The 112,408-nt window shown below is 59.6% G+C and carries 113 protein-coding genes (1 of these 113 cut by a window edge); 64 read left to right on the forward strand and 49 right to left on the reverse strand.

The features are described from left to right. Positions 1–229: 229 nt before the first annotated feature. Together ACM6JQ_RS18455 and ACM6JQ_RS18460 are read right to left on the reverse strand one after the other, a co-directional pair. Positions 230–1,450, reverse strand: a complete 1,221-nt coding sequence (locus ACM6JQ_RS18455) for a CaiB/BaiF CoA transferase family protein (protein WP_007911642.1) — start codon at positions 1,448–1,450, stop codon at positions 230–232. A gap of 13 nt (positions 1,451–1,463) precedes the next feature. Further along, complete coding sequence (locus tag ACM6JQ_RS18460; protein WP_414894465.1) at positions 1,464–2,645, reverse strand: acyl-CoA dehydrogenase; 1,182 nt, start codon at positions 2,643–2,645, stop codon at positions 1,464–1,466. Between the two features lie 158 nt (positions 2,646–2,803). Here ACM6JQ_RS18460 and ACM6JQ_RS18465 point away from each other — a divergent pair, with 158 nt between their 5' ends. The 11 genes from ACM6JQ_RS18465 to ACM6JQ_RS18515 all read left to right on the forward strand — a co-directional run bounded on the left by ACM6JQ_RS18465 (position 2,804) and on the right by ACM6JQ_RS18515 (position 12,940). Beyond that, a complete protein-coding gene (locus tag ACM6JQ_RS18465) occupies positions 2,804–3,703 on the forward strand; it encodes a LysR family transcriptional regulator (RefSeq protein ID WP_007949773.1) in 900 nt (299 codons plus the stop codon). Positions 3,704–4,137: 434 nt separating this feature from the next. Next, positions 4,138–5,259 (forward strand): Re/Si-specific NAD(P)(+) transhydrogenase subunit alpha, encoded by a 1,122-nt coding sequence (locus ACM6JQ_RS18470; RefSeq protein WP_007911649.1) that lies wholly within the window; start codon positions 4,138–4,140, stop codon positions 5,257–5,259. A gap of 15 nt (positions 5,260–5,274) precedes the next feature. Then, the gene (locus ACM6JQ_RS18475; protein WP_003187417.1) at positions 5,275–5,595 is read left to right on the forward strand and encodes an NAD(P) transhydrogenase subunit alpha; all 321 of its coding nucleotides are present in this window, start codon (positions 5,275–5,277) and stop codon (positions 5,593–5,595) included. Then, the gene (locus tag ACM6JQ_RS18480) at positions 5,595–7,028 is read left to right on the forward strand and encodes an NAD(P)(+) transhydrogenase (Re/Si-specific) subunit beta (protein WP_007911651.1); all 1,434 of its coding nucleotides are present in this window, start codon (positions 5,595–5,597) and stop codon (positions 7,026–7,028) included. Before ACM6JQ_RS18475 ends, ACM6JQ_RS18480 begins: the two co-directional genes overlap by 1 nt. A 213-nt stretch (positions 7,029–7,241) precedes the next feature. Beyond that, entirely contained in the window at positions 7,242–8,735 is a 1,494-nt protein-coding gene (locus ACM6JQ_RS18485; protein WP_414894467.1) for an acetyl-CoA hydrolase/transferase family protein, read from the forward strand. 322 nt (positions 8,736–9,057) lie between these two features. Continuing rightward, positions 9,058–9,273: a DUF1127 domain-containing protein gene (locus ACM6JQ_RS18490; RefSeq protein ID WP_007911656.1), complete on the forward strand. Its 216-nt coding sequence runs from the start codon at positions 9,058–9,060 to the stop codon at positions 9,271–9,273. A 257-nt stretch (positions 9,274–9,530) separates the two neighbouring features. Next, positions 9,531–9,740: a DUF1127 domain-containing protein gene (locus ACM6JQ_RS18495; RefSeq protein WP_123375991.1), complete on the forward strand. Its 210-nt coding sequence runs from the start codon at positions 9,531–9,533 to the stop codon at positions 9,738–9,740. A gap of 135 nt (positions 9,741–9,875) precedes the next feature. After that, positions 9,876–10,193 (forward strand): DUF2388 domain-containing protein, encoded by a 318-nt coding sequence (locus ACM6JQ_RS18500; RefSeq protein ID WP_007911658.1) that lies wholly within the window; start codon positions 9,876–9,878, stop codon positions 10,191–10,193. A 107-nt stretch (positions 10,194–10,300) separates the two neighbouring features. Continuing rightward, complete coding sequence (locus ACM6JQ_RS18505; protein ID WP_414894469.1) at positions 10,301–10,618, forward strand: DUF2388 domain-containing protein; 318 nt, start codon at positions 10,301–10,303, stop codon at positions 10,616–10,618. A 43-nt stretch (positions 10,619–10,661) separates the two neighbouring features. Next, on the forward strand, positions 10,662–10,982 hold the full coding sequence (locus ACM6JQ_RS18510) for a DUF2388 domain-containing protein (RefSeq protein WP_007911662.1): 321 nt from the start codon (positions 10,662–10,664) through the stop codon (positions 10,980–10,982). Continuing rightward, the gene (locus tag ACM6JQ_RS18515) at positions 10,979–12,940 is read left to right on the forward strand and encodes a DUF4105 domain-containing protein (RefSeq protein WP_095113088.1); all 1,962 of its coding nucleotides are present in this window, start codon (positions 10,979–10,981) and stop codon (positions 12,938–12,940) included. Before ACM6JQ_RS18510 ends, ACM6JQ_RS18515 begins: the two co-directional genes overlap by 4 nt. A 45-nt stretch (positions 12,941–12,985) precedes the next feature. Here the strand turns inward: ACM6JQ_RS18515 and ACM6JQ_RS18520 are convergent, their stop codons facing one another. From ACM6JQ_RS18520 to trpB, 3 genes are all read right to left on the reverse strand, one after another. Next, the gene (locus ACM6JQ_RS18520) at positions 12,986–13,441 is read right to left on the reverse strand and encodes an anti-virulence regulator CigR family protein (RefSeq protein ID WP_007911666.1); all 456 of its coding nucleotides are present in this window, start codon (positions 13,439–13,441) and stop codon (positions 12,986–12,988) included. 122 nt (positions 13,442–13,563) lie between these two features. Next, positions 13,564–14,376 (reverse strand): tryptophan synthase subunit alpha, encoded by an 813-nt coding sequence (gene trpA, locus ACM6JQ_RS18525; protein ID WP_007911667.1) that lies wholly within the window; start codon positions 14,374–14,376, stop codon positions 13,564–13,566. After that, the gene (gene trpB / locus ACM6JQ_RS18530; RefSeq protein WP_034152277.1) at positions 14,376–15,608 is read right to left on the reverse strand and encodes a tryptophan synthase subunit beta; all 1,233 of its coding nucleotides are present in this window, start codon (positions 15,606–15,608) and stop codon (positions 14,376–14,378) included. The genes trpA and trpB overlap by 1 nt, the downstream gene beginning before the upstream one ends. A 114-nt stretch (positions 15,609–15,722) precedes the next feature. Here trpB and ACM6JQ_RS18535 point away from each other — a divergent pair, with 114 nt between their 5' ends. Continuing rightward, positions 15,723–16,640 carry a LysR family transcriptional regulator gene (locus tag ACM6JQ_RS18535; protein ID WP_414894470.1) on the forward strand — a complete coding sequence of 306 codons (918 nt, stop codon included), beginning with the start codon at positions 15,723–15,725 and terminating at the stop codon, positions 16,638–16,640. Here ACM6JQ_RS18535 and ACM6JQ_RS18540 read toward each other — a convergent pair. Next, the gene (locus tag ACM6JQ_RS18540) at positions 16,613–16,939 is read right to left on the reverse strand and encodes a DUF883 family protein (RefSeq protein WP_007911686.1); all 327 of its coding nucleotides are present in this window, start codon (positions 16,937–16,939) and stop codon (positions 16,613–16,615) included. The two genes, ACM6JQ_RS18535 and ACM6JQ_RS18540, sit on opposite strands and share 28 nt — an antisense overlap. A 157-nt stretch (positions 16,940–17,096) precedes the next feature. Between ACM6JQ_RS18540 and ACM6JQ_RS18545 the strand changes: the two genes are divergently transcribed. Both ACM6JQ_RS18545 and ACM6JQ_RS18550 read left to right on the forward strand, forming a co-directional pair. Beyond that, complete coding sequence (locus ACM6JQ_RS18545; RefSeq protein WP_007911688.1) at positions 17,097–17,312, forward strand: dodecin; 216 nt, start codon at positions 17,097–17,099, stop codon at positions 17,310–17,312. Between the two features lie 127 nt (positions 17,313–17,439). Then, positions 17,440–17,664, forward strand: a complete 225-nt coding sequence (locus ACM6JQ_RS18550) for a DUF1161 domain-containing protein (protein WP_007911690.1) — start codon at positions 17,440–17,442, stop codon at positions 17,662–17,664. A 255-nt stretch (positions 17,665–17,919) separates the two neighbouring features. Here ACM6JQ_RS18550 and ACM6JQ_RS18555 read toward each other — a convergent pair whose 3' ends face one another. Further along, on the reverse strand, positions 17,920–18,921 hold the full coding sequence (locus ACM6JQ_RS18555; RefSeq protein ID WP_414894471.1) for an LLM class flavin-dependent oxidoreductase: 1,002 nt from the start codon (positions 18,919–18,921) through the stop codon (positions 17,920–17,922). Between the two features lie 241 nt (positions 18,922–19,162). On the opposite strand from ACM6JQ_RS18555, the gene ACM6JQ_RS18560 reads away from it, so the two are divergent. Together ACM6JQ_RS18560 and ACM6JQ_RS18565 are read left to right on the forward strand one after the other, a co-directional pair. Further along, positions 19,163–19,594, forward strand: coding sequence for an OsmC family protein (locus ACM6JQ_RS18560; protein ID WP_127925340.1), 432 nt, complete (start codon positions 19,163–19,165; stop codon positions 19,592–19,594). A gap of 259 nt (positions 19,595–19,853) precedes the next feature. Next, entirely contained in the window at positions 19,854–20,093 is a 240-nt protein-coding gene (locus ACM6JQ_RS18565; RefSeq protein WP_007911697.1) for a DUF1161 domain-containing protein, read from the forward strand. A gap of 6 nt (positions 20,094–20,099) precedes the next feature. On the opposite strand, the gene ACM6JQ_RS18570 is transcribed toward ACM6JQ_RS18565, so the two are convergent. Then, a complete protein-coding gene (locus ACM6JQ_RS18570; protein WP_007911699.1) occupies positions 20,100–20,519 on the reverse strand; it encodes a hypothetical protein in 420 nt (139 codons plus the stop codon). A gap of 40 nt (positions 20,520–20,559) precedes the next feature. Next, on the reverse strand, positions 20,560–20,982 hold the full coding sequence (locus tag ACM6JQ_RS18575) for a hypothetical protein (RefSeq protein WP_414894473.1): 423 nt from the start codon (positions 20,980–20,982) through the stop codon (positions 20,560–20,562). 59 nt (positions 20,983–21,041) lie between these two features. On the opposite strand from ACM6JQ_RS18575, the gene ACM6JQ_RS18580 reads away from it, so the two are divergent. Then, positions 21,042–22,133 carry an aminopeptidase gene (locus tag ACM6JQ_RS18580; protein ID WP_414894474.1) on the forward strand — a complete coding sequence of 364 codons (1,092 nt, stop codon included), beginning with the start codon at positions 21,042–21,044 and terminating at the stop codon, positions 22,131–22,133. A gap of 100 nt (positions 22,134–22,233) precedes the next feature. Here ACM6JQ_RS18580 and ACM6JQ_RS18585 read toward each other — a convergent pair whose 3' ends face one another. Further along, the gene (locus ACM6JQ_RS18585; RefSeq protein WP_414894475.1) at positions 22,234–22,884 is read right to left on the reverse strand and encodes an HAD family hydrolase; all 651 of its coding nucleotides are present in this window, start codon (positions 22,882–22,884) and stop codon (positions 22,234–22,236) included. A gap of 28 nt (positions 22,885–22,912) precedes the next feature. Continuing rightward, positions 22,913–23,458 carry a gamma carbonic anhydrase family protein gene (locus tag ACM6JQ_RS18590; RefSeq protein WP_414894476.1) on the reverse strand — a complete coding sequence of 182 codons (546 nt, stop codon included), beginning with the start codon at positions 23,456–23,458 and terminating at the stop codon, positions 22,913–22,915. 88 nt (positions 23,459–23,546) lie between these two features. On the opposite strand from ACM6JQ_RS18590, the gene prlC reads away from it, so the two are divergent. Together prlC and ACM6JQ_RS18600 are read left to right on the forward strand one after the other, a co-directional pair. Next, on the forward strand, positions 23,547–25,598 hold the full coding sequence (gene prlC / locus ACM6JQ_RS18595) for an oligopeptidase A (RefSeq protein ID WP_095113094.1): 2,052 nt from the start codon (positions 23,547–23,549) through the stop codon (positions 25,596–25,598). Continuing rightward, a complete protein-coding gene (locus ACM6JQ_RS18600) occupies positions 25,595–25,882 on the forward strand; it encodes a YheV family putative zinc ribbon protein (protein ID WP_095113095.1) in 288 nt (95 codons plus the stop codon). The genes prlC and ACM6JQ_RS18600 overlap by 4 nt, the downstream gene beginning before the upstream one ends. Positions 25,883–25,931: 49 nt before the next feature. Here the strand turns inward: ACM6JQ_RS18600 and ACM6JQ_RS18605 are convergent, their stop codons facing one another. Beyond that, on the reverse strand, positions 25,932–26,600 hold the full coding sequence (locus ACM6JQ_RS18605; RefSeq protein WP_095113096.1) for a dual specificity protein phosphatase family protein: 669 nt from the start codon (positions 26,598–26,600) through the stop codon (positions 25,932–25,934). Between the two features lie 304 nt (positions 26,601–26,904). Between ACM6JQ_RS18605 and ACM6JQ_RS18610 the strand changes: the two genes are divergently transcribed. From ACM6JQ_RS18610 to ACM6JQ_RS18620, 3 genes are read left to right on the forward strand one after another with little or no spacing between them, the layout of a single operon-like run. Continuing rightward, complete coding sequence (locus ACM6JQ_RS18610) at positions 26,905–27,651, forward strand: gluconate 2-dehydrogenase subunit 3 family protein (RefSeq protein ID WP_007911712.1); 747 nt, start codon at positions 26,905–26,907, stop codon at positions 27,649–27,651. Between the two features lie 2 nt (positions 27,652–27,653). After that, entirely contained in the window at positions 27,654–29,438 is a 1,785-nt protein-coding gene (locus ACM6JQ_RS18615; RefSeq protein ID WP_007911713.1) for a GMC family oxidoreductase, read from the forward strand. Between the two features lie 12 nt (positions 29,439–29,450). Further along, on the forward strand, positions 29,451–30,752 hold the full coding sequence (locus ACM6JQ_RS18620) for a c-type cytochrome (protein ID WP_414894477.1): 1,302 nt from the start codon (positions 29,451–29,453) through the stop codon (positions 30,750–30,752). Positions 30,753–30,811: 59 nt separating this feature from the next. Here ACM6JQ_RS18620 and ACM6JQ_RS18625 read toward each other — a convergent pair whose 3' ends face one another. Continuing rightward, positions 30,812–31,087, reverse strand: coding sequence for a hypothetical protein (locus ACM6JQ_RS18625; RefSeq protein ID WP_007911717.1), 276 nt, complete (start codon positions 31,085–31,087; stop codon positions 30,812–30,814). A 206-nt stretch (positions 31,088–31,293) separates the two neighbouring features. Then, positions 31,294–31,596: a hypothetical protein gene (locus ACM6JQ_RS18630; RefSeq protein ID WP_414894478.1), complete on the reverse strand. Its 303-nt coding sequence runs from the start codon at positions 31,594–31,596 to the stop codon at positions 31,294–31,296. Between the two features lie 223 nt (positions 31,597–31,819). Between ACM6JQ_RS18630 and ACM6JQ_RS18635 the strand changes: the two genes are divergently transcribed. The 3 genes from ACM6JQ_RS18635 to ACM6JQ_RS18645 all read left to right on the forward strand — a co-directional run bounded on the left by ACM6JQ_RS18635 (position 31,820) and on the right by ACM6JQ_RS18645 (position 35,462). Further along, positions 31,820–32,878: a PA0069 family radical SAM protein gene (locus tag ACM6JQ_RS18635; RefSeq protein WP_414894479.1), complete on the forward strand. Its 1,059-nt coding sequence runs from the start codon at positions 31,820–31,822 to the stop codon at positions 32,876–32,878. Positions 32,879–33,116: 238 nt separating this feature from the next. Continuing rightward, positions 33,117–33,845 (forward strand): carbonic anhydrase, encoded by a 729-nt coding sequence (locus ACM6JQ_RS18640; protein ID WP_007911720.1) that lies wholly within the window; start codon positions 33,117–33,119, stop codon positions 33,843–33,845. 90 nt (positions 33,846–33,935) lie between these two features. Continuing rightward, entirely contained in the window at positions 33,936–35,462 is a 1,527-nt protein-coding gene (locus ACM6JQ_RS18645) for a SulP family inorganic anion transporter (RefSeq protein WP_007911721.1), read from the forward strand. Positions 35,463–35,598: 136 nt separating this feature from the next. On the opposite strand, the gene ACM6JQ_RS18650 is transcribed toward ACM6JQ_RS18645, so the two are convergent. After that, positions 35,599–36,249, reverse strand: a complete 651-nt coding sequence (locus ACM6JQ_RS18650) for a hypothetical protein (protein WP_042609002.1) — start codon at positions 36,247–36,249, stop codon at positions 35,599–35,601. A gap of 369 nt (positions 36,250–36,618) precedes the next feature. Here ACM6JQ_RS18650 and coxB point away from each other — a divergent pair, with 369 nt between their 5' ends. From coxB to ACM6JQ_RS18670, 4 genes are all read left to right on the forward strand, one after another. Beyond that, positions 36,619–37,746 (forward strand): cytochrome c oxidase subunit II, encoded by a 1,128-nt coding sequence (gene coxB / locus ACM6JQ_RS18655; RefSeq protein WP_414894480.1) that lies wholly within the window; start codon positions 36,619–36,621, stop codon positions 37,744–37,746. 82 nt (positions 37,747–37,828) lie between these two features. Beyond that, a complete protein-coding gene (gene ctaD, locus ACM6JQ_RS18660) occupies positions 37,829–39,415 on the forward strand; it encodes a cytochrome c oxidase subunit I (protein WP_007911725.1) in 1,587 nt (528 codons plus the stop codon). Between the two features lie 116 nt (positions 39,416–39,531). Continuing rightward, a complete protein-coding gene (locus tag ACM6JQ_RS18665) occupies positions 39,532–40,083 on the forward strand; it encodes a cytochrome c oxidase assembly protein (protein WP_414894481.1) in 552 nt (183 codons plus the stop codon). Between the two features lie 25 nt (positions 40,084–40,108). Beyond that, positions 40,109–40,996: a cytochrome c oxidase subunit 3 gene (locus ACM6JQ_RS18670; protein WP_007911729.1), complete on the forward strand. Its 888-nt coding sequence runs from the start codon at positions 40,109–40,111 to the stop codon at positions 40,994–40,996. A gap of 9 nt (positions 40,997–41,005) precedes the next feature. Here the strand turns inward: ACM6JQ_RS18670 and ACM6JQ_RS18675 are convergent, their stop codons facing one another. Then, entirely contained in the window at positions 41,006–41,209 is a 204-nt protein-coding gene (locus ACM6JQ_RS18675; RefSeq protein WP_007911731.1) for a twin transmembrane helix small protein, read from the reverse strand. A 71-nt stretch (positions 41,210–41,280) separates the two neighbouring features. Here ACM6JQ_RS18675 and ACM6JQ_RS18680 point away from each other — a divergent pair, with 71 nt between their 5' ends. Genes ACM6JQ_RS18680 through ACM6JQ_RS18700 form a run of 5 tightly spaced genes read left to right on the forward strand, consistent with a single transcriptional unit; the run spans position 41,281 to position 45,189 of the window. Further along, a complete protein-coding gene (locus ACM6JQ_RS18680) occupies positions 41,281–42,021 on the forward strand; it encodes an SURF1 family protein (protein WP_007911733.1) in 741 nt (246 codons plus the stop codon). Then, positions 41,987–42,580 (forward strand): hypothetical protein, encoded by a 594-nt coding sequence (locus tag ACM6JQ_RS18685; protein ID WP_414894482.1) that lies wholly within the window; start codon positions 41,987–41,989, stop codon positions 42,578–42,580. The genes ACM6JQ_RS18680 and ACM6JQ_RS18685 overlap by 35 nt, the downstream gene beginning before the upstream one ends. Before the next feature lie 10 nt (positions 42,581–42,590). Beyond that, the gene (locus ACM6JQ_RS18690) at positions 42,591–43,670 is read left to right on the forward strand and encodes a COX15/CtaA family protein (RefSeq protein ID WP_007911737.1); all 1,080 of its coding nucleotides are present in this window, start codon (positions 42,591–42,593) and stop codon (positions 43,668–43,670) included. Beyond that, complete coding sequence (gene cyoE / locus ACM6JQ_RS18695) at positions 43,658–44,557, forward strand: heme o synthase (RefSeq protein WP_038365028.1); 900 nt, start codon at positions 43,658–43,660, stop codon at positions 44,555–44,557. The genes ACM6JQ_RS18690 and cyoE overlap by 13 nt, the downstream gene beginning before the upstream one ends. Further along, positions 44,554–45,189, forward strand: a complete 636-nt coding sequence (locus ACM6JQ_RS18700) for an SCO family protein (RefSeq protein ID WP_007911741.1) — start codon at positions 44,554–44,556, stop codon at positions 45,187–45,189. The genes cyoE and ACM6JQ_RS18700 overlap by 4 nt, the downstream gene beginning before the upstream one ends. 332 nt (positions 45,190–45,521) lie before the next feature. Here ACM6JQ_RS18700 and ACM6JQ_RS18705 read toward each other — a convergent pair whose 3' ends face one another. The 3 genes from ACM6JQ_RS18705 to ACM6JQ_RS18715 form a co-directional block, all read right to left on the reverse strand. After that, entirely contained in the window at positions 45,522–46,292 is a 771-nt protein-coding gene (locus tag ACM6JQ_RS18705; protein ID WP_007911743.1) for a MetQ/NlpA family ABC transporter substrate-binding protein, read from the reverse strand. 77 nt (positions 46,293–46,369) lie between these two features. After that, complete coding sequence (locus ACM6JQ_RS18710; RefSeq protein WP_172680176.1) at positions 46,370–47,080, reverse strand: methionine ABC transporter permease; 711 nt, start codon at positions 47,078–47,080, stop codon at positions 46,370–46,372. Positions 47,081–47,085: 5 nt separating this feature from the next. Further along, positions 47,086–48,093 carry a methionine ABC transporter ATP-binding protein gene (locus ACM6JQ_RS18715; protein WP_007911748.1) on the reverse strand — a complete coding sequence of 336 codons (1,008 nt, stop codon included), beginning with the start codon at positions 48,091–48,093 and terminating at the stop codon, positions 47,086–47,088. A 260-nt stretch (positions 48,094–48,353) separates the two neighbouring features. Between ACM6JQ_RS18715 and katE the strand changes: the two genes are divergently transcribed. Then, the gene (katE, locus tag ACM6JQ_RS18720; RefSeq protein WP_414894603.1) at positions 48,354–50,495 is read left to right on the forward strand and encodes a catalase HPII; all 2,142 of its coding nucleotides are present in this window, start codon (positions 48,354–48,356) and stop codon (positions 50,493–50,495) included. Positions 50,496–50,577: 82 nt separating this feature from the next. Here the strand turns inward: katE and ACM6JQ_RS18725 are convergent, their stop codons facing one another. From ACM6JQ_RS18725 to ACM6JQ_RS18740, 4 genes are read right to left on the reverse strand one after another with little or no spacing between them, the layout of a single operon-like run. Further along, positions 50,578–51,291 (reverse strand): PA5502 family lipoprotein, encoded by a 714-nt coding sequence (locus tag ACM6JQ_RS18725; RefSeq protein WP_095113105.1) that lies wholly within the window; start codon positions 51,289–51,291, stop codon positions 50,578–50,580. A 37-nt stretch (positions 51,292–51,328) separates the two neighbouring features. After that, entirely contained in the window at positions 51,329–52,117 is a 789-nt protein-coding gene (gene znuB, locus ACM6JQ_RS18730; protein WP_007911758.1) for a zinc ABC transporter permease subunit ZnuB, read from the reverse strand. Beyond that, positions 52,110–52,895 carry a zinc ABC transporter ATP-binding protein ZnuC gene (gene znuC, locus ACM6JQ_RS18735; protein ID WP_007911759.1) on the reverse strand — a complete coding sequence of 262 codons (786 nt, stop codon included), beginning with the start codon at positions 52,893–52,895 and terminating at the stop codon, positions 52,110–52,112. Before znuC ends, znuB begins: the two co-directional genes overlap by 8 nt. Beyond that, positions 52,895–53,377: a Fur family transcriptional regulator gene (locus tag ACM6JQ_RS18740; protein WP_007911760.1), complete on the reverse strand. Its 483-nt coding sequence runs from the start codon at positions 53,375–53,377 to the stop codon at positions 52,895–52,897. The genes znuC and ACM6JQ_RS18740 overlap by 1 nt, the downstream gene beginning before the upstream one ends. A 66-nt stretch (positions 53,378–53,443) precedes the next feature. On the opposite strand from ACM6JQ_RS18740, the gene ACM6JQ_RS18745 reads away from it, so the two are divergent. Beyond that, on the forward strand, positions 53,444–54,364 hold the full coding sequence (locus ACM6JQ_RS18745; RefSeq protein WP_095113240.1) for a zinc ABC transporter substrate-binding protein ZnuA: 921 nt from the start codon (positions 53,444–53,446) through the stop codon (positions 54,362–54,364). 105 nt (positions 54,365–54,469) lie between these two features. On the opposite strand, the gene ACM6JQ_RS18750 is transcribed toward ACM6JQ_RS18745, so the two are convergent. Next, entirely contained in the window at positions 54,470–55,423 is a 954-nt protein-coding gene (locus tag ACM6JQ_RS18750) for a homoserine kinase (protein ID WP_123376014.1), read from the reverse strand. 61 nt (positions 55,424–55,484) lie between these two features. Further along, positions 55,485–55,781 carry a DUF2782 domain-containing protein gene (locus ACM6JQ_RS18755; RefSeq protein ID WP_008081231.1) on the reverse strand — a complete coding sequence of 99 codons (297 nt, stop codon included), beginning with the start codon at positions 55,779–55,781 and terminating at the stop codon, positions 55,485–55,487. A 74-nt stretch (positions 55,782–55,855) separates the two neighbouring features. On the opposite strand from ACM6JQ_RS18755, the gene polA reads away from it, so the two are divergent. Further along, positions 55,856–58,660, forward strand: coding sequence for a DNA polymerase I (gene polA / locus ACM6JQ_RS18760; protein WP_414894483.1), 2,805 nt, complete (start codon positions 55,856–55,858; stop codon positions 58,658–58,660). 411 nt (positions 58,661–59,071) lie between these two features. Here polA and yihA read toward each other — a convergent pair whose 3' ends face one another. Next, entirely contained in the window at positions 59,072–59,713 is a 642-nt protein-coding gene (gene yihA / locus ACM6JQ_RS18765; RefSeq protein ID WP_007911767.1) for a ribosome biogenesis GTP-binding protein YihA/YsxC, read from the reverse strand. A 191-nt stretch (positions 59,714–59,904) separates the two neighbouring features. Between yihA and ACM6JQ_RS18770 the strand changes: the two genes are divergently transcribed. The 7 genes from ACM6JQ_RS18770 to ACM6JQ_RS18800 all read left to right on the forward strand — a co-directional run bounded on the left by ACM6JQ_RS18770 (position 59,905) and on the right by ACM6JQ_RS18800 (position 67,207). Then, on the forward strand, positions 59,905–60,195 hold the full coding sequence (locus ACM6JQ_RS18770) for a c-type cytochrome (RefSeq protein ID WP_038365005.1): 291 nt from the start codon (positions 59,905–59,907) through the stop codon (positions 60,193–60,195). Between the two features lie 43 nt (positions 60,196–60,238). Further along, positions 60,239–60,850 (forward strand): c-type cytochrome, encoded by a 612-nt coding sequence (locus ACM6JQ_RS18775; protein ID WP_007911773.1) that lies wholly within the window; start codon positions 60,239–60,241, stop codon positions 60,848–60,850. Between the two features lie 200 nt (positions 60,851–61,050). Further along, a complete protein-coding gene (locus ACM6JQ_RS18780; RefSeq protein ID WP_007911777.1) occupies positions 61,051–61,692 on the forward strand; it encodes a thiol:disulfide interchange protein DsbA/DsbL in 642 nt (213 codons plus the stop codon). A gap of 14 nt (positions 61,693–61,706) precedes the next feature. Further along, on the forward strand, positions 61,707–62,585 hold the full coding sequence (locus ACM6JQ_RS18785; protein WP_414894484.1) for an endonuclease/exonuclease/phosphatase family protein: 879 nt from the start codon (positions 61,707–61,709) through the stop codon (positions 62,583–62,585). Further along, positions 62,582–64,633 carry a diguanylate cyclase gene (locus ACM6JQ_RS18790; RefSeq protein ID WP_414894485.1) on the forward strand — a complete coding sequence of 684 codons (2,052 nt, stop codon included), beginning with the start codon at positions 62,582–62,584 and terminating at the stop codon, positions 64,631–64,633. The genes ACM6JQ_RS18785 and ACM6JQ_RS18790 overlap by 4 nt, the downstream gene beginning before the upstream one ends. Positions 64,634–64,734: 101 nt before the next feature. Next, positions 64,735–65,517, forward strand: a complete 783-nt coding sequence (locus tag ACM6JQ_RS18795; protein ID WP_007911785.1) for an N-acetylmuramoyl-L-alanine amidase — start codon at positions 64,735–64,737, stop codon at positions 65,515–65,517. Between the two features lie 76 nt (positions 65,518–65,593). After that, positions 65,594–67,207 carry an EAL domain-containing protein gene (locus ACM6JQ_RS18800; protein ID WP_414894486.1) on the forward strand — a complete coding sequence of 538 codons (1,614 nt, stop codon included), beginning with the start codon at positions 65,594–65,596 and terminating at the stop codon, positions 67,205–67,207. Here ACM6JQ_RS18800 and ACM6JQ_RS18805 read toward each other — a convergent pair. Beyond that, positions 67,204–68,994, reverse strand: a complete 1,791-nt coding sequence (locus tag ACM6JQ_RS18805) for an ATP-binding protein (RefSeq protein WP_123376018.1) — start codon at positions 68,992–68,994, stop codon at positions 67,204–67,206. The two genes, ACM6JQ_RS18800 and ACM6JQ_RS18805, sit on opposite strands and share 4 nt — an antisense overlap. 10 nt (positions 68,995–69,004) lie before the next feature. Then, positions 69,005–70,351: a sigma-54-dependent response regulator transcription factor AlgB gene (algB, locus tag ACM6JQ_RS18810; RefSeq protein ID WP_007911789.1), complete on the reverse strand. Its 1,347-nt coding sequence runs from the start codon at positions 70,349–70,351 to the stop codon at positions 69,005–69,007. 428 nt (positions 70,352–70,779) lie between these two features. On the opposite strand from algB, the gene ACM6JQ_RS18815 reads away from it, so the two are divergent. From ACM6JQ_RS18815 to ACM6JQ_RS18835, 5 genes are all read left to right on the forward strand, one after another. Then, positions 70,780–71,064: a hypothetical protein gene (locus tag ACM6JQ_RS18815; RefSeq protein WP_007911790.1), complete on the forward strand. Its 285-nt coding sequence runs from the start codon at positions 70,780–70,782 to the stop codon at positions 71,062–71,064. A gap of 72 nt (positions 71,065–71,136) precedes the next feature. Beyond that, positions 71,137–71,301 carry a DUF1328 domain-containing protein gene (locus ACM6JQ_RS18820; RefSeq protein ID WP_003177151.1) on the forward strand — a complete coding sequence of 55 codons (165 nt, stop codon included), beginning with the start codon at positions 71,137–71,139 and terminating at the stop codon, positions 71,299–71,301. A 2-nt stretch (positions 71,302–71,303) separates the two neighbouring features. After that, complete coding sequence (locus ACM6JQ_RS18825; protein WP_007911791.1) at positions 71,304–71,768, forward strand: inhibitor of vertebrate lysozyme family protein; 465 nt, start codon at positions 71,304–71,306, stop codon at positions 71,766–71,768. Positions 71,769–72,470: 702 nt separating this feature from the next. After that, a complete protein-coding gene (gltP, locus tag ACM6JQ_RS18830; protein ID WP_007911792.1) occupies positions 72,471–73,802 on the forward strand; it encodes a glutamate/aspartate:proton symporter GltP in 1,332 nt (443 codons plus the stop codon). Positions 73,803–73,937: 135 nt separating this feature from the next. Continuing rightward, positions 73,938–75,167 carry a nucleoside recognition domain-containing protein gene (locus ACM6JQ_RS18835; protein WP_414894487.1) on the forward strand — a complete coding sequence of 410 codons (1,230 nt, stop codon included), beginning with the start codon at positions 73,938–73,940 and terminating at the stop codon, positions 75,165–75,167. A gap of 118 nt (positions 75,168–75,285) precedes the next feature. Here the strand turns inward: ACM6JQ_RS18835 and ACM6JQ_RS18840 are convergent, their stop codons facing one another. The 9 genes from ACM6JQ_RS18840 to ACM6JQ_RS18880 form a co-directional block, all read right to left on the reverse strand. Continuing rightward, positions 75,286–75,912, reverse strand: coding sequence for an ABC-type transport auxiliary lipoprotein family protein (locus tag ACM6JQ_RS18840; protein ID WP_414894488.1), 627 nt, complete (start codon positions 75,910–75,912; stop codon positions 75,286–75,288). After that, positions 75,909–76,847 carry an MlaD family protein gene (locus ACM6JQ_RS18845; protein WP_016986431.1) on the reverse strand — a complete coding sequence of 313 codons (939 nt, stop codon included), beginning with the start codon at positions 76,845–76,847 and terminating at the stop codon, positions 75,909–75,911. The genes ACM6JQ_RS18840 and ACM6JQ_RS18845 overlap by 4 nt, the downstream gene beginning before the upstream one ends. A gap of 1 nt (position 76,848) precedes the next feature. Beyond that, positions 76,849–77,652, reverse strand: coding sequence for an ABC transporter ATP-binding protein (locus ACM6JQ_RS18850; protein WP_007911797.1), 804 nt, complete (start codon positions 77,650–77,652; stop codon positions 76,849–76,851). Further along, a complete protein-coding gene (locus ACM6JQ_RS18855) occupies positions 77,649–78,797 on the reverse strand; it encodes an ABC transporter permease (protein WP_007911798.1) in 1,149 nt (382 codons plus the stop codon). The genes ACM6JQ_RS18850 and ACM6JQ_RS18855 overlap by 4 nt, the downstream gene beginning before the upstream one ends. A gap of 54 nt (positions 78,798–78,851) precedes the next feature. After that, on the reverse strand, positions 78,852–79,880 hold the full coding sequence (locus ACM6JQ_RS18860) for a DUF5924 family protein (protein ID WP_007911799.1): 1,029 nt from the start codon (positions 79,878–79,880) through the stop codon (positions 78,852–78,854). Positions 79,881–80,065: 185 nt separating this feature from the next. After that, positions 80,066–81,445, reverse strand: a complete 1,380-nt coding sequence (locus tag ACM6JQ_RS18865) for a M16 family metallopeptidase (protein ID WP_123376021.1) — start codon at positions 81,443–81,445, stop codon at positions 80,066–80,068. A 169-nt stretch (positions 81,446–81,614) separates the two neighbouring features. Further along, positions 81,615–83,273 (reverse strand): Na/Pi cotransporter family protein, encoded by a 1,659-nt coding sequence (locus ACM6JQ_RS18870; RefSeq protein WP_007911815.1) that lies wholly within the window; start codon positions 83,271–83,273, stop codon positions 81,615–81,617. 305 nt (positions 83,274–83,578) lie between these two features. Further along, positions 83,579–84,346, reverse strand: a complete 768-nt coding sequence (locus tag ACM6JQ_RS18875; RefSeq protein ID WP_414894489.1) for a TerC family protein — start codon at positions 84,344–84,346, stop codon at positions 83,579–83,581. An 85-nt stretch (positions 84,347–84,431) separates the two neighbouring features. Continuing rightward, positions 84,432–85,739, reverse strand: a complete 1,308-nt coding sequence (locus ACM6JQ_RS18880) for a CitMHS family transporter (protein ID WP_007911819.1) — start codon at positions 85,737–85,739, stop codon at positions 84,432–84,434. A gap of 323 nt (positions 85,740–86,062) precedes the next feature. Between ACM6JQ_RS18880 and ACM6JQ_RS18885 the strand changes: the two genes are divergently transcribed. Then, positions 86,063–86,464 (forward strand): GFA family protein, encoded by a 402-nt coding sequence (locus ACM6JQ_RS18885; protein ID WP_007911834.1) that lies wholly within the window; start codon positions 86,063–86,065, stop codon positions 86,462–86,464. Here ACM6JQ_RS18885 and ACM6JQ_RS18890 read toward each other — a convergent pair whose 3' ends face one another. After that, entirely contained in the window at positions 86,465–86,791 is a 327-nt protein-coding gene (locus ACM6JQ_RS18890) for a DOPA 4,5-dioxygenase family protein (protein WP_007911836.1), read from the reverse strand. A gap of 83 nt (positions 86,792–86,874) precedes the next feature. Here ACM6JQ_RS18890 and ACM6JQ_RS18895 point away from each other — a divergent pair, with 83 nt between their 5' ends. Beyond that, positions 86,875–87,540: an NAD(P)-dependent oxidoreductase gene (locus tag ACM6JQ_RS18895; protein WP_095113116.1), complete on the forward strand. Its 666-nt coding sequence runs from the start codon at positions 86,875–86,877 to the stop codon at positions 87,538–87,540. 80 nt (positions 87,541–87,620) lie between these two features. On the opposite strand, the gene ACM6JQ_RS18900 is transcribed toward ACM6JQ_RS18895, so the two are convergent. Further along, positions 87,621–88,571, reverse strand: a complete 951-nt coding sequence (locus tag ACM6JQ_RS18900) for a choline sulfate utilization transcriptional regulator (RefSeq protein ID WP_007911840.1) — start codon at positions 88,569–88,571, stop codon at positions 87,621–87,623. Between the two features lie 114 nt (positions 88,572–88,685). Between ACM6JQ_RS18900 and betC the strand changes: the two genes are divergently transcribed. The 3 genes from betC (at position 88,686) to ACM6JQ_RS18915 (ending at position 92,963) form a co-directional block, all read left to right on the forward strand. Beyond that, entirely contained in the window at positions 88,686–90,200 is a 1,515-nt protein-coding gene (gene betC, locus ACM6JQ_RS18905) for a choline-sulfatase (RefSeq protein ID WP_414894490.1), read from the forward strand. A 16-nt stretch (positions 90,201–90,216) separates the two neighbouring features. After that, positions 90,217–91,137 (forward strand): choline ABC transporter substrate-binding protein, encoded by a 921-nt coding sequence (gene choX, locus ACM6JQ_RS18910; RefSeq protein WP_414894491.1) that lies wholly within the window; start codon positions 90,217–90,219, stop codon positions 91,135–91,137. A 257-nt stretch (positions 91,138–91,394) separates the two neighbouring features. Next, positions 91,395–92,963: a SulP family inorganic anion transporter gene (locus ACM6JQ_RS18915; RefSeq protein WP_414894492.1), complete on the forward strand. Its 1,569-nt coding sequence runs from the start codon at positions 91,395–91,397 to the stop codon at positions 92,961–92,963. A 130-nt stretch (positions 92,964–93,093) separates the two neighbouring features. Here the strand turns inward: ACM6JQ_RS18915 and aroE are convergent, their stop codons facing one another. Beyond that, positions 93,094–93,915, reverse strand: a complete 822-nt coding sequence (gene aroE / locus ACM6JQ_RS18920; protein WP_007911848.1) for a shikimate dehydrogenase — start codon at positions 93,913–93,915, stop codon at positions 93,094–93,096. A gap of 9 nt (positions 93,916–93,924) precedes the next feature. Further along, entirely contained in the window at positions 93,925–94,839 is a 915-nt protein-coding gene (hemF, locus tag ACM6JQ_RS18925; RefSeq protein ID WP_414894493.1) for an oxygen-dependent coproporphyrinogen oxidase, read from the reverse strand. 149 nt (positions 94,840–94,988) lie between these two features. Here hemF and ACM6JQ_RS18930 point away from each other — a divergent pair, with 149 nt between their 5' ends. Next, the gene (locus ACM6JQ_RS18930; RefSeq protein WP_007911852.1) at positions 94,989–95,966 is read left to right on the forward strand and encodes a quinone oxidoreductase family protein; all 978 of its coding nucleotides are present in this window, start codon (positions 94,989–94,991) and stop codon (positions 95,964–95,966) included. Positions 95,967–96,030: 64 nt separating this feature from the next. On the opposite strand, the gene ACM6JQ_RS18935 is transcribed toward ACM6JQ_RS18930, so the two are convergent. From ACM6JQ_RS18935 to ACM6JQ_RS18950, 4 genes are all read right to left on the reverse strand, one after another. Further along, positions 96,031–96,705, reverse strand: a complete 675-nt coding sequence (locus ACM6JQ_RS18935; RefSeq protein ID WP_414894494.1) for a hypothetical protein — start codon at positions 96,703–96,705, stop codon at positions 96,031–96,033. Positions 96,706–96,945: 240 nt separating this feature from the next. Further along, positions 96,946–97,503 (reverse strand): L-threonylcarbamoyladenylate synthase, encoded by a 558-nt coding sequence (locus ACM6JQ_RS18940; RefSeq protein ID WP_007911854.1) that lies wholly within the window; start codon positions 97,501–97,503, stop codon positions 96,946–96,948. A 55-nt stretch (positions 97,504–97,558) separates the two neighbouring features. Further along, on the reverse strand, positions 97,559–98,659 hold the full coding sequence (gene dprA, locus ACM6JQ_RS18945) for a DNA-processing protein DprA (RefSeq protein WP_007911856.1): 1,101 nt from the start codon (positions 98,657–98,659) through the stop codon (positions 97,559–97,561). 80 nt (positions 98,660–98,739) lie between these two features. Then, a complete protein-coding gene (locus tag ACM6JQ_RS18950) occupies positions 98,740–99,765 on the reverse strand; it encodes a LysM peptidoglycan-binding domain-containing protein (RefSeq protein WP_007911857.1) in 1,026 nt (341 codons plus the stop codon). Between the two features lie 160 nt (positions 99,766–99,925). Here ACM6JQ_RS18950 and def point away from each other — a divergent pair, with 160 nt between their 5' ends. The 5 genes from def (at position 99,926) to ACM6JQ_RS18975 (ending at position 104,639) form a co-directional block, all read left to right on the forward strand. Beyond that, on the forward strand, positions 99,926–100,432 hold the full coding sequence (def, locus tag ACM6JQ_RS18955) for a peptide deformylase (RefSeq protein WP_007911858.1): 507 nt from the start codon (positions 99,926–99,928) through the stop codon (positions 100,430–100,432). Positions 100,433–100,490: 58 nt separating this feature from the next. Next, positions 100,491–101,450: a methionyl-tRNA formyltransferase gene (gene fmt, locus ACM6JQ_RS18960; RefSeq protein WP_414894495.1), complete on the forward strand. Its 960-nt coding sequence runs from the start codon at positions 100,491–100,493 to the stop codon at positions 101,448–101,450. After that, a complete protein-coding gene (gene rsmB / locus ACM6JQ_RS18965) occupies positions 101,447–102,757 on the forward strand; it encodes a 16S rRNA (cytosine(967)-C(5))-methyltransferase RsmB (protein ID WP_007911860.1) in 1,311 nt (436 codons plus the stop codon). Before fmt ends, rsmB begins: the two co-directional genes overlap by 4 nt. 22 nt (positions 102,758–102,779) lie before the next feature. Continuing rightward, positions 102,780–104,156: a Trk system potassium transporter TrkA gene (gene trkA, locus ACM6JQ_RS18970; RefSeq protein WP_007911861.1), complete on the forward strand. Its 1,377-nt coding sequence runs from the start codon at positions 102,780–102,782 to the stop codon at positions 104,154–104,156. A gap of 168 nt (positions 104,157–104,324) precedes the next feature. After that, complete coding sequence (locus ACM6JQ_RS18975) at positions 104,325–104,639, forward strand: tetratricopeptide repeat protein (protein ID WP_414894496.1); 315 nt, start codon at positions 104,325–104,327, stop codon at positions 104,637–104,639. Between the two features lies 1 nt (position 104,640). Here the strand turns inward: ACM6JQ_RS18975 and ACM6JQ_RS18980 are convergent, their stop codons facing one another. The 3 genes from ACM6JQ_RS18980 to ACM6JQ_RS18990 all read right to left on the reverse strand — a co-directional run bounded on the left by ACM6JQ_RS18980 (position 104,641) and on the right by ACM6JQ_RS18990 (position 106,439). Then, positions 104,641–104,880 (reverse strand): PilZ domain-containing protein, encoded by a 240-nt coding sequence (locus tag ACM6JQ_RS18980; protein WP_105704752.1) that lies wholly within the window; start codon positions 104,878–104,880, stop codon positions 104,641–104,643. 73 nt (positions 104,881–104,953) lie between these two features. Then, a complete protein-coding gene (locus tag ACM6JQ_RS18985) occupies positions 104,954–105,841 on the reverse strand; it encodes a lysophospholipid acyltransferase (RefSeq protein ID WP_414894497.1) in 888 nt (295 codons plus the stop codon). 40 nt (positions 105,842–105,881) lie between these two features. Then, the gene (locus tag ACM6JQ_RS18990) at positions 105,882–106,439 is read right to left on the reverse strand and encodes a DNA-3-methyladenine glycosylase I (RefSeq protein ID WP_095113126.1); all 558 of its coding nucleotides are present in this window, start codon (positions 106,437–106,439) and stop codon (positions 105,882–105,884) included. 81 nt (positions 106,440–106,520) lie between these two features. On the opposite strand from ACM6JQ_RS18990, the gene glyQ reads away from it, so the two are divergent. From glyQ to ACM6JQ_RS19010, 4 genes are all read left to right on the forward strand, one after another. Beyond that, entirely contained in the window at positions 106,521–107,474 is a 954-nt protein-coding gene (glyQ, locus tag ACM6JQ_RS18995) for a glycine--tRNA ligase subunit alpha (protein WP_025112261.1), read from the forward strand. Then, a complete protein-coding gene (gene glyS / locus ACM6JQ_RS19000; protein ID WP_007911868.1) occupies positions 107,471–109,525 on the forward strand; it encodes a glycine--tRNA ligase subunit beta in 2,055 nt (684 codons plus the stop codon). The genes glyQ and glyS overlap by 4 nt, the downstream gene beginning before the upstream one ends. Positions 109,526–109,529: 4 nt before the next feature. Further along, positions 109,530–110,069 carry a D-glycero-beta-D-manno-heptose 1,7-bisphosphate 7-phosphatase gene (gene gmhB / locus ACM6JQ_RS19005; RefSeq protein ID WP_176472334.1) on the forward strand — a complete coding sequence of 180 codons (540 nt, stop codon included), beginning with the start codon at positions 109,530–109,532 and terminating at the stop codon, positions 110,067–110,069. An 83-nt stretch (positions 110,070–110,152) separates the two neighbouring features. Next, complete coding sequence (locus ACM6JQ_RS19010; protein WP_007911870.1) at positions 110,153–110,932, forward strand: lysophospholipid acyltransferase family protein; 780 nt, start codon at positions 110,153–110,155, stop codon at positions 110,930–110,932. 168 nt (positions 110,933–111,100) lie between these two features. On the opposite strand, the gene ACM6JQ_RS19015 is transcribed toward ACM6JQ_RS19010, so the two are convergent. Continuing rightward, positions 111,101–112,408 carry the 3' portion of an ATP-binding protein gene (locus ACM6JQ_RS19015; protein WP_414894498.1) on the reverse strand. The gene runs 225 nt beyond the window's last position, so the window shows 1,308 of its 1,533 coding nt (coding positions 226–1,533); its start codon lies off the right edge, out of view — the gene reads right to left on this strand; the stop codon is at positions 111,101–111,103.

Consider the following 112,408-nt stretch of genomic DNA (forward strand, 5'->3'; position numbering starts at 1 on the left):
AGCTTCGATGAACTGAAGCAACTCACTGCCGAAACCTGCATAACTCATTGAATCTCAAGGAGTTTTCCGTTTCGACTGCGCCGGAAGTGGGGCGAATTATAGACATCTGAAATCTGCCGTCAACCGTTAATTTCGCTTTTCTTTCAAACACTTGCAGATTGGTTAAAAAGCGACCAAAGACAGCCATATATAGGTAGAAAACACGATCCCTTCTATATAGAAGGGATCGTCAGAGCACCCCAGCCGACTTCAACTCCGCCACCGCACCTGCGCCCAAACCCAACACACCCTGCAAAACCTCCAGCGTATGCTCGCCTAACAAAGGAGGCGCACGGCGATACTCCACCGGCGTCTGCGACATGCGGATAGGGCTAGCCACCTGCGGCACCATTCCAGCCAACGCGTGCGGCAGCTCTATCGCCAGGCCACGCGCCTTAACCTGTGGATCTTCAAACACCTGCGACAGATCATTGATCGGCCCACACGGCACGCCCGCCTGCTCCAGTTGAGCCACCCATTCGGCGGTAGTCTTGAATACCGTCGCCTGGCGAATCAGCGGAATCAACACCGCCCGATTAGCCACACGCAGCTTATTAGTAGCAAAACGCGGATCGTCAGCCCACTGCGGTTGCCCTGCCACCTCAGCAAACTTGCGGAACTGCCCGTCATTGCCCACGGTAAGAATGAAATCACCGTCGGCCGTAGGAAAGTCCTGATAAGGCACAATGTTCGGATGCGCATTGCCCAGACGCTTGGGCGCATTACCCGTGGTCAAATAATTCATCGCCTGGTTGGCCAGACAAGCCACCTGAACATCCAGCAACGCCATATCAATGTGCTGACCACCACCGTCGTGATCGCGATGAGCCAACGCCGCCAGAATCGCGACCGTCGAATAAAGCCCCGTCAGGATATCCGTCAGCGCCACACCGACCTTCACCGGCCCGGCACCTTCATCACCCTCGGGACGACCGGTCAGGCTCATCAGCCCGCCCAACCCCTGAATCATGAAGTCATAGCCGGCACGCTTGGCATACGGCCCGGTTTGGCCGAATCCGGTAATCGAGCAATAGATCAGATTCGGATTGATCGCCTTCAACGATTCATAGTCGAGCCCATAAGCCGCTAGCCCACCGACCTTGAAGTTCTCGATAAGGATGTCCGACTTGGCCGCCAGATCGCGCACCAGCTTCTGCCCCTCGGGACGCGTGAAGTCGATGGTCACCGATTGCTTGTTGCGGTTGGCTGACAGGTAATAAGCCGCCTCTGACGTGTTCTCGCCATAAGCGTCCTTAAGGAAGGGCGGTCCCCAGGCGCGAGTGTCGTCACCATTACCAGGGCGCTCGACCTTGATCACCTCGGCGCCAAGGTCGGCGAGTATCTGCCCGGCCCACGGCCCGGCCAACACGCGCGATAAATCCAGTACCCGCAGATGCGACAGCGCGCCCATGGTCGCTCTCCTATTAATAGAACGCCTGCAAGCCGGTTTGTGCACGCCCCAGGATCAGAGCGTGAACGTCGTGAGTGCCTTCATAGGTATTCACCACTTCCAGGTTGACCAGATGACGGGCCACGCCGAACTCGTCGGAGATGCCATTACCACCGAGCATGTCACGAGCCATGCGGGCGATGTCCAGCGACTTGCCGCAGGAGTTGCGCTTCATGATCGAAGTGATCTCGACCGCAGCGGTTCCTTCGTCCTTCATGCGCCCCAGACGCAGGCAGCCTTGCAGGGCCAGAGTGATCTCGGTCTGCATGTCAGCCAGCTTCTTCTGGATCAGCTGAGTAGCGGCCAATGGGCGACCGAACTGCTGACGATCCAGAGTGTACTGGCGAGCGGTGTGCCAGCAGAACTCGGCAGCGCCCAGCGCACCCCAGGAGATACCATAACGCGCAGAATTGAGACAGGTGAACGGGCCTTTCAGGCCGCGCACGTCGGGGAAAATGTTTTCTTCCGGCACGAACACGTTGTCCATGACGATCTCACCGGTGATTGACGCACGCAGACCGACCTTGCCGTGAATCGCCGGAGTGCTCAGACCTTTCCAGCCCTTCTCCAGTACGAAACCACGGATGTCGCCAGCATCGTCTTTAGCCCAGACCACAAACACATCAGCGATCGGGCTGTTGGTGATCCACATCTTCGCGCCGGTCAGGCTGTAGCCGCCTTCGACTTTGCGGGCACGGGTGATCATCGCGCCCGGGTCGGAACCATGGTTTGGCTCGGTCAGGCCGAAGCAGCCGATCCATTCACCGGAAGCCAGTTTCGGCAGGTATTTCTGTTTCTGCGCTTCGGTACCGAATTCGTTGATCGGCACCATTACCAGCGACGACTGCACACTCATCATCGAGCGGTAGCCAGAATCGACACGCTCCACTTCGCGAGCAATCAGCCCATAGCTGACATAGTTGAGGCCGCTGCCACCGTACTGCTCGGGGATGGTCGCACCCAGCAGGCCGACTTCGCCCATTTCGCGGAAGATCGCCGGATCAGTTTTCTCATGACGGAAAGCTTCGAGGACACGCGGTGCGAGGCTCTGCTGAGCGAACTGCTCGGCGGTGTCGCGGATCATGCGCTCTTCTTCGGTGAGCTGTTGATCCAGCAGCAGGGGATCGATCCAGTTGAAGCTAGCTTTAGCGCCCATGATTGTGTCCTCGCAAATCGGCTGAATTAACGTGGCATTGATCCTAGGCGCGGTTCGCTGTCGCGGCAAACGAGGATTTCGCATTCTGTTGTGCTAATTTCTCACTCCGAAACGTCGTGAAATGCCTTTTATGCGGCGCATTAGTGAGGTTGACGTACATGCGCAGGAAGATCCCCAGCACCACCGCCCTGATCAGCTTCGAGGCCGCCGCACGCCACGAGAGTTTTACCCGCGCTGCCGAAGAACTTTCCCTCACTCAAGGGGCCATTTGCCGACAGATCGCCAGCCTTGAGGAGTTCCTTGGCGTGGAACTGTTCCGACGCTCGCGACGCGGGGTGAAGTTGACCGAGGCGGGGCTTTCATACAGCCGCCGAGTTGCGACGCAACTCGACGCGGTTGAGCGCGACACCCTCTCAGTGATGGGTCAGCAAGGCACCAATGTGATCGAACTCGCGGTGGTGCCGACCTTCGGCACACAGTGGCTACTGCCACGTCTCAAGGATTTCCAGCTCAAGCACCCGGAGGTCACGGTCAACCTGACCAACCGCACCCGGCCCTTTCTGTTTGCCGATACCGAATTCGATGCGGCGATCTACTTTGGCGATGCCGACTGGTCGGGTACCGAATCCCACAGGCTGATGGGCGAAAATCCGATGCCGGTGTGCAGCCCCGCCCTACTCGGTAACAAGACGCACCTGACAGCCGAGGCAATCGCCGAGCTACCGTTGTTGCAGCAGACCACCCGCCCCTATGCCTGGCGTCAGTGGTTCAACTCACAACACCTGAATATCCCCCGGGACATGACAGGCCCGCGCTACGAGCTATTCTCCATGCTTGCCCAGGCCGCCATGCACGACATGGGCATTGCGCTGATTCCACCGTTCCTGATTCAGCGTGAGTTAGCCGAGAAGCGCCTGGTGATTGCCAACCCTCAGGCACTCTCAAGCATAAAGGCCTATTACCTGATGATTCCCGAACGAAAAGTCGAATCAGCGTCATTAAAGGCATTTCGTGACTGGCTGGTAACCCAAGCGCAGAGCTACAGCCTAGAAGGGTAAAGGCTCACAGCGATAGCTAACCCCGTAGTCAGGAAATTCAAAGCCCTACAGATATAAGTATTTGTCGCAATTGCACAGACTGTATCCGAAAGTCGTACAGACGTCCCACAAGCGCCTGAAGACGTGGCTTTGAGCCTTCATTGACGACGCATTGCTGCCTATTCACGTCACCGATGAGAAATTTTTCCATAATCGGCCAGAATCCTTGCAAGGCACGGTCTGCAAGGGATTCAGCTAGCCATCTGCGACATTCGGTCACGGCATGACTTGTAGTTAATTTTCCGTCACCCGTCATAATCCCTTGAAGGGCATAAAGTTCGCCTGCAAAATGCCGCGCCCCGCCCTGATTTGGCGGGATCGTGCTGATCGGCCGCCCCAGTCGCACCATCCGTAGTGCATGGGTTTACTCAATAAGATCACGCAGGAGATTTGACGTGCACATTGGTGTTCCTCTCGAAACCCAGACCGGTGAAACACGGGTTGCTGCAACCCCGGAAACCATTAAAAAGCTGATCAGCCAAGGTCATAAGGTCACTGTGCAAACCGGCGCCGGCGTAAAAGCCAGTGTGGTCGACAGTGCCTATGAAGCGGCAGGCGCAACCATTGGCAGTGCCAATGATGCGTTTGGCGCCGAGCTGATTCTCAAGGTGGTCGCCCCGAGCGATGCCGAACTGACGCTGATCAAGCGCGGTACGGTGCTGGTCGGCATGCTCAACCCGTTCAACAACGAAACCATTGCGAAGATGGCCGAGTGCGGCATTACCGCGTTCGCCCTCGAAGCGGCGCCGCGCACATCGCGCGCGCAGAGTCTCGATGTGTTGTCGTCGCAGGCGAACATTGCCGGCTATAAGGCTGTGTTGCTGGCCGCTCACCACTACCCACGCTTCATGCCGATGTTGATGACCGCTGCAGGCACCGTGAAAGCGGCGCGCGTGCTGATTCTTGGCGCGGGCGTGGCCGGGTTGCAGGCGATTGCCACGGCGAAACGCCTGGGTGCGGTGATCGAAGCGTCTGACGTGCGTCCGGCGGTAAAAGAGCAGATCGAATCCCTCGGTGCGAAGTTCGTCGACGTGCCTTACGAGACCGATGAAGAGCGCGAATGCGCCGTCGGTGTCGGTGGTTACGCGCGGCCAATGCCAGCGAGCTGGATGCAGCGTCAGGCCCAGGCTGTGCACGAGCGCGCCAAGCAGGCTGACATCGTCATCACCACCGCGCTGATTCCGGGCCGCAAGGCACCGACCCTGCTGAGCGCGGAGACTGTGGCGCAGATGAAACCGGGCTCGGTGGTCATCGACCTCGCCGCTGCTCAGGGTGGCAACTGCCCGCTGACCGTGGCTGATCAGGTCGTGGTCGAAAATGGCGTGACCATTTGCGGCCCGACCAACCTGGCCGGTGAAGTCGCTGCAGACGCTTCGGCACTGTACGCACGCAACCTGCTGGACTTCCTCAAGCTGGTTTTCACGAAAGAAGGCCAGTTCGACGTCAACCTCGAAGACGACATCGTCGCCGCGTGCCTGATGTGCCGCGACGGCCAAGTCATCCGCAAAAACGCCTAAGCAGGGATTCAGACGATGGAAGAGCTTATCTCCCCCGGTATCTACAACCTGATCATCTTCGTGCTGGCGATTTATGTCGGTTACCACGTGGTCTGGAACGTCACACCTGCGCTGCACACGCCGTTGATGGCGGTAACCAACGCCATTTCGGCGATCGTGATCGTCGGCGCCATGCTCGCTGCTGCACTGACTGTCACGCCGCTGGGCAAAACCATGGGCACCCTCGCCGTGGCACTTGCGGCGGTCAACGTGTTCGGTGGCTTCCTGGTCACCCGCCGCATGCTTGAGATGTTCAAGAAGAAAGCCCCGAAAGTAAAAGAAGAGGCGCCGAAGTAATGAGCATGAATCTCGTCACGACGCTCTACCTGATCGCGTCGATCTGCTTTATCCAGGCCCTCAAAGGCCTGTCGCACCCGACCACCTCACGGCGCGGCAACCTGTTCGGCATGCTCGGCATGGCCTTGGCGATCCTGACCACCGTCGGCCTCATCTATAAGTTGGGTGCTGAGCTGGCCACGGCCGGTATCGGTTACGTGATCGTTGGCCTGCTGGTCGGCGGTACGGCCGGTTCGATCATGGCCAAACGCGTTGAAATGACCAAGATGCCGGAACTGGTCGCCTTCATGCACAGCATGATCGGTCTGGCAGCAGTGTTCATCGCAATTGCCGCTGTTGTTGAGCCGCAGTCGCTGGGCATTGTCAAACAGCTGGGCGACTCGATTCCTGCGGGTAACCGTCTGGAGCTGTTCCTTGGTGCGGCGATCGGTGCAATCACCTTCTCCGGTTCGGTGATTGCGTTCGGCAAGCTGTCGGGCAAGTACAAGTTCCGTCTGTTCCAGGGCGCACCGGTACAGTTCGCCGGGCAGCACAAGCTCAACGCAGTGCTGGGTCTGGCAACGCTGGCGCTCGGTCTGACCTTCATGTTCACCGGCAACCTCACCGCGTTCGCGCTGATGCTGGCGCTGGCGTTCGTGATGGGTGTGCTGATCATCATCCCGATCGGCGGCGCCGACATGCCGGTCGTGGTGTCGATGCTCAACAGCTACTCGGGCTGGGCGGCGGCGGGTATCGGTTTCTCGCTGAACAACTCGATGCTGATCATTGCCGGTTCACTGGTGGGTTCGAGCGGTGCGATCCTCTCGTACATCATGTGCAAGGCGATGAACCGTTCCTTCTTTAATGTGCTGCTTGGCGGTTTCGGCAATACGGCTGATGCTGGCCCGGCCGGTGCGAAAGAAGCACGTCCGGTGAAATCCGGTTCGGCTGACGACGCGACCTTCCTGCTGACCAACGCCGACACCGTGATCATCGTGCCGGGCTACGGTCTGGCGGTAGCACGTGCGCAACATGCACTGAAAGAACTGACCGAGAAGCTGACCCACCGTGGCGTGACCGTGAAGTATGCGATCCACCCGGTTGCCGGCCGTATGCCAGGGCACATGAACGTTCTGCTCGCCGAGGCCGAAGTGCCTTACGATCAGGTGTTCGAGATGGAAGACATCAACTCCGAGTTCGGCCAGGCCGACGTGGTGCTGGTGCTCGGCGCGAACGACGTGGTCAACCCGGCGGCGAAGAACGATCCGAAATCGCCGATTGCCGGCATGCCGATTCTCGAAGCGTTCAAGGCCAAGACCATCATCGTCAACAAGCGCTCGATGGCCAGCGGTTATGCCGGTCTGGACAACGAACTGTTCTATCTGGACAAAACCATGATGGTCTTCGGCGACGCGAAGAAGGTCATCGAAGACATGGTCAAAGCGGTCGAGTAATCCATCGCTGCTGCACCGAACGCCCCGACTCGTCGGGGCGTTTTTGTTTGCGCAAACGTCGGACAATTTGCCGCGTTGTTGCAGATCCGGTAACGGTGTTTTACTTCAAACCCGCTAAATAGACGCCTCGTTTGCGACCTTGGTAGCGGGACAGGCGCCCGTCAAATTCACTAGACTGCGCATCCTGCTACTCGTTGCCCGAGATAATAATCCATGTACCGTGACCGTATTCGCCTGCCTTCGTTGTTGGATAAAGTGATGAGCGCCGCCGACGCAGCTGCTCTGATTGAAGACGGCATGACCGTCGGCATGAGCGGTTTCACCCGCGCCGGCGAAGCCAAGGCTGTTCCTCACGCACTGGCCGAGCGCGCCAAGATCACGCCGCTGAAGATCAGCCTGATGACCGGCGCCAGCCTCGGCAACGACCTCGACAAGCAACTGACCGAAGCCGGCGTACTCTCGCGGCGCATGCCGTTCCAGGTCGACAGCACCCTGCGCAAGGCAATCAACGCCGGCGAGGTCATGTTCATCGACCAGCATCTGTCGGAAACCGTCGAGCAACTGCGCAACCAGCAACTGAAGCTGCCGGACATCGCGGTCATCGAAGCCGTCGCCATCACCGAACAGGGTCACATCGTGCCGACCACCTCGGTGGGCAACTCGGCGAGCTTCGCAATTTTCGCCAAACAGGTGATTGTCGAGATCAACCTGGCGCACAACGCCAACCTCGAAGGCCTGCACGACATCTATATCCCGACCTACCGCCCGACGCGCACGCCGATCCCGCTGGTAAAAGTCGACGACCGCATCGGCAGCACCGCGATTCCGATCCCGCCGGAGAAGATTGTCGCCATCGTTATCACTCAGCAGGCCGATTCGCCGTCCACCGTGTCATCGCCGGATGTCGACACCAATGCCATCGCCGATCACCTGATCACCTTCTTCAAGCAGGAAGTCGACGCCGGGCGCATGACCAACAAGCTCGGCCCGTTGCAGGCCGGGATCGGCAACATTGCCAACGCGGTGATGTGCGGCCTGATCGATTCGCCGTTCGAAGACCTGACCATGTACTCCGAAGTGCTGCAGGATTCGACCTTCGACCTGATTGATGCCGGCAAGCTGAGCTTTGCTTCGGGCAGTTCGATCACCCTGTCGGAGCGGCGCAACAGCGACGTGTTCGGCAATCTGGAGAAGTACAAGGACAAACTGGTACTGCGGCCGCAGGAGATCTCCAACCACCCGGAGGTGGTGCGCCGCTTGGGCATCATCGGGATCAACACGGCGCTGGAGTTCGACATCTATGGCAACGTCAACTCCACCCACGTCTGCGGCACGCGGATGATGAACGGCATCGGCGGTTCCGGCGACTTCGCGCGCAACGCGCATCTGGCGGTGTTCGTGACCAAGTCGATCGCCAAGGGCGGCGCAATTTCCAGTGTGGTGCCGATGGTCAGCCACGTCGACCACACCGAGCACGACGTTGACATTCTGGTGACCGAAGTGGGGCTTGCCGATTTGCGGGGCCTGGCGCCACGGGAGCGTGCGCGGGTGATCATCGATAACTGTGTACACCCGGACTTCCGTCAGGCGCTGAATGATTACTTCACGGCGGCTTGCGCAATCGGTGGCCACACCCCGCACATCCTGCGGGAAGCGTTGAGCTGGCACATCAACCTGGAAGAAACCGGGCGCATGCTCGCGGTCTGATTCACACAGATAAACCGCCGACGCAAACACAGTTTGCGTCGGCGGAGTTTCTCAAGCCTCCCTCCCTGACAAAAACTGTACTGCTGTACTGGTCATTTCCTACAGACCTTGCCTACCTTTCCGGGTGAATTGAGCAAAAATGCACCACTTAAGTGCGGACAGGTACAGTTTGCTCAATTTTGACCCGTACACCCCCTATAAACAGTTAACTGGTCACTCACAATACAGTTGAACTGTATCTAGAGAGACTTGGCAAACGAGAGGATCATGGGCACCAGTCAAACCACTACCTGATCCCGCCACAAGCGGAAGGATGTCAACCATGGAACGTACACTCAGTTCCGAACTGTTCTTCGAAGACAAAGCTGTAAACACCCAGGCTTCCCTGCCTCTGCGCGTTATCGCCAACCTGATGTTGTGGCAGCGCCGCATCTCCAGCCGCCATCAACTGGCTCGTCTGGATTCGCGTCTGCTGGCTGACGCCGGTATCAGCGAAGCACAACGCTACGAAGAGCTGAGCAAGCCGTTCTGGCGCTAAGTAGCGTCGCTGGCTCTGGTCGTTAGACCCACCGCCAGCAACCCGAATTGAAAAAACGAAACCCGTCGTGGGAAACCACGACGGGTTTTGTCGTTTTCGGGGTGGAAAATCCAGGTACACCTGCTGATACAACAGACAGGTACAGTTTTATTTAATCATCATCTAAACCAGTACAATTTCACTCAAGTGTATCTGCATCTTTGTCTGTCACAGGCTCAACATGACCTTCCGCCTTCTCCGGTGAAAGGAATAGGCCCATGAAAGACTTACAGGATGTTTCAGAAACTTCGAGCCTGCCGATTCCTCGCCGCAACGCTCTGCGGCGCTTGTTTGGCGGTCTTTGGGAGTCCCTGGAGCGCGCCAGAACGCGGCGTTTGCTGTTTCAACTCGACAGTCGAGATCTAGCCGATCTAGGCCTCAGCCACGCCGATCGCCTGAATGAACTGGATAAGCCGTTCTGGCGCTAGCATTTTGCCCACTGTGCGAACCTCGCAAAGCAGGCCTAATATCCACGCAGAACGTGGCGAATGTTGTGTCACTGGCGTCTGACTCCTCAGATACCGAGCCACCTCTCTCTACGGTTTATCCAAAGGAGTTACACCATGTCCCGTCTTCGTCTGCTCAGCGCTGCCGCCCTGCTGGCCGTGGCTGCCAACGCCAGCGCCACCAGCTTTATCGTCACCACCGACGCCGTTGTCGGTGCACTGAAGTCTTCGTCCGACGCAACTTCCGACGTCACCTCGTCCTTCCGTGACGACAAAATCGTTCTTGCCGCCCGTGACGACGCTGCCAGCTTCGTGGCCAGCGAGGGCGAGATCCGTGGGGTGAAACTGGAAAGCGCGCTGGATCACATCCGTCATCAGGCGCCACAGCTGCAAGCTACCGACGCGCAGTTGGCTCAAGCCATCCTGACGATCTAAGCGACTGGCACCGTTCGGGACACGCCGGTCGTGTCCCGATGTTTCGGCGCTGGCTCTGGCCCGGGCATTGCGCTAGCCTTTGGGCTCGCCAACAGTTACCGAGTCCAATGCGCTTTCTTCCAAATCTGCTGATCCCTTCCTTATTGTTTACCGCCTGCTGGGCGACGTCCGTCGATGCCTTTGATGCTTTCAATGCGTCGACCCAAGGCACTGTCGTCAGTGGTTACGCCACCAGCATGGTGTCTTCCGCGCCTTTCGACCGTAAACTGCTGCTCGCCGCTCGCGATGACGCGGCCGCGTTTGTTGCCAGTGACGGTGAATGGCGAGGCGCTCGTCTGGAATCTGCGCTGCATTACTTGCGCAAAACCCGGCCGAAACTTCATGTCAGCGACCTTGAACTGGCAGAGGCAATTCTCGTCCAATAGTTATCCTGTACCCCCGTTATCCTTGCCCCTTCGGAGTCGTTCCATGCGTAGCCCGCTGATTGCTGCCGCCCTTGGCCTGTTTTTGTTGGCCGACGTGGCCCAGGCGCACACCCTGGTAGCCACCAGTAACATCATCGTTCGTGCCTCCCAGCGCACTATCGATTTCACCTCCGACACCACTACGTCGATTCGCGATTCGAAAATCATCCGCGAAGCCCACGACGACGCTGCCAGTTTCGTCGCCACTAACGGTGATATCCGTGGCGCGCATCTGGAAGCGGCGCTCAATACCCTGCGCACTCGCGTGCCGGAAGCGCGCGACGCCAGTGATCAGGTTCTCGCCGAAGCCATCCTCGCGCTGTGAGGTCATTCGGCACCTGGCTGCTGGCCGGGGCGTTGTTGTTGCTTGGCAACAGCGCCCACGCCGGCCTGCAATTGCGGCTCAAGACCGACGGTCTGAGCCCCGCCCAACAACAGGCCAGCCAGGCGCTGATCGATGAGGCGATGCAAAAACTGCCGCCGAGCTTTATCGAGCGGCTGGATCGGCGCATCGATGTCGGCTGGACCGACGACATGCCCGCCAACGCCTATGGCCAAGCCACACTGGTGGCCGAGCTCGATCTGAATCGAAAACTGCTCGCCGGTCTCACGGATGGCAGCGCAGCCAAAGAAAAAACCAATCGCCCCCACGGCACTGTGCGCCAGGAACTGCTCGCCACGGTGCTGCATGAAATCACCCACATTTATGACCGCGCCCGCTTATGGCCGAATGCCGAGCGCACGCTGATTCAGCGCTGCACGCGCCGCTTTAACAGCGCCGGGCTGATCGGCATTCCCGACGAGTGTCGCGGCCAGAACGGCCGTCGCTTCACCCTCAGCGATGATCCGCGCCTGCTCGACCTCGCCGGTTGGCAGCAATACGTCGGCCGCCGCGGTGAGCGCGAACAACACAACCGGCAGATCGCGCGCAGCCCGGACCTGTACGAAATCTCCAGCCCGAAGGAGTTCGTCGCGGTCAACATGGAGTATTTCCTCCTCGACCCGAGCTACGCCTGCCGCCGCCCGGCGCTGTACCGCTATTACCAGCAACACTTCGGCTGGGCACCGCCGGCCAAGGACACTTGCAGCAAGACTTTCGCGTTTCTCAATGCCGGCAACGACTTTGCCAAGCAACCTTTGGGGCAGGTCGATCCCGAGCGGGTCTATGCCGTCGACTATCTGCTGGCCGAGGCCAATCAGAACTGGGTCAGCCGCTGGGGCCACAGCATGTTGCGCCTGGTGATCTGCGCACCGGGCCGCCCGCGCGGGCCGGATTGCCGACTCGATCTGGACCAGCACCTGGTGTTGTCCTACCGCGCCTTTGTCGGCGATGTACAGCTGTCGAGCTGGGACGGCCTGGTCGGCAAATACCCGTCGCGCCTGTTCGTGCTGCCGCTTGCGCAGGTCATCGACGAATACACCAAGACCGAACTGCGCAGCCTCGCTTCGGTGCCGCTGAACCTGTCCCGCGACGAGATCGAAGGTGTGGTCGAACACGCCGCCGAAATGCACTGGAGCTATGACGGCAACTACTTCTTCCTCTCCAACAACTGTGCGGTGGAAGGCCTGAAGCTGTTGCGCAGCGGCAGCAACAACACACAGTTCGTGGGTCTGGACAGCATCATGCCCAACGGCTTGCTGGAAGTGATGAAAGGCCGTGGTCTGGCGGACACCAGTGTGCTGGATGATCCAAAAGAAGCGCTGCGTCTGGGTTACCGCTTCGACTCGTTCCGCGATCGCTATCAGGCGATGTTCGATGTGCTGAAGAAGCAACTGCCGATCAAGCAGAACACTGTTGAGGAATGGCTTTCGCTGACAGCCGAGGAACGCCGCGAGTGGTTCGAGCGGGCGGATTTGCGCACCAGCGCCGCGCTGCTGTTGCTGGAACAAGCCAGTTATCGGCGCCAGTTGTTGCTGGCTCAGGACGAGGTCAAGCAGCGTTACCTCGGTGCGCGTGAGCTGGAAAACGGCGGCATGGACAAGGCCAATGCGACCTTGCAGGAAATCCTCGCCAATAGCGGGTTCCTCAGCCGTCCGGCAGAATTGCTCGACGCCAAGGGCTACGGATTGCCGCAGCCGACCGAGTTCACTCGACTGGAAGCGGAGAGCAGCCAGCGGCAGAAGAAGCTGCTGGCACTGTCCGGCGATCTCGACGCCGAAGTGCGCAAGTTGCTGGAGCCCAAGCGGGCCGCAGAGATTGCCGCCAGCGAGGAGAATGTGAAGCAGATTGGCGCGCATTTGCGAAAATTGCACAAGGCCTCCGGCGGACTGGAGCTGCCCTGAAAAAAAACCGCAGCCATTGGCTGCGGTTTTTTTATTGCCTGCGGATCAATACAAAACGCCATCGAGAATTTCGTAGACGATCCCGGTGCCCACCGCGATCAGCACGATATCGCCCCCCGCCCGACGCCATTCGTAACCCGGATACACCGGCAAACGACCCAACGCGCGACCGTCCAGACGCTCACCGTAATACCCGTGTGGCAACGGCCGGCCACGTTCCAGATGAATCCCCGGAGGCGGCGGTGCACCGCGTACAAAGTAGCCATGATTGTCACGAATGGTCTGACGCACCGGGCCAAAATCGCGCGGCGGCGGACCGCCACGGTGATCGTTTTGCGGGCCACGATGATCATCGCGATGGTCATTACCATGATTGTCGTACTGGCCCTGCTGCGGGCCGCCGTGGTCGTGATCGTCGCGCGGATCGGCGCTGGCCAGCAGCGGTGTCGCACTGATCATCAGTACGCCCAATCCGGCCATCAGACGTTTCGGCATTTTCATCGGGTCTTTCCTCACGGCACAAACAGCAAAAAGGGATTCAGAACGTGGTTCTGAATCCCTCGGTCTTGCTGGATTAGTCTGTGTCGCGAGACGCTAATTCCTCTGTATCAGGAACTTTACCTTCAGCTGACGCGGGCCTTACGCACGCCTTCGGAGAGTGCCGAGCACAAGCTCAGTACACCGTCGACGGCTTGCGCCGGCGTAGTCGCATTGGCGATGTGATCGATCAACGCCGAACCCACCACCACACCATCGGCCAGACGCGCAATGGCCGCTGCTTGCTCCGGGGTACGGATGCCGAAACCGATGCTGATCGGCAGATCGGTGTGACGGCGCAGACGGGTCACCGCCTCTTCGACGTGCTCCAGGGTTGCAGCACCGGCACCGGTCACACCGGCGACCGACACGTAGTACACAAACCCGGAGCTGCCGTTGAGCACCTTTGGCAGACGCGCATCGTCGGTGGTTGGCGTGGTCAGACGGATGAAGTCCAGACCGGCAGCCTGCGCCGGGTCGCACAGCTCGGCATTGTGCTCAGGCGGCATGTCTACGACGATCAGGCCATCGACGCCGGCCTCTTTCGCATCGGCGATGAAACGCTCAACGCCGTACATGTGGATCGGGTTGAAGTAACCCATCAGCACCAGCGGCGTATCGCTGTTGCCTTCGCGGAATTCACGAACCATTTGCAGGGTTTTCAGCAGGTTCTGCTTGGCACCCAAGGCACGGATGTTCGCCAGTTGAATTGCCGGGCCGTCGGCCATCGGGTCGGTGAACGGCATGCCCAACTCGATCACGTCGGCGCCAGCACCCGGCAAGCCTTTAAGGATCGCCAGCGAAGTGTCGTAGTCCGGATCACCGGCGGTGACGAAGGTCACCAGCGCGGCGCGGTTCTGTTCTTTGAGGTCGGCAAAACGCGTTTGCAGGCGGCTCATCAGTGTTTCTCCTGCTTGGACTGTTCCATATGGTGCATGACGGTCTGCATGTCTTTGTCGCCCCGGCCGGACAGGTTGACCACCATCAGGTGATCCTTAGGCAGCTTCGGCGCACGTTTGAACACTTCAGCCAAGGCGTGAGCGCTTTCCAGGGCAGGGATGATCCCTTCCAGGCGGCAGCATTTGTGGAACGCGTCGAGGGCTTCGTCGTCGGTCACCGAGGTGTATTGAACGCGACCGATGTCATGCAACCACGCGTGCTCAGGGCCGATGCCTGGGTAATCGAGGCCAGCGGAAATCGAGTGGGCGTCGATGATCTGGCCATCGTCGTCCTGCAGCAGGAAAGTCCGGTTACCGTGCAATACACCCGGAACGCCGCCATTCAGGCTGGCCGCGTGCTTGCCGGTTTCGATGCCGTAACCCGCCGCTTCAACGCCGATGATTTCAACGCTCTTGTCGTCGAGGAACGGGTGAAACAGGCCCATCGCATTGGAGCCGCCACCGATGCACGCCACCAGGCTGTCCGGCAGACGACCTTCCTGCGCTTGCAACTGATCGCGGGTTTCCTTGCCGATGACGGCCTGGAAGTCGCGAACCATCGCCGGATAAGGGTGCGGGCCAGCCACGGTACCGATCAGGTAGAAGGTGTTGTCGACGTTGGTTACCCAGTCACGCAGGGCTTCGTTCATCGCATCTTTCAGAGTACCGGTGCCGGCCACCACCGGAATCACTTCAGCGCCCAGCAGTTTCATGCGGAAGACGTTGGCCTGCTGACGTTCGATGTCAGTGGTGCCCATGTAGATCACGCAATCGAGACCGAAACGTGCCGCTACAGTGGCAGTGGCCACGCCGTGCATGCCGGCGCCGGTCTCGGCGATGATGCGTTTCTTGCCCATGCGTCGCGCCAGCAGGATCTGGCCGATGCAGTTGTTGATCTTGTGCGCGCCGGTGTGGTTCAGCTCTTCGCGCTTGAGATAAATCTTCGCGCCGCCGCAGAACTCGGTCAGGCGCTCGGCGAAATACAGTGGGCTCGGACGTCCGACGTAGTCACGCTGGAAGTAGGCCAATTCTTCTTTGAACGCCGGATCTTCCTTGGCCGCTTCGTATTCGCGGGCCAGATCGAGGATCAACGGCATCAGGGTTTCCGCCACGTAGCGGCCACCGAACGAGCCGAACAGGCCGTTATCGTCCGGGCCGTTGCGCAGATTGGAAGTGTTCGAAGTCTGGGTCATGAGTCGCTCCAGGTGAATTCGGGTCAAAAGACAATGACGACCACTCTACCCCTGACCTTCCAGACTGAAAACCGATAAGATCGCCACAACCTGTCAGGAAAACTCACAGATACCATGAGCCACGACCTTCCTCCGCTGAACGCATTGCGTGCGTTCGAAGCGACCGCCCGATTGAACAGCGTCAGCCAGGCTGCCGAGCAGTTGCACGTCACGCATGGCGCGGTCAGTCGTCAGCTCAAAGTGCTGGAAGAGCACTTGGGCGTCAGTCTGTTCGTCAAGGATGGGCGCGGCTTGAAACTCACAGATGCCGGCATGCGTTTGCGCGATGCCAGTGGCGAGGCGTTTGACCGGTTGCGCAGTGTTTGTGCTGAATTGACGCAAAGCACGGCGGATGCGCCGTTTGTACTCGGCTGCTCTGGAAGCTTGCTGGCGCGCTGGTTTATTCCGCGCTTGGGCCGATTGAATGCTGATCTCCCGGATTTGCGTCTACACCTGTCAGCGGGTGAAGGCGATCTCGATCCTCGACGTCCGGGATTGGATGCTTTGCTGCTATTCGCCGAGCCGCCATGGCCTGCGGACATGCAGGTCTATGAACTGGCCGCAGAACGCATCGGTCCGGTCATGAGTCCGCTGTTTAGCGGTTATCAGCGCCTGGAAACCGCGCCAGCCTCGGCGCTGCTCAATGAACCGCTGCTGCACACCACTTCGCGTCCGCAAGCCTGGCCAAGCTGGGCACAGCAAAACCACCTCGATGCCAAAGCATTGAAGTTGGGACAGGGTTTCGAGCATTTGTATTACCTGCTGGAAGCAGCAGTCGCCGGTTTGGGCGTGGCAATCGCGCCGGAGCCGCTGGTGATCGAGGATTTGAAGGCAGGTCGCCTGGTTGCGCCATGGGGCTTTTGTGAAACCCCGGCGCAACTGGCGTTGTGGCTACCCAAGCGCGCCGCAGACGGACGCGCCCGGCAACTGGCGCAATGGCTCAAGAACGAGCTGCGCCAGACGGATCACTCGCCGCGCTTGAACAGCAAGTAAGCCGCGAGCAGACCGATCGCACCGACTGCCACACCGGCCGTCGTCCACGGATGTTCCTGGGCGTAATCACGGGTGGCGATCCCGGTTTCGCGGGTTTTCACTTTGACTTCTTCATAGGCATCGCTGAGCAAGTGACGTGAATGTTTCAGCGCACTTTCGGCATTGCTTTTCAGCGCCTTGAGGGTCTTGCGCGACTCGTCCGAAGCGTCGTCCTTCAAGCTTTCCAACGATTTGAGCAGACTCTCGATCTCGGCTTCCATGCTTTGCAACGAGGCTTTACGTAAAGAGGTGTTGGCCATGGTGGCTCTCCTGCATTGGTGATGAGTGGCGTGTGTTGGTTGGGACTTCAGCGGTTTGAGAAAGTGCAGAAAATCTGAACTTCGTCCGCGCACAGCCACCGAAATCAACAGTGCAGATTCACTGCTAGTCTCAATTCCACACGCCAAGGAGATCGCCATGAGTGACCATCACACGTACAAGAAAGTCGAGCTGGTCGGTTCGTCCGCCAGCAGCATCGAAGACGCCATCAACAACGCGCTGGCCGAAGCCAACAAGAGCATCAAGCATCTTGAGTGGTTTGAAGTGGTCGATACCCGCGGCCACATCAAGGACGGCAAGGCTGCGCACTTTCAGGTGACGCTGAAAGTCGGCTTCAGGATTGCCAGCAGCTGAGTTTGGTCTAGTCTTCTGAACTTGCGCGCTGGCCGAGTGCCATAGGAATGGCAAAGCGCTACAGGGTGAGTGCATCGGGTGAACGCTCGATGCCCGCCTTTTTTAATCCGACCAGGGAGTGCGACCGATGAAGAAGTTCATGTTGGCAGTAGGTTTGTTGAGCCTTGCGGGTGGTGCGTTTGCTGCCGGTAAGCCATGTGAAGAGCTGAAAAGCGAGATCGCGGCGAAGCTGGATGCCAAGGGCGTTTCCGGGTATTCGCTGGAGATTGTCGATAAGGGCGCAGCGGCTGGCGGCGACGTCGTCGGTACCTGCGAAGGCGGAACCAAGGAAATCGTCTACAAGCGCGGTTGATTGCGCCTGAAATACAAAAAGCCGACGTGAATGCGTCGGCTTTTTTGTGTCTGAAAGTTTTGTGGTGTGTTTGAGATTGATCCCCCTCACCCCAGCCCTCTCCCCCAGAGGGGCGAGGGGGAAAGGGAGCAGATCGGGGGTTGTTCAGAACCTGAGTACGACTGGAGTTTTCAGGTCGATGTTGGGCGCAAGAACACCTCGGTCAGTCCCCTCTCCCTCCGGGAGAGGGCTAGGGTGAGGGTGTTTTTTGGCCTTTCAGCCCTTCATCACCTGCGCCAACAACTCGTAGGAATGCACACGATCAGCGTGTTCGTAGAGATCACTGGTAAAAATCAGCTCATCCGCCTGGGTCTGCTCAATCAGCACTTCAAGTTTGGCGCGAATCTTCTGCGGGCTACCCACCATCGCGAGCCCAAGGAAATCACCCACCGCTTCACGCTCATGCGGCAGCCACAGGCCGTCCATGGTTTTCACCGGCGGACGCTGCACCAGGCTCTGCCCACGCATCAACGCGAGAATGCGCTGGTACACCGATGTCGCCAGGTAATCGGCTTGCTCATCGGTGTCCGCTGCCACCAAAGGCACGCCGAGCATCACGTAAGGCTTGTCGAGCACCGCCGACGGCTTGAAGTGATTGCGATAAACGCGGATCGCCTCGTGCATGAAGCGCGGGGCGAAATGCGAGGCGAAGGCGTAAGGCAAACCGCGCTCACCGGCCAGTTGGGCACTGAACAGGCTGGAACCCAGCAACCAGATCGGCACATTGGTGCCGGTGCCCGGCATCGCGATCACGCGCTGATCCGGGGTACGCGGGCCGAGGTAGCGCACCAGTTCGGCGACGTCTTCCGGGAAGTCATCAGCGCTGCCGGAGCGCTCGCGGCGCAGCGCCCGGGCTGTCATCTGATCGGAACCGGGCGCGCGGCCCAGACCGAGGTCGATCCGCCCCGGATACAGACTTTCGAGGGTGCCGAACTGCTCGGCGATGACCAGCGGCGCATGGTTGGGCAGCATCACGCCGCCGGAGCCGACACGAATCGTCGACGTACCACCAGCCAGATAGCCGAGCAATACCGACGTCGCAGAACTGGCGATGCCGTCCATGTTGTGGTGTTCGGCCACCCAGAACCGCGTGTAGCCGAATTTCTCGACGTGCTGCGCCAGATCCAGCGAGTTGCGCAACGATTGCGCCGGGCTGCCGTGTTCGCGCACCGGTACCAGATCGAGGGTGGAAAATTTTACGTCGGACAGTTGTTTCATAAACCTGCGTCTCCGAGTGAGGAGGCAGGCTTTTCTTGCAAACGAAAACCTGCCAAATCCATAAGCGTGTTTTGTGCAATGAGGGCATATACCCGAGTTTCAATAGCAGCGATGAAATTTCCTACTAAAAAAGTCAACGATTCAGCCGGGCTGAACTTTGCTGCGGCGTCTATCCTCAGAAGCCTTGCAAGCAAAACCACGACGACGCGGCGTTTCCGCGTCAGATCTTGAGGAGGCAGACATGGCTATCGTGAAGAAAGCATCCGCACATTGGGCAGGCGATCTGAAAACCGGCATTGGCTCGATCTCCACTGAAACCGGTGTCCTCAGAGAAGCACCGTACGGCTTCAAGGCCCGCTTCGAGGGTGGCAAGGGCACCAACCCGGAGGAACTCATCGGTGCCGCGCATGCCGGCTGTTTTTCCATGGCGTTTTCGATGATTCTGGGCGATGCGGGGCTGAAGGCCGACAGCATCGACACTCAGGCTGAAGTGACCCTCGATCAGGTAGAGGGCGGGTTCGCGATCACGGCGGTGAAACTGATCCTCAAGGCGAAAATTCCGGGGGCGACGCAGGCGCAGTTCGAAGAACTGAGCAACAAGGCCAAGGAAGGGTGCCCGGTGTCCAAGGTACTTAATGCGAAGATTACGCTAGACGCTTCGCTGGTCAGCTAATTTGTCGCTGACCGGTCTGACGCTATCGCGAGCTGGCTCACTCCTACAGTTGATCTCCAGCGGACACAATTATTGTGAGCGACGAAGATCCCCTGTAGGAGTGAGCCTGCTCGCGATAGCCATCTGCAGATCAACCAAGGTTTGAAACCTTCAACACAAGTTGTGAGCGAAGTCAGAACCCTCGCTGTAAAAGTATGGTCGAATCAATGACAGCAGCTTCAGCGCACGCCCGTGCGCGCTGCCTCAGGGAGCTTCACTCATGAAACGTATTGGCTTGGCGATTCTCTGCAGTGCACTGGCCACCTCGGTAATTGCGGCACCCAAAGACTGCGAAGAACTCAAGAAAGAGATCGAAATCAAGATTCAGGCTAAAGCAGTGCCGTCCTATACACTGGAAATCGTAACCAAGGAAGAAGCTGCGAAACATGACATCGCCATGGTGGTCGGTTCATGTGAGAACGGCACCAAAGCGATCATCTACCAGAAAAACGACAGCTGAAACATTTCACATGATGCAGTTGTAGTCACGATCTTCGGCAACGATTTCGCGCTTGGCGTTGTACAGCCGGGCACTCGGAGTGAACCCCAGCGAACGCCCCTCCAGCACATAACGCTGCCCGGCCTCGAAATGGTCATAGCGGATGTACAGATAGCACAGCCGCTCCACCGGGCCGTTCATCAAGCTGCCGCCACCACCAAACACTTCGAAATCGAACCGCACGCGCAGTTCGTGACTGCCGGGGGTGACCTGAAAGTAGCGCCCGTCATTCAGTCGCTGTTTGTCGAGACGCTCGGCCATCAGCACTTTACCGCCGGGTGTCGGCGTCGAAAAATCGACCCAGGCCATGTGCGGATCGGCCGGGGGCAAAGGCGTCTGACAACCGGCCAAAAGACCGGCAGCGAGCAACAACAGCAACTGGCGCATGATGAATATCCACGGATGTGAATCCTCAGCATAGCGCCGATCAGGTGCGCTGACAGCCTGCCGGTGTGCCTTGACCTACCACTTTGCGCTGCTCGTCATAAAGCTTGGCCCATGGTCGAAAGCCGATACTGCCGGCCTGCAACTGATAACGCTGGCCGGCGTTGAAGTCCTTGAATTTCACGCTCAACTGGCAATCGCGCCACAGCGGCTCAGCGTCGGGACCGATATTGGTCGCCTCCACCGGAAACTGATAACGCACCTTCAACTCATGGCTGCCTGGCTGCACTTCGAAGTAACGTTTGTCGTCGGTCACGCTGCTATCGACCTTCAGCGCTTGCAACGACGTGTCCTGCTGCCGGGCATCAAGATCGATCCAGGCTTGCGAAGGGTCAGGATCGGGCATTCCGAATCCGGCACAACCGGCCAGCGTCAGCAGGCCTCCTGACAGCATCAACATGCGCATAGCGGTGCTCCTTTAGGCGGGATAGTCTTGCGGGCAGACTCTCCGGGGGATTTCTTATTTTGATCAGGCCGTTTCCAAGCCTTGGGTTACTTGATCGCGTTTTTCGGGTTTTGTTTCCGGGTGTGTTGTTTTTGTTGCTCAACGGTTGCGCCAGCGTCAGCTATTACGCTCAGTTGGCCAGCGGTCAGTTGCAATTGCTGCGGGCGCGCGAGCCTGTGGAGCAGGTGATCAACGACCCGAGCCGCGACGCGACACTGCGCGCGCACCTGGCTCAATCGCAAAAGGCCCGCGCCTTTGCCAGCGAGCATCTGCACTTGCCGGATAACCAGAGCTATCGTCTTTACGCCGACATCCATCGCCCGTATGTGGTGTGGAATGTGTTCGCCACGCAGGAGTTTTCCCTGACGCCGCAGAATCATTGCTTCCCGATTGCCGGGTGTGTGGCCTATCGCGGCTATTACAGTCAGAGCGCCGCGCGCGGCGAAGCGGCAATCCAGCGATTGCAGGGCATGGACGTATCGATAGGTGGCGTTGAGGCCTATTCGACGCTGGGTTGGTTCAACGACCCGATCCTTAATTCGATGATGGGCTGGGGTGATGAGCGCCTGGCCACGTTGATCTTTCATGAGCTGGCGCATCAGCGCTTTTACGTGAAGGACGACACCGAGTTCAACGAATCCTTCGCCTCGTTTGTCGAGCAGGAAGGCACGCGGCAGTGGCGGGCGTTTCGTGGGTTGCCGGCGGACACCGATTCGCGGCTGAAGCAGCGCGATCAGTTCATTGAATTGGTCCTCGATACCCGTTCACGGCTGGAAAAACTGTATGCCCAGCCATTGCCGGCTGAGCAAATGCGCGAACGCAAAGCGGCCGAGTTCGAGCAGTTTCGCCGGGATTATCGGGTGATGAGGGACAGCCAATGGGCTGGGGACAAGCGTTACGACGCTTGGGTGAACGCGCCGCTGAACAATGCGCGGTTGCTGCCGTTTGGGCTTTATGACCAGTGGGTGCCGGCGTTTGCGGCGTTGTTCAAAAAGGTCGGGGGGGATTGGATGAGGTTTTATGCGGAGGTGGAGAAGTTAGGGGAGCTGCCGGCCGCCGAGCGCAAAGCGGCGCTGAAAGCGTTGGCTGACTCTCAGACCTTTCGTGGCTGAATTGGCCTCATCGCTGGCAAGCCAGCTCCCACAGGGACAGCGGTGAACCTGAGTACATCACTCACCTGTGGGAGCTGGCTTGCCAGCGATGGCGTACTGATCAGCGCTGCAGAAACGCCTGATGCAACGCGTCCAGCGTTTCAAAGTGATAAGCCGGCGCCTCGGCATTCAACTCTTCAAAACTGCCAAACCCATAACCGACCGCCGCCGCATCCAGCCCATTACTGCGTGCCCCGATCAGGTCATGCTTGCGATCACCGATCATCAGCGTATCCGACGGATCCAGCCCTTCTTCCTTGATCAGATGCGCAATCAGCTCAACCTTATTGGTGCGCGTGCCATCCAGCTCGCTGCCGTAAATCACCTTGAAGTGCCGGGCAAAATCAAAATGCCGGGCAATCTCGCGGGCAAATTCCCACGGCTTCGAAGTGGCGATATACAGCTGCCGTCCCTGCCCGCTCAGGGTTTCCAATAAAGGCGTAACACCATCAAACACGCGGTTTTCATACAGGCCGGTGACCTTGAAGCGTTCGCGATAAAAATTCACCGCCTGCCACGCCTTGGCTTCATCAAAATCGTAGAACTGCATGAACGCCTGCAACAACGGTGGGCCGATGAAGTGTTCCAGTCTGGTCAGGTCCGGCTCATCGATACCGAGCTTGGCAAGGGCGAACTGGATGGAACGGGTGATGCCCTCACGCGGGTCGGTCAGGGTGCCATCGAGGTCGAACAGAACGGTCTGGTAATGCATGAGAAATCCTGAGCAGGTGTAAGGCGATTCAGAGCTGGTCGTAGCCTTCGGCCAGATGCAGGTCCTTGAGTTTCACGTAGTTCGCCGCGCTGTAGGTGAAGAAGGCTTTTTCCTTGTCGGTGAGTTCCCGCACCTGTTTTACCGGGCTGCCGACATAAAGGAAGCCACTTTGCAGCCGTTTGCCCGGCGGCACCAGGCTGCCGGCACCGATGATCACATCGTCTTCGACCACCGCGCCATCCATGACAATGCTGCCCATGCCGATCAATACGCGGCTACCGACGGTACAACCATGCAGCATCACTTTATGGGCGATGGTCACGTCATCGCCGATCAGCAGCGGGAAACCGTCCGGATTGAACGGACCGGCATGGGTGATGTGCAGCACGCAACCGTCCTGGACGCTGGTGCGCGCACCGATGCGGATGCGGTGCATGTCGCCGCGGATCACGGTCAACGGCCAGACCGAGCTGTCGTCGCCGATTTCGACGTCGCCGATGACCACTGCCGAGCCATCGACAAACGCGCCCTTGCACAGGCGTGGGGTGTGATTCTGGTACTTGCGAACGGACACGATAATTTCTCTCTCTGTCGCCGATAGCTGCGGTGAATGCCGATTGTAATTAAGATGGGGCAATGTTTCCCCAGCCAAGGTGCCAACCGTGAGCGTGAACAACCCTCTGCTGCAGTCCTACGACCTGCCACCGTTCTCCACGATCCGTGCCGAACACGTCCTGCCAGCCATTGAAACCATCCTGGCCGACAACCGCGCCGCCATCGCCGAAATCCTCAAGACTCAGGTTCAGAACCCAACCTGGGCCGGGCTGGTACTGGCGATGGACGAACTCAATGATCGCCTCGGCGCTGCCTGGAGCCCGGTCAGCCACCTCAACGCCGTGTGCAACAGCGCCGAACTGCGCGAAGCCTACGAGTCGTGCCTGCCGGCCCTGAGCGCCTACTCCACCGAGATGGGCCAGAACCGCGAACTGTTCCAGGCTTATGAAGCGCTGGCCAACAGCCCGGAAGCCGCCGGCTTCGACGTGGCGCAAAAGACTATTCTGGAACACGCCCTGCGTGACTTCCGTCTGTCGGGTATCGACCTGCCGGAAGCCGAGCAAAAGCGCTATGCCGAAGTGCAGAGCAAACTGTCCGAGCTGGGCAGCCGCTTCTCCAATCAACTGCTCGACGCCACGCAGGCGTGGACCAAGCACGTCACCGACGAAGCCGCCCTCGCCGGCCTGACCGATTCGGCCAAGGCGCAGATGGCGGCCGCCGCACAGGCCAAAGGCCTCGACGGCTGGCTGATCACCCTGGAATTCCCAAGCTATTACGCGGTGATGACCTACGCGCAAGACCGCGCACTGCGCGAAGAAGTCTACGCCGCCTACTGCACCCGCGCCTCGGATCAAGGCCCGAACGCCGGTCAGAACGACAATGGCCCGGTGATGGAAGAGATCCTCGACCTGCGTCAGGAGCTGGCCAAGCTGCTGGGTTTCGCCAGCTTCTCCGAGCTGAGCCTGGCGACGAAAATGGCCGAGTCCAGCGATCAGGTGCTGAGCTTCCTGCGTGATCTGGCCAAGCGCAGCAAGCCGTTTGCCGCACAGGATCTGCAACAGCTGCGCGCCTACGCCGCCGAACAGGGCTGCGCAGACCTGCAAAGCTGGGACAGCGGTTTCTACGGCGAGAAACTGCGTGAGCAACGCTACAGCGTCGCCCAGGAAACCCTGCGCGCCTACTTCCCGATCGACAAAGTGCTGGGCGGTCTGTTTGCCATCGTTCAGCGCCTGTACGGCATCGAAATCGCCGAGCAGAAAGGCTTCGATACCTGGCACCCGGACGTGCGCCTGTTTGAAATCAAAGAAAACGGCCAGCACGTCGGCCGCTTCTTCTTCGACCTCTATGCCCGCGCCAACAAGCGTGGCGGTGCATGGATGGACGGCGCCCGTGACCGTCGCCGCACTGTCGACGGCGTGCTGCAAAGCCCGGTGGCCAATCTGGTGTGCAACTTCACCCCGGCCGACAGCGGCAAGCCTGCGCTGCTGACTCATGATGAAGTGACCACGCTGTTCCACGAATTCGGTCATGGTCTGCATCATCTGCTGACCCGCGTTGATCACGCTGGCGTTTCCGGCATCAACGGTGTCGCGTGGGACGCGGTCGAGCTGCCAAGCCAGTTCATGGAAAACTGGTGCTGGGAGCCGGAAGGCCTCGCGCTGATTTCCGGTCACTACGAAAGCGGCGAGCCGCTGCCCCAGGACCTGCTGGAAAAGATGCTCGCGGCGAAGAACTTCCAGTCCGGCCTGATGATGGTCCGTCAGCTGGAATTCTCGCTGTTCGACTTCGAGCTGCACGCCACCCACGGTGACGGCCGCAGCGTGCTGCAAGTGCTCGAAGGCGTGCGTGACGAGGTGTCGGTGATGCGCCCACCGGCCTACAACCGCTTCCCGAACAGTTTTGCGCACATCTTCGCCGGGGGTTATGCGGCGGGTTACTACAGCTACAAGTGGGCTGAAGTGCTCTCGGCCGATGCCTTCTCGAAGTTCGAAGAGGACGGCGTGCTCAACGCTGAAACCGGTCGTGCCTTCCGCGAAGCGATTCTGGCGCGCGGTGGTTCGCAGGCGCCGATGGTGCTGTTCGTCGACTTCCGTGGCCGTGAGCCGTCGATTGACGCACTCTTGCGCCACAGCGGCCTGAGTGAGGACGCGGCAGCATGAGTGAGGCACCTGTGATTACCAAGAAGCGCTTTATCGCCGGGGCGGTCTGCCCGGCGTGCAGCGAGCCGGACAAGTTGATGATGTGGAACGAGGACAGCGTGCCGCACCGTGAATGTGTGGCCTGCGGTTACTCGGACACGCTGAACGAGCAAGGGCTGTCGGTACCGAAAGAACTGGGCACGCGGGTCAACACCAGTGCATTGAACAAACCTGCGGCGGACAAGACCGTGCAGGCGGTGCAGTTCTTTCCGAATCCGAAGCTGAAGAAAAAGTCCGAGGACTGAGCTGCGACTGGAAAACCTTCCACGATGCAACGTCGTGGAAGGTCGTGGATTACTTCAGATTGACTGACTGAAACCAGCTCTTCATCGAGCAGGTGGCGAACGCGCTGGTGCTGCAATCACCATTGGCCAGCGCTGTGCGCAGTTTGTCGACATCGGCCTGCATTACATAGCGGACACTGTCGCGAAAGTGCCCACTCTCACCGAAACCGCCCTGGGTCATCTCGCTCAAGGCGTCTTCTTTACTCCAGCCCTGCACCACCACGCGGTACATCGCCGCCATCAGGCCGGTGCGGTCGGAGCCGTGTTTGCAGTGCATCAACACCGGACCCTTGGCTTCGGCAGACTGAATAGCCCGCAGGGTCTTGAGCACGTCGGCGTCGTCAACGTGATTAGTGCGATACGGCAGTTGCACCTGGTTAATGTCCGGCTCGGACAACCAATTACTGTCGGCTTCCGGGAGGAAGTTGATCACCGTGGCGACCTTGAGATTTTTCAGCAACGGTACGGCGCCGCCATCCGGCAATGCGCTGCGATAGAGCGTCGGCGACATCTGGAACAGGTTGTATTGCACTCCGACCGGTTGCGCCCAATCAGTGGGACGGGCCGTCGCTGTCGCAGTCGCAGTCGCAGTCGCAGTCGCCGCAGCCTGGGCTGGCAGCCAGTGCAACAGCGCGACAAGCGATAAACACAAAGCAGGGAACAAACGCACTCGGGACATGCTGGGGTAACCGTGTCGGGGTTCATCGGTGATAGGAGCCGCAGCTTCGGCGTTGCGCGGTCAAAGCCCTGTGAGGCGCTTGTCAAAGAATTGTGAATGGACACTGTTTCATTCATCGCCACTCAGAAAACCGGTGTTTTTTCCGATGAATCGGTTCATCGAGAAGCTTAGCCTGCTACCATTTGTCACATGATGTTGCAGGCGCGTCCCCTTTTCCTGGGTCAGACCGCTGTTGTCGCGACGAAAAATCCTCAAGCCGCTCGCAGAAGCGGCTGTCCCTTAATGCCTGATGAGGTGCACCACCATGTCTGATGAAAATCGAGACAACCCGCGGCGTGAGTTTTTGCGCAAATCCCTGACCCTGATCCCGGTGGTCACCCTGGCCGGCACCGGTCTGGGCAGCAGCGTGCTGCAAGCGGCGCCCGAAGCCGCACCCACTGCACCCGCGCCGCAACCGGTCCGCGCTGATGCCGGGGTTTATCAGCCGAGCTACTTCACCGCCGAAGAATGGGCATTCATCAATGCCGCCGTCGCGCAATTGATCCCCAACGATGCCCAAGGCCCGGGCGCGCTCGAAGCCGGTGTGCCGGAATACATCGACCGGCAGATGAACACGCCGTACGCCGCCGGTGCCCTTTGGTACATGCAAGGCCCGTTCAATGCCGACGCCGCGCCGGAAATGGGCTGGCAGAGCAAACTGGTGCCCAAAGAGATCTATCGCCTCGGCATTGCCGCCACGGATCAGTGGGCAAAATCCCTCAACGGTAAAGTATTTGCTGAGCAAGACAGCGCTACCCGAGACGATTTGCTCAAGCAACTTGAAGCGGGCAAGCCGCAATTCGATGCGGTGCCGGCGAAGATTTTCTTCAATCTGCTGCTGCAAAACACCAAGGAAGGGTTCTTCTGCGACCCGATCCACGGTGGCAACAAAGGCATGGTCGGCTGGACCATGATCGGCTTCCCCGGCGCCCGCGCCGATTTCATGGATTGGGTGGAACGCAACGAGCAATACCCCTTCCCGGCAGTTTCGATTCGCGGCGAGAGGGCGTAAGCATGGCAACGGTAATGAAGAAGGTTGACGCAGTCATCGTTGGTTTTGGCTGGACCGGCGCGATCATGGCCAAGGAGCTGACCGAAGCGGGTCTCAACGTGCTGGCGCTGGAGCGCGGGCCGATGCAGGACACCTACCCCGACGGCAACTATCCCCAGGTGATCGACGAACTCACCTACAGCGTGCGCAAAAAACTCTTTCAGGACATCTCCAAAGAGACGGTCACTATTCGCCACAGCGTCAACGACATCGCCCTGCCGAACCGCCAGTTGGGCGCGTTTCTGCCCGGCAATGGTGTTGGCGGCGCCGGTCTGCACTGGTCGGGCGTGCACTTTCGCGTCGACCCGATCGAATTGCGCATGCGCAGCCATTACGAAGAGCGCTACGGCAAAAGCTTTATCCCCAAGGACATGACTATCCAGGACTTCGGCGTCAGCTATGAAGAACTGGAGCCGTTCTTCGATTTCGCCGAAAAAGTCTTCGGCACCTCGGGCCAGGCCTGGACCGTGAAGGGCCAACTGGTCGGTCAAGGCAAGGGCGGCAACCCGTACGCACCGGATCGCTCCAACCCGTTTCCGCTGGAGGCGCAGAAGAACACGGTATCCGCACAGCTGTTCGGTAAAGCGGCGACAGAAGTCGGTTACAAACCCTACAACCTGCCGTCCGCGAACACCTCCGGGCCGTACACCAATCCTTACGGTGCGCAGATGGGCCCGTGCAACTTCTGCGGTTTTTGCAGCGGTTATGTCTGCTACATGTACTCCAAGGCTTCGCCAAACGTGAACATTCTGCCGGCGCTGAAACCTTTGCCGAATTTCGAGTTGCGACCTAACTCGCACGTGCTGCGGGTCAACCTCGACAGCACGAAATCCAAAGCCACCGGCGTGACCTACATCGACGGCCAGGGTCGCGAGATCGAGCAACCGGCGGATCTGGTGATTCTCGGCGCGTTCCAGTTGCACAACGTGCGTCTGATGCTGCTCTCCGGCATCGGCAAGCCGTACGACCCGATCAGCGGCGAAGGCGTGGTCGGGCGTAACTTCGCCTACCAGAACATGGCGACCATCAAGGCGTTCTTCGACAAGGACACCCACACCAACAACTTCATCGGCGCCGGCGGCAACGGCGTGGCGCTGGACGACTTCAACGCCGACAACTTCGACCACGGCCCGCACGGCTTTGTCGGCGGCTCGCCGATGTGGGTCAACCAGGCCGGCAGCCGGCCGATTGCCGGCACCTCGAACCCGCCGGGCACCCCGGCCTGGGGCAGTGACTGGAAACGCGCGACCGCCGATTACTACACCCACCAGGTGTCGATGGACGCCCACGGCGCGCATCAGTCTTATCGGGGCAACTACCTTGATCTCGATCCGGTGTACCGCGATGCCTACGGCTTGCCGCTGCTGCGGATGACCTTCGACTGGCAGGAAAACGACATCAAGATGAACCGCTTCATGGTCGAGAAAATGGGCAAGGTCGCCGAAGCGATGGGGCCGAAAGCCATTGCCGTGATCGGCAAGAAAGTCGGCGATCACTTCAACACCGCCTCTTACCAGACCACCCACCTCAACGGCGGCGCGATCATGGGCACCGATCCGAAGAAGAGCGCGCTGAACCGCTACCTGCAGAGTTGGGACGTGCATAACGTCTTCGTTCCGGGTGCCTCGGCGTTCCCGCAAGGCCTGGGTTACAACCCGACCGGCCTGGTTGCCGCACTGACCTACTGGTCGGCGAAGGCAATCCGCGAGCAGTACCTGAAAAACCCCGGCCCGCTGGTTCAGGCTTAAGGAGCGATGACCATGAAAAATCTCGTTATCGCGACCCTGGCGCTGCTCGGCAGTGCCTCCACTCATGCGGCCGACGTTGATCAAAGCTTGATCAAACAGGGCGAATACCTCGCCCGCGCCGGTGACTGCGTGGCCTGCCACACCGCTAAGGGTGGCAAACCGTTCGCCGGTGGCCTGCCAATGGAAACCCCGATCGGCACGATTTACTCGACCAACATCACCCCGGACAAGACCGGCGTCGGAGAATACAGCTTCGAAGACTTCGATCAGGCCGTGCGCCATGGCGTCGCCAAAAACGGCAGTACGTTGTACCCGGCGATGCCGTATCCGTCCTACGCCCGTGTCAGCGAAACCGACATGCAAGCGCTGTACGCCTACTTCATGCACGGCGTAGAACCGGTGGCGCAAGAGAACAAGGCCAGTGATATTCCATGGCCGTTGAGCATGCGCTGGCCGCTGATGGGCTGGCGCTGGATGTTTGCGCCGAAGGTCGAGGACTACAAAACGACAAGTGCCGACCCGGTGATCGACCGTGGTGCCTATCTGGTCGAAGGCCTTGGCCATTGCGGCGCTTGCCATACGCCGCGCGCCCTGACCATGCAGGAAAAATCCCTGAGCGCTGCCGATGGCAGCAACTTCCTCGCCGGCAGTGCGCCGCTGGAAGGCTGGATCGCCAAGAGCCTGCGCGGCGATCACAAGGATGGCCTCGGCAGTTGGAGCGAGGAGCAACTGGTGCAGTTCCTCAAGACCGGTCGCAGCGATCGCAGCGCCGTGTTCGGCGGCATGAGTGATGTGGTCACCCACAGCATGCAATACATGACCGACGCTGATCTGACCGCAATTGCCCGCTACCTCAAGTCGCTGCCGGCCAGTGATCCTAAAGATCAGCCGCATCAGTACGACGAGAAAGCGGCGAAAGCCCTATGGAATGGCGATGACAGTCAGCGCGGTGCTGCGGTATACATCGACAACTGCGCAGCGTGCCACCGCACCGATGGCCACGGCTACACCCGGGTGTTCCCGGCGCTGGCGGGCAATCCGGTGCTGCAATCGGAAGACCCCACTTCGTTGATCCACATCGTGCTCAAGGGCGGCACGTTGCCGGCGACGCACACGGCACCGTCGACCTTCACCATGCCGGGCTTCGCCTGGCGCCTGTCGGATCAGGAAGTGGCGGATGTGGTGAGCTTCATCCGTGGCAGTTGGGGTAATAAAGGTGCGCCGGTTAACGCTGAGGATGTGGCCAATCTGCGCAAGAACGATATGCAGACGACTTCCGGGGATGATTTGGGGCAAGTCACCACGCATAACTGACGGATGTGATTGATACGCCGCTGGCACGGTTCGACTTTTCGTGTGGTGTCAGCGGCCGATCAACGCTTGGACTGAAAGCCTTTGAACTGCACGAATGCATCGGCCAACTGCAGATAAAGCTTCTCGTCGTATTTGTCGGTGTCGCCATCGCCGTCAGTATCGATGGCGTCTTCGGAGATCAAGTCATAACGGCCATTGGCCTGCGACGACGAAGCAAAAAGCGAATAGTCGTAATCCATCATTTCGGTCGCGTCTTCACTGTAGTGATAAAACGCGATTTCCGGACTTCCATCTCGATCCATATCCGCAATTTCCAGCAGTATTCTGATAGCCATGGATGAAACCCTTCAGATTGATTGCGTGTTTGAGATTAGGCTTGGCGAGAATTCCGGTCTACTGTCAGAGTTGACAGGGTGTATGCCCAGCCAGCCCTTGACTGATCACCTTCCATTCACAGTGTCTTCTTCTAAAACAATAAAGCCCTGCATGAATTTTCATGCAGGACTTTATTGTTATTTGTTTGCGACTCTTGCACTTTCAATTACGGATTAACGATACTTACATAAGCCTTGGCCAATGCAATCAACTTCGCCTTGTCGTCGTTATCAATATAGCCATCACCGTCTACATCTTTCTTGTTGTTACGAATAGTGAATGTCTTGCCACGGTCGCTGGACACCGCCACCACGTAGATCGAATCGACCAGCCCTTCGGTGGATAGCTCATCTTCAGCGTTCCAGCCCAGTTCCTTGCGGGCCAGTTGCATGGAAACGATAGTATTTGGCTCCGACGCATTCGGCAGCATCAACTGCAAGAACACACCACGTTGATTGAGATACGACACGAATTAAATCCTTTTTAATTTAGTTATCGGCCAAGTGCCGATAGAAGTAACCAAGACTATATTCGATAACTTGTCGCGACAACGGGGCATATGTATCTCGGATTGTACTTTGCACTTATATATAAACTTTTCCAGTCAGCAAGTTTCCCATCGCTGAACGGTACTGGATCACAGTGGCCCCGCTCATGTACTGTATGCATATACAGATCAGGAGCCTGCCCAAATGATCAATCCTCTACCGCCTCGCGGTCGCGGCACCGCCAGCAACCCGCACAACCGCTTCGCGCCGAACCGATCGGTGGCCGAGGATGACGGCTGGTACCAGGAAGTGCCGCTGACTCAAGGCACCGAGGTGATGATCGAAACCGCAAAGAGCATCATCACCCGCAACACATCTCCCGATCTGCCCTTCGACCGCTCGATCAATCCTTATCGCGGCTGCGAGCATGGCTGCATCTATTGCTACGCACGGCCCAGCCATGCCTATTGGGATATGTCGCCCGGGCTGGATTTCGAAACCAGGCTGATCGCCAAGACCAACGCCGCCCAGGTGCTGGAAGAACAGCTCGGAAAGAAAGGCTATCAATGCGCGCCGATCAACCTGGGCTCCAATACCGATCCGTATCAGCCGATCGAGCGCGAACACAAAATCACCCGGCAGACCCTCGAAGTGCTGCTGCGTTATAAGCACCCAGTGACCATCGTCACCAAAGGCTCGCTGATTCTTCGCGATCTAGATCTGCTGACCGAGTTGGCCGAACAACGGCTGGTCGCGGTGATGATCAGCCTGACCACACTCGATGATGTGCTCAAACGCATCCTCGAACCGCGCGCAGCGGCACCCAAAGCGCGCTTGCGCGCCATTCGGGTCATGCGCGAGGCCGGCATTCCGGTCGGCGTGCTGTGTTCGCCGATGATTCCGATGATCAACGACAGTGAAATCGAAAACCTGCTCAACGAGGCCCACGCAGCCGGTGCGCAAAGCGCGGCGTACATGATGCTGCGCCTGCCGCTGGAGGTGGCGCCGTTGTTCGAGGAATGGCTGGCGGCGCACTATCCGCAACGCGCCGCACACGTGCTGAGCCTGATCCGCCAGAGCCGTGGCGGTGAGCTCTACGACAGCCGTTTCGGCGCACGCATGCGCGGCGAAGGGGTGTTCGCCGACCTGCTCGCGCAACGATTTGCCAAAGCCATCAAGCGTCTTGGCATGAATCATCGCGAAGGCTATAACCTCGATTGCACGGCCTTCTGTCCGCCGGGTCGCCAGATGTCGTTGATTTAGCGACAATTGGCCTATGGTTGAGGGGTTGGAATCCTTCCGCCGAAATCACCCAGTCACGGTTTTTGTGACCTGGAACACACGTTCTAGAGCGTTTGATTCAGTTTGAGTTAAGTTTCGGCGGCTACCTTGTTCATCGAGTGACTGACGGGTCGGGATGACCCGGATGTTTTAAACAGCCACTGGCTTCATACCGGAATACATGGGAATGACTCCCCTAATCCGCCAAAGAGGATGAATCATGAGTGACAAGGATAAACAGCCGTTGGCTGCGTCGGCGCAAACCCCTGAAGCGGAATCCGCCGATGCAGCGCTGCGACAGATCGTAGACGGCTTTTTGCATTTTCATCATGAGGTCTTCCCACAGCAGGAAGAGCTCTTCAAGAAACTCGCCACGGCGCAGGCGCCCAAGGCGATGTTCATTACCTGCGCCGACTCGCGCATCGTCCCTGAGCTGATTACCCACAGCTCGCCCGGCGATCTGTTCGTGACCCGTAACGTCGGCAATGTTGTGCCGCCGTACGGGCAGATGAACGGCGGCGTTTCCACCGCAATCGAATACGCGGTATTGGCGCTCGGCGTGCAGCACATCATCATCTGCGGCCACTCCGATTGCGGCGCCATGCGTGCAGTGCTCAATCCGGACAGCCTGGAAAAGATGCCGACGGTCAAAGCCTGGCTGCGCCACGCTGAAGTCGCGAAAACCATGGTGCATGAGAACTGTAACTGCGCCGACGAAAAAGAAAGCATGCCGATCCTCACCGAGGAAAACGTCATCGCCCAATTGCAGCACTTGCGTACCCATCCTTCGGTAGCCTCGCGCATGGCGAACGGTCATCTGTTCATCCATGGCTGGGTCTACGACATCGAAACCAGCGAAATCAAAGCTTACGACGCGGATCAGGGCCGTTTCCTGCCGCTCGACGGTAGCCATCCGATTCCGGTGGCGACGCCCAAAGCGCGCTTCTAAATCTTCCTAAACATCTGTGTGGTTTGACGCCGGCCGCTGTTTCAGCGGTTCGGCGAAGCCATGCCTGAAGAAAACTTCGGGAGAATCGCCATGCGTGCGGCTCAATTGAAAGCGGTGTTGCCACGGGAGCTGCTCGCTTCAGTGGTTGTGTTTCTGGTCGCCCTGCCGCTGTGCATGGGTATTGCTATTGCCTCCGGGCTGCCACCGGCCAAGGGTTTGATCACCGGGATCATCGGCGGTCTGGTGGTCGGTTGGTTGGCGGGCTCGCCGTTGCAGGTCAGCGGGCCGGCGGCGGGGCTGGCGGTGTTGGTGTTTGAACTGGTGCGCCAGCACGGCATCGAGATGCTCGGGCCGATTCTGTTGCTTGCCGGTTTTCTGCAACTGGTCGCCGGCCGCTTGAAGCTCGGCTGCTGGTTTCGGGTTACGGCGCCAGCGGTGGTGTACGGGATGCTGGCGGGGATTGGCGTGTTGATCGTGCTGTCACAGGTGCATGTGATGCTCGATGCGTCACCGAAGCCCTCGGGGCTGGATAACCTGACGGCATTCCCGGCGGCAGTGGCACAAGCGCTGCCGTCGTTTGGCTGGCAGGCGGGTTTGCTCGGACTGTCGACGATTGCAGTGATGTGGTTGTGGGAGAAGTTTCGCCCGCATTCGCTGCGCTTCGTTCCGGGCGCATTGCTCGGTGTCGGTCTGGCAACCGGGGCAAGTCTGTTGCTCGCTTTGCAGGTCAAACGCGTCGAGGTGCCGGCGAATCTGGCGGAGGCCATTGATTGGCTCAAGCCTGCGGACCTGCTTAGCCTGGCCGACCCTACGCTGTTGATCGCCGCGTTCGCCGTGGCATTCATTGCCAGCGCCGAGACGCTGCTCTCCGCGGCTGCGGTGGATCGCATGCACAGCGGCGTGCGATCGGACTTCGACCGTGAACTGTCGGCGCAAGGGGTCGGCAACATGCTCTGCGGTCTGCTCGGTGCGCTGCCGATGACCGGGGTAATCGTGCGCAGTTCGGCCAACGTCCAGGCCGGTGCGACCACGCGTTACTCGACGATCTTCCATGGCCTGTGGCTGCTGGCGTTCGTGTTGTTGCTGTCGAGCGTGCTGCAAAGCATTCCGGTGGCGAGTCTGGCGGGGGTGCTGGTTTACACCGGGTTCAAACTGGTCGATCTCAAAGCGTTTCGAGGTCTGGGCCGTTATGGACGGATGCCGATGTTCACCTATGCGGCGACGGCGCTGGCGATCATCTTCACTGACCTGCTGACCGGGGTGTTGATCGGTTTCGGTCTGACGCTGTTGAAACTCGCGTTCAAAGCGTCGCGGTTGAAGATCAGCCTGATCGATCTGCCACAGGATGGTGAGATGGAGTTGCGTCTGGTCGGCGCGGCGACATTCCTCAAGGTGCCGGCGCTGACGCAAGTGCTGGGCAGTATTCCGCAGGGGACGACGGTGCATGTGCCGCTCAATAACCTGAGCTACATCGACCATTCGTGTCTGGAGTTGCTGGAAGAGTGGGGCCGGGCGAATGCGGCGAAGGGCTCGAAGCTGTTGATTGAGTCGCGTGGGTTGAAGCGCAGGCTTGAGGGACGGATTCGAACTACTACCGGTATCGGCGCCGCCGGCTAAATCTTCCCGCCTGAACAAAAACCCTGTGGGAGCTGGCTTGCCAGCGAAGACGGAGTGTCAGTCACTGACAATGCTGACTGATCCACCGCTATCGCTGGCAAGCCAGCTCCCACAGGTATTTGGGTGTCGCTCAGGATTACGCGGCAGGCTGGTCCAGTTCCAGGCCCACACCCAGTCGGCGGCTCATGCACGGCCAGCGTTTCCACGCGGCGCCGGTGTCCGGGCTGCTGAGTTTTTCGCGGTAGGCTTCTACCGATTCCAGCGCAAAACTTTCGTCGTTGAGCATCTCGTCGATCGCGTGATGCACCGCTTCGTCCAGTTGGTTGGCAAATTCCTCACCGATCAATTGGTGAGCAATCAAGTTGGCGACCGTCATGTCCAAGGGGATCAGTGGCTGGCCGAAATGCTTGATGTACAGGTCGTTGACCTCTTCGACAAAACGGTGCGCCAGATAGGCTTCATCCAGCAGGCTATCCAGGCCAACGTGCCCGGCCATGATGGCTGGCGGCTGCAGGAAATACTGCTCGGCGATTTTCAGCACCGGTTTGATCTGCGATTCGATTCCCGCTTCCCTGGCGACTTCATTGGCTGCATCCAGCAGGTCTGGCACTTCATCGATATAGGCGGCGACAAAACGCGTCAGCACGCCTTGGGCGTCGGCTTCTGGCAATTGGATCGCCGGGTGTAAATGAGGCAGCTTGCTCTCCAACTGACGGGTCAGCAGGCCGGTGTCTTTTTCGTGTTGTTGGGCTTTTTGGATCTGCTCGCGCAATGCGGCGGTGTTCATGAAAACTCCAGGAAACAAGGCAATGAAATAGGGAAGACATAAGTTAGCTGGCTTACGAAAAATGCTAAGACGCATTTGTCATAATTATTTCATCCTTGATGCGCCTGCGTTATATCGGTTTGCCACCACTCGTCTGCATCCTTCTCCATTCGTGCCCTTGAACGCAAGTACTGGCTGTTTCAGTTGATTTACGTGTGCACATTGCAATTTCCCGTCGCTGTCTATACTCGCCAGTGAATGGAGTTAGCTGATGACGCCCGACTGCACCCGCAGCAAGGCCCGGCGATTCAAGTTCGTAGTCTGATGCAGCCGCTCCCTTGCCGCAGGCGAAAGCCGGCGGGATAACAAGAACGATAAGGGGAACCCGCAATGATGCGACATCCACACGTCTGGATGGGCCTCCTGTTGTGGTCGATTTTCAGTCCCGCGCATGCCGCATGGACTGTGAATATGGCGCCTGGAGCGACTGAAATCAGTCACGCAGTATTCGACCTGCACATGACCATATTCTGGATCTGTGTGGTGATCGGGATCATCGTCTTCGGCGCCATGTTCTGGTCGATGATGGTGCACCGCCGTTCTACCGGGCAGGTCGCCGCAAAATTCCACGAAAGCACCACCGTCGAAATTCTCTGGACCGTCGTACCGTTCCTGATTCTGGTAGCGATGGCCGTGCCGGCGACCGCCACCCTGATCAAGATGTACGACACCAGTGAGCCGGATATCGATATCCAGATCACCGGTTATCAGTGGAAGTGGCACTACAAATACCTGGGTCAGGACGTCGAGTTCTTCAGCAATCTGGCCACCCCCGCCGAGCAGATCCACAACAAGGAAACCAAGGGCGAGCATTACTTGCTCGAGGTCGACAAGCCATTGGTGCTGCCGACCGGGGCCAAAGTGCGCTTCCTTGTGACTTCTGCCGACGTTATTCACTCCTGGTGGGTACCGGCCTTTGCGGTGAAACGCGATGCGATTCCGGGGTTCGTCAACGAGGCGTGGACGCGCATCGACAAGCCCGGCATCTACCGTGGTCAATGCGCCGAACTGTGCGGCAAGGATCACGGCTTCATGCCGATCGTGGTCGAGGTCAAGGACAAGGCCGACTACGACAAGTGGCTCGCCGAGCGCAAAGCCGAAGCCGCGCAGCTTAAAGAGCTGACCAGCAAGGATTGGACCCTCGACGAACTCAAGGAACGCGGCGACAAGGTCTACCACAGCACCTGCGTTGCCTGTCACCAGGCTGAAGGCCAAGGCCTGCCGCCGATGTTCCCGGCGCTCAAAGGCTCGAAAATCGCCACCGGCCCGATCAAGGATCACCTGAGTATTGTCTTCCACGGCAAGCCCGGTACCGCCATGGCGGCGTTCGGCAAGCAGCTGTCGGAAGTCGATATCGCAGCGGTCGTGACCTACGAACGTAACGCCTGGGGCAACAACAAAGGCGACATGGTCACGCCAAAAGAAGTGCTGGAGCTGAAACAGGCGGAAAGCAAATGAGCCGGTCTATCGCGTACCTCGTGAACCGGCCGGGGCAACGCGCCCCGGCCCGCCCCGTCCACTCACGTAAAGGAGACCGGCCATGAGCGCTGTCATTGATGACCATGGTCATGCCGACCACGCCCACGGCCCCGCCAAAGGCCTGATGCGCTGGGTGCTGACCACCAACCACAAGGACATCGGCACGCTGTACCTGTGGTTTGCGTTCTCCATGTTCCTGCTCGGCGGCACGTTCGCGATGGTGATTCGCGCCGAACTGTTCCAGCCCGGATTGCAGATCGTCGAACCGGCGTTCTTCAACCAGATGACTACCATGCACGGTCTGGTGATGGTCTTCGGTGCGGTGATGCCGGCCTTCGTCGGCCTCGCCAACTGGATGATCCCGTTGATGATCGGCGCGCCGGACATGGCCCTGCCACGGATGAACAACTTCAGCTTCTGGCTGCTGCCGGCGGCGTTCCTGATCCTGGTGTCGACCCTGTTCACCCCCGGTGGCGGGCCGAACTTTGGCTGGACGTTCTACGCACCGCTGTCGACGACCTACGCGCCGGAAAGCGTGACGTTCTTCATCTTCGCCATCCACTTGATGGGGATCAGTTCGATCATGGGCGCGATCAACGTGGTCGCGACCATCCTCAACCTGCGCGCCCCCGGCATGACCCTGATGAAAATGCCGCTGTTCGTCTGGACTTGGCTGATCACCGCGTTCCTGCTGATCGCGGTAATGCCGGTGCTGGCCGGGTGCGTGACGATGATGCTGATGGACATCCACTTCGGCACCAGTTTTTTCAGTGCTGCCGGTGGCGGTGACCCGGTGCTGTTCCAGCATGTGTTCTGGTTCTTCGGGCATCCCGAGGTGTACATCATGATCCTGCCGGCCTTCGGCGCGGTCAGCTCGATCATTCCGACCTTCTCGCGCAAGCCGCTGTTCGGCTATACCTCGATGGTCTACGCCACGGCGAGCATTGCGTTCCTGTCGTTCATTGTCTGGGCGCACCACATGTTCGTGGTCGGCATTCCGCTGGTGGGCGAGCTGTTCTTCATGTACGCGACGCTGTTGATCGCGGTGCCAACCGGGGTGAAGGTGTTCAACTGGGCCAGCACCATGTGGCAAGGCTCGCTGACCTTCGAGACGCCGATGCTGTTTGCCGTGGCGTTCGTGATCCTGTTCTCCATCGGCGGTTTCTCCGGACTGATGCTGGCCATCGCCCCGGCGGACTTCCAGTATCAGGACACCTACTTTGTGGTCGCGCACTTCCACTATGTGCTGGTGCCGGGGGCGATCTTCGGGATCTTCGCCTCGACCTACTACTGGCTGCCGAAATGGACCGGTCACATGTATGACGAAACCCTCGGCAAGCTGCATTTCTGGCTGTCGTTTGTCGGCATGAACCTGACCTTCTTCCCGATGCACTTCGTCGGTCTTGCGGGAATGCCGCGACGGATTCCGGACTACAACCTGCAGTTCGCCGACTTCAACATGGTCTCCTCGATTGGCGCGTTCATGTTCGGCGCCACGCAGATCTTCTTCCTGTTCATCGTGATCAAGACCATTCGCGGCGGTCCGCCAGCACCGGCCAAGCCTTGGGATGGTGCGGAAGGTCTGGAGTGGAGCGTGCCGTCACCGGCGCCTTATCACACCTTCACCACACCGCCGGAAGTGAAATGAAACGCCTGACTTTTGTAGGAGTGAGCCTGCTCACGATGGCGGTGTGTCAGGCACACCGCGGTGGACCCATCGCGAGCAGGCTCACTCCTACAGGGTTTGGTGGGGAGGCATGAACCATGGCTGACTCGATCTCGCTGAAAAAACTCGTCACCCGTCTGCTCGGGGTGGTGGTGGCGATGTTTGTCTTCGGCTTTGCCCTGGTGCCGATCTACGACGTGATGTGCAAAGCCTTCGGCATCAATGGCAAGACCGGTGGGCAGTACGAGGGTGAGCAGGTGGTCGACACTTCCCGCCAGGTGCGTGTGCAGTTTTTGTCGACCAACACCGCGGATATGCCATGGGACTTCTACCCCAAGCACGACGAACTCACCGCCAATCCCGGCGCGGTCAACGAGATGATCTTCATCGCGCGCAATCCCACCGACAAACCGATGAGTGCGCAAGCCGTGCCGAGCATCGCGCCGAGCAACGCGGCGGCGTATTTCCACAAGACCGAATGCTTTTGTTTTACCCAGCAGGTGCTGCAACCCGGTCAGCAGATCGAGATGCCGGTGCGCTTCATTGTTGACCGCGACATGCCCAAGGATGTGAAGCACCTGACGCTGTCCTACACGCTGTTCGATATCACCGCCCGACATCCACCGGTGGCTGTAAACACTGGCGGTTGAGCGTGCCCGATAAGGAGAACAATAAATGGCAACTCATGAGCACTATTACGTTCCGGCCCAGAGCAAATGGCCGATCATCGCCACTTTCGGCATGGCCATTACCGTGTACGGCCTGGCCGTCTGGTTCAACGATCTGAAGGCGACGCGTCCGGAATCCCACGGCCCGTACATCTTTTTCGTTGGCAGCCTGTTGCTGGCGTACATGCTGTTCGGCTGGTTCGGTACGGTGATCAAGGAAAGCCGCGCAGGGCTCTACAGCGCGCAGCTGGATCGCTCGTTCCGCTGGGGCATGAGTTGGTTCATCTTCTCTGAAGTGATGTTCTTCGTCGCCTTCTTCGGTGCGCTGTTTTATGTGCGCCACGTCTCCGGGCCGGCGCTCGGCGGTGAAGGCACCAAAGGCATCGCCCATATGCTGTGGCCGAACTTTCAGTTCACTTGGCCGCTACTGCACACGCCGGACCCGAAACTGTTCCCGCCGCCCAAGGACGTCATCAGCCCGTGGGGCCTGCCGCTGATCAACACGATCTTGCTGGTCAGCTCCAGCGTGACCATCACCATCGCACACCATGCCTTGAAGAAGGGCCATCGCGGCGCGCTGAAAATCTGGCTGGCGATCACCGTGCTGCTCGGCTGCGCGTTTCTCGGTTTCCAGGCTGAGGAATACATTCACGCCTATCACGAACTGGGCCTGACCCTCGGCTCGGGCATTTATGGCGCGACGTTCTTCATGCTCACCGGTTTCCACGGCGCCCACGTGACCATCGGCACGATCATTCTGTTCGTGATGCTGATGCGCATCATGAAGGGCCACTTCGACAACGAGCACCAGTTCGGCTTCGAAGCGGCGAGCTGGTATTGGCACTTCGTCGACGTGGTCTGGATAGGCCTGTTTATCTTCGTTTACGTGCTCTGAGGACCAGAGTTACCAAGGCGCATGCGATACCAGTTGGCCGCTGTAGAAACCCCAGGCGATCAAGCCGACGGTGGCGGCGGCCAATGCCACCCGAACACTCAAGGCGATGACCAGGCGATTCGAGCTGCTGTCGTCCTTGACCAGGAAAAACAGGCCGCTGAACAGGCTGATCACCGTGGCAATCAGCATCAGGACGATGGCTGTTTTGAGCATGGGAAGAACTCCGGGGGACAGGCGATGCAGTTGAGTATAGCGATCGCAACGACTGACTTTGTGGCGCAGCCATGAAGCGTTTTCGCCCGGGCGTGATACCGACTGTGGTAGTGGCGTTGTTGCTGCCGCTGCTGGTGTCGCTGGGCTTCTGGCAATTGAGCCGGGGCGCGGAGAAAACCGCCCTGCTCGCCAGTTACGCCGAACGCCGCGCGGCCGAACCGATGGCCAGCACTGAGTTGCTGAACAGCGCCGATCCGGCCTATCGCCGCGTGCATCTGCACGGTCAGTTCGATGCCGGGCACAGCTTGTTGCTGGATAACCGCCAGCGGAATGGCAAGGTTGGCGTCGAGTTGCTGCAACCGTTTCAGGATCAACGCAGCGGTCTGTGGCTGCTGGTCAATCGCGGCTGGTTGCCGTGGCCGGATCGCCGCGTGCCGCCACAATTCACTACGCCCACTGAAGCGTTGAATGTCGATGCCTGGGTCTACGTCGCCCCCGGCGCTACTTTCCAGTTGCACGCCGATCCGGTCAGCAGCACCTGGCCGCAAACCATCACTGCCGTCGAACCCACCAAGCTGTGGAAAACCCTGGATCGCGACGGCTTCGCCTACGAATTACGCGCCGAACCCGGCCCGGCCAGCTACGAGGCCGATTGGCCGGTGGTTGCCATGGGCCCGGAAAAACACCTCGGTTACGCCGTGCAGTGGTTCGCCATGGCCACCGCCCTGCTCGGCCTCTACGTCTATTTGGGCTTGCACAACGCAAAGGAGAACCACCATGGGAACGGCCATGAATCCACCCAGCATGTCTGAGGCGAAACCTGCCGCCACCCGTCGGCGCGGACGCATTCAATTGCTGCTGATCGTGCTTGGCGTGATCGGGCCGATGGTGCTCGCCACGGGTATGTACAAATTGCAGTTCTGGGTACCGGAAGGTCGCAGCTATCACGGCGAACTGATCGGCAACGGCCAGACCCGCGCCGACCTCGGCGTGCAGGCCAACGAGGAGCGCTGGCAGATCCTGGTCACCGCGCCGAAGGATTGCGCGGTGGATTGCCAGCAACTGGTGTATCTGGCGCGGCAGATTCAGATCGGCCTCGGTCGTGATGCTGGCCGCGCCAGCCACGCTCTCGCCGTTGCGCAACCGGTCAGCACTGATTACGACGCCAAGCTGACCCGCGAATATCCACAGCTGCAACGCTACCCGCTGGACGCTGGTGTGTTCAGCAAAGCGACTGGCGACAAAGCCACGCCGCAACTGTGGATCATCGACCCGCACGGCAACCTCGTGCTGCGTTACGAGCCGAATGTGAAGGGCAAGGATCTGCTCAACGACCTGCGTCATCTGCTGAAACTGTCGAACATCGGATAAGGGCATCGTCATGGCCAAACCTGGATTTCGCCTCGCGCTGTTTGCCACCCTGCTGGCCCTGATTGTGGTGCTGCTCGGCGCCTATACGCGCCTGACCCACGCCGGCCTCGGCTGTCCGGACTGGCCAGGCTGCTACGGCTTTATCAGCGTGCCGAAAAGCGAAGCCCAACTGGCCCACGCCGAACTGCATTACCCGGACTCGCCGGTAGAGGCGCACAAGGGCTGGAACGAGATGATCCACCGCTACTTTGCCGGCACCCTCGGCCTGCTGATTTCGATACTGGCCGGGCGCGCCTGGGTCAATCGTCGTCATCCGGGGCAACCGCTGAAGCTGCCGCTGTTCCTGCTGGCGGTGGTGTTTGCGCAAGCGGCGTTCGGCATGTGGACGGTGACGCTCAAACTCTGGCCGCAAGTGGTCACCGGGCATTTGCTCGGCGGTTTTGCGACGTTGAGTCTGTTGTTTTTACTGACGTTGAGATTGTCAGGGGTGCTGCCTGCGCTGACCGTGCCCAAGCGTTTGCAGTATTGGGCGACGGCGGGATTGTTGTTGGTGATTGGTCAGATTGCGCTGGGAGGCTGGGTCAGCTCCAACTACGCGGCAGTGGCGTGCATCGACTTTCCGACCTGCCATGGGCAATGGCTGCCGCCGGCGGATTTCGCCAATGGTTTTCACCTGACCCAACACATCGGCCCGAACTATCTCGGTGGGCAACTCGACAGTGATGCGCGCACGGCGATTCACCTGACTCATCGTATTGGTGCGCTGTTGGTGACGTTGGTGCTGCTCGGTCTGGCCTGGCAACTGAAAGTGGTCGGCATGACGCGGCTGGCCGGCCTCGTGCTGATCGCCCTCGCCGCACAGATCAGCCTCGGCATCAGCAACGTGTTGTTCCATCTGCCGCTGCCGGTGGCGGTTGCGCATAACGCCGGCGGTGCGGCGCTGTTGCTGACCATGGTGCTGGTCAATTACCACGCGCGCACCAGTCTGGTTCGGGTCAAACAACCGGTGCTCGCGCGCTGGCGCTTGAGCCCGCGTAAACACGCGGCCGCGCCCATCACTATTAAAGGAGAAACGCCGTGGCGATTCTGATTGGCGAACGCCCGCATCAGGCGATCTGGCGTGATTACCTGGAACTGACCAAACCGAAAGTCGTGGTGCTGATGCTGATCACCTCGCTGGTCGGCATGTTCCTCGCGACCCGCGCCGGGGTGCCGTGGACGGTACTGGTGTTCGGTAATCTGGGCATTGCGTTGTGTGCCGGTGGCGCGGCGGCGGTCAACCATGTGGTGGATCGGCGCATCGATGCGGTGATGGCGCGCACGCACAAACGGCCGCTGGCTGAAGGCCGGGTTTCGCCGGCGGCGGCGCTGACGTTTGCGTTAGTGCTGGCGCTGCTCGGTCAGGCCTTGTTGCTGACGTTCACCAATCCGCTGACGGCTTGGCTGACCCTGGCTTCGCTGCTTGGTTATGCAGTGATCTACACCGGTTTCCTCAAACGTGCGACGCCGCAGAACATCGTCATCGGTGGTCTCGCCGGCGCCGCCCCACCACTGCTCGGCTGGACGGCTGCCACCGGTCACGTCAGCGCCGAACCGTTGTTGCTGGTGCTGATCATCTTCGCCTGGACCCCGCCGCACTTCTGGGCGCTGGCGATTCATCGCAAAGAGGAATATGCCAAGGCTGACATCCCGATGCTGCCGGTCACCCACGGCGAGCACTACACCAAGGTGCACATTCTGCTCTACACCTTCGCTCTGCTGGCGGTGAGTCTGCTGCCGTACGTGATCCACATGAGCGGTGTGCTCTACCTGATTTGCGCGCTCGCCCTCGGTGCAAGGTTTCTGCAATGGGCCGTGGTGCTGTACCGTGGCACTCGGCCGCACGCGGCGATCAACACCTTCAAGTACTCTATCTGGTACTTGTTTCTGCTGTTCATCGCCCTGCTCGTAGACCACTACTTACTGTTGAACCTATGACTCGAACCCAGAAAACCGTCTTCATCCTCGTCGCCGTGATCGCGCTGATCCTGGGACTTACCGTCAACAAAGTGCTGAGCGGCAAGGGCCAGGGCGACCCGACTGCGTTGATCGACGCCGGCATTATTCTGCTGCCGCAGAGCCGCAATCTGCCGGACGTGACGATGACCGATCAGGACGGCAAGCCGGTGGCGATCAACGAGCTCAAAGGTAAGTGGAGTCTGCTGTTTTTCGGCTACACCTTCTGCCCGGACATCTGCCCGACCACCCTCGCCCAGTTGCGGCAAATCAAAAGTGAACTGCCCAAGGACGCTGTGGACAAGTTGCAGATCGTGCTGGTCAGCGTTGACCCGAACCGCGATAACCCGAAGCAGTTGAAACAGTACCTGGGTTACTTTGATCCGCAGTTTGTCGGCCTGACGCCGACCTCGATCGAAGAGCTGCAGAAGGTCGCGAATGCGGTGAGTATTCCGTTTATTCCGGCGGATACCAGTAAGCCGAATTACACCGTCGACCATAGCGGCAATCTGGCGGTGATCGGGCCGGATGGTACGCAGCGCGGGTTTATTCGAGCGCCGTTGAACAACGCCAAACTGGTCGCGCAGTTGCCGGTGATGCTTAACCGCAAATAAAAGCTGAAGAGTGAAAAGCCCCTCACCCTAGCCCTCCCGAAACGTCGGACCGCCCAGAGGGAGAGGGGACTGATTGGGGGATATTGGGGAGCCACACCGAATTGAACGTCCTGCTTTGAATCCATAATCGCCAAGACCTTTCAGGTCGATGTGCTTTGCCGAATCCATAATCGACTGGATCCTTCAGGTCGATGTAGAACGCAAGACACCTCGATCGGCCCCCTCTCCTTCGGGAGAGGGCTGGGGTGAGGGGAAGCTTCACAGCAGGTCCAAAGCCAGACACAAAAAAGGGGACGCTCATAGCGTCCCCTTTTTCGTTGCAGCGATCTAAATCAGAACGCCGGCAATACCGCGCCCTTGTACTTCTCGGTAATGAATTTCTTCACTTCCGGGCTGTGCAGCGCAGCGGCCAGTTTCTGCATGGCGTCGCTGTCCTTGTTGTCCGCGCGGGACACAAGGATGTTCACGTACGGCGAGTCGTTACCTTCAATCACCAGCGCATCCTTGGACGGATCGAGCTTGGCTTCCAGCGCGTAGTTGGTGTTGATCAGCGCCAGATCGACCTGGGTCAGCACGCGCGGGATGGTCGCGGCTTCCAGTTCACGGATCTTCAGGTCTTTCGGGTTGGTCGCGATGTCTTTGACGGTCGACAGGATGTTGGTCGGATCCTTCAGCGTGATCACGCCAGCCTTGGCCAGCAGCAACAGGGCACGGCCGCCGTTGGTGGCGTCGTTCGGGATCACCACGTTGGCACCGCTTGGCAGATCCTTCAGATCCTTGAGCTTGCTCGAGTAAGCACCCAGCGGTTCCAGGTGCACACCGGTCACGGCGACCAGGTTAGTACCCTTGGCCTTGTTGAACTCATCGAGGTACGGCTGGTGCTGGAAGAAGTTGGCGTCCAGGCGTTTTTCCGCGACCTGTACGTTCGGCTGAATGTAGTCGGTGAAGACCTTGACCTTCAGCTCCACGCCTTCTTTGGCCAGTGCTGGCTTCACAAACTCGAGGATTTCTGCGTGCGGCACCGGAGTGGCGGCAACGGTCAGGGTTTCGGCGTGGGCCGAGAATGCTGCAACGGCAGCGAAAGCAGCGATCAGTTTTTTCATTCAGCTAACTCCTTATGAGGCGCCCGTCTTGGCGCCTGCCAGCGAATGGCCGGCTCATCTGTTCAATACAAAACCGCTTATTTGCGCGAGAAATGCACGACCAAACGGTCGCCCACCATCTGCAGCACTTGCACCAGAATCAGCAGCAACACCACGGTGACGATCATCACGTCAGTCTGGAAACGCTGGTAGCCGAAACGGATCGCCAGGTCACCCAGACCACCGGCGCCGACCACACCGGCCATTGCCGTGTAGGAAACCAGTGTAATCGCCGTCACCGTAATCGCTGCATAGATGCCCGGACGGGCCTCTGGCAACAACGCGTTGAGAATGATCTGCCGCGTGGTCGCGCCCATGGCCTGGGTCGCTTCGATGATGCCGCGATCGACTTCACGCAGCGCGGTTTCCACCAGACGCGCGAAGAACGGCGTGGCACCCACCACCAGCGGCGGAATCGCACCGGCCACGCCCAGCGACGTGCCAGTGATCAGCACGGTGAGCGGGATCATCACGATCAACAGAATAATGAACGGCAGCGAACGCAGGATGTTCACTGCCAACGACATGATCGCGTAGAGAACGCGGTTTTCCAGCAACTGGCGCGGGCTGCAGAGAAACAGCAGCACGCCCAGCGGCAGGCCGAGCAACACGGTGAACAGCAGCGAGCCGCCGAGCATCATCATGGTGTCGTTGGTCGCCAGGCCGATTTCCAGCCAGTCGATGTTCTGGAAGAACAGCTTGATGGCTTCTATCGCAGCGTCGTAATTCTTGATTGCAGCGTCGAACATTTCCATTAACGCAGCACCTCCATGTGGACATCAGCGGCGGTGAAGCGGGCGAAGGCCGCTTCCATGTCGCCACCGGTGACGGCCAGGGTCAATTGCCCGTAGGGGATGTCTTTGATGCGGTCGATACGACCGGCGAGGATGCTGTAGTCGACCCCGGTTTCCCGGGCGACAGTACCGAGCAAAGGCGCGTAGGTCGCTTCGCCCTGGAAGGTCAGACGGACGATACGGCCCGGCACGTGCGCGAAATCATCACGCTGCTCGCCTTCATCGACCTGCTCGTCTTCCTGAACAAAACGCTTGGTGGTCGGGTGCTGCGGATGCAGGAACACATCGGCCACCGAACCTTGCTCGACGATCACGCCAGCGTCCATCACCGCCACTTGATCGCAGACGCGACGAATCACGTCCATCTCATGGGTAATCAGGACGATGGTCAGTTTCAGCTCGCGGTTGATCTCGGCCAGCAGTTGCAGCACCGAGGCCGTGGTCTGTGGGTCGAGGGCACTGGTGGCCTCGTCGCACAGCAGAATTTTCGGCTTGGTCGCCAAGGCGCGGGCGATGCCGACGCGCTGCTTCTGGCCGCCGGACAATTGCGCCGGGTACTTTTTGGCGTGGTCGGACAAACCGACGCGCGCCAGCAGTTCAGCCACACGCTGATTGATCTCGCTGGTCGATAATTCACCGGCCAGGGTCAGCGGCAACGCAACGTTGTCGGCGACGGTCTTGGAGGCCAACAGGTTGAAGTGCTGGAAGATCATCCCGACTTGCTGACGGAAACGGCGCAGGCCTTTGGCGTCGAGCGCGGTGACTTCTTCACCGTCGACGAAGATCTTGCCGCCGCTGGAATCTTCCAAGCGATTGATCAGACGCAGCAGGGTACTTTTTCCCGCACCGGAATGGCCGATCAGGCCGTAGACCTGACCGTTCTCAATCGAGAGACTGGTCGGGTGCAGCGCGGGAATGTCCTTACCGGCGACGCGGTAAGTCTTGTGGACGTTTTGAAACTCGATCACGTAGCGAACCTTGTGGGGCGCGTTAGAAAAGGATCAGCGGTTAGCCGGGCGCGCATTTTAGCCTGTCCGTATAGAGGTTCTTAGCATTTATTTCGCAATTAACCTTCGATTTGGCAATAACAAGATCAAAGGTCATAAAAAAGGAACGTCCAAAGCAGCCCATCAGTCACTAAGTAAGCGACTTGAAAACCCTGGGTGCCGTGCCCGGGAACCACTCAAGAGTCCCCGGCGAGCATCGGGGTCAACCGAGGAGTTTACGACTGATGAGCAAGAAGCCTACGACCGATAAAAGCCAGATGGCCGGAACCGATGCCCCGGATCGCGCCAACACCAACGCCAAACTCGACAGCCTGGAGAAGTTTCGCTCCGACGCCACCGGCCAGGCACTGCGCACCAATCAGGGCGTCAAGATTGCTGACAACCAGAACACCCTCAAGGCCGGCCCGCGTGGGCCGTCGCTGCTTGAAGACTTCATCATGCGTGAAAAAATCACGCACTTTGACCATGAACGCATCCCGGAGCGCATCGTCCACGCGCGCGGCACTGGCGCCCATGGTTTCTTTCAGGCTTACGAGAACCATTCGACGCTGACCAAGGCCGGTTTCCTACAGGATCCGGGGAAAAAGACCCCAGTGTTCGTACGCTTTTCCACCGTGCAGGGCCCGCGCGGTTCCGGCGATACCGTACGCGACGTGCGTGGCTTCGCGGTGAAGTTCTTCACCGATGAAGGCAACTTCGACCTGGTCGGCAACAACATGCCGGTCTTCTTCATTCAGGACGCGATCAAGTTTCCCGACTTCGTCCACGCGGTGAAACCTGAGCCGCACAATGAAATCCCTACCGGTGGCTCTGCCCACGATACCTTCTGGGATTTCGTCTCGCTGGTGCCGGAGTCAGCGCACATGGTCATCTGGGCGATGTCCGACCGGGCGATCCCGAAAAGCCTGCGCAGCATGCAGGGCTTCGGCGTGCACACCTTCCGCCTGATCAACGCAGAGGGCAAATCACGCTTCGTCAAATTCCACTGGCGCCCTACTGCCGGCACTTGCTCACTGGTGTGGGACGAGGCGCAAAAGCTCGCCGGTAAAGACACCGACTACCACCGTCGCGACCTCTGGGAAGCGATCGAGATGGGCGACTATCCGGAATGGGAACTCGGCGTGCAGATCATCGAGGAGGAAAACGAGCACGACTTCGATTTCGACATCCTCGACCCGACCAAGCTGATCCCCGAAGAAATCGTGCCGATCACGCCGCTGGGCAAAATGACCCTGAACCGCAACCCGGACAACTTCTTCGCCGAGACCGAGCAGGTCGCGTTCTGCCCTGGCCACATCGTGCCGGGCATCGACTTCTCCAATGACCCGTTGCTGCAAGGTCGGCTGTTTTCCTACACCGATACGCAAATCAGCCGACTCGGCGGGCCGAACTTTCACGAGCTGCCGATCAACCGCCCGGTCGCGCCGTTCCACAATGGCCAGCGCGATGCGCAACACCGCACGGTGATCGACAAGGGCCGCGCCTCTTATGAGCCAAACTCGATTGATGGTGGCTGGCCGAAAGAAACGCCGCCGGCCGCGCAGGACGGTGGGTTCGAAAGTTATCCAGAGCGCATCGACGCGAACAAGATCCGCCAGCGCAGCGAGTCGTTCAGCGATCACTTCTCTCAGGCAACGTTGTTCTTCAACAGCATGAGCGATCACGAGAAGGAGCACATCATTGCCGCGTACAGCTTCGAGCTGGGCAAGGTTGAGCGCGAGTTCATCCGTGCGCGAGAAGTGAACGAGATTCTGGCCAACATCGATCTGGAACTGGCCAAGCGTGTGGCGGCCAACCTGGGTCTGCCGGCACCGAGCAAAGGTACGGTGGATGTGCGCAAGGTGTCGTTCGATCACTCGCCGTCATTGAGCCAGGCTAATTTGCTGCCAGAGAACATCAAAACCCGAAAAGTCGCAATTCTTGCAGCGAACGGCGTTGATGGTGCAGCGATTGATGCGATGAAGAAGGCATTGGCGGCTGAAGGTGCGCACGCGAAATTGCTCGGCCCGACTTCGACGCCGGTGAAAACTGCGGACGGAAAAATGTTGCCTGTGGATGCTTCGATGGAAGGAATGCCATCAGTAATCTTTGATGCGGTGTTCGTGCCGGGTGGCGCGGCGTCGGTCAAGGCATTGAGCGGCGACGGTGTGGCATTGCACTACGTGCTGGAGGCCTACAAGCATTTGAAGGCGATTGCGTTGCATGGAGAGGCCAAGCAATTGCAGGATCTGCTGAAGCTGGAGGCGGATGCCGGGTTGTTGCAAGGCAAGGATGTACCGGCGTTGACCAAGCCGTTCTTCGCGGCGATCGGGCAGCATCGGGTTTGGGATCGTGAGCCTAAGGCGAAAGCGATTCCAGCTTAAAAAGCAAAAGATCGCAGCCTTCGGCAGCTCCTACAGGGTGTACCTCAATTCCATGTAGGAGCTGCCGCAGGCAGCGATCTTTTTACGGTTTACGCGGACTCAAAACCATCTGCGCCGGCACCGTGCGCACGGTCTGCTTCTCAATCTTCAGATCAAAATCCGGATCGAGCTTCTTGACCCGCTTGGTCAGCAACGTCGCCAACCAAGGATAATCATCGGTCCGTGGCGCCTGAATCGTCACCCCACACTCATAATTCACCACATCAGCGGCGATCGCATCGAGTTGGCGACGAAGTTTGTGGCTATCGGTGATATTCAACGCAACCGTGGTGCTCTCGGCAGTCGGATCGATCACTTTGGCTTTCGGCTTGGCTTCGGCTGCCAACAGCGCCGCTTCAGCCTTTTCCAGTTCAGCCTTGCGCGCCTCGGTAATGGCGCCATTGACGCCACCGGTCAGCGCCGGGGCTTTCGGCATCAGCGCGCGGGCACGGCTCAACGCTGTGGCGGCCGCATTCACATCACCCTTCTGCAGCACGATCTGGCTGCGACGCAGATACGCTTCGGCAAGCTGCCGCTGGTATTGCTCAAGGGATTGATCGTTGGGGGTTTCTTTCTGCAAAGCAGCCAATTGATCTTCGGCAGTGGCCAGTTCGCTGCTGGCCAGGCTTTGCTCCAGCTGTGCGATGGCCGTAGCCCGCGCATCGGGGACTTCGGCCACCGGCGGCGTGCTTTGGCAGGCGCCGAGCAGCACTGAAAATGCGACAAGGAGCAGATAACGGGAGGCGAACGGCTTCATTCCTGCGACTCTCTATTTGCGCAAAAAGCGGCCAAGTCTACACCCCACGACGGGGCAGAACAAAACTCAACAGAAACAGTGCGGCCGCCGTCACAACGATTGACGGCCCGGCCGGGGTGTCCTTGAACCACGACAGCGCCAGCCCGCCACACACCGCGAGCATGCCCAGCAGGCTCGCGCCCAGTGCCATCTGCTCCGGCGAACGGGCGTGACGTTGTGCCGCAGCCGCCGGAATGATCAGCAGTGAAGTAATCAGCAACACACCGACGATTTTCATCGCCACCGCAATCACCACCGCAATCAACAGCATCAGCGCCATGCGCAGACCCGCCACCGGCAGGCCTTCGACCTTGGCCAGTTCTTCATGCACGGTGATCGCCAGCAATGGCCGCCACAGCGTCACCAGCAACACCAGCACCGCCGCGCTGCCGCCGAGGATCCACGCCAGATCGGTCGGGCTGATCGCCAGCAGGTCGCCGAACAGATAGGCCATCAGGTCAATCCGCACTTCATGCATGAAGCTTAGTACCACCAGGCCGAGAGAGAGCGTGCTCGGTGCGAGAATTCCCAAAAGCGTGTCAGACGCCAGCGGTTGACGCTGTTGCAGCGTGACCAGCAGCACCGCCAGCAGCAGGCATCCGACCGTCACTGCGACCGTCGGGCTGACATCCAGCAGAAAGCCCAACGCCACGCCGAGCAGCGCCGCGTGGGACAAGGTGTCGCCGAAATACGCCATGCGGCGCCAGACCACAAACGAACCCAACGGACCTGCAACGATCGCCAACGCCAGACCTGCAAGCAGGGCATACAACAGAAAATCAGCCATGCTTGCAGTTGTCTCCGTGAACGTGAGGTTGGCCAATAACCGGCCCTTTGACCACCGAACCGTGCAGGTCGTGAGCATGGTCGTGATGGTGGTGGTAGACCGCCAGGCTCTGCGCATTCTTGCCGAACAGCTCGACGAACGCAGGATCGCCGCTGACCTGCTCGGGATGCCCGGAGCAGCAGACGTGACGGTTGAGGCAGACCACCTGGTCGGTGGTGCTCATCACCAGATGCAGATCGTGGGACACCATCAACACGCCGCAGCCATGGCGATCGCGCAGACGGGTGATCAGGCTGTACAGCTCGGCCTGGCCAGCGACATCGACGCCTTGCACCGGCTCATCAAGCACCAGCAGTTCCGGTTCGCGCAGCAGCGCCCGAGCGAGTAGTACGCGCTGCATTTCGCCGCCGGAAACGCTTTGCACCGGGCTGTCGATAACGTGTTCGGCGCCGACTTCTTTCAACGCGGCCAGCGCACGCGGACGGTCAACGCCCGGCACCAGGCGCAGAAAGCGCAGCACCGAAAGTGGCAGTGTCGGATCGACGTGGAGTTTTTGCGGCATATAACCGACGCGCAGCTTCGGCTTGCGCCAGACGCTGCCGCTGTCCGGCTTCAACAGGCCCAGCACAGCACGCACCAGCGTGGTCTTGCCGGCGCCATTGGGGCCGATCAGGGTGACGATCTGCCCCGGCTCGACGCTCAGCTCAATGTTGTCCAGCACAGCCTGCCCGGCAAACGTGACGGCGACCTGCTCCAGACGGATCAGCGCATTGCTCATCAAGCCCCCTGGCAACCGGAGCACAGACCGACGACTTCGACGGTTTGCGCCTCGACGATGAAACCGACGTCCTTGGCGCTGTTGATGATCGCGTCGCTGATCACTTTTTGCTCAAGTTCAATGGCAGCGTGGCAATCGCGGCAAATCAGGAACTGGCCCTGATGCGCATGCTCCGGGTGCACGCAGCCAACGAAGGCGTTCAGCGAAGAAATACGATGCACGAGGCCGTTTTCCAAAAGGAAATCCAGCGCGCGGTACACGGTCGGCGGCGCGGCGCGGCGGCCGTCCTGCTCGCTGAGCACGGCGAGAATGTCGTAGGCGCCCAGCGGCTTGTGGCTTTGCCACACCAATTCCAGCACCCGGCGGCGCAACGCGGTCAGGCGCAAGCCTTTCTGGGCGCACAAGGTATCGGCCTCGGACAAAGCGCTGTGCACGCAATGAGAGTGGTCGTGGGGACGGCTGGCAATCGGTGTAATAGGCATGGGCGGCGACGAGTTTTGATAGAGACGTTATTATGTTACCCGTTCTCGCCTCCTTGAGTGGTCATCGTGTCCCGACTTTTTTCTGTTTTTGTGGCTTTTGTCGCCAGTTTTCTGCTGATCGGTTCGGCTCAGGCCGAGGTCAAAGTCCTCACCAGCATCAAACCGTTGCAGCTGATTGCAGCGGCCGTGCAGGACGGCGTAGCGATTCCCGAAGTGCTTCTGCCGCCGGGTGCTTCGCCACACAATTACGCGCTGCGACCATCCGACGTACGGAAGGTGCAATCGGTGGATCTGCTCTACTGGATCGGCCCGGACATGGAAGGTTTCCTGCCGCGCGTGCTGAATGGCCGGACACTGCCGAGCGTCGCCGTGCAGGACTTGCCGGGGATGCATCTGCGCCGTTTCGCTGAAGACAGCCATTCCCACGCCGAAGAGGCTGACGAGCATGATCACGATCATCGTCCCGGCACGCTGGATGCGCATTTGTGGCTATCGCCGGTGAACGCGCGGGTGATTGCCGACAAGATGGCCGCCGACCTCAGCGCCGTCGACCCGGCTAACGCCGAGCGTTATCAGAGCAATGCCAAGGCGTTTGATGAGCGTCTGGATGCACTGGATCAGCGTTTGAAAAAGCGTCTGGCCAGTGTTGAAGGCAAGCCTTACTTCGTCTTCCACGAGGCGTTTGATTATTTTGAAGAGGCTTACGGCCTGAAGCATGCCGGTGTGTTCAGCGTGGCTGCCGAAGTGCAGCCGGGCGCGCAACATGTCGCGGCGATGCGCAAGCGTTTGCAGGAAGTGGGCAAGACTTGTGTGTTCAGTGAACCGCCGTTGCGTCCGCGTTTGGCCGAAACATTGGTGGCTGGCCTGCCGGTGAAACTGGCTGAGCTGGATGCGTTGGGCGGGTACACCCCGGCGACGGCTCAGGGCTATGAGCAGGTGTTGGAAAAGTTGGGCAATGATTTGGCGGGATGCCTGGAATCTCTGTAACCCCATAGAAAAAGATCGCAGCCTTCGGCAGCTCCTACAGGGTGTACATCAATCCCATGTAGGAGCTGCCGAAGGCTCGGGCCGCGTTCGGACGATCTTTTGATCTTAAAGGGCGAAAGGCAACGGTGTGTGCACCTGCTGCCGCTGCGCCAAGCGCTGCTCAAACTCCTTGGGATCGTGAATCAACACGTCCTGCCCGGCAAACTGCTCCGCCGCGATCAACCGCGACAGCCAGAACCGCACACAGGCCACGCGCAACATCGTCGGCCACAACTCAGCCTCCGCCGCCGTGAACGGGCGCAACGCTGCATAAGCGCCAAGGAATGCGCGAGCACGCGGGCCATCGACCAAACCGTCCTCGTCCGAACACCAGTCGTTCAAGGCAATCGCCACGTCATAGAGCATCGGCCCCGAGCAGGCGTTGTAAAAATCGATCAGCCCGGTCAGGTGCGTGCCTTCAAACATCGCGTTGTCGCGAAACAGGTCGGCATGAATGTTCGCCCGAGGCAGCGCGAGGATCTTGTCTTTACGCTCGGTGATTTCATCCAGGGCCTTCTGCAGCAAAGCACGCGGCTCATCGCTCAGGTGCGAGAGCAACTCGCTGCCCTCCTCCTGCATCCAGTCCAGGCCCCGATCGGTCTTGCGCTTGATCATGCGCTCGCCTTGGGTCGCCAGGTGCAGGTGCGCCTGCAACTCGCCAACCTGCGCGCAATGCTGAGCATTGGCGACCTTGATGTGCTTGCCGGACAGGCGCGGTTGCAGCAGCGCCGGTTTGCCTTTCAGCTCACGCAGCGCCACGCCATCAGTGGTGCGCAACGCGTACGGCACTGGCAAGTCGGCTTCGTGGAGCACGTCGAGCAGGTCGATGAAGAACGGCATCTCCTGCACCGGGCCGCGTTCGACCAGGGTCAGGACAAACTCGCCCTGCTCCAGGCTGATAAAGAAGTTGGTGTTTTCGCTGCCGGCGGCGATCCCCTGGAAATCAAGCAGACGGCCAAGCCCGTAAGGGGCGAGAAAGGTTTCCAGCTCGGGCCGAGCCAGGGGAGTGAACACAGACATGGTTAAAAACTGCTCAGTTCAGGCGTCGCGGTCAGGCGACGCCGATTAAAAGTCGGGAATCTTACTTCCAGGTAAAGATTTCCCACGACGGAATCAGCATATCCGGCTGGTCGGAGCGGATGTAATTCGCATCCGTGCCATCGGCGCGCACCAGGAAATAAGGTTTGCCACCCTTTGGCGTGACCTTGATCGCATAGACGAAGCCACTGCGACTGTATTCCTGGATGACCTTGTCACCTTCAGTGTGCGTGTTGATCGTAACTTCCGGCTCCGAAGCGGGCGCATCATCCGCCGCCATCGCGGCCAACGGTGAGGCAGCAATCAGACCGACCAGCAGCAAGCGATTTAACGTACGCATGATAACCTTGTCCCTTTGTCGTCAACGGTCCCGCTATTCTAGCGCCGGACCCGCCGAAAAGGTTGATCCTGCTCATGAGCCAAGCCCCCCTCGTCCTGGTGGACGGTTCGTCTTACCTGTATCGCGCGTTTCACGCGCTGCCACCACTGACCACCTCCAAAGGCCTGCCGACCGGTGCGGTCAAAGGCGTGTTGAACATGCTCAAGAGTCTGCGCAAGCAGTACCCGGACAGCCCGTTCGCCGTGGTGTTCGACGCCAAGGGTGGGACATTTCGCGATGAGATGTACGCCGAATACAAAGCCAACCGCCCAAGCATGCCCGATGACATGCGCGTGCAGATCGAGCCGCTGCACCAGAGCGTGATCGCCCTCGGTTTCCCGCTGCTGTGCGTGGAAGGCGTCGAGGCCGACGACGTGATCGGCACCCTCGCCCGCAGCAGCGCGGCGGCGGATCGTCCGGTGATCATCTCCACCGGCGACAAGGACATGGCGCAATTGGTCGACGGCCACATTACCTTGGTCAACACCATGTCCGGTAGTTCGATGGACGTGGAAGGCGTGAAGGAGAAATTCGGCGTCGCACCGGAGCAGATCATCGATTATCTGGCGCTGATGGGCGATTCGTCCGACAACATTCCGGGTGTGCCGGGCATTGGCCCGAAGACCGCTTCCGGCTTGCTGGTCGGGGTCAACGGCGGCCTTACCGAGCTGTACGCGAATCTCGACATCGTTCCGAGCCTGCCGATTCGCGGCGCGAAAACCCTGCCGGCCAAGCTCGAAGAGCACAAGGAGATGGCGTTCCTCTCCTATCAACTGGCGACCATCAAGGTCGACGTGCCGCTGGACGTCGAACTCGACGATCTGCAAATGGGCGCGGAAGACCCGGCCAAGCTCTACGAGCTGTACTCGCTGCTGGAATTCAAGAGCTGGATCAACGATCTGGATCGCGACGCCAAACGTCTGGAGCTGAGCGCGGCCAGCGAGCCTGCACCGGCCGGCGATCTGTTCAGCGCGCCAGCAGCAGAAGCGCCTGCTGCTCCGACCGAAGCCGCGTATGAAACCATCCTCGATCAGGCGCGTTTCGACGTCTGGCTGGAAAAACTGAAGAACGCCAAACTGTTCGCCTTCGACACCGAAACCACCGGCATCGACGCGCAACAAGCGCAACTGGTCGGCCTGTCGTTCGCCGTGCAGGCCAACGAAGCCGCGTACATTCCGCTGACCCACTCCTACATCGGCGTGCCGGAGCAACTGGATCGCGACACCGTACTGCGCGCACTCAAGCCGATTCTGGAAGATCCGAGCAAGCTCAAGGTCGGCCAGCACGCCAAGTTCGACATGAATATCCTGGCCAATTGCGCCATCGGTGGTGATCAGAGCCAAGGCATCACCGTGCGCGGCATCGCCTTCGACACGATGCTTGAGTCCTACGTGCTCAATTCCACCGCGACCCGCCACGACATGGACAGCCTCGCGCAGAAGTACCTCGATCACACCACCGTAAGCTTCCAGGACATCGCCGGCAAAGGCGCCAAGCAGCTGACCTTCGACCAGATCGCCCTGGAGCAGGCCGGCCCTTACGCCGCCGAAGACGCCGACATCACCTTGCGTCTGCACCAGACGTTGTTCGAAAAACTCAGCGCGATCCCGAGTCTGGCCAGCGTCCTGACCGACATCGAAATTCCGCTGGTGCCGGTGCTGGCGCGCATCGAACGCCAAGGCGCGTTCGTTGACGCTGAGCTGCTCGGCATCCAGAGCATCGAGTTGGGCAACAAAATGGTTGCGCTGGAGCGCGAAGCGTTCGAAATCGCCGGGGAAGAATTCAACCTTGGCTCGCCGAAACAACTGGGCGTGATTCTCTACGAGAAACTTGGTCTTCCGGTGCTGAAGAAGACCGCCAAGGGCCAGCCGTCCACTGCTGAAGAAGTGTTGGCGAAGCTCGCTGAAGAAGATCACCGCTTGCCGAAGGTGCTGATGGAGCACCGCTCGATGAGCAAGCTGAAAAGCACTTACACCGATCGCTTGCCGGAGCAGATCAACCCGCGCACCGGCCGTATTCACACCTCATATCATCAGGCTGTGGCGTCGACCGGGCGCTTGTCCTCCAGCGATCCGAACCTGCAGAACATTCCGGTGCGTACGGCTGAAGGTCGACGCATTCGTCAGGCGTTCGTCGCGCCGAAAGGCTACAAACTGCTGGCGGCAGACTATTCGCAGATCGAGCTGCGAATTATGGCGCACCTGTCCAAGGACGAAGGCCTGATGAATGCCTTCCGCAACAACCTGGACGTGCACACCGCCACCGCTGCCGAAGTGTTCAAGGTCGAACTCAACGAGGTGACCTCCGACCAGCGCCGTGGCGCCAAGGCGATCAACTTCGGTCTGATCTACGGCATGGGCGCACAGAAGCTCGGCAAGGACATCGGCGTCGACACCAAGACTGCCAAGGCTTACATCGACACCTACTTCGCCCGTTATCCGGGGGTTCGCGAGTACATGGAGCGCACCCGCGCGCAGGCGGCGGATCAGGGTTATGTCGAAACCTTCTTCGGTCGTCGCCTGTATCTGCCGGAAATCAACTCGAACAAGCCGCAGGAACGCGCCGCCGCCGAACGTACGGCGATCAACGCGCCGATGCAGGGCACGGCCGCCGACATCATCAAGAAAGCCATGGTGGCAGTGGATAACTGGCTGGCGACGTCCGGGCTGGACGCCAGAGTCATTCTGCAGGTGCACGATGAACTGGTACTGGAGGTTCGCGAGGATCTGGTCGAACAAGTCAGTGCCGAGATCCGCGTACACATGAGCGAAGCGGCGAAACTGGATGTACCGCTGCTGGTCGAAGTGGGTGTGGGCAACAATTGGGATGAGGCTCACTGAGCCTTTTGAACACGGTTTGCCGCGACCTGTTGTCGCGGCAATGCCGGTAAAACCTGCTTATTTCAAAAAGCGCTTGGGATTATTCCAAAGCTTTTTGAAAAAAATCTGAACTAATCTGGAAGGTCACTACTCAGAGTTACTGAATGGCTGGTGAAGCCCTTCGATGCTCCTATGTTGTGTTAAGTGTTGGCAGATATCTGAACCCCGCCCTAGCGGTTCGGAACTTAAACCCCGGAACTTCTCCCTCCCCAATGAAGTCCGGGGCTTTTTTTGCCCGAAAATTGGCTGTGGCACGCTCAGACTGCGTCGAAAGCACAGCTAAAAATGCTCATTTAGGTACCCTAAACTCCGCTTTTTAGCTGTGCTTTCGCCTTGCCTGAGCGCACCACAGCCAATTTTCTAATCCCTGTTTTACTCAGCCGCCTCGGCGCCTTTGTCTGCCAGTTCCATCCAGCCGGCCAGTACAGTGTAGGCCTCTTCCAGGCCCATGCGTTTTGGCGCGGAGAACAGCTGGATGGTGACCAGATCGCCCCAACCCTTGCGAATTTCCGACTGCACTTTGAGCAGGGTGTTCTTGGCTGCGCCGTAGGTCAGCTTGTCGGCCTTGGTCAGCAGGATGTGCATCGGCATGCCGGCGGCAACGGCCCAGTCGAGCATCAGCAGGTCGAAGTCGGTCATTGGATGACGGATATCCATCATCAGAATCAAACCCTTCAAACTCTCGCGGCCACCGAGGTAAGCCTCAAGGTGACGCTGCCAGTGCATCTTCAGCGGGATCGGTACTTTTGCGTAACCGTAGCCCGGCAGGTCGACCAGACGGCGATCTTCGTCTAGCTTGAAGAAGTTCAACAGCTGTGTGCGACCCGGAGTTTTCGAGGTGCGCGCCAGGCTGGCGTGAGTCAGGGTGTTCAGTGCGCTGGATTTGCCGGCGTTGGAACGACCGGCGAACGCCACTTCGAAGCCTTCGTCGTCAGGGCATTGATCGACTTTGGCGGCACTGAGCATGAACGTGGACTGTTGGCACAGGCCGAGGATGGGATTCTTGAGTTGCATGGGATTTCCGATGTGGGCGGCGCCGGGATTGGGCGCGGAACGCGGTGTCGCTTCCGTTTCAGTGACGCCAGTATATAATGCCGCAGATTTTGTGTGTGCTTTGTCCCAGCGTAGGATGAAGTTCACGAGAGCGACAGACCTTGATTGCGCATTAGAACGCAGAACGCTCTCAACCCTGAAAAGGTCGTTTTATGACGAAATGGCTGCTGGCTGCCGGAGTCTTGATGCCGCTTTACAGCGCACAGGCTACACAGGATCCGGAAGCTGTGTACAACCGTGTTTGTGGTGCCTGTCATTCCGGCCAACTACCCATGGCGCCCAAAAGAGGCGATCAGGAAGCTTGGACGCCGAGGTTGGCGAAAGGTATGGGGACGCTGGTGCAACACGTGACCCAGGGTTTCAAGGCGATGCCGCCGCGTGGTTTGTGCATGGACTGCAGTGCCGAGGATTACCAAGCCATCATCCTGTGGATGAGCGAGTAAACCCGGTCCATAACTTAACCCTTAGCCGTAGTTGGATTAGCTGATGAACAAATTGATCGTGAGTCTGCTGTTGACCGTGGGAATTTCAGGCTTCGCCCATGCTGCCGGTGATGCCGCAGCGGGCCAGGCAAAAGCCGCTGTATGTGGAGCCTGCCATGGCCCGGACGGTAACAGCATGGCGCCAAACTTTCCGAAACTGGCCGGTCAAGGTGAACGCTACCTGACCAAGCAGCTGCACGACATCAAGTCGGGCAAGCGCACCGTTCTGGAAATGACCGGCCTGCTGACCAATCTGAGTGATCAGGACCTGGCCGACATCGCCGCCTATTTCGCCAGCCAGAAAGGCAGCGTCGGCGCCGCCGATCCGAAGATCGTCGCGCGCGGTGAAGCGCTGTTCCGCGGCGGCAACCTGGCCAAGGGCCTGCCAGCCTGCACAGGCTGCCACTCACCAAACGGCGCCGGCAACGCCGCTGCCGGTTTCCCGCATCTGGGTGGCCAACACGCTCAATACATCACCAAGCAGCTCACCGACTTCCGCAAGGAAGAAGGCGGCCGCACCAACGACGGCGACACCATGACCATGCAGAACATCGCCAAACGCCTGAGCGACGAAGACATCGCTGCGGTCTCCAGCTACATTCAAGGTCTGCACTAAGGCCTACGGATCGAGCGCTGCAGGCGATGGACATCTCCTGCAACGTTAACGCTCGATTAATCCGTCGCAGCAAGTATAAAAAGGGTGGCTTTGGCCGCCCTTTTTTGTGGCCGCTGCCGTTACACTACAGAACTCATGCCCGCCAGGATCTGTCTGAAAACAGGTCGCGCGAGGCGACCCAAATTGTCCAGGAGTAAAGCATGCGTAATCTGATCATCAGCGCCGCTCTCGTCGCTGCCAGCCTGTTCGGCGTGACCGCTCAAGCCGCCGAAGCCCCAGCCGCCCCTTACGTGGAACTGGCCAACCCGGTACCGGTTGCAGAGCCTGGCAAGATCGAAGTGGTCGAGCTGTTCTGGTACGGCTGCCCGCATTGCTACGCCTTTGAGCCCGTGATCAACCCTTGGGTTGAGAAACTGCCGTCCGACGTCAACTTCGTGCGTATTCCTGCCATGTTCGGCGGCCCATGGGACGCTCACGGCCAGATGTTCCTGACCCTGGAAGCCATGGGTGTCGAGCACAAGGTTCACGCTGCGGTATTCAACGCAATTCAGAAAGAACACAAGAAGCTGACCGATCCACAGGATATGGCTGACTTCCTTGCGACCCAGGGTGTCGACAAGGACAAGTTCCTGGCCACCTTCAACTCGTTCGCTATCAAGGGTCAGATCGTCAAAGCTCGCGAACTGGCCAAGAAGTATGAGATCACTGGCGTACCTACCATGATCGTCAACGGCAAGTACCGTTTCGACATCGGCTCTGCCGGTGGTGCCGAGCAAGCGCTGAAACTGGCTGACCAACTGGTCGCCAAAGAGCGAGCGGCAACCAAGGCTGCTGCCAACTAAGCGCGGCAACCGCCATGCGCCGCTGGAAGCCCGAACGCATCGTTGGCCTGCATGATCCGCAGGTCAATGAGCATCACCTGGAGTCAACGGGCCTGCCCGCAGACCAGCGTCTGCGCCTGCTCAGTTTCAATATCCAGGTCGGCATCAGCACCGAGCGCTATCGGCATTACCTGACCCGCAGCTGGCAGCACCTGCTGCCGCACAACGGCCGCTCAGGCAATCTGCAAAAGATCGGCGACCTGCTCGGCGACTTCGATCTGGTCGCCCTGCAGGAAGCCGATGGCGGCAGCCTGCGTTCGGGCTACGTCAATCAGGTCGAACACCTGGCCCAACTCGGCGCCTTCCCCTACTGGTATCAACAGCTCAATCGCAACCTCGGCCGACTCGCTCAGCACAGCAATGGCGTGCTCAGTCGTCTGAAACCGTCGGCGATTGAAGATCACCCGCTGCCCGGCCCGAAAGGTCGCGGGGCGATTCTGCTGCGTTTCGGCGAAGGCCCGGAAGCGCTGGTGGTAGTGATGATGCACCTGGCTCTTGGCGCGCGAACGCGCAGCCTGCAACTGGCCTATATTCGTGAGCTGATCGGTGGCTATAAACACCAGGTGTTGATGGGTGACATGAACACCCATGCCAGCGATCTGCTACAACATTCTCCGTTACGCGATCTCGGCCTGCTGGCCCCGCAGGTGGAAGCGACATTCCCCAGCTGGCGTCCTCAGCGTTGCCTTGATCATATTTTGCTCAGCCCGACCCTGACCCTGGAAAAGGTCGAAGTGCTGGCACAACCGATTTCCGATCACCTGCCGGTCGCGGTAGAGATTCGTCTGCCGGGTTCGCTCACGGCCGATGCATTGCCCGCGTTGAGTCCTGCCCCTCGCGGAACCCCTGAATGAGCGACGACGCCCAGCGCTGGAAAGAAAAGTACCTCAAAAGCATCGAACAACAGGACAAACTCGAACGCCGCTGGGCCGCGAGGCTCGACTTGCTGCGTCGCGGCCTGGTGCGCAGCACGCTGGCGGCCGAAGGTACCGATAAAGTCGTTGATCAGTGCATGAAAGAGATGCGCGACGTGGTGCGCACTGACGACATGGACGCCGGCCTCGCCGCCCTCCTGCCGCGCCTGGAAAAAGCCGTGCTCGATTCCGAGCAGCGCCGCGAAACCCGTATCGATCAGGTCAGCACCGCGCTGACATCGCTGGTCACCCAGTTGCAGGCGTTGCCGCTGCCGCGGGAAGTCGCCCAGCCCTTGAAGAAGTTCGCCAAACAACTGGATAGCCGCGTCGGTTCGGCGCGGGAAATGCCATTGCTGCTGAGTGAACTCAGCGGCCTGCAGGGCAAGGCACTGAGTCAGTTGGACACCCCGCCAGAGCCGGGGCGACCAGGTCTGCTGCAGCGTTTGTTCGGAAGCCGCGACAGCGAAGAAGCCCCAGCGACAGAATCACCCGTGCCGCTGCAACCGCTTGCCGCACCGTCACCCGCACCAGAAACCGCACAGCCCGCCCCTGTCGCATCGATTGAACCTGTGATGGCAACTTCTGCCATCGAAGCAATTGCGCCTGTCGAAACAAAAATGCCGGACGCCCAGAATCAACCGGAATCGGCAGAAGTGGTTACCTTCGTGCCACCCTCGGTCGGCAGCGAAGGCAGCAGTGACCCGAGCGAACCTCAAGCAGAGCGCTTTGAACCCGAGCCTGTTTTCACCCAGGCTGCCGCTCAGACTCCAATCACGCCTGCCGCCATCAATCCTGATGAGCTGATTCACCCCGGTGATCCATCGCCACTGATCCTCGACAGCCTGCCGCTGCCCGAACCCATCGCGCAGGCGTTGGCCGCCATTGATCCGGAGCAATCCGAACACGACATCCTGTTCGCCCTGCCTGATACCCCGGAGCCGTCTTACAGCTCCGTGGCCAAGCACATCGAAGACACCCTGATCGGCCTCCTCGACGACCTGACCCTGCCGGAGCGCCACCGCCCGCAAGCCGAAGCCATGCGTGAAAGGCTGAAACATGGCTTGAACTGGTACGAACTGATACCGATCCTCGACGATCTCGCGACGTTGATGCTGGCGATCACCGACAGCGGCCAGCACGAATTCGAAGCCTACCTGCAGCAACTCAACGAACGCCTCGAAGCGTTCCAGAGCAATCTGCAAGCTGCCAGTGAAGGCCATGCCGACAACAGCTCAGCGGCGCGGGCCATGGATACGCAGATCCGCGAGCAAGTCGACGGCTTGCAGACCAGCGTTCAGGAAGCCGCCGATCTGGATGACCTCAAGCAAGTGTTGGAGAACCATCTCGAAGGCTTGATCGGCACCATGGATCAGCACCAGAAGCAGCGCGACGCCCGCGAGCAGGAAGTGGCTGCGCGGCTCAAAGGTCTGTCCGAGCGCGTGGCGCATATGGAGCAGGAAGCCCAGGGATTCCGTGAGCACCTCGAAGAACAGCGCCAGAAAGCCTTGATCGACCCACTCACCGGCTTGCCCAATCGCGCTGCGTGGAGCGAGCGCCTCGAGCATGAAATCAAGCAGTGGCAGCAGCACGGCAACACCCTGAGCCTGGCCATGCTCGACCTTGATCACTTCAAACGGATCAATGACAACTACGGCCATCTGGCCGGCGACAAGGTGCTGAAGATTATTGCCACGGTGCTGCGCAAACGCCTGCGCGGATCTGATTTCATTGCCCGATTCGGTGGTGAGGAGTTCGTCTTGCTGCTGCCGGCCACCCCGCCTGCGGTCGGCGCCAAGCTTCTGGAAACGCTGCGCGCAGCGATCGAAGCCTGCCCTTTCCACTTCAAGGGCGAGCGAGTGACGATCACCATTTCCATGGGGCTGGCAACATTTCGTGCTGGAGAACACAGCGATCTGGTGCTGAAAAGAGCCGATCAGGCGCTTTATCGCGCTAAAAATGCAGGCCGTAATCGGGTCGAGCTGGGCTGAGCAAATTGTTCCATTTTGTTTAAATCCGCCCACTGACCGTCGAGACGCAAGGCAGTACGTTACACTGTTGCATTACTGTCTTGCGTGTACTGCCTTCTGCCATGAAATTCTTTGCCCTCCTCGCTTCGTTGCTCGTTCTGGCCGGTTGTGCCAGTGGCCCGCGCTACAACACCAGCCACCCTTCGGCCAATTACGACAGCCGCATTCAGTTTGTGGTCGTGCATTACACGTCGGCCTCGCTGGAGCGCTCGCTGCAGTTGCTGACCCACGGCGAAGTCAGCAGCCATTACCTGATCGGCGACGACAATAGCGGTACGGTCTACAAACTCATGGATGAGAATCAACGCGCCTGGCACGCCGGCGAAAGCCAATGGCAGGGGCGTACCTGGCTCAACTCCAGCTCGATCGGCATTGAAATCGTCAACCCGGGTTTCAAGGACACGCCGAGCGGGCGTCTGTGGTATCCGTACAGCGAGGCGCAGATCCAATCGTTGATCGCCCTGCTCAAAGACATCAGCAAACGCAACGGCATCAGCCCGCGACACATTATCGGTCACAGCGACATCGCACCCTTGCGCAAACTTGATCCGGGGCCACTGTTCCCGTGGAAACGCCTCGCTGCTGAAGGCTTGGGCGTCTGGCCGAACGAACAGGCGGTAGCGCGCCAGCAAATGCTGTTCAACAGCAGTGAACTGCCGAGTATCAGTTGGTTCCAGGCACAACTGGCGCACCTGGGTTATGACACGCCGCAGACTGGTGAACTGGACGTCGCCACGCGCCACGTCCTTGCAGCGTTCCAGATGCACTTCCGCCCTTCGCGCTTCGACGGCACGCCGGATGCGCAAACGGCGGCACTATTGCTGGTGCTCAATCAGACAAAATAATGACGCCCGCCCGACGGTCAGGGCGAAATTGCAATCAGCAGCTATAACTCATTGGTAATTCTTCGGATATTCCTTGATGGCTGCTACCCGAGAGACGTTGCGTAGCTGGTTTTATCGCCCCTGGTTTTTGGCGATGATCGCGGCTGTCCTCAGTGCCAGCCTGCTGATCGCCGGCGGAATGTTCGTGGCGATGCGCCAGGTCGAGCAAAGCGAAAGCCAGCAAATGAACGCACAAGGCGAGCGGTTCCTCGCCCGCCTCGAACAATTGTTCGGCCAGTTGCGTGAAAGTCTCGATGATCTTGAAGCGCAGCCATTGCGCAGTTGTGACGATGAAATGATCGCCACCCTGCAGCAGGTCACCTTCAACTATCGCTTCGTGTATGAAGCAGCTTATATGGACGCTTCGCGGACCTGCTCGAACCGTCCGCGCCAGGAAGGCCTGTCAGTGGTTCGCGCGCCGGATATCAAAGGCCCGACTTACAGTTATTGGCTGAACACCACCACCGAACCCGATGAAAACCGTGCAGCGCTGATGCTCGGACGCGGCAATTTCCGCGTGGCCACCTCGCGCGGGCATCTGACCGACATGGTCGATCTGTCGCCCGGCAGCAGCCTGCTAGTGGTGCTCGATCACGGCACCCGGGCCATCCCGGTGCTCGGCATGGCGCAAGACTGGCCACCCACGGAACACTGGCCACCAAAGAGTCGCGATGCCCTGCAAGTCACGCAGACCCGGCTGATCTACCGCATGCCCACGGATAATCCGGAGTATCAGTTGGTGCTGATCACACCCAGAACCAGCATGCAGATCCCGGCTATCTGGTGGTGGATGATTCCGGCGTGCGTGCTGCTTGGCGCCTTTTCGGGTTTCTTCGTTTTCCTGCTGGTGCGCCAGCGCCAGTCACTGGACGCCGAACTGCACGGCGCGATCCGGCGCGGCGAGTTGCAGGTGCTCTATCAGCCGATCTTCGATCTCGACAGCCGCAACTGCGTCGGCGCCGAGGCGCTGCTACGCTGGCGTCGCCCGGACGGCACGCTGACCAGTCCCGACCTGTTTATCCCCATGGCGGAAAACACCGGACAAATCCGCCAGATGACCGACTTTGTTCTGCAGCGCTTGCTGGAGCAACTGGGCCAGTTGCTGCGCGCCAATCCGCAGCTGTATATCTCGGTCAACCTTGCAGCCTGTGACGTGATGGTGCCGCGCATTGGCCAGGTCATAGCGCGGCTGCTCACGCTCCATCGCGTCGCCGCGCGGCAGATTGCCTTCGAAGTTACCGAGCGCGGTTTGATTGATGTGGTGGTGGCGCGGGAAAACCTGCAAGCCTTGCGCGATGTCGGCCATCAAGTATTGATCGATGACTTCGGCACCGGCTACTGCAGCCTCGCCTATCTGCAGACCTTGCCGGTCGATTGCCTGAAAATCGACAAAGCATTTATCGATGCACTGGGCCATGACGCAGCGAGCAGCGGCGTCGCCCCGCACATCATTCACATGGCCCAGGCGCTGGATCTGAAGGTGATTGCCGAAGGCATCGAGCTGGAATCGCAGGCTGAGTTGCTCAGCAGCGAAGGCGTGAAATTCGGCCAGGGCTGGTTGTTCGCCCATGCGCTCAGCGCGGTGCAGTTCATCGAACTGATCACCCGTGGCCGACGCCTTGCCGGACGGCGAATGGACGATGAAGCCTAGACCGTCAGCGCCATATAAAACTGCGTACCTTGCCCCGGTCGCGAGTAAACGCCCATGCGTCCGCCATGCAGCTGGACGATTTCCTTGCACAGCGCCAAGCCCAGACCGGCACCACCCTTCTTGCGCCCTACCTGTACGAACGGTTCGAAGATCCGTCCTTGCTGACCGTAGGCAATGCCTTCGCCGTTGTCTTCAACACTGATGATCACTCGCTCGCCGTGCCGGCGTGCCTGCAAGCGGATCTGACCGTTCCGGGCGGTATGGCGCAGGGCGTTGTCGATCAGGTTATCCAGCACGCGATCGAGTTGCGCCTGATCGGCCTGCAAACGTGGCAACGGCCCCTGCACCTCGACATTCAGGGCGATGCCCTTGGCCGCCGCCGAATCGGCAAAGCGTAGTTGCGCCTGCTCCAGCAAGTCTTCGATGGAGCATGGTGCCAGGGTGAGTTTCTGCAGGCCATTCTGATAACGCGAGAAGTTGAGCAAGTCATTGATCAACTGCATCAGGCGCTGCATTTCCTCATTCACGGTGTCGAGCAGATCGGCCTCTCGCGACTCCGCGGGATACTTCGCCCGTTCGCGGAACAGGCCGAACGCCATGTGCATGCCGGTGACGGGGGTGCGCAGCTCATGGGAAGCGCGCAAGACGAACTCGCTGCGCACCCGTTCGAAGGCGCGTTGCTCGGTGACATCGTGCAGCACCATCACCGCGCCGAGGATATGTCCCTGGGTGTGGCTGACCGGGGTCAGGCTGTAGGTCAGCAGGCGGGATTCGCCGTCGACCTCGATGCTCAAGTCTTCCGGCGCGCGCTCCAGGGAGCCGCCGCGCAGCACCAGTTGCAGCTGCGCATCCAGCTCTGGTCGCTCCAGCGCCGTGCCCAACCCTTGGCCGAGACGATCATCTTCCCAGCCCAATTGTCGCTGGGCCACTGGGTTGAGGTGCTCCAGATGCCCTTGGCGGTCGATCATCAGCAAGCCGTCATCGATGCTGTCGAGCACCGCTTGCAAGCGTTGCTGACCGGCGAGCAGTTCATCAACGTTGGTCGCCTGGTGCTCGCGAAGCGCCTCGGCCATCAGGCCAAAGCGTTTGGTCAGCAGGTTCATTTCCATCGCCGAGGAAATCGGCAGGGTCACTTCAAAATTGCCCTGGCCGATATTGTCTGCGGCTTTCGCCAGCGCCTCGATCGGCGCGCCGAAACGCCGAGCAATGCCGTGGGCCGTGATAAAACCGATGATCAGCACCGCCAGCCCGACAAAGCCAAGCAGACCCGCAATCAACAAGGCACGGTCGCGCGCCTCACGCTGTACCGCGTTGATGTTGTCCAGTGCATGCTTGTGTTCGGTGATCAGTCCGTTGCGCAGTGTGTTGAAGCGCTCTCGAAAGTCGGCGCTGCTGCTTATCGAGCTGGCCGGGTCACGGGACAAATCGAACGCTTCCAGAAAGCTCAGATAATCCGCTTTTGCCCGACTGAAGCCATATAGCCGGCCATCACCCTCTTGCTCTTGGGCGATGCCTTGGTCCAGTAACTCGAAGTAATGCTGTTTCGACGCTTCGAACGCCACCGGATCAGGCTTTTCCGCCAGCATGATGATCAGTTGATCACCCAGCGTCTGGCGCAGCTTGAGACCCAGATCGAGGGTGACGAAGTTGCTGCGCACCAACGCCTCTTGCGTTCCCGCCATCTGCATCACGCTGACCAGCCCGAGCAGCAGCCCGAGCAAGGCCACGGTGATGAGCGCGGAAATACTCAAGAACAAACGGGTCCGCAACTTCATCGCCAGTTTCATCGCCGGGCGCTCACAGGTTGTACTGCTTGCGCTTGCGATACAGGGTCGAAGCGTCGATGCCGAGGGTTTTTGCCGCTTGATCCAGCGTGCCGGCGGTGGCGAGGACCGCGCCGATGTGGGCTTTCTCCAATTCGTCGAGGCTCAATGCCGCACCGACTCGAGGGGCGTTGTTGACCGGTTGTTCGGCCATGCCGAGGTGGCTGATTTCCACACGCTCCTGCGGGCAGATGATGCTTGCCCGCTCAACCACGTTACGCAGCTCGCGAATGTTGCCCGGCCAACGGTAGCCCAACAGTGCCTCGCGAGCCTCGTCGCTGAAGCCCCGTGCCGGGCGCGCATACTCTTTGACGAAACGCGCGAGAAAGCGATCGGCCAGGGTCAGAATGTCCTCGGCGCGCTCGCGCAAGGGCGGCAGATGCAGGGTGATGACATTCAGACGATAGAGCAGGTCTTCGCGGAAACGCCCGTCTCGGACCATGTCTTCGAGGTTGAGGTTGGTTGCCGCCAGAATACGCACATCAGCGCGACGGGTGACCGGATCGCCCACCCGCTCATATTCCTTGTCCTGAATGAAACGCAGCAACTTGGGTTGCAAAGTGAGCGGAAAATCGCCGATCTCATCGAGAAACAGCGTACCGCCGTCGGCCTGATTGACTCGACCCAAGGTGCTCTCGCTAGCACCGGTAAACGCGCCGCGACTGTGACCGAACAGCTCGCTTTCCATCAATTCCGCCGTCAGCGACGGGCAGTTGATGGTCACGCAGGATTTCTTCTCGCGCTTGCTCCAGCCATGAATCGCTCGGGCCAGTTCACCTTTACCGGTGCCGGACTCGCCGAGGATAAGAATGTTGGCGTCGGTGCCGGCGACCTGGCGTGCTGTTTCCAGTACCACTTTCATTGCCGGGCTGTGGGAGTCGAGACCGTCCTTCGGTTTGCGAATCTCGCCTTCGAGAGCTTCGAGGCGCGCTGACAGTTGGCGCACTTCCAGCTGTTTGGCGGTGGCCAGACGCAACTGATCCGGGCTGCACGGTTTCACCAGATAGTCGGCCGCGCCTGCCTGGATCGCATCGACGGCGGTATCGACAGCCGAATGCGCGGTGACGATGACCACACGCATCCACGGCGCCTGAATGCGCATCTGCGCCAGTACGTCGAGACCGTTGTCTTCGCCCAGACGTAAATCAAGGAAGCACAGGTCGAAGACCTGGCGTTGCAGCAGCGCGTCGGCCTGAGCCGCGCTGTTGGCTGTGGCAACCGTATAGCCTTCGTCTTCGAGGCAATAACGGAAGGTACGCAGGATGGCAGATTCGTCGTCCACCAGCAGAATGCGGCCTTGATGCTCAGTGGCAGATTCCATTTTTCCTACGCTCCATAGTGATTGGTCTTGGGTTAGTCCCGGAAAAATCGGGCAAGTTGCATGGTTGATTCTGAACGATGCCAGCCATAGGAGGGTAGCTCTCTCCTGCCATTACGGCCAAGTTGTTGGTTTTGCTGGTTTTTTAAACAATCACCGATTTGCAGGGCATTCCCTGCGTACTTTTCTGACATCTGCGCCCTGCTCTCAATTCCATAAGAATGAAATCTCCTACGAAAAAATCGTGCATTGCGCACGATCTCAGATGCCCCATCGTGCAGGATGCGTCGCAAACGTTTTTTATCACGTGCATAACTCATTGATTTTATTGAATATTTTTCAATTAAAAAACTGGCATGCAGGCTGCAATACCTCACTTAGCCCGGGCAGAACATGAACTGCCCTAACCGAATAAGAGTGAGGAACCCAGGATGACTCGCCAACGTGCCGCCCAAGTGCGTATCTCGCCACTGCACATCCAGCAAGGTCTGTTTGGCGTATTGGCGCTGTTGATCACCCTGATCGCTTGCCAGCAATACCTGAGCTGGGAAAACAGCCAGAAAGTTGAGCCGCTGATCTCGATCCAGCACAGCACGCAAACGCACTTCAGCGCCGTCAGCAGCAGTCAGGCCGAAAGCGCCTCGATGCGCATGATGGACGTCGATCAGGCGCAGCCGCTGGATCAACTGCCACGTGAAGAGCGTTGGGTTTTCTAAAGAGCAAACGAATTCGGGCGCACAGCGCCGGGACATGCAACACCCCTAAATAGAGAAGTAAGGAGAATCACCATGTTGAGCTGGGCAATTACATTCTTGATCATTGCCATCATCGCTGCAGTACTGGGCTTCGGTGGTATCGCGGGCACCGCCACGGGTATCGCCAAGATTCTCTTTGTCGTGTTCCTGGTGATGTTCATCGCTTCCTTCTTCTTTGGCCGTCGCGGCCGAGGTTAACGATGAGTGCGTTAAAGACACTGGCAGCCGCCCTGCTTCTGGGCGGTAGTGCCATGGCGATGGCGGCCAATGACGGCCAGGCGCGGGTCAACGAACTGCTCGCCTCTGACGAGCAGTACCGTGAGACCTGGGAAGGCGTGATAAAGAAAGAAGAGCGCGTACCGGAATGGGTGATCAACCTGTCCGGGGCCTCCGAACAACAGATGAACGCGGTTACTGAAGACGGCAACAAGTACTTGGTGGGCCCGCTCTGCGAGAATCAGGACAAGTGCCTGAACCACCGTTTGATCGTCGCATTCAGTTTCGACAAGGATGACGCCTACGCCATGCTGGTTGATGTGCCTGAAGGCCTGCCGCAAGACAAGTCGCCGACGCGACATGCGACCTATCGCTTCTTCGGCAAACCCGATCAAGGCATGCAGGATCTACTGATGGAAACCCTGAAGAAAGATCCGAAGTGGTACTGACTTGAACATGAAGGCAGCAGCCCTGCTGCCTTCCATTGCGCCCACCTGAGGAAGGCAGGCGCATGACCAAGGGGTCGGGATGTTCTGACTGTTGCAGGGTCGGAGTGACCTACGGGTACAGGGAGTGCCTGCGAGAGGGCCGGGTCAGGGTAAAAGCTGCGCCGCAGGTTCGCCGACCCACAGTGGCTCGACGGACTTGCGCTGAGCTTTCAAAAAGACAAAACATTGATCCAGAGCGTCCAGCTCGCTGTTTTTATCGCTGACACTGCGCGCGAAAACATTACGCGGTGTTTCCTGGCGACCGTATATCGACAAAAAAACCGCTTAAACAGTAGGACTTCTAGTCTTGCCACGTAGGCATTTTCCCAAAATTTTTGTCGATTTTTCTCGTTCAAAAAATAATCAACCTGCTCTGTGATGGCCGGTTCACGGCACTTATGCCGGCCGAAATGTCACAATCGAACCGGTTGGGACGCCAGTTTCAATTAAAAAAGCTCATGCCGATTCGGCATAGGGTAGGCGTTTACGGCATTAGACGGCGCAACCTTGCATCGGAATAGTTGCGCCTTTTTTCGCCTGCCGAAGAGCCGTAAATACGCGCTTCGGGGCACCTTATACGGAGGCAGATGCACAGACTTTTCCGCTAAAGAGCGTTCCAGTTCCTGCATGTGCCTGAGTCAAACGCAAGTAAGGGTAAAGATAATGAAGAAGGCAAAACTTAGCCTCGCCTGGCAGATCCTCATCGGTCTGGTATTGGGTATTGCAATTGGTGCGTTGCTCAACCACTTCAGTGCCGAGAAAGCCTGGTGGATCAGCAACGTCCTGCAACCGGCAGGCGATATCTTTATCCGTCTGATCAAGATGATCGTGATCCCGATCGTCATCTCTTCCCTGATTGTCGGTATCGCCGGCGTGGGTGACGCCAAGAAACTCGGGCGCATCGGCCTGAAGACGATCATCTATTTCGAAATCGTCACCACCATTGCCATCCTCGTTGGTCTGGTATTGGCAAACGTGTTCCATCCGGGTGCCGGCATCGACATGAGCACCCTGGGCACGGTGGATATCTCCAAGTACCAGGCGACCGCCGCCGAAGTGCAGCATGAACACGCGTTCATCGAGACCATCCTCAACCTGATCCCGTCGAACATCTTCGCGGCCATGGCTCGCGGCGAAATGCTGCCGATCATCTTCTTCTCCGTGCTGTTCGGTCTCGGTCTGTCGAGCCTGCAGTCGGACCTGCGCGAGCCGCTGGTGAAGATGTTCCAGGGCGTCTCGGAAAGCATGTTCAAAGTCACCCACATGATCATGAACTATGCGCCGATCGGCGTATTCGCACTGATCGCGGTGACGGTGGCCAACTTCGGCTTCGCCTCGCTGGTGCCGCTGGCCAAACTGGTCATCCTGGTTTACTTCGCCATCGCCTTCTTCGCTTTCGTGGTGTTGGGCCTGATCGCCAAGATGTTCGGTTTCTCGGTGTTCAAGCTGATGCGCATCTTCAAGGATGAGCTGGTGCTGGCCTACTCCACCGCTTCTTCGGAAACCGTGCTGCCACGCGTGATCGAGAAGATGGAAGCCTACGGCGCGCCGAAAGCCATCTGCAGCTTCGTCGTGCCGACCGGTTACTCGTTCAACCTCGACGGTTCGACCCTGTACCAGTCGATCGCGGCAATCTTCATTGCGCAGCTGTACGGCATCGACCTGTCGATCAGCCAGCAACTGCTGCTGGTCCTGACCCTGATGGTCACCTCCAAAGGCATCGCCGGTGTACCGGGCGTGTCCTTCGTGGTGCTGCTGGCAACTCTGGGCAGCGTCGGTATTCCGCTGGAAGGCCTGGCGTTTATCGCCGGTGTCGACCGCGTCATGGACATGGCCCGTACCGCACTGAACGTGATTGGTAACGCGCTGGCCGTGCTGGTTATCGCACGCTGGGAAGGCATGTACGACGACGCCAAGGGCGAGCGCTACTGGAACTCCCTGCCGCACTGGCGCAGCAAGGAAAAACTGCCAGCAGGCGAAATCTCCAAGAACTGACACACCCTGTAGGAGATTGAGGTCAACCCGGTAAATGGGGTGGCAGCAGGTACACACAAACCCCGGAGAAATCCGGGGTTTGTCGTTTCTGGCGACCCCGCTATCATTCGCCGCATTCTTCGGGGGATTTGACTGATGCTTAATGGCCTGTGGCTTGGCTTCTTCATCGTGGCAGCCGTATCGGCGCTGGCGCAGTGGCTGATCGGCGGTAACGCCGGGATCTTTGCGGCGATGGTGGAAAGCATTTTCGCCATGGCCAAGCTCTCGGTCGAAGTCATGGTGCTGCTGTTCGGCACCCTCACCCTGTGGCTGGGCTTCCTGCGCATTGCCGAGAAGGCCGGGATCGTCGAGTGGCTGGCGAAAGTGCTCGGCCCGCTGTTTCTGCGGCTGATGCCGGAAGTCCCGGCCGGTCACCCTGCCCTTGGCCTGATCACCCTGAACTTCGCCGCCAACGGTCTCGGCCTCGACAATGCGGCCACGCCGATCGGTCTGAAAGCCATGAAGGCGCTGCAGGAGCTCAATCCCAGTGCCACCATCGCCAGTAACGCGCAAATCCTCTTCCTGGTGCTCAACGCCTCTTCCCTGACCCTGCTGCCGGTAACGATCTTCATGTACCGCGCCCAGCAAGGCGCACCCGACCCGACGTTGGTGTTCCTGCCAATTCTGCTGGCCACGAGCTGCTCGACGATTGTCGGCTTCCTCTCGGTAGCGTTCATGCAGCGGTTGCGGATCTGGGATCCGGTGGTGTTGGCTTATCTAATTCCGGGCGCACTGATTCTCGGTGGATTCATGGCCCTGTTGGGTACTCTTTCAGCAACGGCCTTGGCGGGATTGTCGTCGATCCTCGGCAATCTCACGCTGTTTGGGTTGATCATGCTGTTTTTGCTGATCGGCGCGTTGAAGAATGTCAAGGTCTACGAGGCGTTTGTTGAGGGCGCCAAAGAAGGCTTCGACGTCGCGAAGAACCTGCTGCCGTATCTGGTCGCGATGCTCTGTGCGGTCGGCGTGCTGCGCGCCTCCGGGGCACTGGACTTTGGTCTGGACGGCATTCGGCATCTCGTCGAGTGGGCCGGTTGGGACACGCGGTTTGTCGATGCGCTGCCGACGGCGATGGTCAAACCGTTCTCCGGCAGTGCGGCGCGGGCGATGTTGATCGAGACGATGAAAACGTCCGGTGTCGACAGCTTCCCGGCGCTGGTCGCGGCGACGATTCAGGGCAGTACCGAAACCACGTTCTATGTGCTGGCGGTGTATTTCGGTGCGGTGGGGATTCAACGCGCGCGGCATGCGGTGGGGTGTGCGTTGTTGGCGGAGTTTGCTGGTGTGGTCGGGGCTATCTTCGTCTGCTACTGGTTCTTCGGCTGAACAAAAATCCAAACTGTAGGAGTGAGCCTGCTCGCGATAGCTGGGTGACAATCACCGATGATGGTGGCTTATAGACCGCTATCGCGAGCAGGCTCACTCCTACATGGATTGTGGTGAATCAGGGCTTTGGGGGAGCGAGTTTCTGGCCTTGCTCTACGGCCCAGGCGACTACTTTGGCGGTGAGACGATCACTGGCCTGACCAAACCCGGCGACCACCGCCGGCACCTGCACATCGTTCAATGGCTGGCGCTCCTCAAACCGCCGACTGGCCAGAATCCGCTGGTCATAACCGCGCACCAGCAACGCATCAACCCGCACCACGACGCTGGCCTGGGTGCCCTGATACTCGGTCTGAAACGCCTGCAAACTCCCGCCCAATTCCAGATCCGCCGCAAAGTTGCTGTCATCGGTACTCAGCAACGTCACCCGGCCATCACGCGCAAAGCCGTCGAGCAAGCGATTACGCACCAGCACCGGCGCCGGATCGCTCCAGCGCGAGCCTTTGTAGCTGCTGATCACGTCACCCTGCGGAATCACCGCAATCGTCGGCCGGTTCAACGCTTCACTGGCCTGCAGCTTGTTCAGCCGCAGCGACCAGGACTGAGTCGCCGGTGAAATGGTCGAGGCGGGCGCCTGTGCGGTTGGCAGGCGATAGACATCCGAGGGCTCGGACTTGGGCAGAATCGAGCAGGCGCTGATCAAGGAAAAACCGGCAGCGAAGAGGGCGAGGCGAGTCAGCTTCATGGCGTGAATTCCTTGTTCTTGTCACGGCCCAGCAGGTAACCGCTGGGGTTGGCCTCAAGGCGTTGGGAAATAGCTCGCAGCGAGGTCAGCGTCTCACGCAGTTCGCGGATCGCCGGGGCCAGGCCATTGAGGCCCTGCATCCCGTTGTCGAGGGAGTTTTCGTTTTTGCTGAGCAAGGTGCTGATGGTGGTGGTGCTTTGTTCCAGCGACTTCATCGCTTGCTCGGCGCTGCCCAATGCTTGCTTGCCTTGATCGTTGATCAGGCCGTTAGCGTTGCGCATCAGCAGCGAGGTCTGTTCGAGCATGCTGCCGGCCTGTTTGCCGACGGTCGCCAGTTGCTGCATGGCCTGTTTGATGTCACCGCGCTGATCGTTGATCGTCCCGGTGGTTTGCTCCAGATGGGCGAGGGTCTTGCTCACACGCTCGACGTTCTCGGCAGAGAACATCTGATTGGCGTTCTGCAGCAGCGCGGTGATGCCGGTCATCAAATCGTTGGAGTCATTGAGCAAGCGCGAAATAGGCGAGGGCGATGCAACGATGGTCGGCAGATTACCGTCATGCCCACGCAGTTTCGGGCTCTCGGGCGTGCCGCCGCTGAGCTGGATGATCGACGTCCCCGTAATCCCGGCCAGCGCCAGTTTGGCCTGGGTGTCTTCCTTGACCGGTGTGTCACCGGCCAGGCGAATCCGCGCCAGCACCCGCCGCGGATCCTTTGGATCAAGGCGCAGGTTGATCACGTCGCCGACCTTGATCCCGCTGTACTGCACCGGGCTGCCCTTGGACAAACCGCTGACCGCTTCGCTGAAGACAATCTCGTAGTCCTTGAACTCGGTATCGACACTGGACTTGGCCAGGAACAGACCGAAGAGCAGGGCGCCTGCCACCACAATCACGGTGAACAGGCCGATCAACACATGATGCGCTCGGGTTTCCATGTCAGACCTCGTTGAGCAATTTGGCGGCGTCCAGCGCCGAGCGGCCGCGCGGGCCGTGGAAGTATTCGTGAATCCACGCGTCGTCGGTTTCCGAGACGACGTCGATGGGACCGGCGACCAGTACTTTCTTCTGCGCCAGCACCGCCACGCGGTCGGTAATGGTGTAGAGCGTGTCGAGGTCGTGGGTCACCAGAAACACGCTGAGGCCGAGCGCATCGCGCAAGGTCAGGATCAATTGATCGAATTGCGCCGCGCCAATCGGATCGAGGCCGGCGGTGGGTTCATCGAGAAACAGGATGTCCGGATCCAGCGCCAAGGCCCGGGCCAGAGCGGCGCGCTTGATCATTCCGCCGGACAGCGACGCCGGGTATTTGTCCGCTGCCGACAGCGGCAAACCGGCCAGCGCCAGCTTCACGGCGGCCAAGTGCTCGGCGTCGTTGCGGCTCAAGCCGGCGTGTTCGATGAGGGGCAGGGCGACGTTCTCGGTGACGGTCAGCGAGGAGAACAGCGCGCCTTTCTGGAACAGCACACCGAAGCGTCGCTCGACCAGCGAGCGCTCATGCTCGGACAGACTCGGCAGGTTCTTGCCGAACACTTTGACCATGCCTTCGCTTGGCCGGCGCAGACCGACAATGCTGCGCAACAGCACCGATTTGCCGCTGCCGGAACCACCGACCACGGCGAGGATTTCGCCCTTGTACAAATCCAGATCGAGGTTCTCGTGCACGCTCTGGCTGCCAAAGCGATTGCACAGGCCGCGGACTTCGATCACCGCCTCCGAGGGCGCGCGGGGTAGACGACTCACCAGCCCATCTCCATGAAGAACAGCGCGGCCACCGCATCGAGCACGATCACCACGAAAATCGATTGCACCACAGCGGAGGTGGTGTGGGCGCCGACCGACTCGGCGCTGCCGCTGACCTTGAAGCCTTCCAGACAACCAATCGCGGCAATGATGAAGGCAAAGATCGGCGCCTTCACCAAGCCTACGAGAAAGTGCTGAACGCCGATGTCCGACTGCAACAGCGTCAGGAACATCGCTGGCGAAATATCCAGCGACACCGCGCAAACCACGCCGCCACCGATGATCCCGCAAAGCATCGCCAGAAACGTCAGCATCGGCAGCGCCACCAGCATCGCCAGTACCCGCGGCACGACCAGCAACTCCATCGGGTCGAGGCCGAGGGTGCGGATCGCGTCGATTTCTTCGTTGGCCTTCATCGAGCCGATCTGCGCGGTGAAGGCACTGGCGGTGCGCCCGGCCATCAGGATCGCTGTGAGCAGCACGCCGAATTCACGCAGGAACGAGAACCCGACCAGGTCCACGGTAAAAATCGTCGCGCCGAAACTGGCCAGTACCGTGGCGCCGAGAAACGCCACCACCGCGCCGACCAGAAAGGTCAGCAACGCCACGATCGGCGCGGCGTCGAGTCCGGTCTGTTCGATGTGCGCGATCATCGGCGTGATCCGCCAGCGCTTGGGCCGGAACAGGCTGCGCGCGATGGTTTCCATGATCAGGCCGACGAAGCCGAGCAATTGCAGGGTGTCTTGCCAGACGGTATCGACGGCGCGACCGATGCGCGTGAGCAATTGCACGCTGACGCTGATTTCCGGCTCTTTGATCGGCACGCAGAAATCGGTCATCGAGCAGTACACGGTTTGCAGCAGCGCGCGGTCGGCGGAGGTCAGGGTGCAATCGGGGTGTTCGGCGGATTGGCCGAGGCGTTCGGAGCCGAGCAGTTCGACCAGCAACGAAGCGCCAGCGGTGTCGAGGGCGCCGAGGCTGTTGAGGTCGATCGGGGTGTTGGCGTCGTATTGGCCGTGGAGCTTTTCGCTCAGTTGCTTGAGCTCGGCGTAATGGGCAAGCGTCCAGTCCCCCGTGACCCGCAGGCGGGCAGGGGTTATCGACGTGTCCAGTTGGGCATTACCGCTGATCGAGCTGCTGGTCATAAGCTCCGTGCTTGTTCGGCCTTTATGCGAACTAACGTAATAGCACGAACCGGATTACTTTTCTTTGATCGCTGTGCTGTCCGTGACTTCGAAGCGCAGCACGCCGATCACCTGGCCATCCTCGGTCAGCACGCGCACCTGCCATTTGCCCGCCGGGTTGCCGGGGAAGTTCTGCTTGTGCGTCCACGCCCGGTAGCCTTCCTTGCGCCCGCCGTGGATGTCGAGGGCGATACGGTCGACCTCTTTGCCGTTGAATTGCCAGACGTGATAAATCCGCTCATCCAGCCCGCGCGGTGCATTGATCGCGGTGTAGGCGTAGAGGCCATCGCCACGAATCTGCTCGGCGCTGACCGTGTCGAGGCTGGCACCTGGGGTGCGGTCCTGCATTTGCGTGCTGATCGCCACATCCGTCATCCATAGCGTCGCCGGCGGCACCCACGAACGCAGCGCCCAACCCACGCCACCAATGCCGACGGTGATGCACAGGATCGCCAGCGCGTTGCGCAACGTGCGGATCGGGAAGATCGACGCCAGACTCGGGAACGACAACAGCACGGCAATGCCCAGCGCCCACTTGAAACTCTGCGCCGTGGTCAGGTGCATGATCACCGGCAACGCAGTGAGCAGGGCGGCGAACAGGGTCAGCGTGTGCAGTGCGAGAAACGCCCAGCGCCGGGGCGCCAGCCATTTGTAATAGAGCGGGTCGACGATCGAGATCAACGCGGCGACGCTGAGCAGGCCGGTGAAAAACAGCTGGCCACTGTTCCAGGTCGTGGTGATAAAGAAGAACGGCAGGACGAAAAACAGGCTTTCCTGATGGATCATCTGCGTCGCGTAACGCAGCAGCGGCTGGGGAATCTCGCGTTTGAAGATCCGAGTGAAAAGGCCGGTAAGGGTGTTTTCCAGCATCAGCCAGATCCAACTGAGCAGCATGATCACGGTGATCCAGCTCGCCAGCCCTTGCTGACGATCGACCATGATGAAACTGCCGACCCCGGAGATGAACCCGCCAAGCGCAATGACCCCGGGATAGCGCTTCATCAGTTCGAGAATGCGCTGGATCAGGAGCTGTATTTTTGGCATTTGGGCGGTTCACGACTTGAGGGGAAAAAACCTCGACAGAGTAGCGCCCGCCGGGCGTTGTGGCGAGGCTGCCGGTCACTTATTCGGTGCATTTCAGGGCCTCAAAAGATCGCAGCCTTCGGCAACTCCTACATTTGGAACGCAATCCCCTGTAGGAGCTGCCGCAGGCTGCGATCTTTTGATCTTCAACCCCGCTTGCGGTGCAAACGCCAGCCGATCAGGATCAACAACACCAGGCCCAAGCCACCCGCACTCAACCACAACACCTGATCATCACTGAGCAACGGCTTCTCGATCCGCAGATACCCCGGTTGCAGCAACAACTCGCGCATCGCCTTGTTCGCCGCTTCCAGCGTCACCCCTTGCAGCTCGCGCGCCGGATTGGCAAAGCGTCCGTCCTGGTAATCAGCGAGCGCGCTCCAGTAGTAATCCGCCATCGCGCTGTTGCCCTGCACCGCCCACGCCTGATGGGCGATCGAGGCCTGTTTGATCCGCGCAAAGGTGTCCGGGTCGAGACCGTTTTTCAGCAGGTCGGCCTTGAGGTCTTCCAGCACTTGAATGGCCTCGTCGACATCATCGCGATCGAGATCGGCATTCAGGCTCATAAAGCCGACACCGCCAAACACTTCACGCTCAGCCCACGGCCCGTAGGACAAACCATGGTTGAGGCGGATCTGTCGGTACAGCGCCCAGTCGAGGTAATCCTTGAGAATGTCGAAGGTCTGGTCGTACTGATCGTCGATCACCGGCTCCGGCACCAGCCAGTGCAGCTTGGCGCTGTCGCCGATAAAGCCACGGGTGAGGGTACGTTCATGGGCGGCACTGGTACGGATGTCCGGAAGCGGGCGGTGTTCGCTCGGCTCGACCGCTTCGAGTGCGCCCCAGGTGCGTTCCAGATAGGCCGGCAGCAGCTTGTCGAGTTCGCCGACGACGATCAGGGTCATGTTGTTCGGTGCGTACCAGGCCTTGCGAACCTTCTCCAGTTGTTCCTGAGTCAGGTGACCGACCTCGGCGCGCTGCGGGCATTTCAAGCCCAGTTCGACGGCGAGCTGATTGCTCGCGGTGTGGCCGAGATCCTGCCGATCGAGAAAGCGTTGCAGACGCGTGTAATGGCCGCCGTCCTCGCGCTCGACCACACGTTTGGCGGCGTTGATGGCGTTATCGTCGATGCGCGTTTGCGTAAGCAGAGCGAGCAGCAGGTCGAGCACTTTGCGTTGGTTTTTCGCCGGGGCCTCGATGACAAACGTGGTGTCGGCATTGCTGGTGAACGCGTTCCAGTCACCGCCCAGCGCCTGCATGCGCTCCTCTAAACCACCTTCGCCGGTCGCATCGATGCCGCTGAAGAGCAGGTGTTCGAGCAGGTGCGGCAACTCCTTTTCGTCACAGTCGAAATCATCGAGGCCGACACCGACCACCAGCCGGATCGCCACGTGCCCGCGCTCGGTGCCGGGTTTGAGCATCAGTTGCAAACCGTTGGGCAGCGCATAGCCTTCGACCTGAAAACGATCCAGGGCAAAGGCGGGCAGGGAACCGAGCAACAGACAGGCGAACAACAGGCAACGCATAACAGGCTTCCGTACGGCTGATTTGGAGATCCGTGTCGTCAGTCAGGCCCCCATCGCGAGCAGGCTCACTCCTGCATTTGGAATGCATCCCCCCTGTAGGAGTGAGCCTGCTCGCGATAGCGGCCTGAAGGCTGAATCAATGTAACTGACTAAACCCAGCCCCAGTCGTTCAAGGCGAATGCGTAATGTCGGCAATATCATCCGCCGCCAGCGCCCCGGTATCCGCCGTTTCCAGCACCACATACGCACTGCCGCAAAACAGCGAATTCAAGCGTTTCATGTCGGCAATCAACTCCAGGTGCAGCGAACTGGTCTCGATACTCTGCACGATCTTGCGTTGCAAACGACTGACATGCGCATGGGCCAAACGCCGCTCCTGGGCGCGGAAACGGCGTTTCTCGCGCAGCAATTGCCGGGCACTTTCGCGGTCACCACTGAGGAACACCGAAAGGCCCAAACGCAGGTTGGAAATCAGTTGCTGCTGCAATCCGGCCAGATCCTCCAGACCTTCTTCGGAAAACGAACGCCGCTGCGAGGTCTTCTGCTGCTGGATCTTGCGCAGCATGCGTTCGATCAGGTCGGCGGCCAGTTTCAGGTTGATTGAAAGCTCGATGATCTCGGCCCAGCGTCGACTGTCCTGCTCGCCGAGGTCTTCGCGGGGCATCTGCGCCAGGTACAACTTGATCGCGCTGTAGAGCGCTTCGACGTCGTCGGTCAATCGGCGCATTTCCTGGGTGACGGCGGTCTGCTTGCCGCGCAGCACATCGAGGGTCGCGTCGAGCATGTTGTCGAGCAGATCGCCCATGCGCAGGGTTTCCCGCGCGGCGTTGGCCAGCGCCAGGCTCGGTGTAACCAGCGCCGTCGCGTCGAGATGGCGCGGTTTGGCGGTGCCGTTGACCTCCGGCCGCTCTGGCAGCAGCCAGGCGCAGAGGCGTGCCATCGGCCCGACGCTTGGCAGCAGAATCAGGCAGCGCGCGGTGTTGTAGAGCAGGTGGAAGCCGATGACCATTTCCTGCGGGCTGAAATCGAGGCTGTCGATCCAGTGCACCAGCGGATCGAGCACCGGGATGATCAGCAGCAGGCCAATGAGTTTGTACAACAGACTGCCCAACGCCACTTGCCGCCCGGCGGCGTTCTGCATGCTGGTGCTCATGAACGCGAGAATGCCGCTGCCGATGTTGGCGCCGATCACCAGACCGATCGCCACTGGCAGGCTGATCACACTGGCCCCGGCCAAGGTCGCCGTGAGCAGTACGGCGGCGAGACTGGAGTAGGAAATCATCGCGAACAACGCGCCGACCAGGGCGTCGAGGAGAATGTCACCGGTCAACGAGGCGAAAATCACCTTCACCCCTTGCGCGTGGGTGATTGGCGCAGCAGCCTCAACGATCAATTGCAGCGCGAGAATGATCAGCCCGAGGCCGATCGACACCCGGCCCATTTGGCCGAGCCGCGTCTGTTTGCGCGACAGAAAGAAAATTACCCCGAGAAAGATCAGCAGCGGCGACAGCCATGACAGGTCAAACGTCAGCACCCGCGCCATCAGCGCGGTACCGACGTCGGCGCCGAGCATGGTCGCCAGCGCCGGGGTCAGCGCCATCAGACCCTGACCCACGAAGGAGGTGACGAGCATGGCCGTGGCATTGCTGCTCTGCACCATGGCGGTAACGACAATGCCGGCAACGAACGCGAGCCAGCGCTTGGACATGTTCTGGCCAATCACATGGCGCAGGTTGGTGCCATACACCCGCAGGATGCCGGTTCTGACGATGTGCGTGCCCCAGATCAGCAGGGCGACGGCGGAAAGCAGATTGAGCAGGGTGAGCATGCAGACCCCCTGTAATAGCAGTGCCTCAGAGAGGCAAGTTGACGGTACCGCGCGGTTTCTACGTTTTTGATACTTAAGCTGTAGTTGGCTAACGGTCTGGGCGCCAGCATTGCACAGCTAAAGTGTCGATTGAAACAAAAGTGTCATGAAAAGCGCTTCATACACTCACCGGAATCCACCACAAACAAATGTAGGAGTGAGCCTGCTCGCGATAGGGCCATCAGCCTCAACATTGATGTTGACTGAAAGACCGCTATCGCGAGCAGGCTCACTCCTACAAGGGGTGTTGCCTGAAGACTACCGGGTTATTGGCCCGGGATGTCCTTGCGCAGTTTCACCGGATCTTGCTGCTGTCGCTTCTTGGCCATTGCGCCGCGCAGCTTGATGTTGATCGCCTCAACCGCCAGCGAGAACGCCATGGCGAAGTAGACGTAGCCTTTCGGCACATGCACGTCGAACGACTCGGCAATCAGCACGGTACCGACCACCAGCAGGAACGACAGCGCCAGCATCTTCAGCGACGGGTGCTTGTCGATGAACTCGCTGATCTTGCCCGAGGCCAGCATCATCACCAGTACCGCCACAACGATCGCCGCAACCATCACCGGCACGTGGGAAACCATACCCACTGCGGTGATCACCGAATCCAGCGAGAAGACGATGTCGATGATCGCGATCTGGATGATGGTGTAAAGGAAGTTGCCACCCTTGCCACCCGGGGTTTCGTCGCTTTCGTCTTCGCCTTCCAGCGCGTGATACATCTCTTGCGAGCTCTTCCACAGCAGGAACAGACCACCGAAGAACAGAATCAGGTCACGGCCGGAAATGCCCTGACCGAACACTTCGAACAGGTCGGCGGTGAGGCGCATGACCCAGGTGATCGACAGCAGCAACAGGATGCGGGTGATCATGGCCAGGCCAAGACCGAAGATCCGGGTGCGCTGCTGCATGTGTTTCGGCATGCGGCTGACCAGGATCGAAATCATGATGATGTTATCGATGCCGAGGACGATTTCCAGGGCGGTCAGGGTGAAGAAGGCAACCCAGATTTCGGGGTTGGTCAGCCAATCCATGTGTATTCCTTTGAGCGATTGTTAAACCGAAAAAGGTCCGGGCTTCAAACCGCGAAGCCAGGACCCGAAACGGTGAGTCTTGGGCTTATAGAGTGCTGAACACCGGGAAAGTCCCCAACAGCAGTGCAGCAATCAGGATGCAGATACAAACCAGGATCGCCCATTTCAGGGTGAAACGCTGGTGGTCACCGAAATCAATGCCGGCCAGGGCTACCAACAGATACGTCGATGGCACCAACGGGCTCAGCAAGTGGACGGGCTGACCGACGATCGAGGCACGGGCCATTTCCACTGCGGTGATCCCGTAGTGGCTGGCGGCTTCGGCCAACACCGGCAACACGCCATAGTAAAACGCATCGTTGGACATGAAGAAGGTGAACGGCATGCTCACCAGCGCCGTGATCACCGCCAGGTACGGGCCGAGGAAATCCGGGATCACCGCCAACAGGCTCTTCGACATCGCATCGACCATGCCGGTGCCGCTCAGGATACCGGTGAAGATACCCGCCGCAAAGATCAGACCGACCACTGCCAGCACGCTACCCGCGTGAGCGGCGACACGATCCTTCTGCATCTGCAGGCAAGGGTAGTTGACGATCATGGCAATACTGAACGCAACCATGAACAGCACCGGCAATGGCAGCAGGCCGGCGATCAGGGTGCACATCAGGCCGAAAGTCAGGGCGCCGTTGAACCAGATCAGTTTTGGACGGCGGGCATCCGGGAACTGCGACACGCTGATTTCGCTGTGATCGATATCATCGCCAACCAGATGCAGCTCACCCAGACGCGCACGCTCACGTTTACCGTAGAAATAAGCGATAACCAGAATCGCCACTACACCAGCGGCCATGGCCGGAATCATCGGCACGAAAATGTCCGACGGATCGACATGCAGCGCACTCGCCGCACGCGCGGTCGGGCCGCCCCACGGCGTCATGTTCATCACGCCACCGGCGAGGATGATCAGACCGGCCATGATCCGCGGGCTCATGCCGATGCGGCTGTACAGCGGCAGCATGGCGGCCACGCAGATCATATAAGTGGTCGCGCCGTCACCATCGAGGGAAACGACGAGCGCCAGTACGGCGGTGCCGACCGAAACCTTCAGCGGGTCACCCTTGACCAGTTTGAGAATCTTGCGCACGGCCGGGTCAAACAGGCCGGAGTCAATCATCAGGGCGAAATAGAGAATCGCGAACATCAGCATCACGCCAGTCGGCGCGAGCTTGGTGATGCCTTCGAGCATCATCGGGCCGATCTTCGGTGCAAAACCGCCGAACAGGGCGAAGACGATCGGGATGATGATCAGAGCGATCAGCGCGGACAGGCGCTTGGTCATGATCAGGAACATGAACGTGATGACCATGGCGAAGCCAAGGAAAGTCAGCATGGGAATACTCCAGGCGTAGCGCGGCTAGTTAAATGAGCAGATCGGACGGGATCAGCGCAGAACGGGAAGCACGAGACGTACGGGCGGAGTGACAGCGAAAAGGCGGGCTACAGAGGACATCAGAATCACCATTGTTGTTGTTAATTGGGCCGTTCGTGCGAGGTATCACACGCGTTGGCCAACCGGTCTGTTGCCGGAAGTGGAGGCGATCCTAATCGGGGAAGCTTTCAGCTACCTTTCGCTTGAGAAAGCTTTGAATGAACGGTCAACCGGCCGTCGGATGCGAACTAGAGTCAATAAACACGGGAAGGGGAGCTTTCGAGATGAGCGAATTGCACAGCGGCAGCTGCCATTGCGGACACATTCGTTATCAGTTCAGCGGGGCCTTGCAGGATATCGCCCATTGCCATTGTTCGATTTGCCGCCGAGTCAGCGGCGGAATCGTCACGACCTGGATCACCGTGCCGGCAGCGAATTTTCAATGGCTGGCCGGCGTGCCTTCGCGATATGACTCGTCGGCCAGTTGCGCGCGGTTCTTCTGCCCGCACTGCGGCGCGCAACTGGCGCTGGTGACATTACTCAGCCCCGAGAGCATCGACGTGACCATCGCCACCCTTGATCACCCAGAGCAGGCACCCGCCGAGCGACACATCTGGACGGACAGCCAATTGCCCTGGCTGCATCTGGACGAGCATCTGCCAGGCGAGGCAGCAGAAACGATTTGATCAAAAAATAGACAGATCCAGGGTTCGGATCGCACCCATCCAGATCGCGTGCTCCGTATGGTCGAGCAAGTCATCGCCAGTGTCCGGGTGCAGAAACACCACCAAGCCTTTACGGTTCAGCGCCAGCCATGGCAGCACATCGCCAATCAGCTCGGGGCCGAAGGCCAATTGGCAACTCCAGTCCGGATGCGGCCCGACCGGGCGCTCGTGGACGCGGCCCATCTTCAATGAAAACAATTGCGCGGCCTGCTCGCACAAGGCCCGCGCCTGTTCAATGGTGTCGGCGTCAAAATAGACGTGGGCGTGGTAGCCCTTGATCGCTTGCATCGCAAACCCTCGGAAATCGGTTCGAACCCTCGGCGTTGCCCGTATGTCACACGCCATACAAGGGATAAGAAAAGGGATCAGCCATGAAAAATGCCGAAACCCCGGCGGTAAAAGTGGTGCTCTATGGTGCCATGAGTAGCCTGGGCAGCGCGTTGATGGCTGAATTGCTGCGTCGTCAGCACGAAGTCATCGCCATCCTCGACGATTTGACCGCACTCGCGCCGCGTCCTGGATTGCGCACCAAAACGGGCGATTTGTTCGACTCGGAACGGGTCAATCAGAGTGTGGCCGGCAGTTCGGCGGTCATCTGTTTACTGGATGCGCCGGGGTTACCGTTCAGCAGCGATCAGGTTGAACGCTCCGTAGTGCTCGGACCGGTCGAGCAAGTCCTGGCCGTCGACGCACTGGTTGATGGCCTGCAAGCGGCCAATGTGTCGCGGCTGTTTCTGGTGGGCGACTTTGCCGTACTTGATGAGCCGGATGTTGATGATCGCCTGCAACGTCATGCTGCCGAAGAAATTCGCGAAGCCGTGCAAAGCAGCCCGCTGCACTGGACGCTGGTCAATGCACCGCACGGCGTGGCCGGGCTGACCATCGAACATTTCAGTCAAGTCGGCGGCAACCTGGAACCGGGTCTGGCCGAACCGCTGGAGCGGCTGAATCGCGTGGCGGTGGGCATAGCCGATGAGCTAAGGCTGAATTTGCATGTGGGTGAACATGTGAATTTTGTGGCGGCTTCAGATTCGTAAAAGATCGCAGCCTTCGGCAGCTCCTACAGGGGACCGCGTTCCAGATGCAGGAGCTGCCGAAGGCTGCGATCTTTTGATCTTCAAACCGCAATCGAAGGCAATGCCAACCCATTGAGCGATTCAGCGCTACTCGCCTGCTCCACCATCAACCAATCGACAAACTGCTGAATCAGAGTGCCCCGGCGTTTGCGTTGCGGCAGCACCACGTAATAACCCAACCGCGACAGCGTCGTTTCAGCAATCGGCCGGCACAACAAACCCTGACTCAGCAAGTTATCCACAAGGTGCCGCCAGCCAATCGCCACGCCTTGCCCGCCAATCGCCGCTTGAATCAACAGCGTGTAATTGTCGAAGCGCAATTGCCCCGGCGCTGGCGGTGTATTGATACCGAGTTCACGGAACAGACCACTCCAGTCAAACCAGTTGCTGCTGTTTTCCCCGCGCAGGTGCAACAACGGAAACTCCAGCAACGCCTGAGCAGGCAAGGGCGGGGCGCGGTCCTTGAGCAATTGGGGACTGCACACGGGGAACACTTCTTCGCTGAACAGCCAATGGCTTTCACCCTGTTTAAAGCGCCCATCGCCAAACAGGATCGCCACATCGATATCGGTGCGCAGCATGTTGTGGTTGCGTTCGCTGGTCACGAGGCTGACGTCGACCTGCGGATTGGCTTCGTGAAAGCGATGCAGGCGCGGCATCAGCCAATACGCAGCGAAGGCAAAATCAGTGGCAACCTGCAGGACTTCATGTTGCTGCTGTGCGCTGATCGCACTCAATCCTGCATCGATATTCTGCAAACCGAGGTTAACTTGCTCAAACAGTATCGCGCCGACTTCGGTCAGCTCGATGCCACGGTAGATGCGATCAAACAACCGCGTACCAAGTTTTTCTTCCAGCCGTTTGATTTGCTGGCTGATCGCCGGTTGTGTGGTGCCCAGCTCGACCGCCGCCGCGGTAAAACTGCGATGCCTGGCTGCGGCCTCGAAGGCACGCAGCAGGTCGAGGGACAGATCCCCCAGAGCTTCATACATAAGCTGTACTTATCCTAGTCATTGTCCGGCGCGGGCTTTACCGAATACAGCATGGACTCCATGCTCGATCGCAGCAATGTCGCATAAATATTCACTATGGAATGCCGCGATCACATGAAGCGCAAGAATATTCTTTTCATCATGGCCGATCAGATGGCCGCGCCAATGTTGCCGATCTACGGCCCGTCGCCGATCAAACTGCCGAATCTTTCCCGCCTCGCCGCCCAAGGCGTGGTGTTCGATGCCGCTTACTGCAACAGCCCGTTATGCGCGCCGTCGCGTTTCACCCTGGTCAGCGGCCAGTTGCCGAGCAAGATTGGCGCCTATGACAACGCGGCGGATTTCCCCGCCGACATTCCGACCTACGCCCACTACCTGCGCCGCCTCGGCTACCGCACCGCGCTGTCGGGCAAGATGCATTTTTGCGGTCCGGACCAGTTGCACGGTTATGAAGAACGCCTGACCAGCGATATCTACCCGGCAGATTACGGTTGGGCCGTGAACTGGGATGAGCCGGACGTGCGGCCGAGTTGGTATCACAATATGTCTTCGGTGCTGCAGGCCGGGCCGTGTGTGCGCACCAACCAGCTCGATTTCGATGAAGAGGTGGTGTTCAAGGCGCAGCAATACCTGTTCGATCACATTCGCGAGGATGGCGATCGCCCGTTCTGCCTGACCGTATCGATGACTCACCCACACGATCCCTACACCATTCCCAAGGCGTTCTGGGATTTGTACAACGATGCCGATATCCCGCTTCCGATCACGCCGGATCAACACGAACTCGATCCGCACTCGCAACGTCTGCTCAAGGTTTACGACCTGTGGGACAAGCCGCTGCCTGTGGATAAGATCCGCGATGCACGCCGGGCCTACTTCGGCGCCTGCAGCTATATCGACGCCAACGTCGGCAAACTTCTGCAAACCCTCGAAGAAACCGGACTAAATGACGACACCATCATTGTGTTCTCCGGTGACCACGGCGACATGCTCGGCGAGAAAGGCCTCTGGTACAAAATGCACTGGTACGAGATGGCGGCCCGTGTGCCCCTGTTGATAAGTGCCCCAGGCCAGTTCGATGCCGGGCGGGTTAGCGCAGCCGTGTCGACCGCTGACCTGTTGCCGACCTTCGTTGAACTGGCCGGCGGAACGCTGGAACCGGGCTTGCCGCTGGACGGCCGCTCACTGGTTTCACACCTGCAAGGGCAGGGCGGCCATGACCAAGTGTTTGGCGAATACATGGCCGAAGGCACCATCAGCCCGTTGATGATGATCCGTCGCGGCGCCTACAAATTTATCTACAGTGAAAGCGACCCTTGCCTACTTTTCAACGTAGACAACGATCCGCGTGAACTGGAAGAACTCAGCCAATCGCCGCAACATCGCCAGCTGTTCGACGATTTTCTCGCCGAGGCGCGGGCCAAGTGGGACATCCCGGCAATACACCGCGACGTCCTCGCCAGCCAGCGCCGTCGCCGATTTGTTGCCGACGCATTAACCATCGGCAAGCTGAAGAGCTGGGATCACCAGCCGCTGGTGGACGCCAGTCAGCAGTACATGCGCAACCACATCGACCTCGATGATCTGGAACGCAAAGCACGTTATCCACAACCCTGCCAAAACCAATAATGTTAAGGGGAAGTCCATGCGCAAGTTATCCACAGTAGTGACGGTTGGCCTGATCGCGTTGAGCAGCACTTCGGCCTTCGCCGAGCAGAGCTGCGACACGGTGAAAATGGCTGATCCGGGCTGGAGCGACATCGCCGCGACCAACGCCATCACCGGGTTTCTGCTGGAAGGCATGGGCTACAAGGCTAAGGTCGACACCCTCGCGGTGCCGATTACTTTTGGCGGGTTGAAGGATGGCCAAGTGGATGTGTTCCTCGGCAACTGGATGCCGGCGCAGCAGGGCTTCTACGACAAGTTCGTCGCCACCGGCGATGTCACGCAACTGGCGAAAAACCTCGACGGCACCGAGTTCACCCTGGCTGTACCGGATTACGTGTGGGACGCCGGTGTGCATAACTTTGCCGACCTGAACAAATACGCCGACAAGTTCGAGCGCAAGATCTACGGCATCGGCTCCGGCGCGCCGGCGAACATCTCGCTTCAGGAAATCATCAAGAAGAACGACTTCGACATGGGCCAGTGGAAGCTGATCGAGTCCAGCGAACAGGCGATGCTGGCGGAAGTGTCGCGGGCGGTGAAGAAACAGAAATTCGTCACCTTCCTCGGCTGGACGCCGCACCCGATGAACGTGCAGCTGAAAATGCATTACCTGAAGGGTGGCGAGAAATACTTTGGCGAGACTGGCAGCGTGTTTACGTTGACGCGCAAGGGCTACGCCGAGGCGTGTCCGAATGTGGGTAAATTGCTGACCAATCTTTCGTTCACTCAGGAGATGGAGAACAGCATCATGGCTGAGGTGGTGAACAAGAAGGTCACTAATGCCGAGGCGGCGAAGGCGTGGATCAAGGCGAATCCGGCGGTGCTGGACAAGTGGCTGGATGGGGTGAAGACCGTAGATGGCAAGGATGCGTTGGTGGCGGTGAAAGCGAAGCTCTGATCGTGGGGTTGCTGGAATTTTGCTTGGCTTGAGATTTTTTCCCCCTCACCCCAGCCCTCTCCCCCAGAGGGGGCGAGGGGGAAAGGGAGCCGATATTTGTTGCATTCAAAACTTGCGTTCAACTTTGAAATCGCAGGTTGATGAATCTCTGACAGACACCTCGGTCAGTCCCCTCTCCCTCTGGGAGAGGGCTAGGGTGAGGGGCCTTTCCCCTGACACCCTGATAACCTTGATCAAAACCCCAACCGCGAGGACCCATGGCCTTCCCCAGCCGCCACTCTCTCTTCCCCTTCCTCACCTGGCTACCGCGACAAACCCGCGCCAGCGTCGGACGGGACCTGATCGTCGGCCTCAGCGGTGCGATTCTCGCCTTACCCCAGTCGATTGCCTACGCGCTGATCGCCGGCCTCCCACCTGAATACGGCCTCTACGCCGCGATCATTCCGGTGTTGATCGCCTGCCTGTGGGGCTCATCCTGGCACTTGATCTGCGGTCCGACAGCGGCCATTTCCATCGTGCTGTACGCCAGCGTCAGTCCGTTGGCCGTGCCGGCCTCGCAGGATTACATCACGCTGATCCTGCTGCTGACCTTGCTCGCAGGGATTTTCCAGTGGCTGCTCGGACTGCTGCGCTTCGGTGCGCTGGTGAATTTCGTCTCGCATTCGGTGGTACTCGGTTTCACTCTCGGCGCGGCGGTGGTGATCGCCATTGGGCAATTGCCGAATCTGTTGGGACTGGAATTACCGGCGAAAGCCACGGCGCTGGCGAGTCTGATGGATCTGCTGCAGCACCTCAGGGCTGTGGATAAACCGTCGTTAGTTCTGGGCATAGCCACGGTGGTGGTCGGCGTGGTGCTGAAACAACTGCTGCCACGCTGGCCAACGCTGTTGATCACATTGGTGCTGGCCAGTCTGCTGGTGTGGCTGTGGCCGGCGATGTTCGGGCATGTGCATCTGGTCAGCGCGTTTGTCGGGCGCCTGCCGCCGTTCAGTGGCTTGCCGCTGGATCTGGATTTGATCCTGCGTTTGCTGCCGAGCGCCGTGGCGGTGGGCATGCTCGGGCTAGTCACCAGTCTGTCGATCGCGCGCTCGATTTCCGCTCGGTCGCAACAGTTGCTCGATGCCAATCAGGAAGTTCGCGCGCAGGGTTTATCGAACATCGTCGGGGCGTTTTTTTCCGGGTCGCTGTCAGCCGGATCGTTTACCCGTTCGGGGTTGAGCTACGAGGCGGGCGCCTGTTCGCCATTGGCCGGGATCTTTTCAGCGATCTGGGTGGCGTTGTTTGCGATTTTCGGCGCCGGTCTGATTTCGCACATTCCCATTCCGGCAATGGCGGGCAGCATTCTGCTGATCGCCTGGGGCCTGGTAGATCATCGCGGCATTCGCGCGTTGCTGCGAGTCAGCCGTGCCGAGTTCGTGGTCATGGCGCTGACTTGCCTGGCGACATTGCTGCTGGAATTGCAGACGGCGATTTATGCCGGGGTGCTGGCATCACTGTTCTTCTACCTCAAGCGCACTTCGCAACCGCGTGTGCAGCATTGGCGCGACGGTGAGGATGATGTTTTGCGCGTCGGCGGCTCGATCTTTTTCGGCGCCAGCCATTACCTGCAAGTGCGCCTGCAGCGCCTGCACGGCGCGCGGGTGGTGATCGAGGCGCAGCAAATCAACTTCATCGACTATTCGGGGGTGGAGATGCTGCATCAGGAGGCGCGGCGTTTATTGCGCCAGAATCGCAGCCTGACCTTGCGCCGGGCGCGGCCGCAGGTGGTGGAGGAATTGAGGAAGCTTGAGGGGCCGGAGAAATGTCCGATCCGGTTTGAGGATTGATTGGCGATCGAGGTAATCCTTGTGGGAGCGAGCCTGCTCGCGAAGACTGCGGCACATCCAACATTGATGTGTCAGACAGACCGCTTTCGTCGGATCGCCGCCCGGAGCCGGCTCGCTCCCACATGGGTACTTATTGGGCCAGTTGCCGGCGCAGTTCGGCGAGTACTGGCGCGGTGTCCGGGCGTACACCGCGCCACAGGAAGAACGCCTCAGCCGCCTGTTCAGCAAGCATCCCCAAGCCATCCATCACCACCGCCGCGCCATGCTCAGTGGCCCAACGGCAGAACGCTGTCGGCTCCTTGCCGTACATCATGTCGTAGCACAGGGTCTTGCCCGGCTCGATCAGGCTCGGCGCAATCGGCGGCACATCACCGGTCAGGCTGGCAGATGTAGCGTTGATGATCACGTCCACCGGCTCGCGCAACCAGTCGAAACCACTGGCTGACACCGGCCCGAGGTCGCAGAACAACTCGGCCAGCAATTCAGCCTTGTCCACCGTGCGATTGGCGATGATCACCGAGGCCGGTTGTTCCGCCAGCAACGGCTCCAGCGCACCGCGCACCGCGCCACCGGCACCGAGCAGCAGGATGCGTTTGCCGGTCAGGCTGAACCCGGCGTTCACCGTCAGATCACGCACCAGTCCGGCGCCGTCGGTGTTGTCACCCAGCAGCGAGCCGTCCGCCAGTTTGCTCAAGGTATTCACCGCACCGGCCCGCTGCGCACGAGCAGTCAGGCTATTGGCCAAACGGTAAGCGTCTTCCTTGAACGGCACGGTAACGTTGGCACCGCGACCGTCCTGGAAAAACGCCGTGGCGCAGCCGGCGAAATCATCAAGCGGCGCCAGCAGCGTGCAGTAGTCAAGGCTCTGACCGGTCTGCGCAGCGAACAGTTTGTGAATCATCGGCGATTTGCTGTGGCCGATCGGGTTACCGAAAACGACGTAACGATCCATCAGAAATCCTCAGGCTTCGCCTAACCAGTCGCGGTCTTGCAGGAAGTACTCGGTCAGGCGCGCTTCTTCGCTGCCAGGTGCAGCCTTCCAGTCATAGCCCCAGCGCACTTGCGGCGGCAGCGACATCAGGATCGATTCGGTTCGCCCGCCCGATTGCAGGCCGAACAGCGTGCCACGGTCGTACACCAGGTTGAACTCGACGTAACGGCCACGGCGGAATTCCTGGAATTCACGCTGCTGCGCGGTGAAAGCATCGTTTTTACGGCGCTGCACGATCGGCAGATAGGCGTCGATGTAAGCGTCGCCGATGGCGCGCATGAAGGCGAAGCTGGTGTCGAAGTCCCACTCGTTCAGGTCATCGAAGAACAGACCGCCGATGCCGCGCGGTTCGTGGCGATGCTTGATGTGGAAGTAGGTGTCGCACCAGGCTTTATAGCGCGGGTAGACATCCGCCCCGAACGGCGCGCAAGCCTGCTCGGCGACGCGGTGCCATTGGATGCAGTCTTCTTCGTTGCCGTAATACGGGGTCAGGTCGAAGCCGCCGCCGAACCACCAGACCGGCTCTTCACCTTCCTTCTCGGCAATGAAAAAACGCACGTTGGCGTGGGAAGTCGGCACATGCGGGTTGTGCGGGTGGATCACCAGCGACACGCCAAGCGCTTCGAAACCGCGACCGGCCAATTCCGGGCGATGGGCGCTGGCTGAAGGCGGCAGGCCGCTGCCAAAGACGTGGGAGAAGTTGACGCCGCCCTTTTCGATCACAGTACCGTTCTCGATCACGCGGGTGCGACCGCCACCGCCGGCGGGCCGGGTCCAGGCGTCTTCGACGAAGCGCGTGCCGCCGTCCTCGGTTTCGAGAGCCGCGCAGATGCGGTCTTGCAGGTCGAGCAGATAGGCCTTTACGGCGTCGGTGCGGGTCGTCATGGCTTCACCTTGAATCGGGCGGCGCCCCGCAGGCGGGCGACGCAAATGGGCGCGTAGCATACCACCGCACAACGACCCGCCGCAGTTGACGAAGATCAAGCATGGGAGTTGGATAGGGGGCTCACAAAAGACCCAAGGAGAGCAGGCAAATGGCAAAGCGTATCCAGTTCCGCGCCCACGGCGGCCCCGAAGTGCTCGAATATGTTGACTATCAACCCGCCACCCCCGGCCCGAATCAGGTACGCGTTGCCAACAAGGCCATCGGCCTGAACTTCATCGATACCTATTTCCGTAGCGGCCTGTATGCGCCGCCAGCCTTGCCGTCCGGCCTGGGCGCTGAAGGTGCGGGCATCGTCGAGGCCGTGGGCAGCGACGTCACCCGCTTCAAGGTCGGTGATCGCGTGGCCTACGGCAGCGGCCCGTTGGGGGCCTACAGCGAATTGCATGTGCTGCCCCAGGACAATCTGGTGCACCTGCCCGACGAAATCAGCTTCGAAACGGCTGCCGGGGTCATGCTCAAAGGCCTGACCGTGCAGTATCTGTTGCGTCAGACTTATGAGCTCAAGGGTGGTGAAACCATTCTGTTCCACGCTGCGGCAGGGGGTGTCGGTTCGCTCGCCTGCCAATGGGCCAAGGCCTTGGGCGTGAAGCTGATCGGCACCGTCAGCTCCAAAGAGAAGGCCGAGCTGGCCAAGGCCAATGGCGCCTGGGCGACCATCGATTACAGCCACGAAAACGTTGCGCAACGCGTGCTGGAGTTGACCGATGGCAAGAAAGTCCCGGTGGTCTATGACGGCGTCGGCAAGGACACCTGGCTGACCTCTCTCGACAGTGTGTCGCCGCGCGGTCTGGTCGTAAGCTTCGGTAATGCTTCCGGCGCGGTGGACGGGGTCAATCTGGGCATTCTTGCCGCCAAAGGCTCGCTCTACGTAACCCGGCCGACACTGGCAACTTATGCCAACAATGCCGAAAACCTGCAGCGGATGGCCGATGAATTGTTCGAGATGATCATCAGCGGCAAGTTGAAGGTGGACATCAGCCAGCGTTATCCACTGGCTGATGCGGCGAAGGCGCAAACCGAACTGTCGGCACGCCGCACCACCGGTTCCACCGTCCTGCTGCCTTGATACCTCCCGGCGTCCTGCCAGTCAGGGTTTCAGATCCATGACTGGCAGGACGCTTCGAGCGTGTTCAGTACTTCTGTGGATGAGCCGCCGACGGTCTTGGCGTCCGATGACCGACAGTCGCGGAATCAGGCTGTTGCAACGCTGCGAGGATTTGCCGCCACTCGGCTGACAGCACCCAGTAATCCCCGCGTGCGCGCTGTTCGATATGCAAGGGATTGGAGGCAACCGGCATCAGACCGAAACGCTGGTACAGGCGCAGCTGCGATGCCCTGCACAACGCAGTGACACCTTGATAGCCCTGTTTTATGGCCCACTCGGCAGCGGCCGCCATCAGACTGTCGACGGCAATAGGCTGTTCGCTGGGCGCGTACGAGATCAAGCGACTGAGTTCGACATGGCGTGACAACGCCACCGTGGGCGAAACATGCTGCTGCGCCAGTGAAGCCCACTCGAACGGCGCCGGAGTGGCCCTCAATACCGCCAGCAACTGATCGTGCCGATACAACAGAAAGTGGGTACTTCGCGGCCGTGTCGCCAGTCGGGTTTCGAGCATCCGCGCCCTGGACGTCAGCATGTAATGCTGCAGCCGAAGCCGAAATTGCCGTTCGATAAACCGATCGAACACTTGGGTATCCGAACCCGCTTCAAGCATCACGATCCGGCATCCCCCCTGATGACTGTTTAACGTCACCTGAAGCGTCTGCAAGTATTCCGTGAGTTGCAAATCCGTAGTGTCCATTCTTTCTCCGCAGACCTTAACTTATCGAAGTGTTTCGAGTGCAGGGAAAGGATGGTTGCTTTTGGCGATACCGCCACGAAACGCGGTCTGATAATCAGGTGGGAAAATTCAGTTAATTCAGATAGTTGATGATTTTTCCGACGCAACAACAAGCATCATTGCAGGATAAATCGCAGGCACGCGTAGTACTCCTCGCCGTCAAGGCGAGGAGTACTCACGTTACTAATGCTAGAGGCTGGATCAGTCGGGACGGATGACTTTGCCGGTCGCCAGATCACGAATCACGCTGGGGTTCTTGCGCCCACCCAGTTGCCCGCCCAGTATCAGATCGATCTGCCCACGGAAATATTGCTCAACCCGCAAGCGGGTGCGCGCTGCCGGGCGCCCCTGTGGGTTGGCAGAGGTCGAAATCAACGGCCCGACCATCGAGCACAGATCGCGCACCTGCGGGTGATCACTGACCCGTAGCGCCACGGTGTCGTGCATACCGGTCACCCATTCGGGCAACAAACCTTGATGCGGCACCAGCCAAGTGTTCGGCCCCGGCCAGGTGCTGGCCATGCGGTCGATCCACTCTGGCGGGAAGTCTTCGAACAGAAAATCGAACTGGCGAATATTGTCGGCAACCAGAATCAGCCCTTTGACCACCGATCGATTCTTGATCGCCAGCAACCGATCCACGGCCTCTTCGTTCCATGGGTCGCAACCCAGCCCCCAGACGGCTTCGGTTGGATAGGCAATCACCGCCCCGGCGCGAATCTCTCGTGCGGCTTGTTGCACACGCCAACTGTTGACCATGAAAAAACTCTCCGCAATCAGGTTTCGCGCAGTTTACCGATCTTCCTTGTAAAACCTAGCTTGTCCTGGCCAACCAGCGACCGTTTTCGCATACCGCGCGGCCGTCCATTTCCAGTTCGGTGAGTGCCGCCAGCACTTTCGGTAACGCCCAGCCGCTGCTGTCGGCCAAGCCTTCGCTGGTGTGCGGCGCGGCGTGCAGCAATATGAGCAATGGATGATCGACTTTCGCGGTGTCTGCGGACAATGGCAAATGCTGCCAGCCACGCAGGGCTTCGAGGATGTGCTCGATGGTTTCCACCAACACCGCACCGTCGCGAATCAATTGGTGACAACCGCGCGCGCCTGGGTGATGAATCGAGCCGGGAATCGCATACACCTCGCGCCCCTGTTCGGCTGCCAGCCGCGCAGTGATCAATGAACCGCTGGCAACGCTGGCCTCGACCACCAGCACTCCCAGAGACAATCCGCTGATGATCCGGTTACGACGCGGGAAGTTGCTCGCCGTCGGCCCGGCATCCAGCGGAAACTCCGAAAGCACTGCGCTGCCGGACGCGATCATCGCGTCAGCCAGGCGCCGATTGCGCTGTGGATAAAAATTTTCCAGCCCGGTACCCAACACACCGACGGTCAAGCCACCGACATCCAGTGCCGCCTGATGCGCAGCGGCATCAATGCCCAGTGCCAGACCGCTGGTGATGACAAAACCGGCCCCGGCGAGGCTGCGGGAAAACGCCGCTGCCGTGTCCATTCCCGGACGCGAAGCGCGTCGGCTACCCACCATTGCCAGTTGCGGTTTTTCCAGAATCAGTGGATCCCCGGCGACAAACAGCAACGGCGGTGGATCCGGAATCTGTGCCAGCAGCGCCGGATAATCCGCCTGATCCCACATCAGCAAATGATGATCCGACCGCTCTAGCCAGCGCATTGCATGGCTCGCGCCATCGCGCACCTCAGGACAGCGTCGCGCTTCGGCGCAGGCCGCCGGCATTCCCAGCGAGCGCCAGGCACTCGCTGGCGCGCTGATGGCTTTGGACGCCGAGCCGAAAGCTTCGAGCAATTTGGCAAACCGCTTCGGACCGATGTCCGGCAAGCGGTGCAGGCGCAGACGCGCTTCCAGTTCCGCTGGCGAAACCGGCGTGCAGACAGACAGCATCATGGATCATCCTTGATCGTTATAAGTCCCGAACCATTCGGAACAAGCTGTGGATAACTCTGTTGGTAACTTGTGAAGCAAGCTTACGGATTTCGCACCTTGTCGAGCACCGCCAGCGAGCGCGATGCGTTAAGCACGAGGCCGTAGCTGAGTTTGTCGTAGGTGCGGAACACCATCAGCAAACCGGCGCGCTCATCGGGAATTTTCAGCGGCTGACCGGTGATGCGATCACGCACGGTTTCGCCGGTTTTCATCACCACCAGCACGTTGCCTTCGGCCAGACCGTCGCGCTTGCCCTTGTTCAACGTGACCACGTCCATCACGCCAATCTGGGTAACACCGCGCGGCACATCGATGATCACTCCGTTGATGTTGGTCGTTGGTGCGCTGGGCATGAAGGTCGAGTTGATCGAGCGCTCTTCGCCGCTGAACAAACGATCGCCGAGGCGTACTTCCTGAGTGGTGCGTTGCAGGGCGAGAGTGGCGACGTCGCCTTCGGTCGCGACAATCTCACCGCCACCGATGTCGTCGGCATTGATCCCGAGGAACTCCTTGGTCTGCGGATCGGTGTAGACCTTGCCCTGACGGAAGATGCCGTAGACCGGTTGATCGGGGTCGAAATGGCCGCGAGCGAAGATGCGGTCACCGGTACCGCTGAGCACGCGTTCGGCATCGCCGGCGACGATGTACGGCGCCTTGTCGAAGTCCTCGGCCTTGTCGACGATGCGATTGCTCAGCAGAAAGCTGTTGATGGATTTCAGCGGAATGCTCGGAATCGCCTCGGCCACCGGGCTGGTACGGATCCGTGGCGAGAGCTTGATGGTGCCGCGCGACTCGCCGCGATTGACGGTCAGACGCGGCTGACCGTCGACATAACTGAGGGTCAGCGTGTCGCCGGGATAGATCAGGTTGGGGTTTTCAATTTGCGGATTGGCCCGCCACAGTTGTGGCCACTGCCAGGGCTCGCGCAGGTATTTGCCGGATATGTCCCAGAGTGTGTCCCCCGAAACCACCGTGTATTGCTGTGGAAAACCATCCCTGAGTTGCACTTGCCCTTGCACCACGCCGGCCGAAGCCAACAGCAGCAGGGCGAGTAGTGTTTTCCTCATGCAGTGAATCCCTTTATCATGTGCATTCGCGTGAACCGTCAGAGCCCCCGTGGCTCGCTTGTGCAAAATGCACAAGCTACGCTTCACAACGGTAGCCTGCATCTTCGGACCTGCCAGGCCATCGCCCGACTTTACTCAACGTGTGCAGCAATCAAAGCCTATGGCCATTTTAAACATCCTCGAATTCCCGGACCCGCGTCTGCGCACTATCGCCAAGCCTGTGGCTGTAGTGGACGACGAAGTGCGTCAGTTGGTCGATGACATGTTTGAAACAATGTATGAAGCGCCGGGCATCGGCCTTGCCGCGACCCAGGTCAACGTGCACAAACGTATCGTCGTGATGGACCTTTCCGAAGACCGCACCGAACCGCGGGTGTTCATCAACCCCGAGTTCGAATCGCTGACCGAAGAAATGGACCAATACCAGGAAGGCTGCCTGTCGGTACCGGGTTTTTACGAAAACGTCGACCGCCCGCAAAAGGTCAGGATCAAGGCGCTGGACCGCGACGGCAAGCCTTATGAGCTGATCGCCGAAGGCCTGCTCGCGGTGTGCATTCAGCACGAATGCGACCACCTCAACGGCAAATTGTTCGTCGATTACCTGTCCACGCTCAAACGCGACCGGATCAAGAAGAAACTGGAAAAGCAGCACCGCCAGAACGCTTGATGCCCCTCCTTCAAAGGCTTGCTGCGGCAAGCCTTTTTCTTTTTATGAGACGCCCTTCATGACTGAGCCACTGCGCATCGTTTTTGCCGGCACCCCGGAATTCGCCGCCGAACACCTCAAGGCCCTGCTGAACAGCCCCTACGAGATCGTTGCGGTCTACACCCAACCGGATCGCCCGGCCGGTCGCGGGCAAAAACTGATGCCGAGCCCGGTCAAACAGCTCGCCCTGGAAAATAATATCCAGGTGTTGCAGCCGCCGACTTTGCGCAACGCCGATGCACAGGCTGAACTGGCCGCGCTGAAACCGGACTTGCTGGTGGTGGTCGCCTACGGCCTGATCCTGCCGCAAGTGGTGCTGGATATTCCGCGTCTGGGCTGCATCAACAGCCATGCCTCGTTGCTGCCACGCTGGCGCGGTGCGGCGCCGATCCAGCGCGCCGTCGAACACGGTGATGCCGAGAGCGGCGTTACCGTAATGCGCATGGAGGCCGGCCTCGACACCGGGCCGATGTTGCTCAAGGTCGTCACGCCGATCACCGGTGAAGACACTGGCGGCTCCTTGCATGATCGTCTCGCCGAGATGGGTCCGCCGGCCGTGGTGCAAGCGATTGCCGGTCTGGCTGCTGGCACGCTGGAAGGCGAAGTGCAAAACGACGAGCTCGCCACCTACGCGCACAAGCTCAACAAGGACGAAGCACGCATCGACTGGAGCTGCCCGGCGGTTGAGCTGGAGCGACTGGTGCGCGCCTTCAACCCATGGCCGATCACCCACAGCACCCTTAACGGTGAAGCACTGAAAGTGCTGGCGGCGACGCTTGCCGAGGGCAATGGCGCGCCGGGTGAAATCCTCAGCGCCAGCAAGGACGGCCTGGTCGTCGCTTGCGGCGAACAAGCGCTGTGCCTGACCCGTCTGCAATTGCCTGGCGGCAAGGCACTGAACTTCAGCGACCTGTTCAACAGCCGCCGTGAGAAATTTGCTCTCGGCACCGTACTCGGCGCAGCGGTGGACGCGCAATGAACCCGCGTCTGGCCGCCGCCAAGGCACTCGCCGCCGTGCTCAGCGGCAAAGCCTCGCTGAACAGCTCCCTGCCCACGCAACTGGACAAAGTCGAGGATCGCGATCGCGGTTTCACTCAGGATCTGGCGTTCGGCACTGCGCGATGGCAGCCACGCCTGTCGGCGCTGGCGGAAAAACTGCTGCAGAAACCGTTCAAGGCCGCCGACGCCGATGTCGAAGCGCTGCTGCTGGTCGGTCTCTACCAATTGCTCTACACCCGCGTGCCGGCCCACGCCGCCATCGGCGAAACCGTCGGTTGCGCCGACAAGTTGAAAAAGCCGTGGGCCAAAGGCCTGCTCAACGCCGTGTTGCGCAACGCCCAGCGCGAAAGCGAAACAATTTTCGCCGAACTGGAACGTGATCCGGTGGTGCGCACTGCTCACCCGCGCTGGCTGCAAAAATCCCTCAAGGCCTTCTGGCCTGAGCAGTGGGAAGCCATTTGCGAAGCGAACAATGCGCATCCGCCGATGATTCTGCGGGTCAACCGCCGCCATCACAGCCGCGACGCCTACCTTGGTCTGCTGACCGAGGCGGGCATTGCTGCGACGCCATGCGTTTACAGCCGCGACGGCATCATCCTTGAAGCCGCTGCCGACGTGCGCAGCCTGCCGGGTTTCGCCGAAGGCTGGATCAGCGTGCAGGACGAGGCCGCGCAACTGGCTGCCGACCTGCTTGATCTGGCGCCGGGCCAACGCGTGCTCGACGCCTGTTGCGCCCCTGGTGGCAAGACCTGCCACATTCTCGAAGCCGAACCGGCGCTGGCCGGCGTGGTCGCGGTGGATCTGGAAGCCAAACGACTGGTGCGGGTTAAGGAAAACCTTGAACGCCTTGGTCTGAATGCCGAACTGATCGCCGCCGACGGTCGCGACACCGAGAAATGGTGGGACGGCAAACCGTTCCAGCGCATCCTGCTCGACGCACCATGCTCGGCCACTGGCGTGATTCGCCGCCATCCAGACATCAAGCTGACCCGTCAGCCCGACGACATCGTTGCCCTCGCGCAATTGCAAGGCGAGCTGCTCGACGCCATGTGGAAAACCCTCGAAGTCGGCGGCATCCTGCTCTACGCCACCTGCTCAACGCTGCCGACCGAAAACACTGAAGTCATCGCTGCGTTCCTCGAGCGCACCCCGGGTGCCCGCGAACTGGATCTGGCCACCACGGCCGGAATCAAACAGCCCCATGGTCGCCAATTGCTGGCCCAGCAGGGCGGCCATGACGGGTTCTACTACGCCAAGCTGATCAAGATCGCTGCCGCGCGCGGCTAAACGGATTCAACGGAGTGACTGGATGAAAATCATCATCCTCGGTGCGGGACAGGTCGGCGGTTCGCTGGCCGAGCATTTGGCCAGTGAAGCCAACGACATTACGGTGGTCGACACCGACGGCGAACGCCTGCGCGACCTCGGCGACCGCCTCGACATCCGCACCGTGCAGGGCCGTGGCTCGCTGCCGTCGGTGCTGCGTCAGGCCGGTGCCGACGACGCCGACATGCTGGTGGCGGTGACCAACAGCGACGAGACCAACATGGTCGCCTGCCAGGTGGCCCACACCCTGTTCCACACCCCGACCAAAATCGCCCGGGTGCGCGAAGCGTCTTACCTCAATCGCGAGGAACAGCTGTTCCAGAACGAAGCGATTCCGGTCGACGTGTTGATCAGCCCCGAGCAAGTGGTGACCAACTACATCAAGCGCCTGATCCAGCATCCCGGCGCTTTGCAGGTGATCGATTTCGCCGAAGGCGCTGCGCAATTGGTGGCGGTGCGCGCCTATTACGGCGGCCCGCTGGTAGGTCAGCAACTACGGCAGTTGCGCGAACACATGCCGAATGTCGAGACGCGCGTGGCAGCGATTTTCCGCCGTGACCGACCGATTCTGCCGCAGGGCGATACGGTGATCGAGGCCGATGACGAAGTCTTCTTCATCGCTGCCCGTGAGAATATTCGTGCGGTGATGAGCGAAATGCGCCGTCTCGATGAAACCTACAAACGCATTGTCATTGCCGGTGGCGGGCAGATCGGTGAGCGTCTGGCCGAGGCCATCGAAAGCCGTTATCAGGTGAAAATCATCGAGATGAGCCCGGCGCGTTGCCGTTATCTCTCCGACACCCTCGACAGCACCGTGGTGTTGCAGGGCAGCGCTTCTGACCGTGATTTGCTGCTGGAAGAGAACATCGCCGACGCCGACATTTTTCTCGCGCTGACCAACGATGACGAAGCCAACATCATGTCGTCGCTGCTGGCCAAACGGCTGGGGGCGAAAAAGGTCATGACGATCATCAACAACCCGGCCTACGTTGATCTGATCCAGGGCGGCGACATCGACATCGCCATCAGCCCGCAGCTGGCGACCATCGGCACGCTGCTGGCCCACGTGCGTCGTGGCGATATCGTCAGTGTGCACTCACTGCGCCGCGGTGCCGCAGAAGCGATCGAGGCGATTGCTCACGGTGATGCGAAGTCGAGCAAGGTCATCGGCAAACCGATCGAGAAGATCGGGCTGCCGCCGGGCACCACGATTGGTGCGGTGATCCGTAATGAACAAGTGATCATTGCCCACGATGACACGGTGATCGAGGCGGGCGACCATGTGATTCTGTTCCTTGTGGATAAAAAGCATATTCGCGATGTGGAGAAGCTGTTTCATGTGGGGTTGAGCTTCTTCTGATCCTGAATGAGCGGTGCCTTCATTGGCCCCATCGCTGGCAAGCCAGCTCCCACAGGGTTTTTCGGTTGTTCACAAATGTGATGTGCACCCGAGATCCTTGTGGGAGCTGGCTTGCCAGCGATGGCGGTATCGCAGATCTTTCTGACGCGCTAGAAAAGGAACCCACCGATGCTCGAATCCCTGGAAAAAATGCTCGCCAAGGGTGTGGATAACTCCCTGCTGCGCTTCGGCCTGGGCAAGGGCTATCTGGATCTGGGCGAAAACGCCAAGGCCGCCGAGCATTTCCAACGCTGTGTCGCCTTCGACCCCAAGTATTCGGCCGCATGGAAACTATTGGGCAAGGCGCATCTGGCGCTGGGCGATCACGCCGCCGCGCGGCAAGCGTGGGAACAAGGCCTGGAAGCGGCCCTCGCTCATGGCGACAAGCAGGCCGAAAAGGAAATGACGGTGTTTCTGAAGAAGCTGGATCGTCAGGCGCAGTAAATCAAAGGTAGCGAAGTCCGATACCGTCGGCATCCACCGTCACCACTTCCATGCGCACCCGCGGTGCGCCTGTGGGTAGTCCCTGCACCTGGCCGTAAACCACTGCACCTTTGGGCAAAGAAGCCAAAACCGGATGCTGCACAAACACCCCGGTAGGCGACAGGTTGCGCGTCTGCCCGAGGCATTCGCCAAAGCTGTCGTGGGTGATCTTGATGCGGAAGGATTTACGTTGTTCGGACATCTTGTTGCGCCCTTTGATGAACGGTTGTGGATAACCTCGCCAGAGAGGTTATCCACAGATCATGCCAATCAGCTCAATACCAGCGCTCTTCGCCCGGCGGGCGTTTCTTGAAGCGCTTCATACTCCACATATACTGGCTCGGATACGCCGCGACATAACGCTCAACCACCTTGCTCATCGCTGCGCAGGATTCGGCGGTATCGGTGCTGTACATGGCGTCCGGTGCGGCCTCGAGGATGACTTTGTAGCCAGAACCGTCGGGCAGGCGCAGCGCATGCAGGAACACGCCGACGGCTTTGCCGCCGGCGAGCATGTTCGGCACGAATTTGCTGGTCAGCGCTTGAGTGGCGAAGAACGGCACGAAGATCCCGGCGGATTCGGCCGGTTCCGGGTCAGCGGGAATGCCCACTGCACCACCTTTGCGCACTTCCTTGATGACGCTGAGGATGCCTTCCTTGGTCGACGCGGCGACTTTGTTGCCCAGTTGCACGCGCTGTTTGCGCAGCAATTCATCCACAGCCTTGAGCTTCGGCGGACGGTAGAAAATGATCGGCTTGCACTGGCTGCAATAGAAGTGATTGAGCACTTCCCAGTTACCAAGGTGGCTGGTGATGCCGACTACGCCTTTGCCCGAGGCGAGCGCGTCTTTCAGCACGTCGAGGCCTTCGACTTCGCGCACCAAGTCGATCGAGCGCTGCGCTGGCCAGATCCACGCGCAGGCGCTTTCGGTCAGCGACTTGCCGATGTCTTTCAGGCTCTGCCCGACCAGACGCTCACGTTCGGCCGCATCCATCTGTGGAAAACATTTCGCTAGGTTGATCCGCACCACGTCGCGGGAGCGGTTGGGGGTTTTCCACATGATCCAGCCGATCGCCGAACCCACGGCCTGCACGGCCCGCCATGGCAGCAGGGCAAACAGCCGCAGAGCGCCTACCAGCAAGGCGCCTTTAAACTTTTCCACAGGTCACTCCTGATCTTGTGCGGTGCGCGAGGCGGCCATTCTAACCGCCGTTGGCGAGCTGCGCGTAGCGGTCGCAGTCCTGGGTGTGGTCCATGACCATGCCCGAGGCCTGCATCAGTGCGTAGCAAATGGTCGGGCCGACGAACGTGAACCCGGCCTTTTTCAAGGCTTTGCTCATCGCCAGCGCTTCGGGGGTGATCGCCGGGACTTCGCTGCGATCCTTGAAATGATTGATGATCGGTTGGTCGTTAACGAACGACCAGAGGAACCCCACCGGATCCTCCAGCGCCAGCCAGGCCTGGGCATTACGGCGGGCGGCGTTGAGTTTGAGGCGGTTGCGGATGATCCCTGGATCGAGCATCAACTCGTCGATTTCGGCGTCGCTCATCTGCGCCACGCGCTGTACGTCAAAGCCGAACAACACCTCGCGATAACGCTCGCGTTTGCGCAGTACAGTGATCCAGGACAGCCCGGCCTGGAACCCTTCGAGCAAAAGCAACTCGAACAAACCCTGCGCATCGCGTAGCGGCGTGCCCCACTCCTGGTCGTGATAAGCCATGTACAGCGGATCTTCGGTACACCAAAAGCAGCGTGGCATAAGGCTCCAGGGGGCGTGCGCAGCAATGAATCGGGTATACTCCCGCTCTTTAAATCGCAGCCCAAGAAACAGGTGAATTTCGTGAGCCAGCCTACGCCAGCCGTGCGTACCTTCCAAGACTTGATCCTCGCGCTCCAGCAATACTGGGCCGAGCAAGGTTGCGTGGTACTTCAGCCCTACGATATGGAAGTAGGCGCCGGCACTTTCCACACCGCGACCTTCCTCCGCGCCATCGGCCCGGAAACCTGGAACGCCGCTTACGTGCAGCCAAGCCGCCGTCCAACTGACGGCCGTTACGGTGAAAACCCGAACCGTCTGCAGCACTACTATCAGTTCCAGGTCGTCCTGAAACCGAACCCGGACAACTTCCAGGAACTGTACCTGGGCTCGCTCAAGCATGTCGGCCTGGACCCGCTGGTCCACGACATTCGCTTCGTCGAAGACAACTGGGAATCGCCGACCCTCGGCGCCTGGGGTCTGGGCTGGGAAGTCTGGCTCAACGGCATGGAAGTGACGCAGTTCACTTACTTCCAGCAGGCGGGCGGCATCGAGTGCTACCCGGTGACCGGCGAGATCACCTACGGTCTCGAGCGTCTGGCCATGTACCTGCAAGGCGTGGATTCGGTCTACGACCTGGTCTGGGCTGACGGCCCGATGGGCAAAGTCACCTACGGCGACGTGTTCCACCAGAACGAAGTGGAGCAGTCCACTTACAACTTCGAGCACGCCAACGTCGACAAACTGTTCGAACTGTTCGACTTCTATGAAAGCGAAGCCAAGCGCCTGATCGAACTCGACCAGCCGCTGCCGTTGCCGAGCTACGAAATGGTGTTGAAGGCGTCGCACACCTTCAACCTGCTGGATGCGCGCCGGGCGATCTCGGTGACCGCGCGTCAGCAATACATTCTGCGCGTACGCACCCTGGCGCGTTCCGTTGCGCAAGCCTACCTGCTGGCACGCGCCAAGCTGGGCTTCCCGATGGCGACCCCGGACCTGCGTGACGAAGTACTGGCCAAGCTGGAGGCAGCACAATGAGTGCGCAAGATTTTCTGGTTGAACTGGGCACCGAAGAACTGCCACCGAAAGCCCTGAACACCTTGGCTGAAGCGTTCCTCGCCGGTATCGACAAGGGCCTGCAAGCCGCTGGCCTGAGCTACGAGACTAAAACCGTCTACGCCGCGCCGCGTCGTCTGGCTGTGCTGATCACCGCGCTGGCGACTCAGCAACCGGATCGCAGCATCAACCTCGATGGCCCGCCACGTCAGGCGGCGTTCGACGCTGAAGGCAATCCAACGCAAGCAGCCTTGGGTTTTGCCAAGAAGTGCGGCGTCGATCTGAGCGAAATCGATCAGAGCGGCCCGAAACTGCGCTACAGCCAGAGCATCGCCGGCAAGCCGACCGCAAGCCTGCTGCCGACCATCGTCGAAGATTCGCTGAACGACCTGCCAATCCCGAAACGCATGCGTTGGGGTGCGCGCAAGGAAGAGTTCGTGCGTCCGACCCAATGGCTGGTGATGCTGCTCGGTGACCAGGTCATCGACTGCACCATCCTCGCGCAAAAGGCTGGCCGTGATTCCCGTGGTCACCGTTTCCATCACCCGCAAAGCGTGCGCATCGGTTCGCCGTCGAGCTACCTCGCCGACCTGCGTGCCGCTTACGTGCTGGCCGATGCCAACGAACGTCGCGAGATCATCAGCAAGCGCACCGAAGAGCTGGCCACCCGTCAGGAAGGCACGGCAATCGTTCCGCCAGCGCTGCTCGACGAAGTGACCGCGCTGGTTGAATGGCCGGTGCCGCTGGTGTGCTCATTCGAGGAACGTTTCCTCGACGTGCCGCAAGAAGCGCTGATCACCACCATGCAGGACAACCAGAAGTACTTCTGCCTGCTGGATGCCGACGGCAAGTTGCTGCCACGTTTCATCACTGTGGCCAACATCGAAAGCAAAGACCCGCAGCAGATCATCGCCGGTAACGAGAAAGTGGTTCGCCCACGCCTGACCGACGCCGAGTTCTTCTTCAAGCAAGACAAGAAGCAGAAACTCGAAGCCTTCAATGATCGCCTGAAGAACGTGGTGTTCCAGGAAAAACTCGGCAGCGTCTACGACAAGGCCGAGCGCGTTTCCAAACTGGCTGCGTACATCGCCGCACGCATCGGTGGCAACGCCTCGTGGGCTGCTCGTGCGGGCCTGCTGTCGAAGTGCGACCTGGCCACCGAAATGGTCGGCGAGTTCCCGGAGATGCAAGGTGTCGCCGGTTACTACTACGCCCTCAATGACGGCGAGCCGGAAGACGTCGCGCTGGCGCTCAACGAGCAGTACATGCCACGCGGTGCCGGTGCAGAACTGCCAGCGACCCTGACCGGTGCAGCCGTTGCCATCGCCGACAAGCTCGACACCCTGGTCGGTATCTTCGGTATCGGCATGCTGCCAACCGGCAGCAAAGACCCGTATGCCCTGCGCCGTGCGGCACTGGGTGTGCTGCGTATCCTGATCGAGAAAAAACTCGATCTGGACCTGAACGACGCCGTCGCATTCGCGGTGAATGCGTTCGGTGCCAAGGTGAAGGCAGCCGGTCTCAACGAAGCCGTTCTGGAATTCATCTTCGACCGTCTGCGTGCGCGTTACGAAGATGAAGGCGTCGAAGTAGCCACTTACCTGTCGGTACGTGCCCTGAAGCCGGGTTCGGCGCTGGACTTCGACCAACGTGTGCAAGCGGTGCAAGCCTTCCGCAAACTGCCGGAAGCGGCAGCGCTGGCGGCGGTGAACAAGCGTGTATCGAACCTGTTGAGCAAACTCGAAGGCGCGGTACCGACCGAGGTGCAAGCCAAGTACTTCGACAACGCCAACGAGTTCTCGCTGTACTCGGCGATCCAGCAAGCAGATCAGGCTGTACAGCCAATGGCCGCTGCCCGTCAGTACAACGAATCGCTGGCACGCCTGGCGGCATTGCGTGAGCCGGTCGATGCGTTCTTCGACGCGGTGATGGTCAATGCCGACGACGCCAATGTGCGGGCCAACCGTTACGCGCTGTTGGCGCGTTTGCGTGGTCTGTTCCTCGGTGTTGCCGACATTTCGCTGCTGGGTTGAGGGATTGCTGTTGAAACTGCTGATTCTCGATCGGGACGGAGTGATCAATTACGACTCCGACGCTTACATCAAGTCAGTGGCGGAGTGGATTCCGTTGCCCGGCTCGATCGAAGCGATTGCGCAGTTGAGCAAGGCCGGCTGGACGGTGGCAGTGGCCACCAACCAGTCGGGCATTGCGCGCGGCTATTACGACCTCGCCACCCTGGATGCCATGCACGCGCGCTTGCGCGAACTGGTCGCGGAGCAGGGCGGTGAAGTCGGGCTGATCGTGTATTGCCCGCATGGGCCGGACGAAGGCTGCGATTGCCGCAAGCCGAAACCGGGGATGTTGAAAACCATCGCGGCGCATTACAACGTCGAACTGAACAATGTCTGGTTCGTCGGCGACAGCCTTGGTGACCTGGAGGCCGCCAAAGCCGTCGATTCACAGCCAGTTTTGGTAAAGACCGGAAAAGGCGCAAAGACTCAGGGCAAAACCCTGCCGGTTGGCACTCTGATTTTTGACGATCTGGCGGCGATTGCCGCAGAACTTATCCACAACTAGAGTACTTCTGAATTTCCTGACCAGGGATTGATCGGGAGTGCGCTTGAACACTCGGGCATTGCCCCGTAACGGTAAACGTCACTATGTCGATACTGCGGGCCATCAGGATTTTTCTCTTTTACCTGCTGCTGGGCACCACCTCCCTGCTGTGGTGCAGCTTGAGTTTTTTTATCGCGCCGTTTCTGCCGTTCAAGGCGCGCTATCGTTTTATCAACGTGTACTGGTGCCGTTGCGCCTTGTGGTTGACCAAGGTGTTCCTCGGTATTCGTTACGAAATCAAAGGTGCGGAAAACGTGCCTGACCGGCCCTGCGTGATTCAGTCGAACCATCAGAGCACCTGGGAGACGTTCTTTCTCTCCGCCTATTTTTCGCCATTGAGCCAAGTGCTCAAACGCGAATTGCTTTACGTGCCGTTCTTCGGCTGGGCCATGGCCATGTTGCGGCCGATCGCGATTGATCGCGACAACCCGAAAGCTGCTTTGAAACAGGTCGCCGCCAAAGGTGATGAACTGCTCAAGGACAACGTTTGGGTGCTGATCTTCCCGGAAGGTACGCGTGTTCCTTACGGCACTGTCGGCAAATTCTCCCGCAGTGGTAGCGCTTTGGCGGTGAATGCGGCGCTTCCGGTCCTGCCGATTGCACACAATGCCGGCAAGTTCTGGCCGAAAATCGGTTGGGGCAAGAAGTCTGGCGTGATCACTGTCGTCATCGGCGAGCCGATGTACGCCGAAGGTACTGGCCCTCGCGCCATCGCCGAGCTGAACGACCGGGTGCAAGCCTGGAACGAGAAGACTCAGCGGGAAATGGGTTCGCTGCCACCCACCCCGCAGGCACCGGCGGCAAGCGATCAGATCGCTGTCTGAGATTTTGTGGATAACCTGTGTACGGTTTTGTTGAAAACGCTTGAATATTGAAATTAAGTGATTGATTTACTTATATATTTCTCAAGCTCATAAAACACCGTAAAAGGTGCATAAGTTTTTTTCGGAAGTAAAAAAACCGGCTGATATAGCCGGTTTTTTTGTGCCTGATCATTCGCGGATCAACGGTAACTCAAGCAGGAACGTGGTGCCTTGATCGACCATGCTGCGGCATTCGATTCTGCCGCCATGGTGATCGACCACCGCTTTGACCATCGACAGGCCGAGGCCCACGCCGTCGATGCCCTGGGCCGAGGAAAAGCGTCGGTACTGACTGAACAGATCAGGCAACTCTTGTTCGGCGATGCCTTTGCCTTGATCGGTCAGTTCGCAACATAGCCACTCTCCGTGGCAACTGACTCGTAGTTCAATCGTGGTGTCTGCCGGGCTGTACTTGATCGCGTTTTCCAGCAGGTTGAACAGCGCACGCGTCAGTAGTCCCTGGTCAGCCATGATCAGGCGCTCCTGGGATTGCTCATCCATGTCGTGCAGCAGTTCGATACGTTTCTGCTGGGCGATGGGCAAAGCCTGATCCAGCACGTCCAGCACCAACATCGCGAACAGGCTCGGCTGGAACTGATAGGCCTCGGACTCGGCCCGCGCCAGCAAGACGAAACCATCGGTCAGATCCAGCGCGCGACGCACCTGCCGCTCGATCTGGTCGAACAACGGCGAATCCACCTGGGCCTGATGGCGATGAACATCGAGCAGGGCGAGGATGGCCGAGTGCGGGGCACGCAGATCATGGGAAAGAAAGCGCAGTAATACTCCACGTTGCTCCTCGGCAGCACGTTCGGCGCTGAGATCGGTGAGGCTGAGCAGCCAACCGATTGGCGTGTCTCCGTCCACCGGCAGCAGTGCGGCACGCTCCAGGCGCAGACTGCGTTCCTTGTGATCGCGAAACTCCAACAACGGCATGGCCGACAGCGACGGGCGCGGCTCTGTGGACAACTCCGGATAACCGAGGCTGGCCAGTTGATCGAGGACGTCGTCCCCCACCAGATTGTGATCGAATAGCTGACGAGCCTTGCGATTGCCCAACAGGATCTGGCCTCTGGGATCGCTGATCAGTGTGGCGACGGGCAAGTACTCCAGACCGTCGGCAATAAAGCGACGGGTATCTCGGGTGCGACTCATGGCCTGTTCAAGCGCCATGATCTGGCCCTGCAAGCGATCAGTCCCGGTAAATTGCGTACGACGACGTTCGGGGAACACTTTCGGCTCGCTGTCCAGCCGCGCCAGCTCCCAGCCGAAATACGTCAGCACCACACTCAGACGCCGCCAGTTCCAGATCAAATAGCCGAACAACATACCCAGCACCGCCGGTGTCGGCGACCACCAGTGGCGCATTTCCGCTAGCCCGGCACTGATCAACAACACACACGCCATGCCGATCAGCGTTAGCCAAAGTGCCCATCG

The organism is Pseudomonas sp. IT-232MI5, from assembly GCF_949767845.1.
Lineage (GTDB): Bacteria > Pseudomonadota > Gammaproteobacteria > Pseudomonadales > Pseudomonadaceae > Aquipseudomonas.

Coding starts and splice junctions, on each gene's coding strand:
- ACM6JQ_RS18455 (WP_007911642.1), bottom strand. CDS start 1,450: ATGGGCGCGCTGTCGCATCTGCGGGTACTGGATTTATCGCGCGTGTTG.
- ACM6JQ_RS18460 (WP_414894465.1), bottom strand. CDS start 2,645: ATGGGCGCTAAAGCTAGCTTCAACTGGATCGATCCCCTGCTGCTGGAT.
- ACM6JQ_RS18465 (WP_007949773.1), top strand. CDS start 2,804: ATGCGCAGGAAGATCCCCAGCACCACCGCCCTGATCAGCTTCGAGGCC.
- ACM6JQ_RS18475 (WP_003187417.1), top strand. CDS start 5,275: ATGGAAGAGCTTATCTCCCCCGGTATCTACAACCTGATCATCTTCGTG.
- ACM6JQ_RS18480 (WP_007911651.1), top strand. CDS start 5,595: ATGAGCATGAATCTCGTCACGACGCTCTACCTGATCGCGTCGATCTGC.
- ACM6JQ_RS18485 (WP_414894467.1), top strand. CDS start 7,242: ATGTACCGTGACCGTATTCGCCTGCCTTCGTTGTTGGATAAAGTGATG.
- ACM6JQ_RS18490 (WP_007911656.1), top strand. CDS start 9,058: ATGGAACGTACACTCAGTTCCGAACTGTTCTTCGAAGACAAAGCTGTA.
- ACM6JQ_RS18495 (WP_123375991.1), top strand. CDS start 9,531: ATGAAAGACTTACAGGATGTTTCAGAAACTTCGAGCCTGCCGATTCCT.
- ACM6JQ_RS18500 (WP_007911658.1), top strand. CDS start 9,876: ATGTCCCGTCTTCGTCTGCTCAGCGCTGCCGCCCTGCTGGCCGTGGCT.
- ACM6JQ_RS18505 (WP_414894469.1), top strand. CDS start 10,301: ATGCGCTTTCTTCCAAATCTGCTGATCCCTTCCTTATTGTTTACCGCC.
- ACM6JQ_RS18510 (WP_007911662.1), top strand. CDS start 10,662: ATGCGTAGCCCGCTGATTGCTGCCGCCCTTGGCCTGTTTTTGTTGGCC.
- ACM6JQ_RS18520 (WP_007911666.1), bottom strand. CDS start 13,441: ATGAAAATGCCGAAACGTCTGATGGCCGGATTGGGCGTACTGATGATC.
- trpA (WP_007911667.1), bottom strand. CDS start 14,376: ATGAGCCGCCTGCAAACGCGTTTTGCCGACCTCAAAGAACAGAACCGC.
- trpB (WP_034152277.1), bottom strand. CDS start 15,608: ATGACCCAGACTTCGAACACTTCCAATCTGCGCAACGGCCCGGACGAT.
- ACM6JQ_RS18535 (WP_414894470.1), top strand. CDS start 15,723: ATGAGCCACGACCTTCCTCCGCTGAACGCATTGCGTGCGTTCGAAGCG.
- ACM6JQ_RS18540 (WP_007911686.1), bottom strand. CDS start 16,939: ATGGCCAACACCTCTTTACGTAAAGCCTCGTTGCAAAGCATGGAAGCC.
- ACM6JQ_RS18545 (WP_007911688.1), top strand. CDS start 17,097: ATGAGTGACCATCACACGTACAAGAAAGTCGAGCTGGTCGGTTCGTCC.
- ACM6JQ_RS18550 (WP_007911690.1), top strand. CDS start 17,440: ATGAAGAAGTTCATGTTGGCAGTAGGTTTGTTGAGCCTTGCGGGTGGT.
- ACM6JQ_RS18555 (WP_414894471.1), bottom strand. CDS start 18,921: ATGAAACAACTGTCCGACGTAAAATTTTCCACCCTCGATCTGGTACCG.
- ACM6JQ_RS18560 (WP_127925340.1), top strand. CDS start 19,163: ATGGCTATCGTGAAGAAAGCATCCGCACATTGGGCAGGCGATCTGAAA.
- ACM6JQ_RS18565 (WP_007911697.1), top strand. CDS start 19,854: ATGAAACGTATTGGCTTGGCGATTCTCTGCAGTGCACTGGCCACCTCG.
- ACM6JQ_RS18570 (WP_007911699.1), bottom strand. CDS start 20,519: ATGCGCCAGTTGCTGTTGTTGCTCGCTGCCGGTCTTTTGGCCGGTTGT.
- ACM6JQ_RS18575 (WP_414894473.1), bottom strand. CDS start 20,982: ATGCGCATGTTGATGCTGTCAGGAGGCCTGCTGACGCTGGCCGGTTGT.
- ACM6JQ_RS18585 (WP_414894475.1), bottom strand. CDS start 22,884: ATGCATTACCAGACCGTTCTGTTCGACCTCGATGGCACCCTGACCGAC.
- ACM6JQ_RS18600 (WP_095113095.1), top strand. CDS start 25,595: ATGAGTGAGGCACCTGTGATTACCAAGAAGCGCTTTATCGCCGGGGCG.
- ACM6JQ_RS18605 (WP_095113096.1), bottom strand. CDS start 26,600: ATGTCCCGAGTGCGTTTGTTCCCTGCTTTGTGTTTATCGCTTGTCGCG.
- ACM6JQ_RS18610 (WP_007911712.1), top strand. CDS start 26,905: ATGTCTGATGAAAATCGAGACAACCCGCGGCGTGAGTTTTTGCGCAAA.
- ACM6JQ_RS18615 (WP_007911713.1), top strand. CDS start 27,654: ATGGCAACGGTAATGAAGAAGGTTGACGCAGTCATCGTTGGTTTTGGC.
- ACM6JQ_RS18620 (WP_414894477.1), top strand. CDS start 29,451: ATGAAAAATCTCGTTATCGCGACCCTGGCGCTGCTCGGCAGTGCCTCC.
- ACM6JQ_RS18625 (WP_007911717.1), bottom strand. CDS start 31,087: ATGGCTATCAGAATACTGCTGGAAATTGCGGATATGGATCGAGATGGA.
- ACM6JQ_RS18635 (WP_414894479.1), top strand. CDS start 31,820: ATGATCAATCCTCTACCGCCTCGCGGTCGCGGCACCGCCAGCAACCCG.
- ACM6JQ_RS18640 (WP_007911720.1), top strand. CDS start 33,117: ATGAGTGACAAGGATAAACAGCCGTTGGCTGCGTCGGCGCAAACCCCT.
- ACM6JQ_RS18645 (WP_007911721.1), top strand. CDS start 33,936: ATGCGTGCGGCTCAATTGAAAGCGGTGTTGCCACGGGAGCTGCTCGCT.
- ACM6JQ_RS18650 (WP_042609002.1), bottom strand. CDS start 36,249: ATGAACACCGCCGCATTGCGCGAGCAGATCCAAAAAGCCCAACAACAC.
- coxB (WP_414894480.1), top strand. CDS start 36,619: ATGATGCGACATCCACACGTCTGGATGGGCCTCCTGTTGTGGTCGATT.
- ctaD (WP_007911725.1), top strand. CDS start 37,829: ATGAGCGCTGTCATTGATGACCATGGTCATGCCGACCACGCCCACGGC.
- ACM6JQ_RS18665 (WP_414894481.1), top strand. CDS start 39,532: ATGGCTGACTCGATCTCGCTGAAAAAACTCGTCACCCGTCTGCTCGGG.
- ACM6JQ_RS18670 (WP_007911729.1), top strand. CDS start 40,109: ATGGCAACTCATGAGCACTATTACGTTCCGGCCCAGAGCAAATGGCCG.
- ACM6JQ_RS18675 (WP_007911731.1), bottom strand. CDS start 41,209: ATGCTCAAAACAGCCATCGTCCTGATGCTGATTGCCACGGTGATCAGC.
- ACM6JQ_RS18680 (WP_007911733.1), top strand. CDS start 41,281: ATGAAGCGTTTTCGCCCGGGCGTGATACCGACTGTGGTAGTGGCGTTG.
- ACM6JQ_RS18685 (WP_414894482.1), top strand. CDS start 41,987: ATGGGAACGGCCATGAATCCACCCAGCATGTCTGAGGCGAAACCTGCC.
- ACM6JQ_RS18690 (WP_007911737.1), top strand. CDS start 42,591: ATGGCCAAACCTGGATTTCGCCTCGCGCTGTTTGCCACCCTGCTGGCC.
- ACM6JQ_RS18700 (WP_007911741.1), top strand. CDS start 44,554: ATGACTCGAACCCAGAAAACCGTCTTCATCCTCGTCGCCGTGATCGCG.
- ACM6JQ_RS18705 (WP_007911743.1), bottom strand. CDS start 46,292: ATGAAAAAACTGATCGCTGCTTTCGCTGCCGTTGCAGCATTCTCGGCC.
- ACM6JQ_RS18710 (WP_172680176.1), bottom strand. CDS start 47,080: ATGTTCGACGCTGCAATCAAGAATTACGACGCTGCGATAGAAGCCATC.
- ACM6JQ_RS18725 (WP_095113105.1), bottom strand. CDS start 51,291: ATGAAGCCGTTCGCCTCCCGTTATCTGCTCCTTGTCGCATTTTCAGTG.
- znuB (WP_007911758.1), bottom strand. CDS start 52,117: ATGGCTGATTTTCTGTTGTATGCCCTGCTTGCAGGTCTGGCGTTGGCG.
- znuC (WP_007911759.1), bottom strand. CDS start 52,895: ATGAGCAATGCGCTGATCCGTCTGGAGCAGGTCGCCGTCACGTTTGCC.
- ACM6JQ_RS18740 (WP_007911760.1), bottom strand. CDS start 53,377: ATGCCTATTACACCGATTGCCAGCCGTCCCCACGACCACTCTCATTGC.
- ACM6JQ_RS18750 (WP_123376014.1), bottom strand. CDS start 55,423: ATGTCTGTGTTCACTCCCCTGGCTCGGCCCGAGCTGGAAACCTTTCTC.
- ACM6JQ_RS18755 (WP_008081231.1), bottom strand. CDS start 55,781: ATGCGTACGTTAAATCGCTTGCTGCTGGTCGGTCTGATTGCTGCCTCA.
- polA (WP_414894483.1), top strand. CDS start 55,856: ATGAGCCAAGCCCCCCTCGTCCTGGTGGACGGTTCGTCTTACCTGTAT.
- yihA (WP_007911767.1), bottom strand. CDS start 59,713: ATGCAACTCAAGAATCCCATCCTCGGCCTGTGCCAACAGTCCACGTTC.
- ACM6JQ_RS18770 (WP_038365005.1), top strand. CDS start 59,905: ATGACGAAATGGCTGCTGGCTGCCGGAGTCTTGATGCCGCTTTACAGC.
- ACM6JQ_RS18775 (WP_007911773.1), top strand. CDS start 60,239: ATGAACAAATTGATCGTGAGTCTGCTGTTGACCGTGGGAATTTCAGGC.
- ACM6JQ_RS18780 (WP_007911777.1), top strand. CDS start 61,051: ATGCGTAATCTGATCATCAGCGCCGCTCTCGTCGCTGCCAGCCTGTTC.
- ACM6JQ_RS18785 (WP_414894484.1), top strand. CDS start 61,707: ATGCGCCGCTGGAAGCCCGAACGCATCGTTGGCCTGCATGATCCGCAG.
- ACM6JQ_RS18790 (WP_414894485.1), top strand. CDS start 62,582: ATGAGCGACGACGCCCAGCGCTGGAAAGAAAAGTACCTCAAAAGCATC.
- ACM6JQ_RS18795 (WP_007911785.1), top strand. CDS start 64,735: ATGAAATTCTTTGCCCTCCTCGCTTCGTTGCTCGTTCTGGCCGGTTGT.
- ACM6JQ_RS18800 (WP_414894486.1), top strand. CDS start 65,594: ATGGCTGCTACCCGAGAGACGTTGCGTAGCTGGTTTTATCGCCCCTGG.
- ACM6JQ_RS18805 (WP_123376018.1), bottom strand. CDS start 68,994: ATGAAACTGGCGATGAAGTTGCGGACCCGTTTGTTCTTGAGTATTTCC.
- algB (WP_007911789.1), bottom strand. CDS start 70,351: ATGGAATCTGCCACTGAGCATCAAGGCCGCATTCTGCTGGTGGACGAC.
- ACM6JQ_RS18815 (WP_007911790.1), top strand. CDS start 70,780: ATGACTCGCCAACGTGCCGCCCAAGTGCGTATCTCGCCACTGCACATC.
- ACM6JQ_RS18820 (WP_003177151.1), top strand. CDS start 71,137: ATGTTGAGCTGGGCAATTACATTCTTGATCATTGCCATCATCGCTGCA.
- ACM6JQ_RS18825 (WP_007911791.1), top strand. CDS start 71,304: ATGAGTGCGTTAAAGACACTGGCAGCCGCCCTGCTTCTGGGCGGTAGT.
- gltP (WP_007911792.1), top strand. CDS start 72,471: ATGAAGAAGGCAAAACTTAGCCTCGCCTGGCAGATCCTCATCGGTCTG.
- ACM6JQ_RS18835 (WP_414894487.1), top strand. CDS start 73,938: ATGCTTAATGGCCTGTGGCTTGGCTTCTTCATCGTGGCAGCCGTATCG.
- ACM6JQ_RS18840 (WP_414894488.1), bottom strand. CDS start 75,912: ATGAAGCTGACTCGCCTCGCCCTCTTCGCTGCCGGTTTTTCCTTGATC.
- ACM6JQ_RS18845 (WP_016986431.1), bottom strand. CDS start 76,847: ATGGAAACCCGAGCGCATCATGTGTTGATCGGCCTGTTCACCGTGATT.
- ACM6JQ_RS18855 (WP_007911798.1), bottom strand. CDS start 78,797: ATGACCAGCAGCTCGATCAGCGGTAATGCCCAACTGGACACGTCGATA.
- ACM6JQ_RS18860 (WP_007911799.1), bottom strand. CDS start 79,880: ATGCCAAAAATACAGCTCCTGATCCAGCGCATTCTCGAACTGATGAAG.
- ACM6JQ_RS18865 (WP_123376021.1), bottom strand. CDS start 81,445: ATGCGTTGCCTGTTGTTCGCCTGTCTGTTGCTCGGTTCCCTGCCCGCC.
- ACM6JQ_RS18870 (WP_007911815.1), bottom strand. CDS start 83,273: ATGCTCACCCTGCTCAATCTGCTTTCCGCCGTCGCCCTGCTGATCTGG.
- ACM6JQ_RS18875 (WP_414894489.1), bottom strand. CDS start 84,346: ATGGATTGGCTGACCAACCCCGAAATCTGGGTTGCCTTCTTCACCCTG.
- ACM6JQ_RS18880 (WP_007911819.1), bottom strand. CDS start 85,739: ATGCTGACTTTCCTTGGCTTCGCCATGGTCATCACGTTCATGTTCCTG.
- ACM6JQ_RS18885 (WP_007911834.1), top strand. CDS start 86,063: ATGAGCGAATTGCACAGCGGCAGCTGCCATTGCGGACACATTCGTTAT.
- ACM6JQ_RS18890 (WP_007911836.1), bottom strand. CDS start 86,791: ATGCAAGCGATCAAGGGCTACCACGCCCACGTCTATTTTGACGCCGAC.
- ACM6JQ_RS18895 (WP_095113116.1), top strand. CDS start 86,875: ATGAAAAATGCCGAAACCCCGGCGGTAAAAGTGGTGCTCTATGGTGCC.
- ACM6JQ_RS18900 (WP_007911840.1), bottom strand. CDS start 88,571: ATGTATGAAGCTCTGGGGGATCTGTCCCTCGACCTGCTGCGTGCCTTC.
- betC (WP_414894490.1), top strand. CDS start 88,686: ATGAAGCGCAAGAATATTCTTTTCATCATGGCCGATCAGATGGCCGCG.
- choX (WP_414894491.1), top strand. CDS start 90,217: ATGCGCAAGTTATCCACAGTAGTGACGGTTGGCCTGATCGCGTTGAGC.
- ACM6JQ_RS18915 (WP_414894492.1), top strand. CDS start 91,395: ATGGCCTTCCCCAGCCGCCACTCTCTCTTCCCCTTCCTCACCTGGCTA.
- aroE (WP_007911848.1), bottom strand. CDS start 93,915: ATGGATCGTTACGTCGTTTTCGGTAACCCGATCGGCCACAGCAAATCG.
- hemF (WP_414894493.1), bottom strand. CDS start 94,839: ATGACGACCCGCACCGACGCCGTAAAGGCCTATCTGCTCGACCTGCAA.
- ACM6JQ_RS18930 (WP_007911852.1), top strand. CDS start 94,989: ATGGCAAAGCGTATCCAGTTCCGCGCCCACGGCGGCCCCGAAGTGCTC.
- ACM6JQ_RS18935 (WP_414894494.1), bottom strand. CDS start 96,705: ATGGACACTACGGATTTGCAACTCACGGAATACTTGCAGACGCTTCAG.
- ACM6JQ_RS18940 (WP_007911854.1), bottom strand. CDS start 97,503: ATGGTCAACAGTTGGCGTGTGCAACAAGCCGCACGAGAGATTCGCGCC.
- dprA (WP_007911856.1), bottom strand. CDS start 98,659: ATGATGCTGTCTGTCTGCACGCCGGTTTCGCCAGCGGAACTGGAAGCG.
- ACM6JQ_RS18950 (WP_007911857.1), bottom strand. CDS start 99,765: ATGAGGAAAACACTACTCGCCCTGCTGCTGTTGGCTTCGGCCGGCGTG.
- def (WP_007911858.1), top strand. CDS start 99,926: ATGGCCATTTTAAACATCCTCGAATTCCCGGACCCGCGTCTGCGCACT.
- fmt (WP_414894495.1), top strand. CDS start 100,491: ATGACTGAGCCACTGCGCATCGTTTTTGCCGGCACCCCGGAATTCGCC.
- rsmB (WP_007911860.1), top strand. CDS start 101,447: ATGAACCCGCGTCTGGCCGCCGCCAAGGCACTCGCCGCCGTGCTCAGC.
- trkA (WP_007911861.1), top strand. CDS start 102,780: ATGAAAATCATCATCCTCGGTGCGGGACAGGTCGGCGGTTCGCTGGCC.
- ACM6JQ_RS18975 (WP_414894496.1), top strand. CDS start 104,325: ATGCTCGAATCCCTGGAAAAAATGCTCGCCAAGGGTGTGGATAACTCC.
- ACM6JQ_RS18980 (WP_105704752.1), bottom strand. CDS start 104,880: ATGTCCGAACAACGTAAATCCTTCCGCATCAAGATCACCCACGACAGC.
- ACM6JQ_RS18990 (WP_095113126.1), bottom strand. CDS start 106,439: ATGCCACGCTGCTTTTGGTGTACCGAAGATCCGCTGTACATGGCTTAT.
- glyS (WP_007911868.1), top strand. CDS start 107,471: ATGAGTGCGCAAGATTTTCTGGTTGAACTGGGCACCGAAGAACTGCCA.
- ACM6JQ_RS19010 (WP_007911870.1), top strand. CDS start 110,153: ATGTCGATACTGCGGGCCATCAGGATTTTTCTCTTTTACCTGCTGCTG.